This window comes from Salmonella sp. SAL04196, assembly GCF_046550835.1.
Lineage (GTDB): Bacteria > Pseudomonadota > Gammaproteobacteria > Enterobacterales > Enterobacteriaceae > Salmonella > Salmonella enterica.
In genome coordinates, this window is the sequence record NZ_JBGDXE010000001.1 from 1,488,753 (window position 1) to 1,604,095 (window position 115,343).

Sequence of the window (115,343 nt, forward strand, 5' to 3'; positions counted from 1 at the left end):
GTTCGGCGCATAACGCTCCATAAAGCGCTCGCCGTGTTTGTTCAGCAGGTAACCGCCTTCGCCGCGGCAGCCTTCTGTCACCAGCACGCCCGCCCCGGCGATACCGGTCGGGTGGAACTGCCACATTTCCATGTCCTGCACCGGGACACCGGCACGCAGCGCCATACCGACACCGTCACCGGTATTGATATGAGCGTTGGTGGTGGACTGGTAGATACGGCCTGCGCCGCCGGTCGCCAGCACCGTCGCGCGGGCTTTGAAGTACACCACTTCACCGGTTTCGATGCACAGTGCGGTACACCCCACCACCGCGCCATCCTGGTTTTTCACCAGATCCAGCGCATACCATTCGGAGAAAATCGTGGTGTGGTTTTTCAAATTCTGTTGATACAGCGTATGTAGCAAGGCGTGACCGGTACGGTCAGCCGCTGCCGCGGTACGTGCCGCCTGCTCGCCGCCAAAGTTTTTCGACTGGCCGCCGAACGGGCGCTGATAGATACGTCCATCATCAAGACGGGAGAACGGTAGCCCCATGTGCTCCAGTTCCAGAATCGCTTCCGGTCCGGTCTTACACATATATTCGATGGCATCCTGGTCACCAATGTAGTCCGACCCCTTAACGGTGTCGTACATGTGCCATTCCCAGTTATCTTCATGGGTATTGCCGAGCGCCACGGTGATACCGCCCTGCGCGGAAACGGTATGGGAACGGGTCGGGAAGACTTTCGAGAGCAGCGCACAGGTTTGGCCGCTTTGGGAAATTTGCAGCGCCGCGCGCATACCTGCGCCACCGGCACCAATCACAACAGCATCAAATTCTCTGACTGGCAGTTTCATTACACACCCCACACCACAACAAATCCATAGATGACGTAAACCACCAGCGCAACAACAATAACGAGTTGCAGTATCAGACGCACTGCTAGTGGTTTAACGTAGTCGGTTAACACCTGCCACATGCCGATCCAGGCATGAATCAAGATGGAAAAAAGCGCCAGCAGGGTGAAGACTTTGGTGAAGGCCGATGAGAAGAAACCGGTCCAGGCTTCAAAGGTCAGTTCGCCGCTCGTGGCGAAAAAACCCACCATGTAGATGATGTATAACGTCAGAACGATAGCGGTAGCACGGACCAGGATGAAGTCATGTACGCCATTGCGTCCTAATGCGGAGGCGTTGCTTACCATACGAGGACTCCTGCGAGAAGTGAAAGCACGACAGTGATAACAAAAGAGATTTTGGCAGAGCGTTGACCCGCTTCGAATGTTTCTTCCAGATAGCCAAAATCCATTAACATGTGACGAATTCCCACGATGACGTGATACGCCAGCGCGGTAAGGATGCCCCACATGATAAATTTAACGATGAAGCCGTCCATAATGTCGGCGGCCTGCTGGAATCCTTCCGGAGAAGAGAGGCTGGTGCCCAGTAGCCACAGTAGTATGCCGACGGCGATGAAAGTAATCACACCGGATACGCGATGGAGAATGGACGCTATCGCTGTGATGGGGAACCGAATCGTTTGTAGATCCAGATTGACAGGTCTTTGTTTTTTCACATTTCTTATCATGAATAACGCCCACATGCTGTTCTTATTATTCCCTTAAGACTTCGGTTACAGAGGTGAATCTACCTGTAGCCAGAAAGACGACGGGATTTCCTTCCTCCGGTCTGCGTGCGGGTCAGACAGCGTCCTTTCTATAACTGCGCGTCATGTAAAACACTGCTTCCAGTAGCTAAAACGACACGTTACAACGCTGGGTGGCTCGGGATTGCAGGGTATTCCGGAGACCTGGCGGCAGTATAGGACGTTCACAAAATCATTACAATTAACCTACATATAGTTTGTCAGGTTTTATCCTGAACAGTGACACAGGTCACGATAACAACATTTTTTTAATTTTCAATCATCTGATTTGACAAACATTAAACAAAATTGTTACAAACAACACCAGAAAAAGCATATAATGCGTAAAAGTTATGGGGTCACTCTTTCACCTGTTAATAAGTTATGCAACAGTACAATGATATTGACCCATTCTTTCAGGACAGTTATTAGTGATAGACAGGTTACATTACTCGGATTGCTACGTTCCTGATTTGCTGCTAATTCGAAATTAATCAATCCGTTACCTGCAAGCGCCCATTGCTCTGTACCCAGGTCATCCCCTCTTTCACAGAGCGGCGAGCCAAATAACAAACTGGTAACGGTTGATTGATGCATACACAGAATCTTCCCTGCGCTAACGACAGGGAAGGTGACGTGGAGAAGGCAAGTCTGAGTTCCGGCAGTCTTAAGCAATAAGGCGCTAAGGAGACCGTAAATGGCTGATACAAAGGCAAAAATCACCCTTACTGGTGACACTGCTATTGAACTGGATGTGCTAAAAGGTACACTCGGTCAAGATGTTATTGATATTCGTAGTCTCGGTTCAAAAGGAGTTTTTACTTTTGACCCTGGTTTCACCTCTACCGCATCCTGCGAATCTAAAATCACCTTCATCGACGGCGACGAAGGCATTTTGTTGCATCGCGGTTTCCCGATTGACCAGCTTGCTACCGATTCCAACTATCTGGAAGTCTGTTACATCCTGCTGTACGGCGAAAAACCGACGCAGGAAGAGTATGACGAGTTCAGAACGACAGTCACCCGCCATACGATGATCCATGAGCAAATCACTCGCCTGTTCCATGCTTTCCGTCGCGACTCACATCCGATGGCGGTAATGTGCGGGATCACTGGCGCGCTGGCGGCGTTCTACCACGACTCGCTGGATGTGAACAATCCGCGCCACCGTGAAATCGCGGCGTTCCGCCTGCTGTCCAAAATGCCGACCATGGCGGCGATGTGTTACAAATATTCCATCGGTCAGCCGTTTGTTTATCCGCGCAACGACCTTTCCTACGCCGGTAACTTCCTGAACATGATGTTCTCCACGCCGTGTGAAACCTATGAAGTGAATCCGGTACTGGAGCGCGCGATGGACCGTATTCTGATCCTGCACGCTGACCATGAGCAGAACGCCTCTACGTCAACGGTACGTACCGCAGGTTCAAGCGGCGCCAACCCGTTCGCCTGCATTGCCGCCGGGATCGCCTCCCTGTGGGGACCCGCGCACGGCGGCGCAAACGAAGCCGCGCTGAAAATGCTGGAAGAAATCAGCTCTGTTAAACACATTCCGGAATTTGTTCGTCGTGCGAAAGACAAGAATGATTCTTTCCGCCTGATGGGCTTCGGTCACCGTGTTTACAAAAACTACGATCCGCGCGCCACCGTGATGCGTGAAACCTGCCACGAAGTGCTGAAAGAGCTGGGCACCAAAGATGATCTGCTGGAAGTGGCGATGGAGCTTGAGCACATTGCGCTGAACGACCCGTACTTCATCGAGAAGAAACTGTACCCGAACGTAGACTTCTACTCCGGCATCATTCTGAAAGCGATGGGCATTCCGTCCTCCATGTTCACCGTGATCTTCGCCATGGCGCGTACCGTTGGCTGGATTGCACACTGGAATGAAATGCACACTGATGGCATGAAAATCGCCCGTCCTCGTCAGCTGTATACCGGCTACGATAAACGCGACTTTAAATCGGCGCTGAAGCGTTAATTGACAACCGGATGGCGACGCAACCCTCGCCATCCGTTACATTTTCCCTTTTTTCTTATCCTCATTATTTTATTCTTACCCCGTTACTCTCTATGATTAATTAAGGTTTCGCTAAATATCATTCAGGGAGCATGGAATGCCGATTCTGCAGTGGTTTTTGTTGTTCCTGTTATCGCTGCTCATTTCCCTTATTTTTCTCTATCTGCACCTTCCGGCGGCGATGCTGCTCGGTCCAATGATTGCGGGTATCGTGTTGAGTTTGCGAGGTAGTACGCTACAACTTCCGCGCGGTATTTTTCTCGCCGCACAGGCGATTCTCGGCTGTATGATCGCCCAAAATCTAACCGGTTCGATATTGACCACCCTCGCCCTCTACTGGCCGGTCGTGCTTTTAGTGTTGCTGGTGACGCTGCTTTCCAGCGCGATAGTCGGCTGGCTGCTGGTACGCTACAGCTCGCTGCCCGGCAACACCGGCGCATGGGGGTCATCGCCGGGCGGCGCAGCGGCAATGGTAGCGATGGCGCAAGATTACGGGGCGGATATCCGCCTGGTGGCGTTTATGCAGTATCTACGGGTACTGTTTGTGGCTGGCGCGGCGGTGCTGGTGACACGCCTGATACTCGGCGACAGCGCGGCAGCGGTCAGCCAACAGGTGATCTGGTTTCCGCCGCTTAGCGGTAATTTATTGACGACGCTGCTATTAGCGATCGTGGCGGGCATTGCCGGTCGCCTGATGCGTATCCCTTCCGGCACGATGCTGCTCCCCATGTTGGCAGGCGCGCTTCTCCATTCGCAAGGCATCATTGAGATTGAATTACCCGAATGGCTGCTGGCCGTGGCGTATATGGCGATAGGCTGGCGTATTGGGCTGGGTTTTGACAGACAGGTGTTTTTTATGGCGCTGCGGCCATTGCCGCAAATCTTATTGTCAATTTTCGCGCTGATGGCGATTTGCGCCGCGATGGCGTGGGGAATGGCTTACTACATGCAGATTGATTTTATGACGGCTTATCTCGCCACCAGTCCCGGGGGTCTGGATACGGTTGCCGCGATCGCGGCAGGAAGCAGTGCCGATATGGCGCTCATCATGGCAATGCAAACCCTACGGCTGTTCAGCATTCTGTTAACTGGGCCAGCAGTGGCCCGTTTTATATCAACCTATGCGCCCAGACAACCTTTGTAGGACTGATAAGCGTCGCGCCATCAGGCAATAGCCGCTCGCCGATGGCGGTTCCGGCTATTTCTGGCAATGCGGGCACCAGTAAAACGGGCGTGAGGACAGTGTTGTCTTTTCAATAATGCCGCCACACCGCTCGCACGCTTCGCCGTCACGGTGGAAAACCTTAAAGCGAAACAGTGCGCCATGATGCTTGTTTTCATCCGCCTGACCGCGAGTCGTGTAGGACAGGCGCGGAATATCCAACAGCGCGTGAGAAAGCGCATTCAGTTGCGCCTCGTTGAGATCTTTCGCTTTATGCTGTCCGGTTAACCCTACCTGCCAGAGGATTTCAACGCGCAGATAATTCCCCAATCCCGCCAGAAAGGCCTGATCCAGCAACAGTCCGGAAAATTGTCGGTTGCGAAAACGCGGCGACAGCAATCGAGCTTTAACCTCTTCCGGAGTGAGACGCGCGTCCAGCACATCCGGACCGACTCGCTGTAAAAAGGGGTGCGTCGTGAGCTGCTCTGCTGTCAGCATTTCGATATCAGACGCGCTATAAAGCAGTATAGTTTTATCCGCCGTTTGTAGCCTGACGCGCAATATACGCGTGGTCTGCGGTATTTCACCAGTGTCGATCACCCGCCATACGCCATAGAGTTGGTTGTGGCTGTAGAGCGTCAGGCCATTTGAAAAGTGGGTCAATAACGCTTTTCCCCGCGTCTCTATCCGGGTAACAATTTGACCGGTAAGCTGCGATTCATACGGTTTTAACTGTGCAAAGGCAAACCAGACATCGGTTAAGGGTTTGCCTTTGATTGCCGCCTCCAGATTATCCGCCGCACGACGAATTTCCGGGCCTTCAGGCATGATAATATCCTTTGTTAACAGTTGATTAATGGACTACACCGCCTCTGACTATCTGGAATGCACATCGAACGCCATAATGAACATCCACAGCGGATGGACAAACAAGCGGTGGTATCCAGTGATAATAACATTATCGCAGCACGAGACCACTTCCCCGTCAGGGTTAACGTGATCGCGCCAGGGCATAATCGACTCAGCCCTTGTCGGGCAAGCGCCCAATAATGATTGTCTGCCTACTGGAATTAAATGACGCTTAGTTATATTTTGCCCAAAATTTTTTTCTGTTGATCCTTTTAAAGCCTTCTTTCCAATAACTGGCATTCAACTCTTTGATATACTTTTCTCCGGGAAAAAGTTTATCCTTTAAAGGCAGTTTTTTGGCTAGCACGATTCTTTCTGCGTTAGATCCCGCGGACTCTGAATGTGTGAGGGAAGATAAGGCGTCCAGTTGAGCGCTTGAGGGTCTGGCTATCAATTCAAAAAAAGGTTCTGACAATACAACACTACTAAGTGCTGCATAATTTTCTTTTTGTATGAGCGGTTTGACGTACTCAAAAAAAGAAATAATCCCTGATTGCAATCTTGCCGCTTTTTTTAAATACTCAATTTCAGAACCACTGCTATCCTCACGTACAGGAATTATTCCATTATCCGTTTTTTTATAACCAATTGTTGACCCGGTATTGTCAGCCATAGCAAACTCCATTATTTCCACCCCTCCTGATAAGAAAAGATCACACTTATCGTGGGGATGGCCATAGTTAGTTAGCCAACCAAACATCTTATTATAAATAGATCGGTTATCATTGGCGCCAACAAAAGTTGCCAAATAAAACCCATGTATTTGTTTTTCTGCCCATTGCGCACCTAAAGAACGAGCAAATACTGATTGAATATTACCCATCCACCCTACATCGATAAGTGCTATATTTTTATAACCTTCACAGGCCGTTTTAAAGTAATCAGCGTAAACTTCCCTGTGCTGAGTATTTTTTAATAAAATATATGGAAATAATTTATTTATAAGCCAGTGAACCTTATGTTCCTCTCCTGAAACAGGAATATATTCCTCGTCAGGAAAGCCAACATGATGTATATCTGAAATATGCTCACTCGCATCTAACCCCGCGATAGCAAGTATCTTTTTAATACTTTTCTTATTCTTACCACCAAAAAGATGCCAAATCCTGTGCATCGGCCAATCAGTCATCCCCACCATATAAGCTGATGCGCGGGATATATATAAATATTCACATTTTACATGTTCTTCTGAAAAGTATTCATTATAAATTTTATAGATTAAGTGAGCATCGCGTGCTAAAAAAAGCGCTTTATCAATTTTATGAATCTTTAACTGATTCGCTAACCAGGATACATAACCTAATAATAACGGACCAAATACTTTAAATCCTATCTCGTTTAAAGGATCATTTTGATGGAAAGCAGAAACTTGTTTAAGTAATAAAGTCTTACAAATAGATTCACCAATAATATCTTTAGTTTTCCAATGATTAGATACCCCATGATTATACTCTGACCAATCAGCATGGAGAGTATTTATGCCGAGTTTTTTAGCATTCAGAATATCAGCATGAACATTGTCGCCAACATGCATCCATGATGCAATATCTACATTTTCATTTTTCTTGACTATTGAAAATAATTTACCACTATTTTTAGAGTACCGCTCTTCGCCAGATGAGTAAACTGGAATGTTACTGATATCATAGCCACATGATGTTAACAACTCCTTTAATATTGCTGATGGAAGGTACATATCACTAATTAAAATGACTTTACAACCATCACTAATAGCCTTTTCAAACAAACAGCTTCCACGCGCATTTTTATATAAAACAATCTTCTCCATTTGTATTTCCAGATCGATTATCTTTTTTACTGTCGCTGGTGAAAGCTGCGGATGCTTTTTTAAAATTTCATCGTATATTTCAGATATAAGTATTTCCGGCTCGCCGCCAAAACGCCTGACCCTATTCTCTCTGGCACTTACTTCCGCCTGAACTCTTATCTCTGGGAAATTATCAATAATACCAATCTCGTACGCTGATATAAAAAAGTTCTCAGTTGCTAAAGTTGATTGCATTAATGAAAACAAATCTCTGGGACGGTAAATCCTCCGGCTAACCAATGTATCAAAGATATCAAAGCTTACGGTCTTGTATTTTTTAAAGTTCATATCCATATTTTATTTAATCTTATTTTCAATATAAGAAATTTTATGAAAAAGACTATTGTTAGCAATATTTGAAAGTAACACATTGAGCAATGATGAGTCATCAATACTTCTCATCATTTTATTTTCTGCAATTTTGCATTCTATATCAAATAACTCATTGTTAATTACGGTATAATTGCCAAATTCAAAGTCATCATTTTCTCTGAAATGATAAAATGCCAGTGCTTCAGGTAAGATCCAAACATCATTTTCTGCCAGGTAATGAATAAAAAAAGGCCAGAAAAATGCAGGAGAGGATAATTTATGACTTTCAATCACATCGATAACAGAATTTTTATCGAATAAACACGAGGAAAGTGGAATAGAATTCCTGTAATAAATAACATCAAAACTAACAGGGCCAGCATTTAAATAGTGGTTCCATGGTTGCGTTGAATTTATAATTATTCTATTATTTTCCGCAATCTCAGCAACTTTATTTGTATGGCATGCTATTGCATTTACAGATGAATACATTGACTGTATATTCGCCAAAACACTGAGTAGCCTTGACACATATTCAGGGGCCCAGGAATCGTCATCATCCATAAAGCATAAATAATTAGATTCAGACATCTTAATAGCATTAAAGATAAAGTTTTCGTCGTAGATAACACTATATATATTTGACAGTTCTTTCAGATAAAAATCATCCACATTGTGACATTTCAATTCTTCCTCCATGCAGAAAATGATGATATTTATTTTTTTGAACGTCTGGTCATTAATGGATTGCAAGGCCCGCATTAATAGACGAGTACGCCCAGGTTTATGTCGGACAATAACTAAAAGACTCTTTTCCATATTCTGATTTCGCGTTTTACGGTATATATAAAAATTAACACCCTATGAATGAATGCTGACATTGGGTAAGGATTATAATATTTTATTAGACTGACACCAGATAAGGTGTAGCAACAGAACCATACCTAAGATTATCATAGTCATATAATTAAAAAATCGGTATAATTCTCATCAACACCACTTACATCATGTTTAATATTTATCTTCAGATTTTTTATTGAATTTTTTATACCAAAAGAGCTTTGAGGTAAGATAGGGCAAACTATTTTTCATCTCTTTTTTTGCAGATTTAAACCGATAAAAATTTTTGACTGCCGTAAACAAACCATTAATAATAACTTTAAAAAACTCCATTTTTGAGTGGGTAAGTTTTAATAATTTGCCATTTTCTATATTTAAATGATAGATAGTAATTCTCCGGAATGAAAACTTAGTAGGGTGATAATGACGATAATCAACCACGATTGGTTTTTTAATTAAAAAGAAAGCTGGAATTAAGTGTCCATTAAGGGTTATGCATCTAAAAAATTTGTAGATGGCTTTTTCTTTACCAGAACATGGGTAATCAACACAACCATTAACAATATCAATACCTTCTACATTGAATTTTTCATTATGAGTTATTGCATTAATTCTTTTTCTTATCTCCAGAAGATCTACATTATCTTCCCAAAACTCCCGCCCAGAAAGACAATCGTTATATGACATAATCATTGCTCTGGCAAGTTCATAGCGGCATGAAAAACTCGCAAGAAAGACTTCCCTCACAAAGAAAACACTTAACAGTAGTGCAGCAAACTTTCTTTTACTAATTAATGCAGGTACAGCAACAGTCCTGAAGTTCAAATAGCTATTTAGAACCGATATTTTTCTTTCAAAATCCATTTGCCACGAAGCCACACCATTAAGTGTGACAATATTATGTTTTTTATGCATATATCCAAATAGCAGGTCATCACCACGAACAAAGAAAGGAAATGAGTAATATTCAATAGCGTTAATATTAAAGGCAAAAAACCACCATCCACCGTAGCCTATTTTTCTTTCATTATCAAAAGTATCTAAAGAATCTATTTCCCGAGCATCCAGATAATGTTTATCCGGGTAATGTAAAAAATCTCTATGCCATATGGCACCAGATTCATGTATGATTGCCGGGTTATCCTCAAAAAGCATACAGCCAGTAACAACTGTATTTTTGTCTTTAGCCATCAGTAAAAAAGCATGAGTTCGACAAATCGATTCAATTTCACATGAGCCGTCGTCATCCATAAATATGACATGTTTGACATCGTTGATTTTCCCTGCCTCTATCAAACCTCTCATAAACCCGCCTGAACCACCGAGGTTTTCATTATTGATAACCATAATGCCGTTTCCTGACGGGTGATTAATCGCCTCGCCATTATTAACGACAATCAATTTAAAACGATCTTTAAATTCGCTCTGGGTTAAGAGTGTTTTATTAATTCTATTGATTGTTTTAGTAACAGCTTCTTTTCTATTATAAGTTGTTATAACTAAAGCCATAGATGATTTACTAACATGATCTTTAGTCAGAAATTCAAATCCATTTAAAACAGAGTCTTCGTCTGATTGCCACTCCACATAGATATATCCGAAATTTATTTTTGATATATCAATCTCAATCTCATCACTAATATTGCATGACGATTTAAAATCAATTTGTTTTAATACTCTAATGACACCATTCTCTTTGTGCCTTACGTTTATAGTTCCGCGACCAATTATATTAACCCGCAAAAAAAGTGATGTTAAGGTTGTATATTTTTTCCATTTCTTAACTGAGAATGCATTAAAAAAAGTATCAAAACATGCAACCTTATGACGCGGAACAAGTAAGTTACGTGAGGTATAGTTATACTTCCCGCCCTGAGTTCTGAAATAAAGCTGCTCTTCCGTGCATAGATCAATGTTTGGTAAAATTACTTTTTGAAGTAAAAAATACATAACGAACCTATAAATTTATATTATCCGGGGTAACGCTATTATAAAATAGTAAATTACTCACCGCGTAGTGATATAAATACTGCAATAAGAATATTAAAATCCGCCTTTGCTAACTATCTCACCGTGCTCAAGCCTGATGAACTTATTACATACAGATTTAGCCAGTTCATCATCGTGAGTGGCCATTACCATAATGCCCGCTTTAGAGATAAAGCTATTTAATCTCATCTCTGCTTTTCTTTTAAAATCACTATCACCCACGCTCATCCATTCATCCATCAGTAAAATTTCAGGATTGATTGCAGTGGAAATAGAAAAACCAAGCCTCAGAACCATACCACTAGAATACGTTCTAACGGGGACTTTAATAAAATCACCTAACTCGCTGAACTCGATGACATCTTCTGTAATATTTTTTATTTCATTTTTTGACAGACCGAGAAATAGTCCTCTCAGTTTTATATTTTCCAGGCCGGTAAGCTCACCATCCATTCCCATCATGGGATCAATGAGGCTGGTGACTCGACCGATACATTCATACTTCCCTGAAGTTGGTTTATAGGCCCCTGCAAGTACTCTCAGAAGAGTTGTTTTGCCCGAACCATTGTGTCCAATAAGCGCAAGACGGTTACCTTCGGTAAGCGTAAAATCAATTTTTTTTAATGCCTCTACTTCAATAATCCCGGTATTCGATGAGCCAATTCGTCCACCTGAAGCAGCCTGTAGAAAAGTTTTTTTAAATGAACGGTGGCTGGAGTTAAATATGGGGAGTATTACGCCAACGTTTTTGCAAGAGATTTTCATTAATTATAACCAGTATACGATTCTTGAGCGATATTTAGTCAACACTAAGGTTGAGACCATCAACATAATAATAGAGGTTATTATTGTGTAAAACCATATAGTTACATCTGGTACAGTTCCCATTAGTGGTTTCCTGAGCATCTCCATAAAGTAATAAAAAATATTATAATCAACAAATTCCTTTCTTCCCTTTGGTAATTGTTCCGATGTCCAGATGATAGGAGTTATAAAAAAACACAACGTTACTACACTTTGAACAACCGGTCCCATATCACGATATCTTGTGCAAAAAATGGCGAGAATCATACCTGTAGAAATTAATGAGATGGATGTTATTATAATTGCAGGTATAAAAAGGAGAATATCAAGATTTACCGATGTATTGGTAAAAAAAATCACGAAAGGTATAATGATAAAATTATGCAACATAATCATAAACTGCCGATAGAAAACACGTAATATATATAAATATAGCGGAAGGTCAGATTGTTTAATAATTGATGCGGACTCATTAAATATTCCGCATGACTCATTAATAGTTGCTGATAGAAAGGCCCAAAAGATCATACCTAAAGTAAGATGCATGATAAAATTTTCGGAACCAGAACTGAACAGCGAACCGTAAAGAGGTCCCATTGCTGATATGGTGACCCCCATCGAAATCGTTATCCAAAAAGGCCCTAACACCGATCGCCGGTATCGTCCCAGGACATCATTCCAACCTAGCGAAATCCAAAGTTGGTGCCTGGCCAGAGCTTCTTTCAAATCATTCATTGTTTCCGTGTCACCTTTACCTGAAGAACTTATTCTTTAACGATATGAAAATATAACTTATTTATTTTCTATAATATTTACATACTATTTATCTAAACACTGACCCACTTCATAAGCACTTTATGGTGTTAGCAACCAATAGTGTCTTTATAAATTTGCAATGTCTTATTAATGACTAATATGCTGGAAAACAATTCCTTTACACGTTTTCTTCCATTCGCCCCCATCTCTAAGCGAATCTGTGGATTTTTTAACAAATACTCTAATTCTACCGCTAACTCCTGAGCTGAATTACTTTTCACGATCAACCCATTATAGTTATGAATAATCAAGCTATCACATCCGCCGGTATCATAAGCAATACATGCACGTCCTACAGATGATGCCTCTAATAAAAGCCGTGGTACTCCTTCCGGATAAATAGATGGTAATGCAACGATATTCGATTTCTGAATAAGCTCATATACATTCGAAGAGCGTCCCAGCCAGTTAATTAGCCCTTCATGATGCCAGTGATGAATGAGCTCCAAAGGGATAGCATCTTTATCGTCCTCGGCCAATATACCTGCAACATTTAAAACAAAATGAATATTTTTTTGTCTGAGGATCTTTTTTGCTTCAATGAGATCGCCAAGACCTTTACTCCATAACATTCGGCTTGCAAAAAGGACTATCGGTATCTCATGTTTTTTCTCTATAGAGAATTTATAAATATCCGGGTTAATTCCAGCACCTTCGATAACGATGGTTTTATGATAATCAATACCTACTAAACGCGATATTTTTCGTCGATCTTTATCATGTTCAAAAACAAAAACACCACGCTTATTACCGGCAATGTATTTGTAAACCAAAACGGTTAACGCACGCAATATTCTCATTGGCACGGTATTATATAAAAAGATTCGACCAAGTCCGACAAAGCTGATAACAACTGGACTATTACTTCTCCTGGCGCTAACCCCACCAATCAGACAAGGTTTGAGCGTAATACAATGCAATAAGTCAGGATTAATCTCTTTAATAATTTTCCGAGCGTTAAGGAATGCTCTAAAAAAAACAAACATATTAAATGACTGAGCAACAAGAGACACATTGTGACAAATAAAACCAAGCGTTTTGAATTTTTTTATAATCTCTTCACCAATAAAATGACTTATGATATGAATTTCATAACCCGCATCCCTTGCCGCTATCGCACGTTCTGTCCAATGTAAATCAAAGTACCAGTCTGAATTTACAAAATAACATAACCTTTTCATCTCTTCTTCCTGCTAATGATATTTCCCGCTAATACCTTTAAGTCCATGAAGTATTCCTTGCCAGATAAAATATAGATAAAGAAATTTCTTACGCTGCCATGGCAAAATGGCGAGATATTTAGAGAGGCGTAAAACTATAGAAAGAACACTGAATATCCTGGGAACGGGTAAAAGTTTTCTCAACAGCAACAAATTTCTACAAAGATAATATACTTTCCATTCGGGACAGATACACTTTCCATGAATAGAGATATCATGAATAAATTTAATTTCTGGGGAGTAACGAATTTTCTGCCCGGACAATACTAGCTTATAACCAAAGAAAAAATCATCATAATAAAGGAAAAGTTCATCATGGATATCGTTAAGATGGTTATTCAATACCTTTCGATCAATAATCATACCAACGAATGACACAGTTTGAACATCAGTAACCTGAGTTCTTACTGGAGAAAACCTCTCTGGGCGTATCACATAATAAATAGTCTCAAACACCGTAGATGGAACCCTGATGAAAGGCAAATTCATCCGACAAGACCGTCCATAGGTGTCCTGAACTCGCGACGCAAATATACGGTATCTTGAGGTATCTAATAACGAGAAATGCTTTAAAATATTAATTTCCGGGTAAGCATCATCATCATAGAAAAATACCCAATCGGCATTACTATATGAGCATATATATTGACTACCTACTTTAAATCCGCCAGCACCACCAAGATTATCTTTAAGATTAAGTATCGTGATGCCAGGTTCACTTAATGAAGAAAGCCATTCCCTGGTACCGTCGCTTGAGCCATTATTAACGATAACAATAGAGGAAAAACCCGCCTTAACAGTCTCTCGCACACTTTTTTTTAATTTTTCAAGACGGTTAAAAGTTACGATTAGCGCTGTACACTTCATCAAACGGTAACTGTAAAAGCTGGCATTTCTTTTTGTTCATATAGCGACGTTAAGTATACGTCCGCCGTCTGTAATGCTTCAGCTATCGTGATGTCCATATCGAGATAACGATAAGTGCCAAGACGACCAATGAAAGTAATATTTTTTTCTTTTTTAGCCCGCGACAGATATTTATTCAGTAAATCCATTTTATCTGCCCTGCGAACAGGATAGTAGGGTATATCACCAGCTTCACATTCCCGACTATATTCTTGATAACATATTGAAGCTTCATGTCTCTCCCACGGAGAAAAATATTTGTGCTCAGTAATCCGAGTATAAGGAGTATCTATTGAACAATAATTCATTACTGCGCATCCTTGATAATCACTCTGGCAAATTATTTTTTTAAAGTCTAATATACGATATTCCAGCCGGCCATATTGACAGGAGTAAAAGGCATCCAGCGCGCCACTGAAAAAAACATGATCATAATCTGTCCGCATTTCCTGAGTGAAGGAGCGACATAGTTCAACAGCGATATTTTCGTGTTCGACAATGGACTTGACCATTTGTGTATAACCAAATTTTGGTATTCCCTGAAACTTATGATTGAAATAGTTATCATTATAATTAAAGCGAACAGGGATACGTTTCAATACAGAAGCGGGTAACGCGGAAGGATGAAGCCCCCATTGTTTAATGGTATAACCTTTAAAAAAGGCTTCATATAACTCTTCGCCAATGAAACGCAAGGCCTGTTGCTCAAAATTTTGTGGTTCCAGAATGGTGCTATCACATTTTTGAAGCAGTAATTTCCTGGCGTCATCAGGTGAGCAGGCGACACCAAAAAATTGATTGATGGTATGAAGATTGATAGGTAGAGAAAATACCTGACCATTTACTGTAGCCTTAACCTTATTGATATAAGGCATCATCTCAGCGTATTTATTTACATAATTCCATACAGTTTCATTATCAGTATGAAAAATATGAGGACCATAAACGTGCACCATAATACCCGTGTGCTCATCTCGGGCATCATAAGCGTTACCACCGATATGCGAACGTTGATCAATAATATTGACTACATGTCCCTGCTCGGCTAACTGGCGTGCTATTACTGCGCCTGAAAGGCCCGCACCTACAATTAGTATCTTTTTACGTTGCATTATTTTTGTCACTCTGTTCGCAGACACAGATAATATTAGATGGTTTATCCAGAATCATTGTCATTTATATCAGTAGGGTAAAGTGAAATTTACTCAACGCATCCAGATAATTCCACGCTACCGCCACAGCGCGTAAACCCTCGCACTGATTACAGATTCATTAATGTCACACGTTATGCGGTATTTCCGGACAACGATGATTGCCATATTTATTTTGCGAAGATAACTCATTCAGAACGCAACATAACGGGTCTGAATACCGCGCGGCATGATGTAAATATGCTGTCAGCATAAATCCGGTGCGTTACCGGCCCCAGTTTTTACCAACGCACTCTGTTGACTGATGTCCGGGCCGACGTCCGGTATCCTTATTCTTACCGCATCAGATAGCGGTACTCCTGTCGGGATATCCCAGCGTTGTTTCAGCGTCTGCTCCGCGAGCCAGACCTGCCTCACGCCGGTTCCCAGCATACGGGCCGTCATTTCCGGGCTACAGCCTGACAACAGTAATCCCAGCACCCGCCGTCCCTGTTTTGGCAGACGCTCTGACAGTAACCTGACCAGCGTGCGGCTGTTTATCTCCATCACCAGCTCCGGTACGCTCAACGCGTTTTTCATCTCCTCCTCGTAAGGCGATGTCTGTAGTGATGACCATATGGCAAGCTCAGCCATTCTGGCCAGAACCCTTACCGACATAGCGCGTTTAATCAACCTCAGATGGCGGAAATAACCTTCCACGCTGACGTCAACCGGTAAAAACGCGTTACTGCTGCAAAAAACCACTGTCCGCGGATAACGCTGAAAAACCTGTTGCCACAGCAGAAGCTGAGTTGATGGCCGTCCGGCGGATATCACCATCGCGCCGGGCCACCGACGCAACCGATCCAGCAGCCCTTCTGGTGTCCTGAGACGAACGCAGTCCTCCACGCAAAGGCCACCGGTATCCGGAAACTGCGCAGGATTTTCGCCTGACTGACAAAACATAATCAGCCGGAGAGGCGGCAGTACTCTGGTTAACGTCTGCATATCAGTACGTCAGAACCTGGTACAGGCTGAACAACGCTGCGACGGTGGAGACCGACAGCAGGAGCAAAAATATTTTCGCGCCCATACTGTACCGACACTTACTGGTGCCCCCCCTTCCGGTGGACATTTCCGCATATTCTTGCGTCATCAGATTGTTCTCCTCTGGCCATTGCCGACCCGGCACTGCGCCAGCAACGGCAGCTTCGTGTTGTGGAAACAACATGTCCGCACCCTTTCGTGGACCGGGAGCCATTCCATGTCTGTATGAAAAATGACGTCTGGCCCTATCTAAACACAGCACTCTGACACCCTGTCCGGTTCTGCTTTTCGGCTGCACAGGCCGTCAGTCCCCCTGGTAGTAAATGCTCCTGCCGCAGGGTAATTCTGCCCTGTGCGGAGTACAAAATGACAAATAAAAAACACAGTAATCTATTGATTTATATATTTATTATGTAAATCAGCTTTCCCTGAACAGACTTCTCTGTGATTTAACAATATGATTCAAAAAGTTAAATAAAGTATTTAATTCTTTGATATGATTATTAATCAGCATTAAATATTATTTAATACGTTTTTTTAACACTTAAAATTAACATTTTGTGCAGGCAGGACAAAAATGGATACAGCATAGTGCTGGTTGGACCAGGTAAATTTTCCCTTAGTTTTTTTATTGTTATATGGATAACTCCTTAATAAGCAAGAGATTACGATTGCATGACTCTTGTGTGGAAGGGGTAAATCTGAGAGGATGATGAAAGCGCGAAGCGGACTTAACTTTTTGAATCAGAACGTACGGTTATACTCGACGTTTTTTTCGCCATATTCCATGAAAACGCCCGGCGTTACTTGCGGTGTATCTTACGGTGTGCTGGATATTCCTGTGCCCCAGATAGTCCTGTATGAGCCGAGTATCAATCCCTTTATCAGCAAGGGCGTAGCCGCAGGCATGTCGCAGCATATGAGGATGTGGCGCTATCGTTAATTCGGCTAACCGCCCTGCCTCACGAAGTATGTAAAAAAATTGTTGCCTGCTGAGCGGATGCCGTCGCAGCGACAGGAACAGCCAGTCTCCGTCAGCCCCTTTCTCAAGATACTTCCTGGCCCTGAGCCAACTTTTCAGTACGTTATACTCATCGGGAAGGAGGGGGTGACACGTTGAAAAGCCATTTTTGAGGCGCCGGATATAAAGCTGTCTTCCTGCAAGATCAATATCCGACAAGCGCAGCCCCAGCAGCTCACTGGCCCGGAAGCCGTGAATAAACGCCATCAGGATTAAGCAGCGGTTTCTTTCCGGGAAGGGCATTCTGTCGGTCGCTGACAGCAGTTTTTCAATCTCTTCTTGCGTAAGATATTTTCTTTTCACAAAACAAATCCATCATAACAAAATGAGTAATATACTAAAAAATCACTGATCAGATGAGTTTAATTTTCGCTAAAAAAGTTGCTATGCGTAAACAGCTTAAAATCCATATAGCTGACAATCTGGCACGCTATCCATGACGTGATAGTGAAACAGCGAATCAATCTGGCTTCAGTCTCCTGATAAGTTGTCATGACGAGGAATATAAATGCTAAAAATGAGGCTATCGTGAGGTAAATCAATCAGAAAGGGGTAATAGAGAGTCAGGTAGTTTACCCGCCCCGGAGGTTTGATTAGATGGCGATAGCTAACAATATCATAGTGATTTTCAAAAATTCTGCTGCTAACAGCAATAAGCTCATCATACTGGCTATTACAGCATCACTTGGTTATTTTTAAAATAATATATTATAAAGGGATTTATATAGTATTGAATAAATCCCTCTTCCTGACATTAAGAGGACAGAACACGATAATTTTTAGCAGCCGTAATATAATAGCTTCAATCGTCTGGCTCTCAGGCAATAACGTGTATATTACGCGCATTGAACGCGGCGCGTAGCCTGCGTGCGAATGCAAGCGCATATTCGCCGTCGCCATGAATGCACACCGTTTGCGCCGTGACAGTCGTCCACACACCAGTAACACTTTTCACTCTCCCGGCTTGCACCATATCCAGCGTTTGCGCCAGCGCCTGCTCTTCGTCGTGAATCAGCGCGCCAGGTTGCGTGCGCGGCACCAGGCTACCGTCGGCCTGATAGCCGCGATCGGCAAACACCTCCTGCCGCGTCACCAGGCGATAGCGTTCACCGGCCCGGATCAGCTCACTTCCCGCCAGTCCAACCAGTATCAGTGACGGATCATAGTCGTGTACCGCTTTCGCAATCGCCTGTGCCAGATGGGGATCTTTCGCCGCCTGGTTATAGAGCATACCGTGCGGCTTGACATGGCGCATCACGCCGCCTTGCGCCTGAACAATCGCCCCCAGCGCGCCGATTTGGTACAGCGTCTGGGCGTATACCGTTTCCGGCGGCAAAACCATCGCCGTCCGCCCAAAATTATCCCGATCCGGAAAGCTGGGATGCGCGCCGATCGCCACGCCGTTTTTCAGCGCCTCGCGCACGCAGGTCAGCATGGTTTGCGCATCACCGGCGTGAAAACCACAGGCGATATTGGCGGAGGAGACCAGCGTTAATAATTCGCTGTCGCTGGCGCAACCTTCGCCCAAATCCGCATTTAAATCAATGTTCATGCTGAAGTCGCCAGGTAAGCTGTTCCAGATAGCGCTGACGCTCGCGGCGCGCGTTGAGCGCCTCTTCCAGCGAACATTGCACAAAATGGATCGGTTGCCCTAGCGGGATCTGCGCCAGATGGTACATATCTGCCTCGATGATGCAGGCAATGCGCGGATAGCCGCCAGTTGTCTGGGCATCATTCATTAGCACAATAGGTTGACCGTTGTAAGGCACCTGTACGACACCGGGCAGCAAACCGTGCGACAGCAGTTCGCGATCCGTTGTCCGCGTTAACGATTGTCCCTGCAAACGATAGCCCATGCGATTACTTTGCGGACTGAGTTGCCACGGTGAACGCCAGAACGCTTCTTGCGAGGCGCGATCGAATTCACGGTATTCCGGCCCCGGCAGCGCACGGATGCGATTCCCCCACAGTAACTGCTTCACGCCCTGCGGCCCGCTAAACTGTCGCGATGGTTTACCCGTCGCCAACCGATCGCCATCTTTTAGCAGCCGTCCTTCCAGCCCACCGATACCGGACTTCAGATCGGTACTACACGATCCCATCACCTCCGGCACAGCAATACCGCCCGCCACCGCCAGATAGCTACGCATCCCGTGAAGCGGTCGATGCAGCGTAAGACGTTGACCCGCTTTTACCGGCAATCGCCAGCCTGTCCAGACCGGTTGATCATCCAACTGCGCTTCGCAGCCTGCGCCGGTAAGAGCGAACCAGGTCTCATTTTCAAATTCGACAACCAGTTGACCGAGAGTGATTTCCAGCGCCGGGGCATTCGCATCGTTCCCGACCAGGAGATTAGCGGTCTGAAAGGCGGGTTTATCCAGCGCACCGCAGTGACTCAGCCCCGACTGACGAAAGCCGTGACGCCCGCTATCCTGCACGGAGGTGTAAATCCCCGCGCGAATAATATTCAGCATATTCCCTCCTTTTGCGGCACAAAGCGTACGCTATCGCCAGGGCGTAGCAGAACCGGGGTCTCCCGCATCGGATCGAATAACTTCAACGGCGTGAGGCCGATCAGCTGCCAGCCGCCCGGCGTGGATAATGGATAAATCCCCGTCTGCGCGCCGCCGATGCCGACAGAACCGGCCGGAACCTGCAGGCGCGGCTCTGCGCGTCTGGGCATATGGAGCGGTTCTGGTAAATTCCCAAGATAGGGAAAGCCGGGCTGAAAGCCTAAAAACCAGACGACATACTCAACGGAGGCATGTAGCTCCACGACCTGCTTTTCACTCAAACCGCTGTGCCGTGCCACCGCCGCCAGATCCGGCCCGCCTGCGCCGCCATAGATCACCGGGATCTCAACCGAACGCGAGTCCGGTTCCAGCGCCTCGCTCTCTTCCCACCAGCGCTGCAGACGCTCAATCGCATCCAGCGCCAGAGTTTGCGGTTCCCGCAAGATCACGGTGATATTGTTCATCCCGGGAATGGCTTCCACCACGTTCGGCATATCGACCAGACGCTGCGTCAGACGCCAGATGCGTTTCTGGCTCGCCAGCGTAATCGGCGGTTCAAGTTCCAGGACGACCGCTGTTTCGCCTAACAGATAACAACGCGCTCGCTGCACTTTATTACCTCTCAGTTATGCCGGGTTAGGGATATCAATAAACGTCACATCCAACGCCGTGTTTTCGTTCAACCATTCGCTCAGGGCGCGAATACCGCCGCGTTCAGTGGCATGGTGACCGGCGGCATAAAAATGCAGCCCCTGTTCGCGCGCGGAATGAATGGTCTGTTCAGACACCTCGCCGGTAATGAAGGCATCCACGCCGAAGCGGGCGGCGCTATCAATAAAACTTTGCCCGCCGCCGGTACACCAGGCGACACGCTGCACATTCTCTGGCCCGGTATCGCCGCACCATAGCGGTTTACGCCCCAGACGCGCTTCAATCCATGAGGCCAGTTCCAGCCCTGGCACCGGCATTGAGAGCTCTCCCCACGGCACCAGCGGCTCAATTTCTCCTTTCACGGTAATGCCCAATAGCGCCGCCAACTGCGCATTGTTGCCCAGCTCAGGGTGCGCATCCAGCGGCAGATGCCAACCGTAAAGGTTAATATCATTTGCCAGTAACGTTTTTAAGCGACGGCGTTTCATGCCGCGAATAACCGGAGACTCGCCTTTCCAGAAGTAACCATGATGAACAATGACCGCATCGGCCTGCAAACGCACCGCCTCATCGAGCAGCGCCTGACTTGCGGTCACGCCGGTAACGATTTTCTGTACCGTCTCTTTTCCTTCGACCTGTAAACCATTCGGCGCATAATCGCTTATTGCCGCACTGTTCAGCTTGTCGTTAATCAGTTGTTCCAGCTCGGTGTTTTTCATCATCGCTCCCTTTAACCCACGTTCTACTTTCCCGTTACGGGTTCAGTCTCCGTTAACATAGCCTCCCGTTGGCCGTTCGTCGATAAACATTTGTTTGACACATCAAGAAACAATCACCCCCGGGTTTGGCGCAAATTACTTAGCAAAACACGATCGGTTTCATGTATATTTATGCAATCAGAACGCATATTGCAGAAAAAATCAGTTCTGTATCATGTTGGTAACTTTAAGGAAACACGGCGATACGGCAGGCTTAATAAGCCCACAAAGAAAGGCATTATCTGAGAATGCCGCGTTCTTGCCACAGCGTCTCTATCCCGGAAATACGATGAATAAACAAGCATCTCAACCCCGCGCTATTTACTACGTTGTCGCCCTGCAAATTTGGGAGTACTTCAGCTTTTATGGTATGCGCGCCCTACTGATTCTTTATCTCACCAATCAGCTAAAATACGACGATAACCACGCCTATGAGTTATTCAGCGCTTACTGTTCGCTGGTCTACGTAACGCCGATTCTTGGCGGCTATCTGGCGGATAAGGTGCTTGGCAACCGAATAGCAGTCATGCTGGGCGCATTTTTAATGGCGATCGGTCATTTAGTGCTGGGCGCCAGTGAGATCGCGCCGACATTCCTTTATCTGTCGCTGGCGATCATTGTCTGCGGCTACGGCCTGTTTAAATCGAATATTAGCTGCCTGCTGGGCGAACTGTACCAGCCGGAAGATCCGCGCCGCGACGGCGGGTTCTCGCTGCTTTACGCAGCGGGCAATATTGGTTCGATCGTGGCGCCTATCGCCTGCGGCTATGTGCAAGAGGAGTACAGTTGGGCGATGGGCTTTGCGCTCGCCGCCATTGGTATGCTGGCGGGGTTAGTGATCTTCCTGTGTGGAAATCGTCATTTCACCCACACCACCGGCGTTAATAAAGCCGTGTTGTGCGCCAGAAACTACCTGCTGCCGAACTGGGGCTGGCTGTTAATTCTGCTGGTAGCGGCGCCGTTGCTGATTACCGTTCTGTTCTGGAAAGAATGGTCTGTCTATGCCTTAATCGTGGCGACCGCGATCGGCCTGGTCGTGCTGGCAAAAATTTATCGTCAGGCGCAAACGGCCAAACAGCGCAAAGAACTGGGGCTGATTGTCACCCTGACCCTGTTCAGTATGCTGTTCTGGGCGTTTGCCCAGCAGGGCGGCAGCTCTATCAGCCTGTATATCGACCGCTTTGTGAACCGCGATATTCTGGGCTATTCCGTTCCTACCGCCATGTTCCAGTCGGTGAACGCCTTTGCCGTGATGCTGTGTGGGGTCGTCCTGGCCTGGCTGGTTAAAGAGAGCGTAAGCGGTAATCGCACCGTGCGTATCTGGGGCAAATTCGCGCTGGGTCTCGGTCTGATGAGCGCCGGATTCTGTATTCTGACCCTGAGCGCACGCTGGTCCGCCGCTTACGGACACTCTTCAATGCCGCTAATGGTGCTGGGACTGGCGGTGATGGGCTTTGCCGAGCTGTTTATCGACCCGGTCGCCATGTCGCAAATTACGCGCATTGATATCCCCGGCGTCACCGGCGTATTAACCGGAATTTATATGCTGCTGTCCGGCGCGATAGCTAACTATCTGGCAGGCGTCATCGCTGACCAGACCTCGCAAAGCGCCTTCGACGCCAGCGGCGCGGTTAATTACGCCATCAACGCCTATGTGGATGTTTTTGAACAGATCACCTGGGGCGCGTTAGCCTGCGTAGGGGTTGTCCTGCTGATTTGGCTGTATCAGTCCTTCAAATTCAAAAGCCGCGCGCTGGCCGTCGAATCCTGATAGCAGAATGCCCGGTAGTTTGCGCTACCGGGCCTGTATCACGTCCCTTTTCTCGCCGCCTCATAGGCGGAAAGCGTCGCGATTCTCGCCTGTTTGTGCTCCACAATAGGCCGAGGATAATCAAGCACGACTCCCGCTTTTTCCGCCCACCGCCACGGCTCGTGAATCGCTTTTCCAGGGATATCGCGTAATGCCGGTAGCCACTGGCGGATAAATTCGCCGTCGCGATCGAACCTCTCTCCCTGAGTCGTGGGATTAAAAATACGAAAATAAGGCGCGGCATCAGTACCGGTTGAGGCGGCCCACTGCCAGCCGCCATTATTGGCGGCAAGATCGCCGTCAATAAGCTGCGACATGAAATAGCGCTCCCCTAACCGCCAGTCAATCAGCAGATCTTTTACCAGAAAGCTGGCGGTAATCATGCGTAAACGGTTATGCATCCAGCCCGTCGCGTTAAGCTGGCGCATCGCCGCATCGACAATGGGATAACCGGTTTCGCCTTTCTGCCATGCCTGAAAATAGTGCGGGTTCTCCTGCCACGCGACGCGTTTTGTCCAGCGGATAAACGGCTGGTGTTTGCATAATGCCGGATACCAAGTCATTAAATGACGGTAAAATTCCCGCCAGATGAGTTCATTCAACCAGACGCTTCCCGGTCCGCCGTCCAGCGCCTGCGGCTGCTCCGCCAGTAATCGGTGCAGGCACTGTCGCGGCGACAGGCCACCCGTCGCCAGGCTGGCGGAAAGCCGACTGGTGCCGTCGACCGCAGGGAAATCCCGCCGTGACTCATACTCGTCTGCGCCCTGCGCGCAAAACTGACGTAGCTGCGCGATGACCGCGTTTTCTTCCACCGGGAAAAGCGCGGCGTCAAACGCCTGTTGCGGGTAGTTAAGCGAGACTGGCGTTAAGGGAGTAGAAAGCGCGCCGCTCACCCGGATCTTCGGGGCCGGAACGCATGGCGGAATATCCTCTTTTAGCCGTTTCAACCAGGCGTTTTTAAACGGCGTAAAAACTTTATACATTTCATGATTGCCGGTCATCACCGCGCCGGGCGCCAGAATCACGCTATCGTCAAAGCCTTCGCAGATGACAGATGGCAGCGTTTTTTCCACCGCCGCATCACGCTGACGCTCGTTAAACTCATACTGATAGTTATAAAACAGATGGCTGACGTCATGCTGTCGGCAAACGTTTTTGACCGTTTCAATACTGGCGTTAAAATCCGCCACTTCATGAAACAGCAGCGGAATGCCTTTCTCTGCAAGGGCCGTCTGTAGCGCATTGAGCTGCGCGCTGATGAATGCCGCCTGCCGCGGCGCCATATCATGAGCCTGCCACTGGGCGGGGGTGGAAATATAAAGCGCCAGCACCCGCGCGGATGCATCGCGGCAGGCGGCGGCCAGCGCAAGGTTATCCTGTAAACGCAGATCGCGCCTGAACCAGACTAAATGGGTGGGCATACAACTCCTGAAAGATGAAACGTCACGGCGAATAGCGTTAAACAGTGTAGACCCTGGCGCATAAAAAAACCGCCAGCGTGGCGGCTGACGGTTTTTCAGGCTGGTCGCGATTAATAAAAATCGCAGGTGGCTTTTTCAGCCTGCGCCATCCATACCGGTTTATCACTGGTTTTCGACCAGACACGGTGCAGATAACTATAAAAACGCGCACGGTCTTTCCAGAAGAGCATCACCGGCAGCGCCAACACGCCTGCGATCACCGCGAAAGCACGACGGACAAAAATGACATGCGCCGGATAGTCTTTATAGTGTTCCATACGTTTCCCCCCTTTATACCGACGCTACCCGCCCCGGTATAGATTGAATCGGTGAATAGCACCGAAAAATTGAACCTCGTTACCTGATTAAAATAGTACCGCTTTCGGTGTAATTTTACTACTCATCCGACCACTTATTTTCACGCTTTTCCAGCAGATTTACATTCAAAGCGTAAATTAGTTACAAAAAGGTTAAATTAATACTAATCATTAGTTAAATAATGGTCTTTGCCATTTTTATACTTTTTTTACACTCCGCCCGCCAATTTTTGCGAAATCTTTGCAGCCAAAAAATTACCTTTCTCAGGAGTAAAACAATGCCACTGGAGGTGCTCTGTGAGTGCAGGCGTGATAACCGGCATCGTGCTGGTTTTCTTACTTTTAGGTTATCTGGTCTATGCCCTGATTAATGCGGAGGCGTTCTGATGGCCGCGCAAGGATTTTTACTGATCGCCAGTTTTTTACTGATTTTATTGGTACTGGCGAAACCGTTGGGTTCGGGCCTGGCAAGGCTCATCGCCGCCGTTCCGTTGCCGGGCGTGGCTGGCATTGAGCGTATCCTCTGGCGAACTCTTGGCATTACCGACCACGAAATGAACTGGCGTCAGTATTTACTGGCGCTACTGACGCTCAATCTGCTGGGACTGGGCATCCTGTTTTGCCTGCTGTTCTGGCAGGAGTGGCTGCCCTTAAATCCGCAGCGGCTACCGGGTCTGTCCTGGGATCTGGCGCTGAATACCGCCGTCAGCTTTGTCACCAATACCAACTGGCAAGCCTACAGCGGCGAAAGCACGCTGAGCTACTTTAGCCAGATGGCGGGGCTGACGGTGCAAAATTTCCTGTCGGCGGCGACCGGGATTGCGGTGGTTTTTGCACTTATCCGCGCCTTTACGCGCCAGAATGTGCACACGCTGGGTAATGCCTGGCAAGATCTGGTACGCATTACGCTATGGATATTATTTCCTGTCGCGTTAATTATCGCGCTGTTTTTTATCCAACAAGGCGTACCGCAAAACCTGTCGGCTTATCAGCCCATCACCACTCTTGAAGGCGCTAAACAACTCTTGCCGATGGGTCCGGTTGCTTCGCAGGAGGCGATCAAAATGCTTGGCACCAACGGCGGCGGTTTCTTTAACGCCAACTCTTCGCATCCGTTCGAAAACCCCACCGCGCTCACTAATCTGGCGCAGATGCTGGCGATATTTTTGATTCCAGCCGCGCTCTGTTTCGCCTTTGGCGAAGCGGCGGGCGATCGCCGTCAGGGACGCGCGCTACTCTGGGCAATGTCATTCATTTTTGTGGTCTGCGTAGCGGTAGTGATGTGGGCGGAAGTTCAGGGAAATCCACATCTGTTGGCGGCAGGCGCGGACAGTAGCGTCAACATGGAGGGTAAAGAAACACGCTTTGGCGTGCTGGCCAGCAGCCTGTTTGCCGTCGTCACGACCGCGGCGTCCTGCGGGGCGGTAAATGCCATGCACGACTCGTTTACCGCTCTGGGCGGTATGGTGCCGATGTGGCTGATGCAAATTGGCGAAGTGGTCTTTGGCGGCGTCGGTTCAGGCCTGTATGGCATGTTGCTGTTTGTCCTGCTGGCGGTGTTTATCGCGGGGCTGATGATCGGTCGCACACCGGAATATCTGGGGAAAAAAATCGACGTGCGCGAAATGAAAATGACCGCGCTGGCGATTCTGGTCACGCCGATGCTGGTCTTGTTGGGTTCGGCGCTGGCGATGATGACGGATGCCGGACGCAGCGCAATGCTGAACCCTGGCCCGCACGGTTTTAGCGAAGTGCTATATGCCGTCTCCTCTGCCGCCAACAACAACGGTAGCGCCTTTGCGGGTCTGAGCGCTAACTCGCCTTTCTGGAACTGTTTGCTGGCGTTCTGCATGTTCGTCGGCCGTTTCGGCGTGATTATTCCTGTCATGGCCATCGCCGGATCGCTGGTCAGTAAAAAAGTACAGCCGGCCAGTCAGGGAACGCTGGCGACCCACGGCGCGCTATTTATTGGACTGCTTATCGGCACGGTACTGCTGGTCGGCGCGCTGACATTTATTCCTGCCCTGGCGCTTGGCCCGGTAGCGGAACATTTCTCTTTACCTTGAGCGATGCGGAGTACATTGATATGAGTCGCAAGCAACTGGCGCTGTTTGAACCTGTTTTACTCGTACAGGCGCTAACGGATGCCGTAAAAAAATTAAGCCCACGCGCCCAGTGGCGTAACCCGGTGATGTTTGTGGTCTGGGCCGGCAGCGTGCTAACCACTCTGTTAACGCTCGCTATGGTAACAGGACAAATAACGGGAAGCGCCTTGTTTACAGGGGTGATCAGCCTGTGGTTATGGTTCACCGTACTGTTCGCCAATTTTGCCGAAGCGCTGGCGGAAGGCCGCAGCAAAGCCCAGGCAAACAGTCTGAAAGGAGTGAAAAAGACCGCGTTCGCTCGCCGCCTGCGCGCCCCGCGCCATGATGCGCAGGCTGATAACGTGCCCGCCGCTGAACTGCGGAAAGGCGACATTGTCCTGGTCAAAGCGGGCGATATTATTCCCTGCGATGGCGAGGTCATCGAAGGCGGCGCCTCGGTGGATGAAAGTGCGATTACCGGCGAATCCGCGCCCGTGATCCGTGAGTCCGGCGGCGATTTCGCCTCTGTCACCGGCGGCACGCGAATTCTTTCCGACTGGCTGGTGATTGCCTGTAGCGTCAATCCTGGCGAAACCTTTCTTGACCGGATGATCGCGATGGTGGAAGGCGCACAGCGGCGGAAAACACCTAACGAGATTGCCCTGACGATTTTGCTCATTGCCCTGACCATTGTCTTTTTACTGGCGACCGCCACTCTGTGGCCCTTCTCCGCCTGGGGCGGTAACGCGGTCAGCGTCACCGTGTTGGTGGCGTTGCTGGTGTGCCTGATCCCCACTACCATCGGCGGGCTACTCTCCGCCATTGGCGTAGCCGGAATGAGCCGAATGTTGGGCGCGAACGTCATCGCCACCAGCGGCCGCGCCGTAGAAGCCGCGGGCGATGTCGACGTGTTACTGCTGGATAAAACCGGCACTATCACGCTCGGCAATCGCCAGGCGTCCGATTTTATTCCCGCCCGAGGGGTGGACGAACGCACGCTGGCTGACGCCGCGCAGCTCGCTTCGCTGGCCGACGAAACGCCGGAAGGCCGAAGCATTGTGATCCTCGCCAAACAGCGCTTTAACCTGCGTGAACGCGATGTGCAGTCGCTTCATGCCACCTTTGTTCCGTTTACCGCGCAAAGCCGCATGAGCGGAATTAATATCGATAACCGGATGATCCGTAAAGGCTCGGTGGACGCGATTCGGCGTCATGTCGAGAGCAATGGCGGCCATTTTCCCGCCGATGTCGAGCAAAACGTCGAGAACGTGGCGCGTCTTGGCGCGACGCCGCTGGTGGTCGTGGAAGGCGCGCGCGTACTGGGTGTTATCGCCCTCAAGGATATCGTTAAAGGCGGTATTAAAGAACGTTTCGCCCAGCTACGAAAGATGGGCATTAAAACGGTGATGATCACTGGCGATAACCGCCTGACGGCGGCAGCGATTGCCGCCGAAGCCGGTGTGGACGATTTTCTTGCCGAAGCCACGCCGGAAGCCAAGCTGGCGCTGATCCGTCAATATCAGGCGGAAGGACGGCTGGTCGCCATGACCGGCGACGGCACTAACGATGCCCCGGCGCTGGCGCAGGCTGACGTCGCGGTGGCGATGAACTCCGGCACCCAGGCGGCAAAAGAAGCCGGTAATATGGTGGATCTGGACTCTAACCCGACCAAGTTGATTGAAGTGGTGCATATCGGTAAGCAGATGCTGATGACGCGCGGCTCGCTCACCACTTTCAGTATCGCGAATGATGTAGCGAAATATTTCGCCATTATTCCCGCCGCGTTTGCCGCTACCTATCCGCAGCTAAACGCGCTCAACGTGATGGGGCTGCATTCGCCGAACTCCGCCATTCTGAGCGCGGTGATCTTTAACGCCCTGATTATCATTTTTCTGATCCCGCTGGCATTAAAAGGCGTGAGTTATAAGCCGCTTTCCGCATCGGCCATGCTGCGCCGTAATTTATGGATCTATGGTCTGGGTGGTCTGGTGGTGCCGTTTATTGGCATCAAAGTGATTGATGTGCTGCTGACCCTGCTGGGTCTGGCGTGAGGTGTATGATGATCGGTTTACGTCCTGCTTTTTCGACAATGTTATTTCTGCTGTTATTGACCGGCGGCGTGTATCCGCTTCTGACCACGGCGCTGGGGCAGTGGTGGTTTCCCTGGCAGGCTAATGGCTCGCTGATTCATAAAGACCATGTGATACGCGGCTCAGCGCTTATCGGACAATCGTTTACCGCCGCGGGCTATTTTCATGGCCGGCCCTCCGCCACCGCCGATACGCCTTATAATCCACTGGCGTCGGGCGGAAGCAACCTGGCCGCCAGCAATCCCGAACTGGATGCGCAAATACAGGCCCGCGTCGCCGCGCTACGCGCCGCTAACCCCCAGGCGAGTTCCGCGGTTCCGGTTGAGCTGACGACGGCGTCGGCAAGCGGGCTGGATAATAATCTGACGCCCGGCGCCGCGGCATGGCAAATCCCCCGCGTGGCGGCGGCTCGCCAGCTTCCCGTTGAACAGGTCGCGCAACTGGTTGCAGAATATACGCACAGGCCGCTGGCGAGCTTTCTTGGGCAACCAGTGGTGAATATTGTTGAGCTTAATCTGGCGCTGGATGCGCTACAGGGACACAGAGCGAAATGAACGACGAACCCTTGCGTCCTGATCCGGATCGCTTGTTGGAACAAACGCCCCGGCCCCACCGGGGGAAGTTGAAAATTTTCTTCGGCGCCTGCGCAGGCGTCGGAAAAACCTGGGCGATGCTGGCGCAAGCGCAGCGGCTGCGAGCGCAGGGGCTGGATGTGGTGATCGGCGTGGTAGAAACACATGGCCGTAAAGAGACCGCCGCGCTACTTGACGGGCTGACCATTCTGCCGCCAAAACGTCACTCGCACCGGGGGCGGCAAATCCGCGAATTTGACCTGGATGCCGCCCTCGCCCGGCGTCCGGCGCTGATTTTAATGGATGAGCTGGCGCACAGTAACGCGCCTGGCTCACGCCATCCTAAGCGCTGGCAGGATATTGAAGAGCTGCTGGAAGCGGGAATCGACGTTTTCACCACCGTGAATGTACAACATCTGGAAAGTCTGAACGATGTGGTGAGTGGCGTCACGGGGATTCAGGTGCGCGAAACTGTCCCCGATCCCTTTTTTGATGCCGCCGATGAAGTCGTACTGGTCGATCTGCCGCCCGACGATCTGCGCCAACGGCTCAACGAAGGTAAAGTGTATATCGCCGGTCAGGCGGAACGCGCTATTGAACATTTTTTCCGCAAGGGCAATCTGATCGCCCTCCGCGAGCTGGCGCTACGCCGGACAGCCGATCGCGTGGACGATCAGATGCGCGCCTGGCGCGCGCATCCGGGCGAAGAAAAAGTATGGCATACGCGTGATGCGATTTTACTGTGTATCGGGCATAACACCGGCAGCGAAAAACTGGTGCGTACCGCGGCGCGTCTGGCCTCCCGGCTCGGCAGCGTCTGGCACGCCGTCTATGTCGAAACGCCAACGTTACACCGCTTACCGGAAAAGCAACGACGGGCCATTTTAAGCGCGCTGCGCCTGGCGCAGGAGCTTGGCGCGGAAACCGCCACCCTGTCCGATCCCGCCGAAGAGAAAGCGGTCGTGCGCTATGCCCGCGAGCATAATCTGGGGAAAATCGTCATGGGCCGCCCGGCGTCGCGACGCTGGTGGCGACGTGACGCTTTCGCCGACCGTCTTGCCAGGCGCGCGCCGGATCTCGATCAGGTGATCGTCGCGCTGGAAGAACCGCCTGCCCGCGCGTTGGCGCAAACGCCTGATAACCGACCTTTTAAAGAGAAATGGCGTGGGCAGATTCAGGGCTGTCTGGTCGCCGTGGCGCTTTGCGCCATCACCACGCTTATCGCTATGCAGTGGCTTGTCACCTTCGACGCCGCCAATCTGGTGATGCTCTATTTGCTGGGCGTAGTGGTGATTGCGCTGCTTTACGGACGCTGGCCGTCGGTGGTGGCGACGGTGATTAACGTGGCGAGTTTCGATCTCTTTTTTATCGCGCCACGCGGTACGCTCGCCGTTTCGGACGTGCAGTATTTGCTGACCTTTGCCGTGATGCTGACGGTTGGTCTGGTGATTGGCAATCTTACTGCCGGGGTGCGCTATCAGGCGCGCGTCGCCCGTTATCGGGAACAGCGTACCCGCCATTTATATGAAATGTCTAAAGCGCTGGCCGTCGGGCGTAGCGAACATGATATCGCCGCGACCAGCGAGCGGTTTATCGCCTCGACGTTCCAGGCGCGCAGCCAAATTTTATTACCTGATGCTAACGGTAAGTTGCTGCCTCTCACCCACCAGCAAGGCATGACGCCGTGGGACGACGCAATTGCGCGCTGGAGTTTTGATAAAGGCCAGCCTGCCGGCGCAGGCACCGATACCCTCCCTGGCGTGCCTTATCAAATCCTGCCGCTGAAAAGCGCCGATAAAACGTACGGTCTGGCTATCGTCGAACCGGGTAATTTGCGTCAGTTAATGGTGCCGGAGCAGCAACGCCTGCTGGAAACATTTACTCTGCTTGTCGCCAACGCGCTGGAACGACTGACGCTAACCGCCAGCGAAGAACAGGCGCGTCTCGCCAGCGAGCGCGAAAGTATTCGCAACGCTCTGCTGGCGGCGCTATCGCATGATTTACGCACGCCGCTGACGGTATTGTTCGGCCAGGCGGAAATTTTGACGCTGGATTTAGCCAGCGCAGGATCGCCCCACGCGCGTCAGGCCAGTGAAATCCGCCAGCATATTCTCAACACCACCCGGCTGGTGAATAATTTGCTGGATATGGCGCGTATTCAGTCCGGCGGGTTTAATCTTAAAAAAGAGTGGCTGACGCTGGAAGAGGTCGTCGGTAGCGCGTTACAGATGTTAGAGCCGGGTTTATTGCATCCGATTACATTGTCGCTGCCGCAACAGTTAACGCTTATCCATGTCGATGGCCCCTTATTTGAGCGTGTCCTGATCAACTTGCTGGAAAACGCCGTTAAGTACGCCGGGCCGCAGGCCAGTATCGGCATTGATGCTGCGGTTAAGGACGATCGTTTACAACTGGATGTCTGGGATAACGGGCCGGGTATTCCTGCGGGGCAAGAACAGAAGATTTTCGATAAGTTCGCCCGCGGCAACAAAGAGTCCTCCGTCCCCGGCGTGGGGCTGGGGCTGGCGATTTGCCATGCTATCGTAGAGGTACACGGCGGCACGCTTACCGCCTATAATCGACCGCAGGGCGGCGCCTGTTTCCGTGTGACGCTGCCGCAAGGAAAGCCCCCTGAACTTGATGATTTTCATGAGGATATGTGACAAACGTTCTGATTGTTGAAGATGAACAGGCCATCCGCCGCTTTCTGCGCGCTGCGCTGGAAGGCGACGGCCTGCGCGTGTATGAAGCTGAAACATTACAACGTGGTTTACTGGAAGCCGCCACGCGAAAGCCCGATCTGATTATTCTCGATCTCGGCCTGCCGGATGGCGACGGAATCGATTTTATTCGCGACCTGCGTCAGTGGAGCGCAATACCGGTGATTGTCCTTTCCGCCCGCAGCGAAGAAAGCGATAAGATTGCCGCGCTTGACGCCGGAGCTGATGATTACCTGAGCAAGCCATTCGGCATTGGCGAGTTGCAGGCGCGTTTGCGTGTCGCGCTGCGACGGCACGCCGCCAGCCCTTGCGCCGATCCGATCGTCCGCTTTTCCGGCGTGACGGTCGATCTCGCCGCACGGTTGATCCACCGTGGCGACGAAGAAATCCATCTGACGCCGATTGAGTTCCGCCTGCTGGCGGTATTACTCAATAATGCCGGCAAGGTATTAACCCAACGGCAGTTATTAAACCAGGTCTGGGGCCCTAACGCCGTGGAGCATAGCCACTATTTGCGCATCTATATGGGACATTTACGCCAGAAACTGGAACAAGATCCCACCCGCCCACGCCATTTTATTACCGAAACCGGAATTGGCTATCGCTTTATGCCGTGAATAGCCATTCATTATTTTTAAATAACTTCTAATTTTTATGTCATTTATTTTCGGCGTCGCGAATAATTATTTTCGCGGCGATATTATATTTTATGAAGGATATAAAAAACATATAATTAACATTTAAGAAACAATCCGTTATTTCACAGCACGATATGCATAATCGCCGACTAATTATTTTTCAAATGATCGTTTTTTGTTGATCTGGTTCACAGATCGCTGGCGCTCCCTGGATAAAATATCCATGCTTTCAATAAATCAATGAAAGGACCTCAAAATGGAAAATAATAATCGTTTTATGCCCCATATAAGGCGGACAACGCATATTATGATGTTTGCCCACCGTAATAGTTTCGATTTTCATTTCTTTAATGCCCGGTAGTTTTTCTGCTACGGGTACTTCAGCATACAGGTCTTTCCGACCCTTATGTCATTCAGGTCTATTGCCTAAATAACTCGAATTGTTAAAAGCGACAGCACGGTAATTCCTTTACACCAAGCCAGCTAACCATCTGGTTTGATAGAAGAAATTCCGACTCAGCGCAATTTTAGTTATCACGGTTTCTGCCTGTATATCGTAGTACTCAACTCCTTAAATCCTGAATTTCCTGCAACCGGACGGGTTGGGATTTATTACATCTAAAATAAAGCTAATTTACTGATTTTTTTATCAGCGGGATAGCTTTGATTTTTTCCGGAAGAATCAGTTTCTCATGCGAGAAATTGAGGGCCTGCTATTACCTGAAATAAAGAGATGAAAAAATGTCAGAATTAAAAATTGCCGTTAGCCGTCATTGCCCGGATTGTTTTTCTACACACCGTAATATTGTAAATGTTGATGAGAGTCGTTTCATCGACGTGGCTGCCATCGTGTTATCCATCGACGACATTGAACACGGAAAACTCGATGAAATCGACGCAACGGGTTACGGTATTCCCGTGTTTGTCGCGACTCATGACGAAGGGCGCGTACCGCCTGAGTATTTGCCGCGTATCTCTGGTGTATTCGAATATAATGAATCCCGTACTGCCTTCTATGGTCGCCAGTTGGAAACCGCAGCAAGCCACTACGAAACGCAGTTACGTCCGCCGTTTTTCCGCGCGCTGGTGGATTATGTCAACCAGGGCAACAGCGCATTTGACTGCCCGGGGCATCAGGGCGGCGAATTCTTCCGCCGTCATCCTGCCGGTAATCAGTTCGTGGAATACTTTGGCGAAACGCTCTTCCGCTCCGACCTATGCAACGCGGACGTGGCGATGGGCGATCTGCTGATTCACGAAGGCGCGCCTTGCATTGCGCAGCAACATGCGGCGAAAGTCTTTAACGCCGATAAGACCTACTTTGTGCTGAACGGGACCTCCTCCTCTAACAAAGTCGTACTCAACGCGCTGTTAACGCCGGGCGATCTGGTACTGTTTGACCGTAACAACCACAAATCTAACCACCACGGCGCATTATTGCAGGCGGGCGCAACACCAGTTTACCTGGAAACCGCGCGTAACCCGTATGGTTTTATCGGCGGGATCGACGCTCACTGCTTCGAAGAAGATTACCTGCGCGAGCTGATTAGCGAAGTCGCGCCGCAGCGCGCCCGCGAAGCACGTCCATTCCGTCTGGCCGTCATCCAGTTAGGCACCTACGACGGTACCATTTATAACGCCCGTCAGGTCGTCGATAAAATTGGTCATCTGTGCGACTACATCCTGTTTGACTCCGCCTGGGTCGGCTATGAACAATTTATTCCGATGATGGCTGATTGTTCGCCGCTGCTGCTGGAACTGAACGAAAACGATCCGGGTATTCTGGTGACGCAGTCCGTTCACAAACAACAAGCCGGTTTCTCCCAGACCTCGCAGATCCATAAAAAAGATAGCCATATCAAAGGGCAATCGCGCTACGTTCCGCATAAGCGCATGAACAACGCCTTTATGATGCACGCCTCCACCAGCCCGTTCTATCCGCTGTTCGCCGCGCTGGATGTTAACGCCAAAATGCACGAAGGCGTCAGCGGTCGCAATATGTGGATGGATTGCGTGGTTAACGGCATCGATGCCCGTAAATTGATCCTCGAAAACTGTCATCACATCCGTCCGTTCGTACCGGAACTGATTGATGGTAAGCCGTGGCAGTCATACCCGACGTCAGAGATCGCCAGCGATCTGCGCTTCTTCCACTTCGTTCCGGGAGAACACTGGCATGCGTTTGAAGGCTATGCCGAACATCAGTACTTTGTCGACCCTTGCAAACTGCTGCTCACCACACCGGGCATTAATGCAGCGAGCGGCGAATATGAAGACTTTGGCGTTCCTGCCACGATCCTCGCCAACTTCCTGCGCGAGAACGGCGTTGTGCCGGAAAAATGCGACCTCAACTCCATTCTGTTCCTGCTGACGCCGGCAGAAGACATGGCGAAGTTACAACAGCTTGTCGCCCTGCTGGCTCGTTTCGAAAAACTGCTGGAAGCTGATGCGCCATTAGCGGAAGTATTACCGTCCATCTACAAACAGCATGAAGCGCGTTATGCCGGCTACACCCTGCGTCAGCTTTGCCAGGAGATGCACGATCTCTATGCGCGGCACAACGTGAAACAGCTGCAAAAAGAGATGTTCCGTAAATCGCATTTCCCGAAAGTCAGTATGAATCCGCAAGAGGCCAACTATGCCTATCTGCGCGGCGAGGTCGAACTGGTTCGCCTGCCGGAAGCGGAAGGTCGTATCGCGGCTGAAGGCGCTCTGCCTTACCCGCCGGGAGTGCTGTGTGTAGTTCCGGGTGAAATCTGGGGCGGTTCTGTCCTGCGTTACTTCAGCGCCCTGGAAGAAGGGATCAACCTGCTGCCGGGCTTTGCGCCTGAACTGCAGGGCGTTTATATCGAAGAACACGACGGCCGTAAGCAGGTCTGGTGCTACGTCATTAAACCTCGTGACGCGCAGCGCTCCCTGCTGAAGGAGGAAAAATTATGAGTAAACCTAAATCCAATAAAATGGGTGTCGTGCAGCTCACAATTCTGACTATGGTCAACATGATGGGCTCCGGGATCATCATGCTACCGACCAAACTGTCTGAAGTCGGCACGATATCCATTATCTCCTGGCTGGTCACCGCCGTCGGCTCGATGGCGCTGGCCTGGGCGTTTGCGAAATGCGGTATGTTTAGCCGTAAATCCGGCGGCATGGGCGGTTACGCCGAATATGCCTTCGGTAAATCCGGCAACTTTATGGCGAACTATACCTACGGCGTCTCGCTGCTGATCGCCAACGTGGCTATCGCCATCTCCGCTGTCGGCTATGGCACCGAGCTGTTCGGCGCCGCGCTGACGCCGCTCCAGATCGGTCTGGCGACTATCGCCGTATTGTGGGTTTGTACCATCGCAAACTTTGGCGGCGCGCGTATTACCGGACAGATCAGTAGCGTTACCGTTTGGGGCGTCATCATTCCGGTTGTCGGCCTGTGCATTATTGGCTGGTTCTGGTTTAGCCCCAGCATGTACGTAGCGTCATGGAACCCGCACCATGTTCCGTTCTTTAGCGCGGTCGGTTCTTCCATCGCCATGACGTTGTGGGCATTTCTTGGACTGGAATCCGCCTGCGCCAACGCAGACGTGGTCGAGAATCCGGAAAAGAACGTCCCCATTGCGGTACTGGGCGGTACGTTGGGCGCGGCGGTCATCTATATCGTTTCGACTAACGTGATTGCCGGGATTGTGCCGAACATGGATCTGGCGAACTCCACGGCGCCGTTTGGTCTGGCGTTTGCACAGATGTTCACGCCTGCGGTAGGTAAAGTGATCATGGCGCTGATGGTAATGTCCTGCTGCGGCTCGCTGCTGGGCTGGCAGTTCACTATCGCTCAGGTCTTTAAATCCTCCGCTGACGAAGGCTATTTCCCGAAAGTCTTCTCTCGTGTAACGAAAGTCGACGCGCCGGTTCAGGGGATGTTGATTATTGTGATTATTCAGACTGGCCTGTCGCTGATGACCATTAGCCCGTCGCTGAATAGTCAGTTTAACGTCCTGGTTAACCTGGCGGTGGTGACGAACATTATTCCGTATATTCTGTCGATGGCCGCGCTGGTTATCATTCAGAAAATGGCGAATGTGCCGTCATCAAAAGCGAAAGTCGCTAACTTCGTGGCCTTCGTTGGCGCCATGTATAGCTTCTACGCGCTATATTCCTCCGGTGAAGAAGCCATGCTGTACGGCTCAATTGTGACCTTCCTCGGCTGGACGTTATACGGCCTGGTCTCACCGCGTTTTGAATTGAAAAATAAACACGGCTGATGGCGCGCCCGGGCTGCGGTAACAGTAGTCCGGGCATTTTCACTCTTTGAATAAGATAATAGAAATGAGTAATCCAGAACGGGAAGTCACTGATATAGCAGAAATACTGGCTATTCTCAGTAAACACGAAGTGTGTCGGATAGGGTTTAACGACAATCTCTGCCCGTATGTTGTCCCCGTAAATTTTGGCTACGAGTATCAGAACGGACGCTGGATATTTTATTTTCACGGCGCACGCACCGGGAAAAAGATGCGTCTGTTACGTAAGAACCCGGCAGTATGCATTGAAATGGACGGCGACCATGCATTACTACGTGCCGATGACCCCTGTGATTATAGCTACGCCTACACCAGCGTTTTCGCCACCGGACTGGCATCGATATTGCAAACACGCGAGGAGATGCGCTACGGCCTGGACGTCATTATGCGCCAGACCGATCCGGGAAAAACCTTCAGTTATCGGGAAGATATGATGAAAGCGGTTTGCGTGGTGCGTATCGAATGCGACGCCCTCACCTGCCGCCGACATCTGGCGACTCAGAGCGAATAAGTCAGATATCACAAGCGCCTTATCCGGCCTGGAGGCGGTTTACAGGCCTGATAAGCACAGCGCCGTTAATATAAAAAAGGAGCCGTAAGGCTCCTTTTTCTTCCATATCGCCCATCAGGCGTTTTTCAATACTTCGCTAACGATTTCAACGGCTTCTTTCTCAATCTGCTTGCGATGTTCTTCCCCCAGGAAGCTTTCGCAATAGATCTTGTAAGCGTCTTCCGTACCGGATGGACGCGCGGCGAACCAGCCGTTATCGGTCATTACCTTCAGGCCGCCAATCGATGCGCCATTACCCGGCGCTGCGGTAAGACGCGCGGTAATCGGGTCGCCTGCCAGCGTGCTGGCGCTGACCATTTCCGGAGACAGTTTAGACAATGCCGCTTTCTGGGCCGAGGTCGCTGCCGCCTGCAGACGGTTATAGCTCGGCGCGCCAAAACGCGCTGCCAGTTCATTGTAATGCTCTTGCGGGTTTTTCCCGGTAACGGCGGTGATTTCCGCCGCCAGCAGGCACATGATGATACCGTCTTTATCGGTAGACCACGGCGTACCGTCGAAACGCAGGAACGAAGCGCCCGCGCTCTCTTCCCCGCCGAAACCAAAGCTGCCGTCGAACAAACCGTCAACAAACCATTTGAAGCCAACCGGCACTTCCACCAGCTTGCGTCCCAAATCATTCACCACGCGGTCAATCATCGCGGAAGAGACCAGCGTCTTACCGACGGCAACATCTTTGCCCCACAGCGGACGATGCTGGAACAGGTAGTTAATGGCGACCGCCAGATAATGGTTCGGGTTCATCAGCCCTGCAGGCGTCACGATGCCATGACGGTCGTAGTCCGGGTCGTTAGCGAAGGCCAGGTCAAACTTGTCACGCAGCGCCAGCAAACCCGCCATCGCGCATTCGGAGGAGCAATCCATGCGGATCGCGCCGTCTTTATCCAGATGCATAAAGCGGAAGGTTTGATCAACCTGATCGTTGACTAACGTCAGGTTAAGCTTGTAATGCTCTGCGATACGTTTCCAGTATTCAATACCGGAGCCGCCCAGCGGATCAACGCCCAGCGTCAGACCGGCTTTCTGAATCGCCGCCATATCAACGATATCCGCCAGCCCTTCGACAAACGGCTGTACCAGATCTACCGCTTTAACGTGGCCCGAGGCCATTGCCGCATCCAGAGAGATGCGCTTAACGCCTTGCAGGCCATCCGCCAGCAGCGCATTGGCGCGATCTTCTACCACTTTAGTGACGTTGGTGTCCGCCGGGCCGCCATTGGGCGGATTATATTTAATACCGCCATCTTCCGGCGGGTTGTGCGACGGCGTAATGACAATACCATCAGCCAGCGGGCCGCCTTTTTTGTTATGGACCAGGATAGCATTTGACACGGCAGGCGTTGGCGTGAAGCCATTATTTTCCTGCACGATAACGTCTACGCCGTTTGCCGCCAGCACTTCCAGCACGGAAATGAAGGCCGGTTCCGAGAGCGCATGGGTGTCTTTCCCCACATAGCAGGGGCCGGTAATGCCATTCTTCGCCCGCTCTTCAGCAATCGCCTGGGCGATCGCCAGAATATGCGGTTCGTTGAAACTGTGACGACCTGCGCTACCGCGATGGCCGGAAGTGCCAAATTTCACGGCATGTTCTGCATTCCCTGCCTCCGGTTTCAGTACATAATACTGCGCCGTCAGTTGGGCGACGTTAATCAAATCACTCTGTTGCGCGGGTTGTCCTGCGCGGTTGTGGATTGCCATTGCCTGGTCCTTCTAATGCAAGGATTAAATTGTTCCGCAAACCTTTTCAATCAATTCCGCCGGGAATTGCATTGACTGCATGATGTGTTCGATCATGCTGCATTTACGGCCGGTGTTGGTGTTGGTGATCACCCAGTACGGCGTGCCGGGAACGTGCTTAGGTTTAGTTTGATTCCCATTTTTCAGCAGCGTTTGTTCATCCGCCGCAAAATAGACGCGCGTGCGGCCATGCAACGACTCCGTCGCCTCCGCAAACGCGTGGTGATCCAGTGAATAGAGTGTAGTCAGAATCAGCATAAAGCGGTTGACCGCTTTTTTCTGCTCGGCATATTCGTCAGACAACAACAGCTCACGCATCGCGCGAACTTTGTCTTTTACCGGGTTAACCGGTTTCGCTTCGGCAACGGGTTGCGCCGCAGGCGTCCCCTTCACCGCTGAAGCCGTTGGCTGTGTCGTGGCGGAAAACTTCAACATACGCCGTAAAATGTCGGATGCGCTCTCGCCGATATGCTTGGTGTGGCTGGCAATATAGCTATAGAGTTCATCATCAACTTCAATCGTTTTCATCTTAATCCAGTGCGATGTCTTTGCTGAATACAAGTCATTGGGATTATAGGAACAAATCCCAACAGCGGATAGCGTTAAGCCCGGCTGACAAAAAAACTCGGAGTAAACCTTAGAGGTTGCAGCCCAGTGGCAGAATGGTCAACATAATACCCTAACCCGACAGAGCGAAAAAAAGAACTTTGCCATGAAATTAAACATCCGAGCGCAATCTGCACAAAACCTGCACAATAATTCCCCCATCGTTCTCGTTCATGGCCTGTTTGGCAGCCTGGACAACCTCGGCGTACTGGCGCGCGATCTGGTGACCGATCACGACATTATTCAGGTCGATATGCGCAATCATGGTTTATCGCCGCGCGATCCGGTCATGGATTATCCGGCAATGGCCCAGGATCTTCTGGATACGCTTGACGCGCAGCAGATTGAAAAAGCGACGTTTATTGGTCATTCCATGGGCGGAAAAGCGGTAATGGCGCTGACGGCGCTGGCGCCCGATCGCATCGATCGTCTGGTCGCGATTGATATCGCCCCCGTGGATTATCACGTTCGCCGCCACGATCGCATTTTCGCGGCCATTAACGCCGTCAGCGAATCCGATGCGACATCCCGCCAACAGGCGGCAGGGATTATGCGCCAGCACCTCAACGAAGAAGGCGTGATCCAGTTTCTGTTAAAATCCTGGGCTGAAGGCGAATGGCGTTTTAATGTTCCGGTATTATGGGAGCAGTATCCGCATATCGTCGGCTGGGAAACCATTCCGCCCTGGGAACATCCGGCGCTGTTTATTCCAGGCGGTAACTCGCCCTACGTGACCGAAGCGTACCGCGACGCGCTGCTGGCGCAATTCCCTTTGGCGCGCGCGCATGTGATCGCCGGCGCGGGCCACTGGGTACATGCCGAAAAACCAGAGGCGGTTCTGCGCGCCATCCGCCGTTATCTGCACGATAAACGCTAACTGATTAAAAACTCATCGCCTGTGCGCGATTACGCGCGCGGGCGTTGGCGTCGCTTCCTCGCTGATGTATGATGGCGCGCTATCCATCCGGGCATAAGCCTGGCTGATTGTTTCCCCCGAAGTCACCAAAATCATGGCCAAAGAACAAACGGACCGTACGACATTAGATCTGTTCGCGCACGAGCGTCGCCCGGGACGACCTAAAACGAATCCGCTTTCGCGCGATGAACAGTTACGCATCAACAAGCGCAACCAGTTAAAACGCGACAAAGTTCGTGGCCTCAAGCGTGTCGAATTAAAACTCAACGCACAAGCGGTTGACGCGCTGAATGAGCTGGCCGAAGCGCGCAACATTAGCCGCAGCGAGCTCATTGAAGAAATATTAATGAAGCAGCTTATGGCGCTGCGCGGCCAGGGTTTAGTCTGAAAATAAGTTTTGTTTCATATTTCGTGTAGCAGAGCGTGCAGTCCCGCGTGATTGCTGTTTCCGCATATCTGCCTGTTCTGCTATGATTGCCCTTATCCGTGGGCAATTCGCCACCACCATTTCAATAAGTTTCAAGAGGTTATTTTACTCATGGCAATCACTGGCATCTTTTTCGGCAGCGACACCGGTAATACCGAAAATATCGCAAAAATGATTCAAAAACAGCTTGGTAAAGACGTTGCCGATGTGCATGACATTGCAAAAAGCAGTAAAGAAGACCTGGAAGGGTATGACATTCTGCTGCTGGGCATCCCAACCTGGTACTATGGCGAAGCGCAATGTGACTGGGATGACTTCTTCCCGACTCTCGAAGAGATTGACTTTAACGGTAAGCTGGTGGCGCTGTTTGGCTGTGGCGATCAGGAAGACTACGCGGAATACTTCTGTGATGCGCTGGGCACGATTCGCGACATTATTGAGCCGCGCGGCGCCACGATTGTGGGTCACTGGCCAACCGCAGGCTATCATTTTGAAGCCTCTAAAGGTCTGGCTGACGACGATCATTTTGTCGGTCTGGCGATTGACGAAGACCGTCAGCCTGAACTGACCGCCGAGCGTGTTGAAAAATGGGTTAAGCAAGTTTCGGCTGAATTGCACCTCGACGACATCCTCAACGCCTAATCTTATGCGGCGCAGCGTTATATCTGCGCCGCATCAATAGACAAGACCAATCAAAATAATTGCTACAAATTTGTAACTTTCGCACCCATCCCTGTACAATGTCCGGGTGTAATCAGGTGGCGCCAGAATTTGCAGGCAAAACCACAGTTTTATTAACATCTGCGAGAGACTTGCGGTTTTCATTTCGGCATGGCAGTCCTATAATGATACGCATTATCTTGAGTGCAATTTCTGTCACTTCTCTAATGAAGTGAATCGTTTAGCAACAGGACAGATTCCGCATGACTGACAACAATACCGCATTAAAGAAGGCTGGCCTGAAAGTAACGCTTCCTCGTTTAAAAATTCTGGAAGTTCTTCAGGAACCAGATAACCATCACGTCAGTGCGGAAGATTTATACAAACGCCTGATCGACATGGGTGAAGAAATCGGTCTGGCAACCGTATACCGTGTGCTGAACCAGTTTGACGATGCCGGTATCGTGACCCGCCATAATTTTGAAGGCGGTAAATCCGTTTTTGAACTGACGCAACAGCATCATCACGACCATCTTATCTGCCTTGACTGCGGAAAAGTGATTGAATTTAGTGATGACTCTATTGAAGCGCGCCAGCGTGAAATTGCGGCGAAACACGGTATTCGTTTAACTAATCACAGCCTCTATCTTTACGGCCACTGCGCTGAAGGCGACTGCCGCGAAGACGAGCACGCGCACGATGACGCGACTAAATAAGTGTAAATCTTTCGAAGAGCCAACCGCCCGGTTGGCTTTTTTATATCCTCCTCTTTCCTGCTGCTTGATGTTGATTTAATGTAAAAAACGCTATCGCATCTCAGGAGAGCAGGAATGGAGCTTCGCCAGTTACGCTATTTCGTGCGTATTATTGAAACCGGCAGTATGGGTAGCGCCGCACAGGATCTTGATATTGGCGTTTCAGCATTAAGTCAACAGATGTCCCGTCTGGAAAACGAGCTTGCTATCCGTCTGCTGCAGCGCACCTCGCGCGGCGTAACGCCAACCAACGCCGGGCTGGCCTTTTATTCGCAGGCGCAACTCGCCCTGCGTCATGCCGACGATGCGATTCTCGCCGCCAGAGAAGCGCGCCTTTCCGGTCATGTGAGCGTAGGAATGGCCCCCAGTACCGCCTCCATACTGGGTATACCGTTTATCCATGCCATGCAGGAAAACTATGCCGATGTCCGACTGCATGTGGTGGAAAGCTTGTCCGGTAATCTGGAAAGAATGATCAATACCCGCCAGATTGATTTAGCCGTTGTCTTTCAAAAAGATAAAATCCTGCGCTGGAGCGCCAGACCGATCCTTGAAGAACAGCTTTTTCTGATTGGCTCCCATGCCCTGCTGGCGGCGCTTCCTGATAACCCGATCACACCTGAACAACTGGCAGGCATTCCGCTCATTATGCCAAGCCAGGGACACGGGCTGCGCGGCAGGCTGGACGCTGTCTGCCAGGAACATGCGCTTAACGTTGAAATCGTCGCGGAAATTGACGGCCTGGCGTTGTTGATGCGCGCCGTGCGCGACGGTCTTGGCGCCACGTTGCAGCCCGGCGCGGCGATTTCTCATCTGGATAACGACGCGCTACGCGTGATCGGCGTCCATAATCCGGTACTCAGCCGCCCCAATTTTTTAGTCAGCCTGTCGGATGATGAACTGACGCCCGCCGGCCTTGCCGCCAGAGTAGTCCTTACCAAAGTTATGCGTCAGTTAGTCGACGCCGGTGAATGGCCAGGCGCAACCCTTTACGCTTACTAAACCCCTGTTTAGCGCTACCTGATAGCGCGCCGCTTATTTATCCGTATACATTTCAATTACAAATTTAACAAATAGTTAAATGGTACGGGAGTATAAGATGGTTGATGTACTGGTGATAGGCGGAGGCAATGCCGCATTATGCGCCGCCCTGACCGCACGGGAAGCGGGCGCATCGGTTCTGCTGCTGGAGGCTGCCCCGCGGGAATGGCGCGGCGGAAATTCTCAGCACACACGAAACCTGCGCTGTATGCATGATGCGCCGCAGGATGTGCTGGTAGAAAGCTATCCTGAAGAGGAATTCTGGCAGGATCTGTGGCGAGTCACCGACGGCAACACCAACGAGGCGCTGGCGCGGCTGGTCATTCGCACCTCTTCGCAATGCCGCGACTGGATGCGCAAACATGGCGTTAACTTTCAACCGCCGCTATCTGGGGCGCTCCACGTTGCGCGCACCAATGCGTTTTTTATGGGCGGCGGGAAAGCGCTCGTCAATGCCTATTACCGTAGCGCCGAACGGCTGGGCGTACAGATTCGCTATAACACGCCGGTTCACGCGCTTGAACTTCATGACGGCGAATTCGTAGCTGCGCTGGCAGGTAGCGAACGTATTACCGCCAAAGCCTGCGTATTAGCGGCTGGCGGTTTCGAATCAAACCGTGAATGGCTGCGGGAAGCCTGGGGAGAAAACGCCCGCGGCGAATGGCCCGCGGATAACTTTCTGATTCGCGGCACGCGTTTTAACCAGGGCGTATTACTCAAATTTATGATGGATGCCGGCGCGGATATCATTGGCGATCCGTCCCAGTCGCACTGCGTAGCGATTGATGCCAGGGCGCCGCTGTACGACGGCGGTATTTGTACTCGCGTGGATTGCGTATCGCTGGGTATTGTCGTGAATCGCGACGCCGAACGTTTTTATGATGAAGGCGAAGATTTCTGGCCGAAGCGTTACGCCATTTGGGGGCGGCTGGTGGCTCAACAGCCAGGACAAATTGGCTATTCGATTATTGACAGCAAAGCCATCGGCCACTTTATGCCGCCGGTTTTTCCTGGCGCGCAGGCCAATACGCTGGCAGAACTGGCCTGCCAGTTGGGGCTGGACGCGGAAAAATTTACCCATACCGTCACGCAGTATAACCAGGCCTGCCAACCCGGTCATTTTGATCATACCTTGCTTGATGACTGCGCCACCAAAAACCTGACGCCGGCGAAAACCCACTGGGCGCGCCCGCTTGATGCGCCGCCCTACTACGGTTATGCGCTGCGACCCGGCATCACGTTTACCTACCTGGGCCTGAAAGTTAACGAACGTGCCGCGGTGCATTTTGCCGGTCATCCAAGCCGCAACCTGTTTGTTGCCGGCGAGATGATGGCAGGAAATGTTCTGGGCAAGGGGTATACCGCAGGCGTAGGCATGTCTATCGGCACAACCTTTGGCCGCATTGCGGGAATAGAAGCCGCCCGCGCGGCGCACAAGGAGGCGCAGCATGAAACAGCTTGAAAAATTAATCATTGAGGCCACCGTGCTTACCGAACCGGAAGCCGAGGTCGAACGCGTCATGCAAGTGTGTAACGCATGTCGCTACTGCGAAGGTTTTTGCGCGGTATTTCCGGCGATGACCCAGCGGCTCGAATTCGGTAAAGCCGATATTCATTATCTGGCGAATTTATGTCATAACTGCGGTGCCTGCCTGCACGCGTGCCAGTACGCGCCACCCCATGAATTTGCCATTAACGTGCCGAAAGCGATGGCGCAAGCCCGCCTGGAGACGTATCAACAGTATGCCCAGCCCGCCGCTTTTGGCGCGTTATACCGCCGGGCGGGGATCACCGTCGCGCTGGCGCTGATAGTCGGTCTGACGCTCTTTTTATTACTGGCGATGGCGCTGAAAGGGTCGCTGATTCATCCACCGCTGGCCGGTGACTTCTATCAAATTTTTCCGCATAGCCTGCTGGCATGGATGTTTGGCTCAGTTTTTGTGCTGGCAATCGGTTTGCTTATGGCGGGCGTAATTCGCTTCTGGCGTGAGATCTCGCCGGGCGTACCGCGTTCGGCGGAGATTGCGGAAGCGTCGCACAATGCGTTAACGCTGAAATATCTCGACGGCGGTCACGGCAAAGGTTGTAACGAAGCGGACGATGCGTTCACGCTGCTGCGCCGTCGCTTTCATCACTTTACCTTCTACGGTTTTATGCTCTGTTTTGCCGCCACGGTCGTGGCGACGGGCTATCACTATGTCGCCGGTTGGGAAGCGCCCTACCCGTTTTTTAGCCTGCCGGTCATGCTCGGCACGCTGGGCGGTATCGGTCTGCTTATCGGCCCGGCCGGGCTACTGTGGCTCAATCTGCGGCGGTCGCCGTTACATGGCGATGCGCGCCAGAAACCCATGGATCGCAGCTTTATTCTGCTGCTGTTCTTAACCAGTCTTACCGGGCTGGCGCTGCTGGCAGGCAGAGACACCAGCGGAATGGGCATACTGCTGGCGCTCCATTTAGGCGTGGTGATGGCGCTCTTTCTCACCCTTCCCTACGGAAAATTCGCCCACGGATTTTTCCGCTGCGCGGCCTTACTCAAATGGGCAGTTGAGAAGCGACGCGGAAAACATGCGGGGGATACAGGCAACTGACCCGCAAACATCTTACCCATAAAACAATAAAGACAGTGGAGAGCAAACCCTATGGCACAACACACACCTGCAACATCGCGCGCCGGCACGTTCGGCGCAATACTGCGCGTGACAAGCGGCAATTTTCTTGAACAGTTTGATTTTTTCTTGTTCGGATTTTACGCCACCTATATCGCCAAAACGTTTTTTCCGGCGGAAAGCGAATTTGCCTCATTAATGTTGACCTTTGCCGTCTTTGGCTCCGGTTTTTTAATGCGCCCCGTCGGCGCGATTGTGCTTGGCGCCTATATTGACAGAATCGGACGTCGTAAAGGGCTGATGGTGACGCTGGCGATTATGGGCTGCGGTACGTTGCTCATCGCCCTCGTCCCCGGCTACCAAACGATCGGCCTGGCAGCGCCTGCGTTGGTGCTGTTAGGCCGGTTATTACAAGGATTTTCTGCGGGCGTTGAGTTAGGCGGCGTCTCGGTCTATCTGTCCGAAATCGCAACGCCAGGCAATAAAGGGTTTTATACCAGTTGGCAATCCGCCAGTCAGCAGGTCGCGATCGTTGTTGCCGCGTTGATTGGTTATAGCCTGAATATCACGCTGGGACACGACGCGATATCGGAGTGGGGCTGGCGAATTCCGTTCTTTATCGGCTGTATGATCATTCCGCTGATTTTTGTTTTACGTCGTTCATTACAAGAAACAGAAGCGTTTTTACAACGCAAGCATCGCCCCGACACCAGGGAAATTTTTGCAACTATCGCCAAAAACTGGCGCATTATTACGGCCGGAACGCTGCTGGTGGCGATGACCACCACAACGTTTTATTTTATCACCGTTTATACGCCGACCTATGGCAGAACCGTGCTTAATCTCAGCGCGCGGGACAGTTTGATCGTTACCATGTTGGTGGGGGTGTCCAATTTTATCTGGTTACCCATTGGCGGCGCGATTTCCGACCGGATTGGCCGTCGCGCCGTGTTAATGGGCATTACGTTGCTGGCGCTAATCACCACCTGGCCAGTCATGCAGTGGCTGACCGCCGCGCCCGACTTTACCCGCATGACGCTGGTACTGCTGTGGTTCTCTTTCTTTTTTGGCATGTATAACGGCGCAATGGTCGCGGCGTTAACCGAAGTGATGCCAGTCTATGTGCGTACCGTTGGTTTCTCACTGGCCTTTAGCCTGGCGACAGCGATTTTTGGCGGCCTGACGCCGGCCATCTCTACCGCGCTGGTAAAGTTAACCGGCGATAAAAGCTCGCCCGGCTGGTGGCTGATGTGCGCGGCGTTATGTGGACTTGCCGCGACGGCGATGCTGTTTGTACGTCTGAGTCGCGGCTATATCGCGGCAGAAAATAAAGCCTGAAAAAACCACGGGCGGAAAACATTCGCCCGTGGGTGGCAAGGCATGGTTTTATTGCACGTTATTATGACTGCGAATTTCCTGCCAGACCTTATCGCAGTCAGCCTTGACCGCCTGATCGTTACCCGTGCGCGTCGCCTGAATGCACTGCTGATAGTCCAGTACCCGCACACTTTCTTCGTTAGCAAATTGCTGATGTTTGCGCTCTTTTTTAAGGACATTCAGTACGCTTTGGCAGGCCTCTATCTTCTCAGGCGAGCCCTGTGCGGTATTGATACAGGCGCTGTACGCCTCTTTCAGCCGGCTATCTTCTTCCGGCGCGGGTGATGACGCACAGGCCGTCAAACCGGCGGTCATGCTGGCGATGAGTAAAATTTTTTTCATAGGTCGTTCCTCAACAGCGCGGCAGACCGGCAGCCTGCCGCATCTGACATCAGAAAATAGTGAATGGCGCAATAACAATAAATTTCACGTCACGCTCATCCTGGAAGATGTTGCCGTAACCACCGCCCCAGCTTGGAATATTGGAGTGGTTGTCATATTCGGTGAAGTGCAGCTTGAACATGGTGCCTTTGGCACGCCCCTCCTGCAGGGTATAAACCGCATCCAGACTGTATGAGGACTCTTCGATAGTGCGGTTTTTGTCGTAGTAAGCATCCGGGTTACTTTGCCAGGTTGCCGGTTTGGCATCCCAGGCGTAAACGTAAGACGCGCCCACAGCCCAGCCCGGCAGATTCCAGTTTTTCAGGTCATACATCGCGCCGAAGAAAACCGCCTTTTCACCGTTAGCGTTAAAGTCGGAGCGGTTATCCCACCAGATATCCAGACGACCGTTTGAAGAGGCGTAGGTTGGCGTCATACGTTGCAGAAAATAGCCCTGCTGACCGTCCGCTTTCACCCAGGTGCCTTCCAGACGCAGGTCAACCACTTCCGCGACTTTGTAGCCGAAGGTCAACGCCTGCAGCCAGGCCGTACCGTCGTAAATATCATTCACGCTGCGATCGTCTACTTTGTCGCGCGCGCCGTAGAACTGGTAACTGGTGGTGAACGGATTGCCGCCTAAATCAAATTTATAGCTGGCCTTCGCGAAATATTGATCGACATAGCCTTCGGACTGACCAAACGCCGCTTCCAGCACCAGATCATTTTTGAAGTCGTACTTCGCGCCGATGGAGTGGAGATAATCCACATTGGTTTTTTTATCCGCCTGATAAAACTTATCCATTTCGGTATGCCACGGCGCTTTATATTCGTTAGTCCACATGTAGGAAAAACTTAACGCGCCCGCATCGCCATAGTCAAAACTGGCGCCGGCTTCCGCACCCTGATAAGTACCCGGCATAAAACTCCAGTGCGGCGCTAACAGCGTCTGACCGGTAGGCTGAATATAACCGGCGCGCGCCCAGACCGGGCCATATTTAAATTTCGCTGCGGCTTTATAAAGACTGATACCGCTCTTATCGCCGGAATAGTCTTCGTCGTAGCCTTTATTCTTTTTCGAGAAGGCAATTTCGTTTGGATGACCGCTGTCGCCGTTTTCTGCCATTTCAATCGCGGTAAACGCCGCGATATCCAGACCGAACATATCCGCAGCGTAACCAGACTGAAAATCCAGGTTAGCGTTCCAGGTCGCATGAGAAAGGTTAGTTTTATATTTGTCGCCGTCGGTCACATCTTTGCGATCGCGTTCACGCTGCCAATAATAGATGCCTCCCGTTAACGTGGAGTCGTCGAAAAAGCCGGAGGCTTGCGCCTGCGGAACAACGATCCACCCCGACATTGCTGTGATACCGGCGATAGCCAGAGCCAGCGTACTACGTTTGCCACTAAACGTACGCATAAGTTAATCCTCTTTGACGTATAAATTGCTGCCGACAAAAGCGAACAGCGAAAAAATAAAAATAAAAAGTAGCGCTGAGAAACCTCATTTACTACGTTAAATAGACTATTTTTCGCGATGCGAACTATCAATCTCTTTCTGTAACCAGTATGTAATAATATGAGCAACCGCACATATTTAATTGCTTTCTGTTACATTCGACTGCTGGTGGGGGAAGCAGACCGCCAGAAAGAAAATTGACTTGTTTTCCATAGGCATGAAAATAATTGTCTCCTGTTGACCTGACGCTTATAACATTTAGATTAATAATCATTTATCAGATCAATAATTTTCAGAGAATAATTAATTCGCCTCGCAAAAAAGAGAATCGACTTAGAGCCTATCCCACCAGGCGTTATTGGCGCAGCCAGTTTGGACACGGACAGCGCGCAAAAACCGGAGCGTACACGTAGTACGTGAGGTTTGACTCGCTACGCTCGCCCTTCGGGCCGCCGCTAGCGGCGTTCAAAACGCTAACGCGTTTTGGCGAGCACTGCCCAAGTCCAAAATGGCAAGTAAAATAGCCCTAATGGGATAGGCTCTTGGAAATGCAGAGAAAAAACGCCGCAAAACGCGGCGTTGACAAGGTATTTTTACAGCATTCGCCTGTTGGCGCAGTGCTTATTCGCCCGCTTTCGCCCAGGTATCACGCAGGCCCACGGTGCGGTTAAAGACCAGCTTATCGGCCGTTGCATAGCGGCTGTCGAGGCAGAAGTAGCCTTCACGTTCAAACTGGAAAGCTTTCCCTGCTACCGCCGCTTTCAGCGACGGCTCGCCATACCCCTGCTTAATCACTAATGATTCGGGGTTGATAACGGACAGGAAGTCCTCCGCGGCGCCCGGGTTCGGCACGCTGAACAGACGGTCGTAGAGACGAATTTCAATCGGCAGCGCATGTGCTGCGCTAACCCAGTGGATTACGCCTTTCACTTTACGCCCGTCAGCCGGATCTTTACTCAGCGTATCGGCATCATAGGTACAGAAGATGGTGGTGATATTCCCTTCGGCATCCTTCTCTACGCGCTCCGCTTTAATGACGTAGGCATTACGCAGACGCACTTCTTTGCCCATCACCAGACGCTTGTACTGCTTGTTCGCTTCTTCGCGGAAATCTGCGCGATCGATCCAGATCTCACTGCTAAACGGCACTTCACGGCTGCCCATCTCCGGTTTATTCGGATGGTTAGGCATGGTAACCATTTCGCTCTCACCCTGCGGGTAGTTTTCGATAACCAGTTTTACCGGATCGATTACCGCCATCGCGCGCGGCGCGTTTTCGTTCAGATCTTCGCGAATGCAGGATTCCAGCGACGCCATCTCAATGGTGTTGTCCTGCTTGGTGACGCCGATGCGTTTGCAGAACTCACGAATAGAAGCCGCGGTATAGCCGCGACGGCGCAGACCGGAAATAGTCGGCATACGCGGATCGTCCCAACCTTCGACGTGTTTATCGGTCACCAGCAGGTTCAGCTTACGCTTGGACATCACGGTGTATTCCAGATTCAGCCGCGAGAATTCGTACTGGCGCGGGTGAACCGGAATGGTGATGTTGTCCAGTACCCAGTCGTACAGACGACGGTTGTCCTGGAACTCCAGCGTACACAGAGAATGAGTAATACCTTCCAGCGCATCGCTGATGCAGTGAGTAAAGTCGTACATCGGGTAGATGCACCACTTGTTGCCGGTCTGATGATGCTCGGCGAATTTAATGCGATACAGCACCGGATCGCGCATCACGATAAACGGCGACGCCATGTCGATTTTAGCGCGCAGACAGGCTTTACCCTCTTCAAAACCGCCGGTACGCATTTTTTCAAATAGCGCGAGGTTCTCTTCGACGCTGCGATCGCGGAACGGGCTGTTTTTACCCGGCGCGGTCAGCGTACCGCGGTATTCGCGGATCTGCTCCGGCGTCAGCTCATCAACGTAGGCCAGGCCTTTATTGATCAGCTCGACCGCATAGGCGTGCAGTTGGTCAAAGTAATCGGAGGAGTAGCGAATATCGCCAGACCAGTGAAAGCCTAACCACTCGACGTCGTTTTTAATCGAATCAACGTACTCGATATCTTCTTTTACCGGGTTGGTGTCATCGAAACGCAGGTTGCACTGGCCCTGATAATCTTGCGCGATGCCAAAGTTCAGGCAGATAGATTTCGCGTGGCCGATGTGCAGATAGCCATTCGGCTCCGGCGGAAAACGGGTATGGACAGTGGTATGTTTACCACTCGCCAGATCTTCATCAATAATCTGACGAATAAAGTTAGTCGGGCGGGCTTCAGCCTCACTCATCGTGGATTCCTCAAAGCGTAAACAACGTATAACGGCATATGATCTTATAAGCCGGACAGACTGACAACCTTTAGTTACTTAAAAAGTGGCTTTGCAGAAAATATTGGGGCTAATTGCGGTAAAAAAAAGCGGCGAAGGTTCCCCTCTGCCGCTTATGTTTTCTGTGATATCGCCGGATGACGTCTTACGCCTTATCCGGCCAGGAAGCGATTATTTGCTCTTGATCTCGTACAGTGGCGTTTGACCCGCTACCACGTGACCATCCGCTTTGATGACCAGAGCGCTGAAGTCATCGCTGTTGCTACAAACAACCGGGCTTATCATGGAACGCGCATTGGCATTCAGGAAGTCCAGATCCAGTTCCAGAACCGGCTGACCCGCCGTGACTTCCGCCCCCTCTTCTACCAGACGCTTGAAGCCCTGACCGTTCAGAGCGACGGTATCGATACCCATATGGACAACGATCTCCGCGCCTTTTTCGGTTTCCAGACAGAACGCGTGGTTAGTGTTGAAGATTTTCACGATAGTACCCGCGGCCGGAGAAACCACGGTTTTATCGGTGGGTTTCACTGCTACGCCGTCGCCGACCGCTTTGCTGGCGAAAGCTTCATCCGGTACCTGATCCAGCGTCACTACCTCACCGGTAATCGGAGAGACCAGTTCAGCGATAGTCACCGCATTCGGCACCGCCTGGGGTTTGGCCGCCGGAGCAGGTGTTGCAACGTGAGCCGCATCAGCAGACGCTGCCGCGACCGGCCCCCGCGCCACCACTTTCTTCATTTCATCGCCAATCGATTCCGCTTTCGCGCCGACAATAACCTGAATGGTCTGTTTGTTCAGTTTCACCACGCCGGAAGCGCCGAGGCGTTTGCAGGCCGCATCGTTGACACGAGCAGAGTCATTCACGGTCAGGCGCAGACGGGTAATACACGCATCGATCGCTTTCAGGTTGTCCGTACCGCCAACCGCAGCAATATAGCTGGTCGCCAGTTGCGTTAACCCTTCTTCGGTGTTGCTGTTGGCTTCTTCCGTTACCATCTCATCAACTTTATCTTCGCGGCCCGGCGTTTTCAGGTTAAACATACGAATAACCGCGCTGAACAGCAGGAAGTAGATGATAAAGAATACAACGCCCATCACCAGCAACATCCAGACGTTATTGCTGGCCGCTGGCAGGTTATACATCAGAACATAGTCGATCGCGCCTGCCGAGAAAGAGAAGCCTGCATGGATACCCAGCAGCGTCGCGACGAACAGGCTGATACCAGTCAAAATGGCGTGCAGGAGGTACAGCAGCGGCGCCAGGAACATAAACAGGAATTCCAGCGGCTCGGTTACGCCGGTCAAAAACGCGGTGATCGCGACAGACAGCAACATACCGCCCACCATCGGACGACGTTCTTTCGGCGCGGCGAAATACATCGCCAGAGCAGCGCCCGGCAGACCAAACATCATGATCGGGAAGAAGCCGGACATAAACATCCCCGCCGTGCCGTCGCCAGCATAGAAGCGGTTGATGTCGCCGTGGAATACAGTGCCTGCGGCATTGGTGAATTCGCCAATCTGGAACCAGGCGATGGTGTTCAGTACCTGATGCAGACCGGTTGGGATCAGCAGACGGTTGATGAAGCCAAAGATACCGGAACCCAGCGCGCCTGCGGAAACGATCCATTCACCGCCCGCATGGATGCCATGCTGTACCGGCGGCCAGACGTAACCGAAAATAGCGGCCAGCACCAGACAGAAAAAGCCCGTTGCTATCGGCACAAAACGTTTTCCACCGAAGAAACTGAGAAAATCAGGCAGTTTGATACCAGACCAGCGATTATAAACCGCGCCGCCGACCAGACCGGTAATAATCCCCGCCAGCACGCCCATGTTGATTTCCGGGTTAATCGTCACCATCGCTTTGGTCATGACGAAGTAACCCACGGCTCCCGCCAGCGCTGCCGCGCCCGCGCTATCTTTAGACCAACTGGATGCCACGCCGATAGCGAAGACCAGCGCCAGGTTATCGAAAATAGACCCGCCCGCTTGCGCGATAAACGGCATATTCAGCAAATCTGGTTGGCCGAATCGCAGCAACAACGCTGCCACCGGCAACACGGCGATAGGGAGCTGCAACGCCCTACCCAGCCGCTGGAAAAAACCTAAAATATTCATCTTATTCCCCCTACGAGACGCCGATATGGCTTCTTTGAAGCCGTTTTTTATTGTGCTGCAAACGTTAAAAACGTGATGTTCTGTAATCGAACGGTGAGATCATCTTCTACAGAGTGTGTGGAAAATTAATTCGCCTCGCAAATTAAACGGGTGTTTTTTGTGATTATAATCACTAAATATCGTAATCACCCCCACCATCCACTGGCTAACACGGAAAACTTATTTTATGATTCAAAAAATCAGGACGGATTGAACACGAACCCTGGATATCCAGGTTACGCTTAATACGATCCGCCAAATTTTGACATTGATTATTGAGGTGAAGAATGAGACTGATCCCCCTGAGTACCGCAGAACAGGTTGGCAAATGGGCCGCTCGCCATATCGTTAACCGTATTAATGCGTTCAAACCGACCGCCGATCGTCCGTTTGTCCTTGGACTGCCTACCGGCGGCACGCCGCTAACGGCGTACAAAGCGCTGGTTGAGATGCACAAAGCGGGCGAGGTCAGCTTTAAGCATGTGGTCACCTTTAATATGGACGAATATGTTGGCCTGCCGAAAGAGCACCCGGAAAGCTACCACAGCTTTATGCATCGTAACTTTTTCGATCACGTTGATATTCCAGCAGAAAACATCAATCTTCTCAACGGTAACGCACCGGATATCGATGCAGAATGCCGTCAATATGAAGAAAAAATTCGTTCTTACGGTAAAATCCATCTGTTTATGGGCGGCGTCGGCAACGACGGTCACATCGCCTTTAACGAACCGGCGTCTTCCCTGGCTTCCCGTACCCGTATCAAAACGTTAACCCATGATACTCGCGTAGCGAACTCCCGCTTCTTTGACGGCGACGTAAACCAGGTGCCGAAATACGCGCTGACGGTAGGCGTGGGCACGCTGCTGGATGCGGAAGAAGTGATGATTCTGGTGCTGGGCCATCAGAAAGCCCAGGCGCTGCAGGCGGCGGTTGAAGGCAACGTCAACCACATGTGGACTATTAGCTGCCTGCAACTCCATCCGAAAGCGGTTGTGGTATGCGATGAGCCGTCCACAATGGAACTTAAAGTTAAAACATTGAAATATTTCAATGAATTAGAAGCAGAAAATATTAAAGGTCTGTAATGTTGTCTCCGCCCCGCCAGTCAATGCGGGGCGGTAAATTTTTGATATCGGGGGTCAGAATGTATGCTTTAACCCAGGGCCGGATCTTTACCGGTCACGAAATTCTTGATGACCATGCGCTTGTTGTCGCTAATGGCCTGATTGACCGCGTTTGTCCGATGGCCGAACTGCCGCCGGGAATAGAACAACGCTCATTGAATGGGGCCATTCTCTCCCCCGGTTTTATTGATGTGCAGTTAAACGGCTGCGGCGGCGTGCAGTTTAACGATACCGCAGAAGCCGTCAGCGTTGAAACGCTGGAAATTATGCAGAAAGCCAATGAAAAATCGGGCTGTACTAACTTTCTGCCAACGCTTATCACTACCAGCGACGAATTGATGAAACAGGGTATTCGCGTCATGCGCGAATACCTGGAAAAACATCCGCACCAGGCCCTGGGTCTCCACCTGGAAGGCCCCTGGCTTAATCTGGTAAAAAAAGGCACCCATAATCCTGATTTCGTGCGTAAACCAGACGCTGCGCTGGTCGATTTCTTGTGCGATAATGCCGACGTCATCACCAAAGTTACACTCGCGCCGGAAATGGTGCCTGCTGACGTAATCGCTAAACTGGCGAATGCGGGCATTGTGGTTTCCGCAGGCCACTCCAACGCGACGTTAAAAGAGGCAAAAGCGGGCTTCCGCGCCGGGATTACCTTTGCGACTCACCTGTTTAACGCGATGCCGTACATTACAGGGCGTGAGCCGGGCCTTGCTGGCGCTGTTCTGGACGAAGCGGATATTTATTGCGGCGTTATCGCCGATGGTCTGCATGTCGACTACGCCAACATTCGCAATGCCAAACGCCTGAAAGGCGACAAACTTTGTCTGGTGACAGACGCCACCGCACCGGCGGGGGCCAATATTGAGCAGTTCATTTTCGCAGGTAAAACAATATACTACCGCAATGGACTGTGTGTGGATGAAAACGGTACGTTGAGCGGTTCGTCCTTAACCATGATTGAAGGCGTACGTAACCTGGTCGCGCATTGCGGCATCGCGCTGGATGAAGTGCTGCGCATGGCAACGCTCTATCCGGCACGCGCTATCGGCGTTGATAAACATCTCGGTAGCATTGCGCCGGGTAAAGTCGCCAACCTGACCGCGTTCACCCACGATTTTAAAATTATCAAGACCATCGTTAATGGTGACGAGGTCGTTGACTTGAGTAAGTGAGAATATGACACCAGGCGGACAAGCTCAGATAGGTAACGTTGATCTCGTAAAACAGCTTAACAGCGCGGCCGTTTACCGCCTGATTGACCAGCATGGTCCTATCTCGCGCATACAAATTGCCGAGCAAAGCCAGCTTGCTCCCGCCAGCGTAACGAAAATTACGCGTCAACTCATTGAACGCGGGCTGATCAAAGAAGTCGATCAGCAGGCCTCTACCGGAGGCCGCCGCGCTATCTCTATCGTCACGGAAACCCGTAACTTCCATGCCATTGGCGTTCGCCTGGGTCGTCATGACACCACTTTAACGCTCTACGATCTGAGCAGTAAATTGGTCTCTGAGGAGCATTATCCGCTGCCGGAGCGCACCCAGGAGACGCTGGAACACGCGCTGCTCAACACCATCGCCGTCTTTATTGATAGCTGTCAGCGTAAAATTCGTGAATTGATCGCTATCTCGGTGATCCTGCCAGGGCTTGTCGATCCGGAAAGCGGCGTGATTCGTTACATGCCGCACATTCAGGTTGAAAACTGGGGACTGGTCGAAGCGCTGGAAAAACGGTTTCACGTTACCTGTTTCGTGGGACACGATATTCGTAGCCTGGCGCTGGCGGAACACTACTTCGGCGCCAGTCAGGATTGCGAGGACTCGATTCTGGTGCGCGTCCATCGTGGTACAGGCGCCGGGATTATCTCCAACGGGCGCATCTTCATTGGCCGTAACGGCAACGTCGGCGAAATTGGGCACATTCAGGTGGAGCCGTTGGGCGAGCGCTGCCACTGCGGTAATTTCGGCTGTCTGGAAACCATTGCCGCCAATGTGGCAATTGAACAACGGGTGCTGAATTTGCTTAAACAAGGGTATCAAAGCCGTGTTCCGCTTGACGACTGCACGATTAAAACCATTTGTAAGGCGGCAAACCGGGGCGACAGCCTGGCCTCGGAAGTCATTGAGCATGTTGGTCGCCATTTGGGCAAAACGATCGCCATTGCTATCAACCTGTTTAATCCGCAAAAAATCGTCATTGCCGGCGAGATCATTGAAGCCGATAAAGTCCTGTTGCCCGCTATCGAAAGCTGTATCAATACGCAGGCGTTAAAGGCATTTCGCAAAAATTTGCCGGTGGTACGCTCCACGCTGGATCACCGTTCTGCTATCGGCGCATTTGCCTTAGTTAAACGCGCCATGCTCAACGGAACATTGCTGCAACGTTTGCTGGAAAGTTGATGCGCTCTTATAGTATCGGATTATTCACAAATTCCCTGGGTAGTTCATGACCATCAAGAATGTAATCTGCGATATCGACGGCGTGCTGATGCACGACAACGTAGCCGTACCCGGTGCGGCGGAATTTCTGACGGGGATTCTGGAAAAAGGTCTGCCGCTGGTGCTGCTGACCAATTACCCGTCGCAAACCGGCCAGGATCTGGCGAACCGTTTTGCTACCGCTGGCGTTAACGTGCCGGACAGCGTGTTTTATACTTCAGCAATGGCGACAGCCGATTTTCTGCGCCGTCAGGAAGGTAAGAAAGCGTATGTCGTAGGTGAAGGCGCGCTTATTCACGAGCTCTATAAAGCGGGTTTTACCATTACCGATGTGAACCCTGATTTTGTCATCGTTGGAGAGACCCGCTCCTACAACTGGGACATGATGCATAAAGCGGCATTTTTCGTCGCCAACGGCGCGCGCTTTATCGCCACCAACCCGGATACCCACGGTCGCGGCTTTTATCCGGCCTGCGGCGCGCTGTGCGCAGGCATTGAAAAAATTTCCGGCCGGAAGCCGTTTTATGTCGGCAAACCCAGCCCGTGGATCATCCGCGCGGCGTTAAACAAAATGCAGGCGCACTCGGAAGAGACCGTTATCGTCGGCGACAACCTGCGCACCGACATTCTGGCGGGATTCCAGGCCGGTCTGGAGACCATTCTGGTGCTTTCAGGCGTATCAACAATCAATGATATTGACAGTATGCCGTTCCGCCCAAGCTGGATTTACCCTTCCGTCGCTGAGATCGACGTTATCTAAACCTGTCCCCTGCCTGATGACGCGCCGCTTTCAGGCCTACGGTTCGAACAACATTGTAGGTCTGATAAGCGAAACGCCATCAGGAAAAACATAATTCAATTAAACCACGATAAAACTGAAGATCCATCAATAAATCCACGCAATACGTAATCATTTTTCACTAATCAACAATGACGATTGCATTTTTCATTTTTCAGACCGTAATCCCCTTGCGCCTTCCACGCCTTTGCGGCATTTTTTAGTCAAGCAAACACAAAAAGTACGACGCAACAGATTAACGGAGAAGGCTATGTGTTCTATTTTCGGCGTATTCGATATCAAAACAGATGCAGCGGAACTGCGTAAAAAAGCCCTTGAACTGTCACGCCTGATGCGCCATCGCGGCCCGGACTGGTCCGGCATCTACGCTTGCGATAACGCGATTCTCGCACATGAACGCTTGTCGATTGTTGATGTTAACGCCGGCGCCCAGCCCCTGTATAACGCCAGAAAAACCCACGTACTGGCGGTGAACGGTGAAATTTATAACCATCAGACGTTACGCGCGGAGTATGGCGATCGTTACGCGTTCCAGACAGGCTCCGACTGCGAAGTTATCCTCGCGCTATATCAGGAAAAAGGGCCGGATTTCCTTGACGATTTACAGGGGATGTTCGCCTTCGCCCTGTATGACAGCGAAAAAGACGCTTATCTGATTGGTCGTGACCATATCGGTATTATTCCGCTCTACATGGGCTATGACGAATTCGGCAACTTCTACGTAGCGTCAGAAATGAAAGCGCTGACCCCGGTCTGCCGCACCATTAAAGAGTTCCCGGCGGGCAGCTACCTGTGGAGCAAAGACGGCGAAATTCGTCAGTACTATCAGCGCGACTGGTTCGATTACGATGCGGTAAAAGACAACGTCACCGACAAAAATGAGCTTCGTCAGGCGCTGGAAGAATCCGTGAAAAGCCACCTGATGTCCGACGTTCCTTACGGCGTGCTGCTGTCCGGCGGTCTGGACTCTTCAGTTATCTCAGCGATCACCAAAAAATTCGCCGCCCGTCGCGTCGAAGATCAGGAACGCTCTGAAGCCTGGTGGCCGCAGTTGCACTCTTTCGCCGTCGGTCTGGAAGGTTCACCTGACCTGAAAGCCGCGCAGGAAGTAGCTAACCACCTCGGCACCGTGCACCATGAAATTCACTTCACCGTGCAGGAAGGCCTTGATGCCATTCGTGATGTTATCTACCACATCGAAACCTATGATGTGACCACCATCCGCGCCTCCACGCCGATGTACCTGATGTCGCGTAAAATCAAAGCGATGGGCATCAAAATGGTGCTGTCTGGCGAAGGCTCTGATGAAGTATTTGGCGGCTACCTGTACTTCCATAAAGCGCCGAACGCCAAAGAACTGCACGAAGAGACCGTACGTAAACTGCAGGCTCTGCATATGTATGACTGCGCCCGTGCCAACAAAGCAATGTCCGCCTGGGGCGTGGAAGCACGCGTACCGTTCCTGGATAAAAAATTCCTCGACGTGGCAATGCGCATCAACCCGCAGGACAAAATGTGCGGCAACGGTAAAATGGAAAAACATGTACTGCGCGAGTGCTTCGAATCCTATCTTCCGGCAAGCGTGGCGTGGCGCCAGAAAGAGCAGTTCTCTGACGGCGTAGGCTATAGCTGGATTGATACGCTGAAAGAAGTGGCGGCAAAACAGATTTCCGATCAACAACTGGAAACCGCCCGCTTCCGCTTTCCATACAACACGCCGTCGTCTAAAGAAGCGTACTTGTACCGGGAAATTTTTGAAGAGCTGTTCCCGGTGCCAAGCGCGGCGGAATGCGTACCCGGCGGCCCGTCCGTCGCCTGTTCTTCCGCCAAAGCCATTGAGTGGGATGAAGCATTCAAAACGATGGATGACCCATCAGGCCGCGCGGTCGGCGTGCATCAGTCGGCGTACCAGTAAATTAACGATGACGAAAGAGCCCTTAGGGGCTCTTTTTTTATAGCAAACCACTTTCGGAAAAACGATTAATAACCAATAATTGCCGAATATTGCGCCACGCTGTTCGCAACCTAACCAAACAGACACTTTCCGACGTTTTTCGATGAAAAAGAGGTTGACGCTTCAAGGCTCAATACGCATAATGCGCCCCGCAACGCCGATAAGGTAACGCGAAAAAAGATGGCTACGTAGCTCAGTTGGTTAGAGCACATCACTCATAATGATGGGGTCACAGGTTCGAATCCCGTCGTAGCCACCATCTTTTTTGCGGGAGTGGCGAAATTGGTAGACGCACCAGATTTAGGTTCTGGCGCCGCAAGGTGTGCGAGTTCAAGTCTCGCCTCCCGCACCATTCACCGATAAGCGTTGTACGGATGGGGTATCGCCAAGCGGTAAGGCACCGGTTTTTGATACCGGCATTCCCTGGTTCGAATCCAGGTACCCCAGCCATATTTCTTCGAGTTTGCGGTTCACCGCGACGGTATTGGGGTATCGCCAAGCGGTAAGGCACCGGTTTTTGATACCGGCATTCCCTGGTTCGAATCCAGGTACCCCAGCCATCGAAGAAATCATCTGGCTACGTAGCTCAGTTGGTTAGAGCACATCACTCATAATGATGGGGTCACAGGTTCGAATCCCGTCGTAGCCACCATATTCAGAACGCGTCGAGGTATTCGACCGGTTCGAAAATAATTTGTTGGGGTATCGCCAAGCGGTAAGGCACCGGATTCTGATTCCGGCATTCCGAGGTTCGAATCCTCGTACCCCAGCCAGTTTTAAAGACGCTCTGCTAATGAGCGCAAGAAGTACGACAATTGGGGTATCGCCAAGCGGTAAGGCACCGGATTCTGATTCCGGCATTCCGAGGTTCGAATCCTCGTACCCCAGCCACCTTTAAAAAGCTCGCTTCGGCGAGCTTTTTGCTTTTCTGGCAATTCGGACTGCCTGATGGCGCTACGCTTATTAGGCCTACGGGCGAATACAGGCCGGGTAAGGTATTACCGCCACCCGGCATAACACAAACTACAACCCCAACGCATACTTCAGCGCCTGACGTTTTAGCACGCCTGCGCGCTGCGCCGCCATCAGCCCCATATTGCGTAAAATACGCAGCGGCGGCAGTTCATTGCTGAACCCGGCATAAAACAGATCCATTCCACTTTGCATCATAAAATTATCTGCCATGCGCCGCGTCTGATAGCGTTTCAACACCGAATGGCTGGCCCAGGACTCGCCATAGCTACGGGCACTCGCCAGCACATCAATCAACGCATCAACATCCCGATACCCCAGGTTGACGCCCTGCCCGGCCAGCGGATGAATGGTATGCGCCGCGTCGCCTACCAGCGCCAGTCCCGGTTGTACATACTGCAACGCGTGACGACGGGTTAGCGGAAACGCGCCCGCCGCGACAGGCATCACCGCCCCCAGACGCGCCGGAAAATGCTGGTTAATTTCCACCTGCAATTGCGTCATCGATAAACTTTGTAGCTGGCGAATACGTGCCGGAGCGTCATACCACACCAGCGACGCCCAATCGTCGAACAGCGGCAAAAAGGCGCGCGGCCCCGTCGGCGTAAACTGCTGCCAGGTGCTGTCGCCTGACGCATTTTCACACTTGACGGTGATAAGCATACACGACTGCGCATATTGCCAGGCATGAATGCCAATTCCCGCCATTTGCCGAACCTGCGAATTCGCGCCGTCGGCGCCAATCACTAACTTCGGCGTTACCCATTCGCCGTCGGCCAGTTCCAGCGCATAACCATCGTGGCGGCGGTGCAATGCCGCCAGTGAAGCCGGAACGCGCAGCGTCACGCCGGGGTGCGCTTCCAGCGCCTGCCATAGCGCCTGTTGCAGGACGTTGTTCTCTACCATATAGCCTAACAGCGGCAGCTTGAGTTCAGCGGCGTCGAACACCACATGGGCGTTTTCCCACTCCCAGGTCTCCAGTCGCCGATAAGGATGGCTACGCATCCCCTGCACCGCCTCCCAAACGCCCAGCCCCTTAAGCAGCGCCACGGATGCCGCGCTAATGGCCGAAATCCGCACGTCAGGCTGGCTGTCAGCCACAAACGGCGCAGGCGCGGCATGTTCTATTACCATCACCGTAAATCCTTGCTGCGCCAGACCCAGCGCCAGCGCGCCGCCGACCATTCCCCCGCCGACAATGGCAATTTCCGTTGGTTGATTTGTCATGGTCATTCATCCTGTTACGTTTTAGACAAGTTTACAGGATTTTTTACCCATTAGGGCTGACGTCAGTCATACTGGTCACAACCGCGCCAAAGCATTACACTATGCGCCCTGCTTTTCAGCCACTATTTCGCAAGAGCAAGTCGATGACTAAAAAACTCCATATTAAAACCTGGGGCTGTCAGATGAACGAGTACGATTCATCGAAGATGGCCGATCTGCTGGACGCCACCCACGGCTATCAACTGACCGACGTGGCGGAAGAGGCGGATGTGCTGCTGTTGAATACCTGCTCAATCCGCGAGAAGGCTCAGGAAAAAGTCTTCCATCAATTAGGTCGCTGGAGACTGTTAAAAGAGAAAAATCCCGATCTGATTATCGGCGTCGGCGGCTGCGTGGCTTCCCAGGAAGGCGAGCACATTCGTCAACGCGCCCATTACGTCGACATTATTTTTGGCCCGCAAACCTTACACCGCCTGCCGGAGATGATTAACTCCGTGCGTGGCGACCGCAGCCCGGTGGTCGATATCAGCTTCCCGGAAATCGAGAAGTTCGACCGTTTGCCGGAGCCGCGCGCAGAAGGCCCGACCGCTTTCGTTTCTATCATGGAAGGCTGCAATAAATATTGTACTTACTGCGTGGTGCCGTATACTCGCGGTGAAGAAGTCAGCCGTCCCTCAGACGATATCCTGTTCGAAATCGCCCAGTTAGCGGCGCAGGGCGTGCGTGAGGTCAACCTGCTGGGCCAGAACGTTAACGCCTGGCGCGGAGAAAACTACGACGGCACTACCGGCACCTTTGCCGATCTGCTGCGTCTGGTCGCCGCCATCGACGGCATTGACCGTATTCGCTTTACCACCAGCCATCCGATTGAGTTCACCGACGATATTATCGAGGTGTACCGCGATACGCCGGAACTGGTCAGTTTCCTGCATCTGCCGGTACAGAGCGGGTCCGATCGCGTGTTGAATCTGATGGGGCGCACCCACACTGCGCTGGAATATAAAGCAATCATCCGTAAACTGCGCGCGGCGCGGCCGGACATTCAGATAAGCTCTGACTTTATCGTCGGTTTCCCAGGCGAAACTACCGATGATTTCGAAAAAACCATGAAGCTTATCGCCGACGTCAACTTTGATATGAGCTACAGCTTTATCTTCTCTGCGCGTCCGGGAACGCCGGCTGCCGATATGGTTGATGACGTACCGGAAGAAGAGAAAAAGCAGCGTCTGTATATTCTGCAAGAGCGTATCAATCAGCAGGCGATGGCATGGAGCCGCCGTATGCTCGGCACGACACAGCGCATTCTGGTGGAAGGCACGTCACGTAAAAACATTATGGAACTATCTGGCCGTACCGAAAACAATCGGGTGGTGAACTTTGAAGGCACGCCGGAGATGATTGGTAAGTTTGTCGATGTGGAAATTACTGACGTCTATCCGAACTCGCTGCGCGGAAAAGTGGTGCGTACCGAAGATGAAATGGGTCTGCGCGTCGCCGAAACGCCGGAGTCCGTCATTGCCCGTACCCGTAAAGAAAATGAGCTGGGGGTAGGATTCTACCAGCCTTAATCCTGCAGGAAAGGCAATAATGCCCGATGGCGCTACGCCTGTCGGGCTTCCTGGTCATGGCCTGTCGCCCGACGGGCCTTGCAATTTTCTCTCTTCATCCCCATCTTCATTGCAATGCTTGCGCCTTTTCCCTATGGCGTGAATAATTTCCTTAGATGCCGGTAAATGTTCAGCGTCCGGCGATACAGACACAAGAGGAACAGTTTGAATATAGACACTCGCGAAATTACCCTTGAGCCCGCAGACAACGCCCGTCTGTTGAGCCTTTGCGGGCCGTTTGATGACAATATTAAACAGCTCGAACGTCGTCTCGGTATTGAAATCAACCGCCGTGACAATCACTTTAAACTGACCGGTCGTCCGATTTGCGTGACCGCGGCGACAGATATTTTGCGAAGTCTGTATGTCGATACCGCACCGATGCGCGGCCAGACTCAGGATATCGAACCGGAACAAATTCATCTGGCGATCAAAGAAGCGCGGGTGCTGGAACAGAGCGCGGAAAGCGTGCCTGACTATGGCAAAGCGATTAATATCAAAACTAAGCGCGGCGTGATTAAACCGCGTACCCCGAACCAGGCGCAGTACATCGCCAATATTCTCGATCACGATATTACCTTTGGCGTCGGCCCGGCGGGTACCGGTAAAACTTATCTTGCGGTCGCTGCTGCGGTAGACGCCCTTGAGCGCCAGGAGATTCGCCGTATTCTGCTGACCCGTCCGGCGGTGGAAGCGGGCGAAAAACTCGGCTTCCTGCCAGGCGATTTAAGTCAGAAAGTGGACCCGTACCTGCGTCCGCTGTATGACGCGTTGTTCGAAATGCTCGGCTTTGAAAAAGTCGAGAAGCTGATTGAACGCAATGTGATTGAAGTCGCGCCGCTGGCCTATATGCGCGGACGCACATTAAACGACGCCTTTATCATTCTGGATGAAAGCCAGAACACCACTATCGAACAGATGAAGATGTTCCTGACGCGTATCGGCTTTAACTCGAAAGCGGTGATCACCGGCGACGTGACGCAAATTGACCTGCCACGCAACACCAAATCCGGCTTACGTCATGCTATTGAAGTGCTGGCGGAAGTCGATGAAATCAGCTTTAACTTCTTCCACAGCGAAGACGTGGTGCGCCATCCGGTCGTTGCCCGCATTGTTAACGCCTATGAAGCCTGGGAAGAGGCAGAACAAAAACGCAAAGCGGCGTTGGCGGCAGAGCGTAAGCGTGAAGCCCAGGAGCAGGAGCAGAAATGAGCCAGGTGATCCTCGATTTACAGTTGGCCTGTGAAAACCACGCGGGCCTTCCGGATGAAGCTCAGTTTCAACGCTGGCTGGACGGCGTTATTCCGCAGTTTCAGGAAGAGGCGGAAGTCACAATCCGTCTGGTGGATGAGGCCGAAAGCCACGACCTTAATTTAACGTACCGCGGGAAAGATAAACCCACTAATGTTCTCTCCTTCCCGTTTGAAGCGCCCCCCGGCATTGAAATGCCGCTACTGGGCGATCTGATTATTTGCCGTCAGGTCGTGGAGCAGGAAGCGCAGGAACAGAGCAAGCCGCTGGAGGCGCACTGGGCGCACATGGTCGTGCACGGTAGCCTGCATTTGCTGGGTTACGATCATATCGACGATGACGAAGCGGAAGAGATGGAGTCTCTCGAAACGGAGATTATGCTTGCTATGGGCTATGAGGATCCGTACATTGCCGAGAAGATTGCAGAATAGTAGCTTGCCGGATGGCGGCGCTTGCGCCTTATCCGGCCTACATTCATGCCTTTTGTAGGCCTGATAAGCGTAGCGCCATCAGGCAAAACATGCCGTCACAGCTGAGTATACGCATGACGAGCTTTGTATTAACTAACATGAGAACCCATACGACGCCATGAGCGACGACAATTCACACAGTAGTGACACAGTAAACAGTAAAAAGGGATTTTTTTCCCTGCTACTCAGCCAGCTTTTCCACGGGGAACCTAAAAACCGTGATGAGTTGCTGGCGCTGATCCGTGATTCCGGGCAGAACGAGCTTATCGATGAAGATACGCGCGATATGCTCGAAGGCGTAATGGACATCGCCGACCAGCGCGTTCGCGATATTATGATCCCGCGCTCCCAGATGATTACCCTGAAACGCAACCAGACGCTGGACGAATGTCTCGATGTTATCATCGAGTCCGCCCACTCGCGTTTTCCGGTGATCAGCGAAGATAAAGATCACATTGAAGGGATTCTGATGGCCAAAGATTTGCTGCCGTTTATGCGCAGCGATGCCGAAGCCTTCAGCATGGACAAAGTGTTACGCACCGCGGTTGTCGTACCGGAAAGCAAACGGGTTGACCGTATGCTCAAGGAGTTCCGCTCCCAGCGCTACCATATGGCCATCGTTATCGATGAGTTTGGCGGCGTTTCCGGCCTGGTGACTATCGAAGACATCCTCGAACTGATTGTCGGTGAAATTGAAGATGAGTATGACGAAGAAGACGATATCGACTTCCGTCAGCTTAGCCGCCATACCTGGACGATTCGTGCGCTGGCGTCGATTGAAGACTTCAACGACGCTTTCGGCACCCACTTCAGCGATGAAGAGGTCGATACCATCGGCGGGCTGGTGATGCAGGCGTTCGGCCATTTACCGGCCCGCGGCGAAACCATTGACATTGATGGTTACCAGTTCAAAGTGGCGATGGCCGATAGTCGTCGTATTATTCAGGTGCATGTCAGGATCCCGGATGACTCGCCCCAGCCAAAACTGGACGAATAACAGCAATAGTGGACTAAAAATGGCATTTGCCTCGTTAATTGAACGCCAGCGTATTCGCCTGCTGCTGGCGTTATTATTCGGCGCCTGCGGAACACTGGCTTTCTCTCCGTATGACGTCTGGCCCGCAGCGATAGTGTCGCTTATCGGGCTGCAGGCCTTAACGTTTAATCGCCGCCCGCTCCAGTCTGCCGCCATCGGCTATTGCTGGGGACTCGGACTTTTCGGTAGCGGGATTAACTGGGTTTATGTCAGTATCGCGCAGTTTGGCGGCATGCCGGGCCCGGTTAACGTTTTTCTGGTGGTGCTGCTTGCAGCTTATCTCTCGCTGTATACCGGACTGTTTGCCGGGATTTTGTCGCGCCTGTGGCCAAAAACCAACTGGCTGCGCGTCGCTATCGCCGCACCTGCAATATGGCAAATCACCGAATTTTTACGCGGCTGGGTGCTGACCGGCTTCCCCTGGCTGCAATTTGGCTATAGTCAGGTCGACGGCCCGCTAAAAGGCCTGGCGCCGGTAATGGGCGTCGAAGCGATCAACTTCCTGCTGATGATGGTCAGCGGCCTGTTAGCGCTGGCACTGGCGACGCGGAACTGGCGTCCGCTGGCTGTCGCCGTGATTCTGTTTGCTTTGCCCTTTCCGCTACGTTATATCCAGTGGTTTACGCTGGAACCGGCCAAAGCGACCCAGGTATCGCTGGTGCAGGGCGATATCCCGCAGTCGCTGAAGTGGGACGAAAACCAGCTACTGAATACGCTAAAAATTTATCTCAACGAAACTCGCCCAGAGTTAGGCAAATCACAGATTATTATCTGGCCTGAGTCGGCGATTCCGGATCTCGAAATCAATCAGCAGCCCTTCCTTCGTTCGCTGGACGAGATGTTACGCGAAAAAAATAGCACGCTGATCACCGGTATTGTCGATGCGCGTCTCAATAAACAGAATCGATACGACACCTACAATACGATTATTACGTTGGGCAAGGATAATCCATACAGTTATGACTCGCCCAATCGCTACAATAAAAATCACCTTGTACCCTTTGGCGAGTTCGTTCCGCTGGAGTCTATCCTGCGTCCGCTGGCGCCGTTCTTCGATCTGCCCATGTCCTCCTTTAGCCGCGGCCCTTATATCCAGCCGCAGTTACATGCGCACGACTATAAGCTGACGGCGGCAATCTGTTATGAAATTATTCTTGGCGAACAGGTGCGGGATAACTTCCGCCCGGACACCGACTATCTGCTGACGATTTCTAACGACGCCTGGTTTGGTAAGTCCATTGGCCCGTGGCAACATTTCCAGATGGCGCGGATGCGTTCGCTGGAGCTGGCGCGTCCGTTACTGCGCAGTACTAATAACGGTATTACGGCGGTGATTGGCCCGCAGGGCGAAATCCAGGCGATGATTCCGCAGTTCACACGCCAGGTGCTGACCACCCACGTCACGCCAACCACGGGGTTAACTCCCTATGCTCGTACCGGCAACTGGCCGCTATGGGTACTGACCGCGCTGTTTGCTTTTGGCGCGGTAGTGATGAGTCTGCGACAACGACGGAAATAATATCTCCCCAGGCCGGATAGCGCTTCATTTATCCGGCCTGAAAATCCTCCTTTTTCCCCCATTCTGGCACGTCTATTGCTTTGTTAAACATGGCAAACCTGTTCTGGCTGCTTGTGCAACCTGGTCGCACCAAAATCGATCATCGGTAGCACCTGAACGGTGCAATGTAGGATTTTTGCCTCTGAACGGTGCGGCGCACTTCGCAAAAATAAACAATATAGCAGCAAAATATTTACAACAAGCCACACTAAATGTTAACAAACACACATAACACTGCACGCGCAAGTTGCAGGCAATAACAACATCACAATAGCTATCAATGCGTCGACGGCGCAGATGATAAAGGAGTTGGATATGCAATTACGTAAGCTAACCACAGCAATGCTGGTCATGGGACTGTCTGCGGGCCTTGCGCACGCAGAAGATGGCGCGCCTGCCGCTGGTAGCACCCTGGACAAGATCGCTAAAAATGGCGTGATCGTCGTCGGGCATCGCGAATCTTCTGTGCCCTTTTCTTATTACGACAACCAGCAGAAAGTGGTCGGCTATTCCCAGGACTACTCCAACGCCATTGTGGAAGCGGTAAAAAAGAAACTTAACAAGCCGGATCTGCAGGTGAAGCTGATTCCGATCACCTCGCAAAACCGTATTCCGCTGTTGCAAAACGGAACCTTCGATTTTGAATGTGGTTCAACGACTAACAACCTTGAGCGCCAGAAACAGGCCGCCTTCTCCGATACGATTTTCGTCGTCGGGACGCGACTGCTGACTAAAAAAGGCGGCGATATTAAAGATTTCCCGGATCTGAAAGGCAAAGCGGTCGTCGTCACCTCCGGGACGACCTCTGAAATTCTGCTGCATAAGCTTAACGAAGAGCAAAAGATGGGGATGCGTATTATTAGCGCGAAAGACCACGGAGACTCGTTCCGCACCCTGGAAAGCGGTCGCGCCGTCGCCTTTATGATGGATGACGCGCTGCTGGCCGGCGAGCGCGCCAAAGCCAAGAAACCGGATAACTGGGAGATTGTCGGTAAACCGCAGTCCCAGGAAGCCTACGGCTGTATGCTGCGTAAAAACGACCCTGAGTTTAAAAAGCTGATGGACGATACCATCGCCCAGGCGCAAACCTCCGGCGAAGCGGAAAAGTGGTTTGATAAGTGGTTTAAAAATCCAATCCCACCGAAAAACCTGAACATGAATTTTGAGTTGTCTGACGAGATGAAAGCCCTGTTCAAAGCACCGAATGATAAAGCGCTTAACTAACTAAAACTAAATGGGACGGGACTCCTGTCCTCTCGATTGTCGCTCAGCACGGACAGACTATAAGCCTGATGGTCGTTCCCCCTCGGGCCTGAAACCGCAAATCGCCGGGCAACAATCTTCGAGGGTAGCACTGCTACCCTTTTTTTTCGGAGTAGATGTATGTCAATAGACTGGAACTGGGGTATTTTTTTACAGGAAGCCCCCTTCGGCAATACCACCTATCTCGGCTGGCTATGGAGTGGTTTTCAGGTCACCGTAGCCCTTTCGATTACCGCCTGGATTATCGCTTTCCTGGTAGGATCTATTTTCGGCATTTTACGTACCGTTCCCAACCGTTTCCTCTCCGGACTGGGCACATTGTACGTAGAACTGTTCCGTAACGTGCCGCTGATCGTGCAATTCTTCACCTGGTACCTGGTGGTGCCTGAACTGTTGCCGGAAGATCTTGGCATGTGGTTTAAGGCGGAACTCGATCCCAATATTCAGTTTTTCCTCTCCTCAATGATCTGTCTGGGACTGTTTACCGCCGCCCGCGTTTGCGAACAGGTGCGCGCCGCGATTCAGTCTCTGCCTCGCGGGCAGAAGAACGCGGCGCTGGCGATGGGGCTAACGCTGCCGCAGGCTTATCGCTATGTCCTGCTGCCGAATGCCTATCGCGTTATCGTGCCGCCAATGACGTCAGAGATGATGAACCTGGTGAAAAACTCGGCTATTGCCTCAACCATCGGTCTGGTGGATATGGCGGCGCAGGCAGGCAAACTGTTGGATTACTCGGCGCACGCCTGGGAATCCTTCACCGCCATTACGCTGGCCTATGTGCTGATTAACGCCGTTATCATGCTGGTCATGAGCCTGGTTGAACGCAAAGTCCGCCTGCCGGGCAACGTGGGGAGCAAATAATGTACGAATTTGACTGGAGTTCGATTATCCCCTCACTGCCTTACCTGCTGGCCGGGTTGGTCATCACGCTGAAGATCACCGTCACCGCCGTTGTCGTGGGGATAGTCTGGGGAACCATTCTGGCCGTCATGCGCCTCTCAAGCTTTACCCCTATCGCCTGGTTTGCTAAAGCGTATGTTAACGTTTTCCGTTCCATCCCGTTGGTCATGGTCTTGCTGTGGTTCTATCTGATTGTCCCCGGCTTTTTGCAAAACGTGCTGGGACTATCGCCGAAAACCGATATCCGCCTGATCTCCGCGATGGTGGCATTCTCCATGTTTGAAGCGGCCTACTATTCCGAGATTATTCGCGCCGGTATTCAAAGTATTTCCCGCGGGCAGTCCAGCGCCGCGCTGGCGCTGGGGATGACCCACTGGCAATCGATGAAGCTCATTATTCTGCCGCAGGCGTTTCGGGCGATGGTACCGCTGTTGCTTACACAGGGCATCGTGCTATTTCAGGACACCTCTTTAGTTTATGTACTCAGCCTGGCGGACTTCTTCCGCACCGCGTCGACTATCGGCGAGCGTGACGGTACTCAGGTCGAAATGATTCTGTTCGCCGGCGCCGTTTATTTTGTTATCAGCCTGAGCGCGTCGTTGCTGGTCAGCTATTTGAAGAAAAGGACAGTTTAATGATTACCCTGAAAAATGTTTCAAAATGGTATGGTCACTTTCAGGTGCTGACCGATTGTTCAACAGAAGTGAAAAAAGGTGAAGTGGTGGTAGTCTGCGGGCCATCGGGTTCCGGTAAATCCACGCTAATTAAGACCGTCAACGGTCTGGAACCGGTGCAAAAAGGCGAAATTACCGTTAACGGCATTATTGTGAACGACAAAAAAACCGATCTGGCGAAACTGCGTTCCCGCGTGGGCATGGTATTCCAGCACTTCGAGCTATTCCCCCACCTGTCGATCATCGAAAACCTGACGCTGGCGCAGGTGAAAGTGCTGAAACGCGATAAGGCCGCCGCCCGCGATAAAGGCCTGAAGCTGCTGGAGCGCGTTGGCCTGTCTGCGCATGCCAACAAGTTCCCGGCGCAGCTTTCCGGCGGTCAGCAGCAGCGTGTCGCCATCGCCCGTGCGCTGTGCATGGACCCCATTGCCATGTTATTCGATGAACCGACTTCCGCGCTCGATCCGGAAATGATCAACGAGGTGCTGGACGTGATGGTCGAACTGGCGAACGAAGGGATGACCATGATGGTGGTGACGCACGAAATGGGCTTTGCCCGTAAAGTGGCTAACCGGGTGATCTTTATGGATGAAGGTAAAATCGTCGAAGATTCGCCAAAAGAGGAGTTCTTCGCTAACCCCAGTTCCGATCGCGCAAAAGACTTCCTTGCAAAAATCCTGCACTAATCTTCCCGGCGCGCACGTCAGAGTGCGCGCTATCTCACGCTTTACCGCTTCGCTTCTCGAAACGTATCCAGCCGGGCGTTAACCTTGTCACAAAGTACCGCTTACAAGGAGCCACAATGGCACTGCCCATTATTATTGATTGCGATCCGGGTCATGATGACGCGATCGCCCTCGTTCTCGCCCTCGCCTCCCCTGAACTGGAAGTGAAAGCGATCACCTCTTCCGCCGGCAACCAGACGCCGGAGAAGACGCTGCGCAACGTGCTGCGGATGCTGACACTGCTCAAACGCCCGGATATTCCGGTGGCGGGCGGCGCGGTGAAACCTCTCATGCGCGAACTGATTATCGCCGATAACGTTCACGGCGAAAGCGGCCTCGACGGCCCGGCGCTGCCCGAGCCGTCATTCGCCCCGCAAAGCGGCACTGCCGTTGAGCTGATGGCAAAAACACTGCGTGAGAGCTCACAGCCAGTCACCATCGTCTCCACTGGCCCACAGACCAACGTGGCGCTGCTGCTGAATAGCCATCCGGAACTGCATACGAAAATCGCCCGCATTGTGATCATGGGCGGCGCAATGGGATTGGGTAACTGGACGCCCGCTGCGGAATTTAATATTTACGTCGACCCGGAAGCGGCAGAAATTGTCTTCCAGTCAGGCATTCCGGTGGTGATGGCCGGGCTGGACGTCACCCATAAGGCGCAGATTCACGCCGCCGATATCGAACGCTTTCGCGCTATTGGCAACCCGATTTCCACCATCGTTGCCGAACTGCTGGACTTCTTTATGGAGTACCACAAAGACGAAAAATGGGGATTTGTCGGCGCGCCGCTGCATGACCCATGCACCATCGCCTGGCTGCTGAAACCCGAGATTTTCACCACCGTTGAGCGTTGGGTTGGCGTGGAAACCCAAGGGAAATACACCCAGGGGATGACGGTGGTGGATTATTATTTCCTGACGGGGAATAAGCCGAATGCAACGGTGATGGTCGATGTAGACCGCCAGGGATTTGTCGATTTGCTGGCGGAACGGCTGAAGTTTTACGCGTAATATTTGCCGGATGGCAGCTTCGCCATATCCGGCCTACGTGAACGATTTTTGGTAGGCCGGATAAGACGCACCGGCGCTCTTCCTCTCACGGCTCAAACGGTCTTCTCTGAAACTGGTCGTGCCCACACTTCGGGCAGCGCGGCAGCACATCCGGCGTATAAACCGCCAGGTGATAATGACACTTCTCGCACACCAGATTCCCCAATCCCACCACTTCGCCACTGTGATACACGCCGTGGTGATTCAAATCCTGAAACACCTCTCGCCATTCCAGCTGGGTTTTGTCGGTAATGTCCGCCAGTTCCTGCCAGAGACTCTCTTTAATCACCCGCAAGAAGACGCTATCTTCCTGGCTCTCTTCGTAGCTCATGGCGAACTCTTCCAGATCGCGTCTGACAGCGCGCGTCAGTTCGTCCACCTCGGTTCGCGTTAACTCCCCTGTTTGCATCACGCGCTGGCGCGCCTGCTCCACCAGCGCATCAATGTCGCGCTCGCCATTGCGTAAACGCTCGCTTAATGAGGCCACCAGTTCACGGTAATATTGAGCAACCTTGTTCATCACTTCACCTCTTGGATCGTTAACTGTCTATAATAATAGACGTTATTTGCGTTACGCTTTGCAAGGCTGCCCACAGAGTCTGTAAATTCTTGTCAGGCCGACTCACGTATCCAGCGCGTCAGCGAGGAACGATCGACATTTAATCGTTTCGCCACTAACGATTTATTATCCCTTTCCGCCTCTAATAATTTTCTCAAAATACGCAGGCGAATCGTTTTATAATCGCCAGCCAGCATCTGGCAGTCGTGGCAGGTACTTGGCTCGCGTCGGCTCCCCTCTTCCAGATCGTCCAGCAAGAGGCGACCCTCATCCAGCGTTGCCGGGGAGTGATCAATAGAGAGCACCAGCCGTTCGATAATATTGCTTAACTGCCTGACGTTTCCGGGCCAGGCGAAGCGCTGAAGCTCTTGCCACAGCGCCGGGGTTAACGTTAGTGCCGGGCGTTTATAATGCTGGCTGAAACTGGTAAGCAGCGACAGGCCGATGGCTTTGATATCCTCCGGACGTTTGCGTAGCGGGATGGTGGTCACTTTTAATACGTTAAGCCGATAGTAAAGATCTTCGCGAAATGTCCCGTCCGCAATGAGCTTCGTTAATGTCTGATTGGTCGCTGCAATCACGCGAATATCAACAGGTATCATCTGGTCTGAGCCCAGCCGCATAATCTGCCGCTCCTGCAATACCCGTAATAAGCGCGTCTGTAGCGGTTTATCCAGCTCGCTAATCTCATCCAGAAAAATGGTACCGTGGTGCGCTAATTCAAACAGGCCTATTTTGCCTTTCGGCGACGCGCCGGTAAATGCGCCGGCGACATAGCCAAAGAGTTCGCTCTCCAGAATCTGAGGGGCCATCGCGCCGCAGTTAATGGCGACGAACGGGCCGTTGACGCGTTGGCTGGCATTATGAATACTTTGCGCCAGCACCTCTTTTCCCGTCCCGCTTTCGCCATTAATTAAGATAGTCGCGTCCGTACCGGCATAATTTTTAATGATCGCCAGACGACGCAGCATTTCCGGATTTTCGGTAAGCAGATCGTCGAAATGATAGCGGGCGCTCAAGCCGCGGCGAGACAGTTCCTGGCGGCGAACATGATGTTCCGCCCCCTGTAAACTGGAGACGGTTTGCATCGTCAACACCACCCGGCTTAACTGTCTGGCCGCAAATACCGGATACAGATTAACCACCATCGCGCCTTGCGGCGTATCGACGACTTTCGCGCTGACGGTTTTTCCCTCACGTAATGTATGCCGCTCCTGGTGCAATACCTGTTTCAGGAAAGATGCGTCATAAATTTCACCGGAGGCGTTAATTTTAAAAAGTTGGCTCGCATATTTATTGTAATGCAGTAACGCGCCGGTATCATCAAGCGTGATAACAGCTTTATCAAACTGATCGAGAATCAGCTGCAGATGATGGCGCTCCAGTAATTGGCTGCGAAAAGCCAGATATAATGAGCGGGCTTCTTCCAGAGCTTCGGTTATTGAGGCGGGGCTGGAATCAAGTAAACGGAATTGCGAGCCCAGCGGTGAAAAATAATCCTGACAAACGGTATCGCCAACAATGCAATCTAATGGCGTGGACGCTAATTGCCGCTTCAGGCAAGAAATCGTTTCTTTATCATTTCCCTGTAAGGTAAAAATTTTATAGTTAATATTTAACTGTTCCGCTACGCGCGCGCATCCTTTGATCACACTGGAAAAGCCGACAATACCGACAGTGCCTTTTTGTCCTTTAAAAGGGATAAGCGCATCAAGAATGTCGTAGCCGGACATTTTAATTTCGACTACCGGTAATTTACTGTGCTTTTTTAATATTTCCGCACAGCCGCCACGACTAATCAGTACCTGGTGCCCACGGGACTCTAATAAAGGTAGCTCATCCAGGATACGATTAAGCGTCGTTTGATGAATAGTGACGGCGTAATCCAACTGCGCGACCAGCGCCTCGGCAGCCTTTGCCAGTTGAGGGTAAGGAGAGACAAAACAGAGAGGAGATGCGGCTATATCTTTCGTCTTATTCATCACTCACCATCCTGTTGGTTTATGAACGGGCGAGACCGCCCGTCGTGATTTATTTTCCGCCGAAACGCTAACCGCCTGCGGCGGCTGGGTTCAGTTTACGATCGTAGCGTTTTTTTATCCATACGGTCAGGAAGGGGGCGCACAGAGCGGTAATAATCGTCGAGGCCGCCACCTGCGCCGCCGCCGTCGACGCCAGGTCGGTAAAATGCGGATCGAGCAGCGCGATTGCCGCTGGCGTCGCGACGGCGTTGCCAGAGGTAGTGGAGACCGCCGCGCCTGCCACGCCGCTGCCTCCCGTCAGACGATCGGCGAAAATATTAAAAAATCCGCCAATCGCCACCGTCATAAGTCCCAGTAAAATGCCTGAAGAACCTGCCGTGATAAGTCTTGCGAAATCAATACCGTATCCTAACCCAAAGGCAAAAAAGGGAATCGTTACCACGCTGCCCTGTTTAAGAAACTTGCGCATGTCCTCATCCAGATTACCCAAAATCATGCCAATAATAATGGGAATAATAACCGCCACCAGATTCATAAAGGGTATCGACACCATGCCTGCCGACCCTAACGCCAACATGGTGAAAAAGGGACCATCGTTCAACGATATTACCGCAATCGCGCCGCCGTCGGTTTCATCGCCGTACTCCCCCACCAACGCGGCATATAACCCACTGTTCGAGTTGGTCATCGCCGAAATAATCGCTAAAGCCGACAGACCTAATAACCCATCCGGGCCGCAAAATTTTCCGACCAGAATGCCAATAATCACGCCGCTGGCAAATTTCGCAAAGGTGATCGCAGCGCCTTTTTTCAGCGCTTTCGGCGCGGCTTTAAACTGGATATCCGCGCCCATACAGACTAAAAACATGCCTAAAATCGCCATTGCGCCATGCGAAATGGAAGTGACAAAACCGCCTATTTCCAGCGCCTCCGGCGCAAAGGTTTTAAACAATGCGCCGATGATTAGCGGTACAACCATCATACCACCAGGAAAACGTTCCAGTGTTTTTTTAATTTTCATAGCTTATTCCCAGGAGATAACCGGACAGCTTGTGCTGCCCGATTTGGTATCAGAACGTCGGCGCGATCTTATAAATAGAGAATTCGTTATGACCTAAATCTTCTGATTTAGTCGTTTTCCCATTCGCGACGCGTAAAATTTCCTGATAAATTTCCTCGCCCATTTGCGTAATAGAAGCCTCGCCAGACATAATGGCGGACACATCAATATCAATATTGTCCTGCATCATTTCCCACGTTGCTTTATTACCCGTAATTTTTATTACCGGCGCTATTGGGTTACCGGCAGGCGTTCCGCGACCGGTAGTAAAAATAACGATCTGCGCTCCACCCGCCACCATGCCGGAAATAGATTCAATATCCTGCCCCGGGGTATCCATAATCCACAGGCCCGGATGCGTTGGACTATCGGCATATTCCAGTACACCCTGTAGTGGCGCATGACCCGCTTTATGCATACAGCCTAACGATTTTTCTTCAATGGTAGTCAACCCGCCTTTAATATTGCCCGGCGTCGGCTGTCCCCCGCGAATATCCTCGCCCAGCGCTTTTGCTCGCACCTCGCAGCCGACCACTAAATCAATGAGCTGTTGACCAACCTCCGGCGTCACCGCACGTTTCGCCATCACATGCTCGGCGCCAATAAATTCCGTCGTTTCAGAAAGAATTGAGCTTCCACCGCAGCGTATCAGCTTATCCGAGGCGACCCCGCAGGAAGGGTTAGACGCCAGCCCCGATGTCGTATCTGACCCGCCGCACTCCATCGCCAGCAGCAGCTCGCTAACCGGTGCTTGCTGCGGTTTTTGCATGGAGAGTTGTTGCGCATAGTCGCGGGCCAGCGAAATTCCCCTGGCCTGACATTTAAGCGTGCCGCCCTCTTCCTGAATGGTAATGCAGGAGGTCGGTTTGCCAAATGCGGTAATCTCCTCTGCGATGCGTAGCGGCTCCGCGCCTTCACAGCCTAAGCCCACAACCACAATAGCGCCGACGTTGGGATTATTCGCCACATTAATCAATGTTTTTTCCGTCAGACGCGCATCGCCTGCCACCTGGCAGCAGCCAAAATCGTTATTCACCCATGTCGCGCCTTTTACCTGCCGGGCAATATCCTGGGCGACTTTATTCGCACAAACGCTGGTAGGTAAAATCAGTACATAATTACGGATGCCAAAACGGCCGTCAGGGCGGCGGAAACCCAAAAAAGTCTCATTGCTCATAATCATTTTCCCTTGTTTTATATTATTTCCAGTCACCACGTCCGCGTTCGCTTTCCACATTGTGGACGTGCACATAGTCGCCACTTTTTATTTCCTGAGTGGCGCGGCCAATGGATTCGCCATATTTATAAACTTCGCCATGAAAAGGCACATCGCAGATGGCGAATTTGTGGCCAAATGGCACATCCTGATGTAACACAACGCTTATCTCGCGTTCGCCAATGAACATTGTGGCGGTTTCGCCGGCCTTGAGCGCCGTAATAGCCGTCGCGACGCAATCCTGAGGGTGAATCACCACTGCATTTTTTTTCACGATTAACTCCTTTGCTTTAGTCCTGTCTTCCCTAATCAAAAGGCGTGCCATTTTTTAACTGCATGGTTTATATGACTTTATTTTTATGGGCCGATCTGGCGGTGACAGGAACTGCGGTAATTTGCCTCAGTCGTGTCGCATTTTGCGTCACCTCCTCATGAACGCCTGGGGCGACAAATGTTCTACCCCCTGTTTTGACGTGCGTGTTTGGGCTATGCTATGCGGATCTAAACACCACCTCTAAAGCTACATTTGTAGCTGTATCGAAAACAGGACTACTGGCTGCCATGCAAGAGCAATACCGCCCGGAAGAGATAGAATCCAAAGTACAGCTTCACTGGGATGAGAAGCGCACATTTGAAGTGACCGAAGACGAGAGCAAAGAGAAGTATTACTGCCTGTCGATGCTTCCCTATCCTTCTGGCCGACTACACATGGGCCACGTACGTAACTACACCATCGGCGACGTGGTTGCCCGCTACCAGCGTATGCTGGGCAAAAACGTGCTGCAGCCAATCGGCTGGGACGCCTTCGGCCTGCCGGCGGAAGGCGCGGCGGTGAAGAACAACACCGCGCCGGCGCCGTGGACGTACGACAACATCGCGTACATGAAAAACCAGCTCAAAACGCTGGGTTTTGGCTATGACTGGAGCCGTGAAATCGCGACCTGCACCCCGGAATACTACCGTTGGGAACAGAAATTCTTCACCGAGCTGTATAAAAAAGGCCTGGTGTACAAGAAGACTTCTGCCGTTAACTGGTGCCCGAACGATCAGACCGTTCTCGCCAACGAACAGGTGATCGACGGCTGCTGCTGGCGTTGCGACACCAAAGTTGAGCGTAAAGAGATCCCACAGTGGTTTATCAAAATCACCGCTTACGCAGACGAGCTGTTGCGCGATCTGGATAAGCTGGACCACTGGCCTGATACCGTAAAAACGATGCAGCGCAACTGGATTGGCCGCTCTGAAGGCGTGGAAATCACCTTCGATGTGAAGGGTTACGATAACACCCTGACCGTCTATACCACCCGTCCGGATACCTTTATGGGCGCCACTTACCTGGCGGTGGCCGCCGGTCATCCGCTGGCGCAAAAAGCGGCGGCGAACAACGCCGAGCTGGCGGCGTTCATCGACGAATGCCGTAACACCAAAGTGGCCGAAGCCGAAATGGCGACCATGGAGAAAAAAGGCGTCGACACCGGCTTTAAAGCGATTCATCCGTTAACTGGCGAAGAGATCCCGGTCTGGGCGGCAAACTTTGTCCTGATGGAGTACGGCACTGGCGCGGTGATGGCCGTTCCGGGTCACGATCAGCGCGACTACGAATTTGCCTCCAAATACGGTTTGACCATCAAGCCGGTGATTCTGGCCGCCGACGGTTCCGAGCCGGATCTTTCCGAACAGGCGCTGACCGAAAAAGGCGTGCTGTTTAACTCCGGCGAGTTTGACGGCCTGGCCTTTGAAGCAGCGTTTAACGCCATTGCCGATAAACTGGCGGAAAAAGGCGTCGGCGAGCGTAAAGTGAACTACCGTCTGCGTGACTGGGGCGTTTCCCGTCAGCGTTACTGGGGCGCGCCGATCCCGATGGTCACCCTGGAAGACGGCACCGTGCTGCCGACGCCGGAAGATCAACTGCCGGTTATTTTGCCGGAAGATGTCGTCATGGACGGCATCACCAGCCCGATCAAGGCCGATCCTGAGTGGGCGAAAACCACCGTTAACGGTATGCCGGCGCTGCGTGAAACCGACACCTTCGACACCTTTATGGAATCGTCATGGTACTACGCGCGTTACACCTGCCCGCAGTATCAGGAAGGAATGCTGGATTCGAAAGCGGCAAACTACTGGCTGCCAGTCGACATCTACATCGGCGGTATTGAACATGCCATCATGCACCTGCTCTACTTCCGCTTCTTCCATAAGCTGATGCGCGATGCGGGCATGGTCACCTCTGACGAGCCGGCTAAACAGTTGCTGTGCCAGGGCATGGTACTGGCGGATGCGTTCTATTATGTCGGTGAGAACGGCGAACGTAACTGGGTTTCGCCAGTTGACGCTATCGTCGAGCGCGATGAAAAAGGCCGCATCGTCAAAGCAAAAGACGCAGCGGGTCATGAGCTGGTCTACACTGGCATGAGTAAAATGTCCAAGTCGAAAAATAACGGTATCGACCCGCAGGTAATGGTTGAACGTTATGGCGCGGACACGGTACGCCTGTTTATGATGTTCGCTTCTCCGGCGGATATGACTCTGGAATGGCAGGAGTCCGGCGTAGAAGGCGCAAACCGCTTTATTAAACGTGTCTGGAAGCTGGTTTACGAACACACCGCTAAAGGTTCTGTCGCGGCGCTGAACGTCGATGCGCTGAGCGAAGATCAAAAAGCGCTGCGTCGCGATGTGCATAAAACCATTGCCAAAGTGACCGATGATATCGGCCGCCGTCAGACGTTCAACACCGCCATTGCGGCGATCATGGAGTTGATGAACAAACTGGCGAAAGCCCCGCAGGAAGGCGAACAAGACCGCGCACTGCTTCAGGAAGCGCTGCAGGCCGTCGTGCGTATGCTTAACCCGTTCACCCCGCACGTCTGCTTTACCTTGTGGCAGGAACTGGGTGGCGAAGGCGATATCGACAACGCGCCGTGGCCGGTTGCCGACGAGCAGGCAATGGTGGAAAACACCACGCTGGTTGTCGTGCAGGTTAACGGTAAAGTTCGCGGTAAGATCACCGTTGCGGTGGATGCCACTGAAGAACAGGTGCGTGAACGTGCAGGCCAGGAACATCTGGTGGCAAAATATCTTGATGGCGTTACCGTGCGTAAAGTGATTTACGTTCCGGGTAAACTCCTCAATCTGGTTGTTGGCTAAGCGCGGGAGGAAGCGTGCGATATCTGGTAACACTGTTGTTATCTCTGGCGGTGCTGGTCACCGCCGGATGCGGCTGGCATCTGCGTAGCACTACGCAGGTTCCGGCTTCAATGAAAACGATGATCCTCGATTCAGGCGATCCGAACGGTCCGCTAAGTCGTGCGGTACGTAATCAGTTACGGCTGAATAACGTAAACCTGCTTGATAAAGACACAACGCGCAAAGACGTTCCGTCTCTGCGGCTTGGAACGGTGACTATTTCGCAGGATACGGCGTCAGTGTTCCAGGATGGCCAGACGGCGGAATATCAGATGGTAATGACCGTCAATGCCTCGGTATTGATTCCGGGCCATGACATCTATCCTATCAGCACGAAAGTGTACCGTTCGTTCTTCGATAACCCGCAGATGGCGTTGGCGAAGGATAACGAGCAGGCCATGATCGTTCAGGAGATGTACGACAAAGCCGCTGAACAGCTGATTCGTAAGCTGACCAGCGTCCGCGCGGCGGATATTCAGGCGACGAAAGAGGAGGCTACCGCCGACAATGAGACGGCGGCGCCCGCCTCTACGCCAGCACGCGTCTCCACTACGCTGAGTAACTAATGATCAGGTTGTATCCTGAACAACTCCGCGCGCAGCTCAACGAAGGGCTGCGTGCGGCATATTTATTATTGGGCAACGATCCGCTGCTGCTGCAGGAAAGTCAGGACGCTATTCGTCTGGCGGCTGCGTCGCAAGGCTTCGAAGAGCACCACGCTTTTACTCTCGATCCCAGTACCGACTGGGGATCGCTTTTCTCACTCTGCCAGGCGATGAGTCTGTTCGCCAGTCGTCAAACGCTGGTGCTGCAACTGCCGGAAAACGGGCCTAACGCGGCAATGAATGAGCAACTCGCCACGCTGAGCGAGCTGCTGCATGACGACCTGTTATTAATAGTACGCGGAAACAAGCTCACCAAAGCGCAGGAAAACGCCGCCTGGTATACCGCGCTGGCAGACCGTAGCGTTCAGGTCAGTTGTCAGACGCCGGAGCAGGCGCAGCTTCCCCGCTGGGTGGCCGCCAGAGCGAAAGCACAGAATTTGCAACTGGATGACGCCGCGAACCAACTGCTGTGCTATTGCTATGAGGGCAATCTGTTGGCGCTGGCGCAGGCGCTGGAACGGCTGTCGCTGCTTTGGCCTGACGGTAAGTTAACGCTTCCTCGCGTGGAGCAGGCCGTCAATGACGCCGCCCACTTTACCCCTTTCCACTGGGTGGATGCGTTACTGATGGGGAAAAGCAAACGCGCGCTGCATATTCTGCAACAGCTACGCCTTGAAGGCAGCGAGCCGGTCATTCTGCTGCGGACCCTCCAGCGAGAGCTGCTGCTGCTGGTAAATCTCAAACGTCAGTCCGCGCATACGCCGTTACGCGCGCTGTTTGATAAACACCGGGTCTGGCAAAACCGTCGCCCCATGATCGGCGACGCGTTGCAGCGTCTCCATCCTGCACAGCTTCGCCAGGCCGTGCAGTTACTGACGCGTACAGAAATTACGCTCAAACAGGATTATGGTCAGTCAGTATGGGCAGATCTTGAAGGGCTGTCGCTCCTGCTCTGCCATAAGGCGCTGGCAGACGTATTTATTGATGGGTGATATGAAATCGTTACAGGCTTTATTCGGCGGCACCTTTGATCCGGTGCATTATGGACATCTTAAACCTGTTGAAACGCTGGCGAATCTGATCGGCTTATCGCGGGTGATTATTATGCCTAACAATGTGCCGCCGCATCGCCCCCAGCCGGAAGCTTCCAGCGCGCAGCGTAAATATATGCTGGAGCTGGCTATCGCCGATAAGCCGCTTTTTACGCTGGATGAACGCGAGCTACAGCGAAACGCGCCCTCTTACACTGCGCAAACGTTGAAAGCATGGCGCGAAGAACAGGGTCCCGAAGCGCCGCTGGCGTTTATTATCGGCCAGGACTCTCTGCTTAACTTCCCCACCTGGCATGATTACGACACCATCCTTGATAACACTCACCTGATCGTTTGTCGTCGTCCGGGCTATCCCCTTGAAATGACGCAGGCGCAACACCAGCAGTGGCTGGAACAGCATCTGACCCATACGCCGGACGATCTGCACCAGTTGCCAGCCGGTAAAATTTACCTGGCGGAAACGCCCTGGCTTAATATCTCCGCAACCCTCATCCGCGAACGTCTGGAAAAAGGCGAATCCTGCGACGATCTGTTGCCGGAAAACGTGCTGAACTACATCAATCAGCAGGGGTTATACCAGTAAGCACATTGCGCAGCGCCGACAGCAGACGCTCGTTTTGCGCAGTGCTGCGTATCGCCACACGATAATAGCGGCTGTCCAGCCCCGGGTAGTTAGCGCAGCTACGGATTAAAATCCGCTGCGTCAGCAACCGTCGCTGCAGGTCAATATCCTCTCGCTCACAGCGTAGCAACAGATAGTTTGCCCGCCCGGGATAGACCGTCAGCAGGGGGAGCTGACAAAGCGCCTGATAAAACCGGGCGCCCTCCTCCCGTAACCAATGCCAGGTCGCCTGTTGCCAGGCGCTATCCTGTAACGCTACCTCACCGGCAAGCGCCGCCAGCGCGTTAACCGACCACGGCATTTGTTGGCGACGCATCCGCGCCACCGCCGCGTCATCGCTGTTGACGAGATATCCCAACCGCAGGCCGGGAATGGCATAAAATTTGGTCAGCGAACGCAGCACCCAGATATGTGGATTATCTTTAAGAGCAGGAATAAAGCCCGCCTCATGCGGAATAAAATCGATAAACGCTTCATCCAGGATCAGGTTAATGTTCAGCGATTTGCAGCGATCGGCAATGGCCTGTAATAACTGCCGCTCCGGCAGCAGGCCGGTAGGATTATTGGGCGTACACAGAAACAGGCAGTCCAGATCGGGCGTCAACGCCTCAAGAATGGCATCGGTAAGCTGCCAGCCATCCGCTTCGCGTAGAGACCAACGACGAATTTCACAGCCACTTTGCGCCAGCGCCCGGCCATACTCCGCGAAACCTGGCGTGACAATCATTGCACGACGCGGTTTAAGACCGCTCGCCACGGTAAAGATTGACTCCGTCTCGCCATTTCCCGCCAGTATCCACGATGCCGGCACCTGATGATGACGCGCCAGCGCCTGGTGCAAATGAAAATAATCGGCGTCCGGGTAGCGCTCAATGCAGTCCAGATTGTCGATAAGCGCGCGTTTCACGCTGACAGGCATACCCAGCGGATTAATGTTTGCGCTAAAATCCAGTAACTGGTCAGGCGAGATGCCCAACACCGTCGCGGCTTCCCGAATATTACCGCCATGCGCGCTGTTGAATAACGCCATTATGCCTCCGGCCAAAAAATGCTATTTTAGTGAAAAAAACGTTGCGCAATCAGGGGCATTATCATGTTTTGCGCATTTAACCTCATGAGGAATACCATGCGATTGTGGCTGGTGCGTCATGGCGAAACCGAGGCCAATGTCGCCGGGTTGTATAGCGGACATGCTCCCACGCCGTTAACGGAAAAAGGGATTGGCCAGGCGAAAACGCTACATACTTTATTGCGCCACGCGCCATTTGACCGGGTGTTATGCAGCGAGCTGGAGCGCGCGCGCCATACCGCCCGGCTCGTACTGGAGGGCCGGGATGTGCCGCAACACATCTTACCTGAGCTTAATGAGATGTACTTCGGCGACTGGGAAATGCGCCATCACCGCGACCTCACCCATGAAGATGCCGAAAGCTATGCCGCCTGGTGTACGGACTGGCAGAATGCGGTTCCGACCAATGGCGAGGGTTTTCAGGCTTTTACCCGGCGCGTAGAGCGCTTTATCTCGCGACTCGACGCGTTTAGCGATTGCCAGAACCTGCTGATCGTCAGCCATCAGGGCGTACTCAGCCTGTTGATTGCCCGTCTGCTCGCGATGCCCGCCGCCTCGCTATGGCATTTCCGGGTAGAACAGGGATGCTGGAGCGCAATCGACCTGTGCGAAGGGTTCGCTACCCTGAAAGTATTAAATAGTCGTGCAGTCTGGCGGCCTGAGTGATGAATTTTCCGTTTTTTCTCGCCGCAGTGGTTTCGCCCATTGACAGCCCCCGACAGGCTGTTATTCTCCGCAGCCAGGCTTTTTTCACCTTGCAGAGCTTTGCAGAAATTGTTTTACAAAAATGGCGATGCTTTCTGTGACGTGGGATGGGATGATAATCTGGTTTTAAACGCCGATCCGGCGACATAAGTCCCGGTATCGCCGCTGATTCAGGTATACTACACGGCGTCCCGCCGGAAGGTTAGCGTTAACTCGCAACGCCTTACCGGTCCAGCCTGTTGGCCTTTTTCTATCGTTATAACGCAATTATTCACCCAGGGGGAAAACTTGCAGGGTAAAGCACTCCAGGATTTTGTTATCGACAAAATTGATGACCTGAAAGGTCAGGACATCATCGCCTTAGATGTTCAGGGTAAATCCAGTATCACCGACTGTATGATTATTTGTACCGGCACCTCCAGCCGTCACGTTATGTCTATTGCCGACCACGTGGTGCAGTCGTCGCGCGCGGCCGGTATGTTGCCGTTGGGCGTCGAAGGCGAAAATGCGGCTGACTGGATTGTCGTCGATCTGGGCGATGTGATTGTGCATGTCATGCAGGAAGAAAGTCGCCGCCTGTATGAACTGGAAAAACTCTGGAGTTAATGCGTGAAGCTGCAACTTGTCGCTGTCGGCACGAAGATGCCCGACTGGGTTCAAACGGGATTTACGGAATATCTGCGTCGTTTTCCGAAAGATATGCCCTTTGAGCTGATCGAAATCCCTGCGGGCAAACGCGGCAAGAACGCGGATATCAAACGCATTCTCGACAAAGAGGGCGAGCAGATGCTGGCCGCCGCCGGTAAGAATCGCATTGTTACCCTGGATATTCCAGGCAAGCCGTGGGATACGCCGCAGTTAGCCAATGAGCTGGAGCGCTGGAAACAGGACGGGCGCGACGTCAGTTTGCTGATTGGCGGCCCGGAAGGATTATCTCCCACCTGCAAAGCGGCAGCGGAACAGAGCTGGTCGCTCTCGGCGTTAACGCTCCCTCACCCGCTGGTTCGGGTTCTGGTTGCGGAGAGTTTGTACCGGGCGTGGAGCATCACAACCAACCACCCTTATCACCGTGAGTGATCGTGAAGTCTTGAGAAGATTAAGCAGCGGATGAAACGACAAAATTCTTTTCGTGACTATACGGCTGAGTCCGCACTGTTTGTGCGTCGGGCGCTGGTCGCCTTTTTGGGTATTTTGCTGCTGACCGGCGTACTGATCGCCAATTTGTATAATCTGCAAATCCTTCGTTTTACCGATTACCAGACCCGCTCGAACGAAAACCGTATCAAGCTGGTGCCAATTGCGCCAAGCCGCGGGATAATCTACGACCGTAACGGCATTCCCCTTGCGCTGAACCGCACTATCTATCAGATTGAAATGATGCCGGAAAAGGTGGATAACGTTCAGCAAACGCTGGATGCGCTACGCAGTGTGGTCGATTTAAACGACGACGATATCGCCGCCTTTAAAAAAGAGCGCGCCCGATCCCATCGCTTTACTTCTATTCCGGTGAAAACAAACCTGACGGAAGTTCAGGTCGCGCGCTTTGCCGTCAACCAGTACCGTTTTCCGGGCGTTGAAGTCAAAGGCTATAAACGCCGCTATTATCCATACGGATCGGCGCTGACCCACGTTATCGGCTACGTATCGAAAATCAATGATAAAGACGTCGAGCGTCTCGACAGAGAAAACAAACTGGCAAACTACGCCGCCACCCATGACATCGGCAAGCTGGGCATTGAGCGCTACTATGAAGATATTCTGCATGGGCAAACCGGTTATGAAGAGGTTGAAGTCAACAACCGCGGCCGCGTCATTCGCCAGCTCAAAGAGGTGCCGCCGCAGGCCGGACACGATATCTACCTGACGCTGGATCTCAAGCTCCAGCAGTATATTGAAACGCTGCTGGCAGGCAGTCGCGCGGCGGTGATTGTCACCGATCCGCGTACCGGCGGCGTGCTGTCGCTGGTCTCCATGCCAAGTTACGACCCTAACCTTTTCGTGGACGGCATCTCCAGCAAAGATTACTCCGGGCTGCTTAACGACCCGAACACGCCATTAGTGAACCGTGCGACTCAGGGTGTCTACCCACCCGCTTCTACCGTTAAGCCTTACGTCGCCGTATCGGCGTTAAGCGCTGGCGTCATCACCCGTAACACCAGTCTTTTCGACCCTGGCTGGTGGCAGTTGCCGGGGTCTGAGAAACGTTATCGCGACTGGAAAAAATGGGGCCACGGGCATCTGAATATCACCAAATCCCTTGAAGAGTCGGCGGATACCTTCTTCTATCAGGTGGCCTATGACATGGGGATCGATCGCCTGTCAGAATGGATGGGTAAGTTCGGCTATGGTCACTATACCGGAATTGATCTCGCAGAAGAGCGCTCTGGTAATATGCCGACCCGCGAGTGGAAACAGAAACGCTTTAAAAAACCGTGGTATCAGGGCGATACGATTCCGGTGGGCATCGGCCAGGGTTACTGGACGGCAACGCCGATTCAGATGAGTAAGGCGCTGATGATCCTTATTAACGACGGTGTAGTTAAAGTCCCGCACCTGTTAATGAGCACCGCGGAAAACGGTAAACAGGTGCCGTGGGTACAGCCGCATGAGCCGCCGGTGGGCGATATTCACTCCGGCTACTGGGAAATTGCGAAAGATGGCATGTATGGCGTCGCCAACCGCCCTAACGGCACGGCGCATAAATATTTTGCCAGCGCGCCCTATAAAATCGCGGCGAAGTCGGGCACCGCGCAGGTCTTTGGCCTGAAGGCCAACGAAACGTACAATGCGCATAAAATCGCCGAGCGCCTGCGCGACCATAAATTAATGACCGCCTTTGCGCCGTATAACAATCCCCAGGTCGCCGTCGCGATCATCCTTGAAAACGGCGGCGCAGGCCCGGCAGTAGGCACGATCATGCGCCAAATCCTTGATCACATCATGCTGGGCGACAACAACACCCATTTGCCTGCGGAAAACCCGGTGGTTGCAGCGGCGGAGGACCAATAATCATGACGGATAATCCGAACAAAAAAACCTTCTGGGATAAAATTCATATCGATCCCACGATGCTACTCATTCTGCTGGCGTTACTGGTTTACAGCGCATTGGTCATCTGGAGCGCCAGCGGCCAGGACATCGGCATGATGGAGCGTAAAATCGGTCAGATTGCGATGGGGCTGGTGGTTATGGTGGTGATGGCGCAGATCCCGCCGCGCGTATATGAAGGCTGGGCGCCCTATCTCTATATCATTTGTATCATTTTGCTGGTCGCCGTTGATGCCTTCGGCGCAATATCCAAAGGCGCGCAGCGCTGGCTCGATCTGGGAATCGTTCGCTTTCAGCCTTCGGAAATAGCCAAAATCGCCGTGCCGCTGATGGTCGCCCGCTTTATTAACCGCGACGTCTGCCCGCCCTCGCTGAAAAATACCGCCATCGCCCTGGTATTAATCTTTATGCCTACCCTGCTGGTTGCCGCCCAGCCGGACCTCGGGACGTCTATTTTGGTCGCCCTTTCCGGTCTCTTTGTCCTATTTTTGTCTGGTCTGAGCTGGCGCTTAATTGGGGTCGCCATTGTATTGATCGCTGCATTTATTCCTATTTTGTGGTTTTTCCTGATGCACGATTACCAACGCCAGCGCGTCATGATGCTCCTTGATCCGGAGACCGATCCGCTGGGCGCGGGCTATCATATTATTCAGTCTAAAATCGCCATTGGCTCAGGCGGCCTGCGCGGTAAAGGCTGGCTCCACGGCACCCAGTCGCAGCTGGAGTTTTTACCCGAACGCCATACCGACTTTATCTTCGCGGTACTGGCGGAAGAGCTCGGTCTGGTGGGCATCCTGATTCTGCTCGCGCTCTATATTTTGCTGATAATGCGCGGTCTGTGGATTGCCGCCAGAGCGCAAACTACATTTGGTCGCGTGATGGCTGGCGGATTAATGTTAATATTATTCGTTTATGTCTTCGTAAATATTGGTATGGTGAGCGGTATTCTGCCTGTGGTTGGAGTACCTTTACCCCTGGTCAGCTACGGGGGCTCCGCACTGATTGTGCTGATGGCCGGGTTCGGGATTGTGATGTCGATCCACACCCACAGAAAAATGTTGTCGAAAAGCGTATAAGGGGTGCGCAATGCGTAAGCAGTTGCCTGTAATCTGCGTCGCGGCAGGGATAGTACTACTCGCGGCATGTACTAATGACGGCGGTCAGCAGCAAACCACCGTCGCGCCGCAACCTGCGGTATGTAATGGTCCGACTGTGGAAATCAGCGGAGCGGAACCGCGTTATGAACCTCTGAATCCGACCGCAAACCAGGATTATCAGCGTGACGGTAAAAGTTATAAAATCGTTCAGGACCCGTCCCGCTTTAGCCAGGCTGGCCTGGCCGCTATTTATGATGCGGAACCCGGCAGTAATTTAACCGCCTCCGGGGAGATGTTCGATCCGATGCAGCTTACCGCCGCCCATCCGACACTGCCTATCCCCAGCTATGCGCGAATCACCAACCTGGCCAACGGTCGCATGATCGTCGTGCGTATTAACGATCGCGGCCCCTATGGCACCGATCGGGTCATCTCCCTGTCCCGCGCAGCGGCGGATCGTCTGAATACCTCGAATAATACTAAAGTACGGATTGACCCCATTATCGTGGCGCCGGATGGTTCGCTCTCCGGCCCGGGGATGGCCTGTACGACGGTGGCGAAACAGACCTACGCTCTGCCCCCGCGCCCTGATTTAAGCGGCGGAATGGGAAGCGCCTCTTCAGCGCCTGCGCAACCGCAAGGCGACGTGCTTCCGGTCAGCAATGCCACGTTGAAAAGTGACGATACCACCGGCGCGCCGGTGAGCAGCAGCGGCTTCCTCGGCGCGCCGACCACGCTGGCGCCTGGCGTGCTGGAGGGTAATGAACCGACGCCGGCGCCACAGCCAGCGCCGGTTTCCGCGCCGGTGACGGCTCCAGCGACTGCGACGCCGGTTAGCGCGCCTGCCGCCACGGCCCCGGTATCTGCCCCGGTGAGCGCGCCTGTCGCCGCGGCGAGCGGCCGTTTCGTCGTCCAGGTCGGCGCCGTCAGCGATCAAACGCGTGCGCAGCAATACCAACAGCGTTTAAGCCAGCAGTTCAGCGTACCAGGACGCGTAATACAAAACGGCGCGGTCTGGCGTATTCAACTGGGGCCTTTTGCCAGTAAAGCCGAAGCCAGCGCGTTACAGCAACGTTTGCAAACAGAAGCACAATTACAGTCCTTTATCGCCAGCGCGCAGTAACCGATCGCAGGTATCTGTACTGTCAATTTCTGTAAATGACATTAACAAAGTCACGCGGAAAGTCAGATGCCTGCCAGTTATGCTTTTGCTATAGTAGGGCTCTTTTTTTAATTTCATCACGGACGTCGTAGTTCAGACCATGAAGACCACTTTTTCCGCTCGTTTTATGCAGCGCATGGCGCTCACCACGGCGCTTTGTGCCGCGTTTATCTCAACCGCACATGCCGATGACCTGAATATCAAAACTATGATCCCGGGTGTTCCGCAGATCGATGCGGAATCCTACATCCTGATCGACTACAACTCCGGTAAAGTTCTGGCGGAACAAAACGCCGACGAACGTCGCGACCCGGCGAGTCTGACGAAGATGATGACCAGTTACGTCATCGGACAGGCAATGAAAGCGGGTAAATTTAAAGAAACCGACCTGGTTACCGTCGGTAATGACGCCTGGGCCACCGGCAATCCGGTATTTAAAGGCTCCTCGCTGATGTTCCTCAAGCCGGGAATGCAGGTACCGGTCTCTCAGTTGATACGCGGCATCAATCTGCAATCCGGCAATGACGCCTGTGTGGCAATGGCTGATTTCGCCGCCGGTAGCCAGGATGCTTTCGTCGGGCTGATGAATAGCTATGTGAACGCGTTAGGGCTGAAAAATACCCACTTCCAGACCGTACACGGCCTGGACGCCGACGGACAATACAGTTCAGCTCGCGATATGGCGCTGATTGGTCAGGCGTTAATTCGCGATGTGCCTAACGAATATGCCGTTTATAAAGAAAAAGAGTTCACCTTTAACGGCATTCGCCAGTTAAACCGTAACGGTCTGCTGTGGGATAACAGCCTGAATGTGGACGGCATCAAAACCGGCCATACCAGCAAAGCGGGCTATAATCTGGTCGCTTCCGCAACCGAAGGCCAGATGCGATTGATTTCCGCCGTGATGGGCGGACGGACCTATAAAGGCCGTGAAACAGAAAGCAAAAAACTGCTGACGTGGGGCTTCCGTTTCTTTGAAACCGTTAATCCGCTGAAGGCTGGTAAAGAGTTCGCCTCTGAACCCGCCTGGTTTGGTAATACCGATCGCGCCTCGCTGGGCGTCGATAAAGACGTTTACCTGACGATCCCTCGCGGTCGCATGAAAGATTTGAAAGCGAGCTATGTACTGAATACCGCAGAACTGCACGCGCCTCTGCAGAAAAACCAGGTGGTCGGCACCATCAACTTCCAGCTGGACGGTAAAACCATCGAGCAGCGTCCGCTGGTCGTACTGCAAGAGATCCCGGAAGGGAACTTCTTCGGTAAAATCATTGATTACATTAAATTAATGTTCCATCACTGGTTTGGATAAAAATTGAACGCTTGAAAGTGTGATTTTCGTCCCCATATACTATGCATCAGTAAAACTCCCGCCTTGTGGCGGGAGTTGTTATTTTTTTACGTAATGCCGGAGCTGACATGAAAACCAAACTTAACGAACTGCTTGAATTCCCTACGCCATTTACTTACAAAGTAATGGGGCAGGCGTTACCTGAGCTGGTTGATCAGGTGGTTGAAGTGGTACAGCGCCATGCGCCTGGTGATTACTCTCCGACGGTAAAACCGAGCAGCAAAGGCAACTACCACTCGGTCTCTATCACCATTAATGCCACCCATATTGAACAGGTTGAAACGCTGTACGAAGAACTGGGCAATATTGATATCGTGCGAATGGTATTGTAATACATCCAGACGGTTACCCGGTCTTATCCGGGTAACTCCCCGCCTCCCCCGCTGTGATATACTTTCCTCTCTTTTTTCATTCTCTACGGAGATGCCGTTTTGTATCAGGATAAAATCCTTGTCCGCCAGCTCGGCCTTCAGCCCTATGAAGCTATCTCTCAGGCCATGCATAACTTTACCGATATGCGCGATGAAAACAGCCATGATGAAATCTGGTTGGTTGAGCATTACCCGGTGTTTACCCAGGGCCAGGCCGGTAAAGCGGAACATATATTGATGCCTGGCGATATTCCCGTTGTGCAGAGCGATCGTGGAGGACAGGTGACCTATCATGGTCCGGGCCAACAGGTAATGTACGTTTTACTTAACCTGAAACGACGTAAACTGGGCGTGCGTGATTTAGTCACCCTACTTGAACAGACCGTGGTGAATACGCTGGCTGAAATTGGTATTGAGGCGCATCCGCGCGCCGATGCGCCGGGCGTCTATGTGGGTGAAAAGAAAATCTGCTCGCTGGGTTTACGTATCCGTCGCGGCTGCTCATTCCACGGTTTAGCGCTAAACGTTAACATGGATCTTTCTCCTTTCCTACGTATCAACCCGTGTGGTTATGCCGGCATGGAAATGGCTAAAATAACGCAGTGGAAGAAAGACGCTACCACAGATAATATTGCGCCCCGCTTGCTGGCGAATATTTTAGCTCTGCTAAATAATCCACCGTATGAATATATTGCTGCTTAATGCGTAAAATATAATGGCCCAAGAAATTTATGGGTCATTAATCATATATGATTTGAATGCTTTACTTCTCCCCCCGCTTTCTATATTTTCGTTATATCCCTGCTGTAGCCGCCAGGCGGCATGGCCTCTTCAGTCCTCATGATGAGGAATTTTCCGTGAACAAAATCCCGGCCTTGCTGTTACTTATCTTATTGAAATGACTTAAAATACATTCATAAGAGTAATTTTAAAACCAACTCATAAATGCAAAATATACTATTTCATCTATTATTCATAATACGAATGAATTCGGAGCCAGAGCGTGAGTGATAATAATCAGGCAGAAAGACAACCGGCCGATCAACATCTACAAGACAAACCGCAAATTTTCAGAACACTGAGAAATATTGACCTCAATCTGTTGACGATTTTCGAGGCCGTATATGTCCATAAAGGGATCGTCAATGCCGCGAAAATTCTTAACCTGACGCCGTCAGCCATCAGCCAGTCCATTCAAAAATTACGGACTATATTTCCCGATCCGCTGTTTATTCGCAAAGGCCAGGGCGTAACGCCCACGACGTATGCTACGCATCTGCACGAATACATCAGCCAGGGGCTGGAATCTATTCTTGGCGCCCTGGATCTTACGGGCAGCTACGATAAGCAGCGTACCATTACAATTGGCACGACGCCTTCGGTCGGCGCGCTAGTGATGCCGATTATTTACCAGGCCATCAGGCCGCGTTATCCTCAGCTTTTGCTGCGCAACATTCCGGTAGACGATGCCGAAAGCCAGCTTAGTCAGTTTCAGACCGATCTCATTATCAATACCCATAGCTATAACAACCGGAGCATCCAGCATCACGTCCTGTTTAGCGATACGCTTGAGATTGTCTGCCGCCAGCATCACCCATGTCTGGCGAACGCCATTACTGAAGAGAGACTGAACAGCGCGGATCACACCTTTCTGATGCTGGAGGGACAACATCTTTCCCTACTGCGCCAGCGACTGCAGGAGACATTTCCCGATCAGCAAATCAGTTTTAGCAGCTACAATATTTTTACCATTGCCTCGCTGATCGCCAGCAGCGATCTGCTGGGACTGATGCCCACCCGCTTCTACGACTTATTTAGCCGCTGCTGGCCGCTTGAACGCCTTCCCTACGCGCCAGTGAATAGTGAACAGGTCGAGTTCTCGCTGCATTACAATAAACTGAGTCTGCGCGATCCGGTGCTGGAGAACGTCATTGATATCATTCGTGAGGCGTTCTGACAAAAATGTTGCATTCAGGTCACGGAAGATATGGGCAAACAGCACAAAACAACAACTATTTTACATTTTGCCGGGCTGTCAGGCTGCTTTATGGCCCTTATCAATGATATACTGCGTGTCACAAATTCAAAAATAGTTGATAAATACAACTTTCCCTTGAATTGAAACGCTTTCCTTCGTTATTCGCAACTGGAACACGCACGCTATGAGTAAACCCATTGTGATGGAACGCGGTGTAAAATACCGCGATGCCGATAAGATGGCTCTTATCCCGGTTAAAAATGTGGTCACAGAGCGCGACGCTCTACTACGTAAACCGGAATGGATGAAAATAAAACTTCCGGCGGATTCTACCCGTATCCAGGGCATCAAAGCCGCAATGCGCAAAAATGGCCTGCATTCTGTCTGCGAGGAAGCGTCTTGCCCAAACCTGGCTGAATGTTTCAACCACGGCACCGCTACGTTTATGATCCTTGGCGCCATTTGCACTCGCCGCTGTCCGTTCTGTGATGTCGCCCATGGCCGCCCCGTTGCGCCGGATGCGGAAGAGCCGCAGAAACTGGCGCAAACGATCGCCGACATGGCGCTACGCTATGTGGTCATCACCTCTGTCGACCGTGACGATCTGCGTGACGGCGGCGCCCAGCATTTTGCTGACTGCATCACCGCTATCCGTGCCAAAAGCCCGGAGATAAAAATAGAGACCCTGGTGCCAGACTTCCGTGGACGTATGGATCGCGCGCTGGATATTCTTAACGCGACGCCGCCGGATGTGTTTAACCACAACCTGGAAAACGTGCCGCGTATTTACCGCCAGGTTCGTCCGGGCGCCGATTACAACTGGTCGCTGAAATTACTGGAACGCTTCAAAGAAGCGCACCCGGAAATTCCGACAAAATCGGGCCTGATGGTGGGCTTAGGCGAAACCAATGCGGAAATCATTGAGGTTATGCGCGACTTACGCCGTCATGGCGTCACCATGCTGACGCTTGGTCAGTATCTACAGCCAAGCCGCCATCACCTGCCGGTACAGCGTTATGTCAGCCCGGAAGAGTTTGACGAGATGAAAGCGGAAGCCCTGGCGATGGGCTTTACCCATGCCGCCTGTGGCCCCTTTGTACGTTCTTCGTACCATGCTGATCTCCAGGCCAAAGGCATGGAAGTGAAATGATCGTGTAATAGACGCTTACATTTCAGGCAAAAAAAACCGGCAACTTGCCGGTTTTTTTACTCTGCGGAGCAAGCGCATCGCGCTATTACTCTTTGTGCGAGAGTTTTTCAGCCTGAACGCTACCGTCGACGTCTTTCTTAACGCCCGCGTCTTCATCGTTCATTGCTTTCTTGAATCCTTTAATCGCCGTGCCCAGGTCTCCGCCCAGCGTACGTAACTTCTTGGTACCAAACAGCAGAACAACCAGTGCGGCAACCACCAGCAGTTTGGTAATACTAATCTCACCCATAGATACCTTCTTCACTAAAAACAGGCTGCGTAACGCGCCGGATTAACCTGAGAATATTAACGGTCTTTCGACGCGCGCACACAATAGCAATCTGTAACAAGGTGAATCAAGCTTTGCGTAAAAAAACATCATAATAATTGCGGTGGCGCAAATCGTCGTTGCTGCAAAAGAGGAAGTTGCTCCCGCACCTGGTCTATTCGTTCTCTGAATATTTCCGCGACGATCAGCGCCGGACGATCGGCTGCTGCGGCTATCGTTACCCCCAACGGATCGATAATACGACTTTGACCAATATTACGATTACCACACTCCCCGGCCGCAATCATATAGCAGGTGGTATCCAGCGCTCTCGCCGCCAGCAGCGTCGACCACTGCTGCTCTTTCAACGGGCCGCGAACCCAGCCCGTCGGCAGCGCCAATACGTCAGCCCCCTGTAAAGCCAGCGCTAACGCCATGTCAGGAAAGCGCAGGTCATAACAGGTCATAAGCCCCACCTTAACCCCCTCCACGTCCAGCACAGGCGCGATAGCGGTTCCGGCATCAATACTTTGGGATTCTTGCATCGAAAACGCATCATAGAGATGCAGCTTCGCGTAACGCGCGACAATGTGACCTGCCCGTAGCGCCACCAGCATATTAACCGCCCGTCCAGGCGTTGACGGGACAAGGATAGTGAATATCGTCGTCATATTATTATGAGCGCTTTCTTCCTGAAGCCGCGTCATAAACGCGCCATCCAGCGGCTGCGCGGCGCGAATCGGCAGGTCAAGGTCGATGTCATCTCGCGCTAATATCCCCTCAGGCAGCACCAGAAGCGATACGCCGCGGCCCGCCGCCTGAGCCATTAACGAAACGCAAACTTGCGCATTCTTTTCCCATACAGAACTCACCACAAACTGCCCGGCTGCAACGAACATATCCCCTCCCACACCTCTGTCAGGACTCGCCAATTATGCGTGTTCGGCGTTACACTCCTCCTGTATAGCAATTAAATAAAGGATTCGGCAGTGTTACAGCTTCTTTTAGCAGTTTTTATCGGCGGTGGAACGGGGAGCGTAGCCCGGTGGATGCTAAGTATGCGTTTTAATCCGCTTCATCAGGCGATTCCCATCGGTACGCTAACAGCAAATTTGCTTGGCGCGTTTATTATCGGCATGGGGTTCGCCTGGTTTAACCGCATGACACATATCGATCCGATGTGGAAAGTGCTCATTACGACCGGCTTTTGCGGCGGCCTGACGACCTTTTCTACTTTTTCTGCTGAAGTGGTATTCTTGCTGCAAGAGGGGCGCTTTGGCTGGGCGCTGCTGAATGTGCTGATTAACCTGTTGGGTTCGTTTGCCATGACAGCGCTGGCATTCTGGCTATTTTCCGCCGCAGCGGCGCGTTAAGCGCAAAAAAAAAACCCGCCGAAAGGGCGGGTTTTGAAATCTTGCTGTCGGACGTATGCTTACAGAGCAGTTACGTTTGCAGCGGAAGGGCCTTTGGCACCGTTAGTGATTTCGAACTCTACGCGCTGACCTTCAGCCAGAGTTTTAAAACCATTGGTCTGGATTGCAGAGAAGTGTACGAACACGTCTTTGCTGCCATCTTCCGGAGTAATGAAACCGAATCCTTTGGATTCATTAAACCACTTAACGTTACCTTTAATCTTAGACATCAAAATTACCTTTACATGAAAAATAGACACAAATGCTGTGTCGGATACCAGTACAACAATTGTGATGCATTTTGTCCAGTCGAACTTTGCGAAAAAGTGATAAATATCGCGTTAATTTTTAGTTAACCCTGTCTACTTATTGTTTTTTAAGGCTTTTTTATTCACAACTGAAGCATGCCCTTCCCCGTCAAAACTGGAAACGCATCCAGGCGAAATAGACGTTTCCGTTGTTATACGAACCCGGAATGTAGGTCATCTGAAAGGTAGCGGGACCATAGCCTATCGACGCTAAAGGCAACAGTACAGGGATGGGAATATAATTCCAGTTGTCGCGCGCGGTAACGCCTGCGGTAAAGCCCAGTCCCAGACGAAAATTATCGTCTTCCAGCGGTCGCCAGGTTTTTTCCCAGCCATAACCGCCTATGGGTTCCCATTTGTTAAATGAATCTTTAAAGGCCATCATATAGAGGCCATGCCAGTTGCCTTTGTCGTCCCAGCGCGACTGACCAAAACCAACGCCCCACGGCCGCTCGTTATAGCGATCCGTTTTCTCTTTATCGTAGGCAAAGCGCGCATGCCAGGTAATGGCGGGGACATACAAATCATAATGCTCAGGCTGTCGCCACGTTTCTGCGACGTTATCGGTAAACGTGTTAAACCACCCTTTATCCGCCGCAGAGACTGAAGGAATAGCCAGCCATGGCATAACAAGGAGAGCAATAATAAGAAAATACTTTCTGATAATCATCACAACAGCCATACCGTTCAAAAATTCGACCGTGATAATAACAACATTAACCTGAATAAAATCTTAACAAACTATAAACAGAGAATAATCTGAGAAAGTATCGGGTTAACGGCGTTTGATTTAGCACTCAGAACCGTCGCGCTCTCCTTACTAAGTTTTCACAAAAAACACAAAACAAAGCACAACAAACAAAACAATAAAATAACAATAAATTAATACTTATAGCGCTACAGAAAATTCGTATAAGCATATTTCATCTTTAGCGATGACATGAAAAAATAACCGCGCCGTGATTTTAATCAGTAAGGCGCCATCCTTTATTCGGTACATTTTTATACCACTTTTGTGGTTCTTATTTTTACTCTGGGTGTCGATAAGACAGGGGAAACAATGCTAACAGTTATAGAGCTCCTTATCGGAGTCGTCGTTATTGTGGGTGTAGCGCGCTACATCATTAAGGGATATTCCGCCACTGGCGTTTTATTTGTCGGCGGTCTGGTTCTGCTTATTATCAGCGCACTGATGGGGCATAAGGTATTACCTGCCAGCGAAACCAGTACCGGCTATACCGCAACAGATATTGTTGAATACATCAAAATTTTGCTCATGAGTCGCGGCGGCGATCTTGGCATGATGATCATGATGCTATGCGGCTTTGCCGCCTATATGACGCATATCGGCGCGAATGATATGGTCGTGAAGCTGGCGTCGAAACCTTTACAGTACATAAACTCGCCCTACCTGTTGATGATTGCCGCCTATTTTGTCGCCTGCCTGATGTCGCTGGCCGTCTCTTCCGCGACGGGGCTTGGCGTACTGCTCATGGCTACTCTCTTCCCGGTGATGGTCAACGTCGGCATTAGCCGCGGCGCGGCGGCGGCTATTTGCGCCTCTCCGGCCGCCATCATCCTCTCGCCAACGTCTGGCGATGTGGTTTTAGCCGCAAAAGCGGCGGAGATGCCGTTAATCGATTTCGCGTTCAAAACCACGCTGCCGATTTCCATCGCCGCAATTATCGGTATGGCGATTGCGCACTTTTTCTGGCAACGCTATCTGGATAAAAAAGAGAACATTTCACATGAGATGCTGGACGTTGCGGAGATTACCACCACGGCCCCGGCGTTTTATGCCCTTTTGCCGTTCACGCCCATTATCGGCGTACTGATTTTTGACGGTAAATGGGGGCCGCAGTTGCACATTATTACCATTCTGGTGATCTGTATGCTGCTGGCCGCCGTGCTGGAATTCGTGCGCGGTTTCAACACGCAAAATGTGTTTTCCGGCCTGGAAGTGGCTTATCGCGGCATGGCGGATGCGTTTGCCGGCGTCGTGATGCTGCTGGTCGCGGCGGGCGTTTTCGCCCAGGGGCTGAGCACCATTGGCTTTATCCAAAGTCTGATCTCGATTGCCACTTCTTTTGGCTCCGCCAGCATTATTCTGATGCTGGTATTAGTGATTTTAACCATGCTGGCCGCGATGACCACCGGTTCAGGCAATGCGCCTTTTTACGCCTTTGTTGAGATGATCCCTAAACTGGCGCACTCCTCCGGCATCAACCCAGCCTATTTATCCATCCCAATGCTGCAAGCCTCAAACCTGGGGCGCACGATTTCGCCGGTCTCCGGCGTGGTGGTCGCTGTCGCCGGGATGGCTAAAATATCACCGTTTGAAGTGGTGAAGCGCACGTCCGTTCCGGTCATCGTCGGTCTGTTGATCGTCATTATCGCCACGGAAATTATGGTGCCAGGCGCCTCTTCCGCCGTTACTGGCGGCTGATAGCCGGTAAGCCGGGGCGAGGGAAAACATCGCCCCGGCATCTTAAACCAGGCTTAGCCGCCGTGGTAAATACGCTGCGGCCTGCCCACTTTGCCATGAATAATCTCTGCGACAATCAGGTGCTGACTCGCGCAATATTCCAGGTAGCGTCGGGATGTGGTGCGGCTTATTGTTAAGGCCTGCGCGACCGTTTCAGCCGTGTGGCGTACGGTTGGATCGGCAAACAGCTTCATCACCGCATTAAGGGTTAAGGCATCAATACCGGTCGGCAAATCCCCTTTCGGTTCGCCGCGCGCATAGGCGTTGAACATTTCATCTATCTGCTTCTGGCTTGCGCTATCCGCGCTCGCCAGCATACGTCTGCGCTGTTGATAGCGGGTCAGCGTCTGTCCCAAACGTTCATAAGCAATAGGTTTGACCAGATAATCAAACGCGCCGCTACGTACCGCTTCCGCTACCGTCTCCATGTCACTGGCGGCGGTCGTAAACACGACGCCGCCGGGATAGCGCGACTGCATTAATTCATGCAGCAGCGTAATCCCCTTCCCATCCGGCAGATAATTATCCAACAGAATTAATCCAGGTTTGAACCGGTCAATCATCATTCTCGCCTGCGCCAGATTGCCCGCCAGCCATATCTGCTTAAAGCCAGGAATATGGCGGATATATTCTGCGTGCATCTCCGCCAGCAGCGTTTCATCCTCAACGATCAATAGGGTTAATGGTTCTGTCATCGTTTTTTTTCACTTTCGGAAGGAATAAAGAAAATAAGGTGCCACAAGGATCATTGTCTTCCAGCGTAATGACCCCGCCACAGCGCCCCACATAACTTGCAATCAGATATAACCCGATACCATGCTCACCGGGTTCGTCGGTTCGGGTACTTACGCCCTGCTCAAAAATTTTTTCCCGCAGCGCTTCAGGAACGCCGCAGCCCTGGTCGGCGACCTCTATCACCACCTCGTCGCCCTCGTCGCTCAGGAAAAGTTCGATGGTATTGTCGCCTTCCTGTGTACGCAAACTCGCTTCAAACGCGTTATCCAGCAGATTCCCGACGATGGCGGCGAACTCCGTGCTATCCAGCCCCTCCGGCAGTTGATGTAGCTGGCTGCCGGGAACAATCACCATCTTGAGCCCCAGTTCACGCGCGCGCTGAACTTTGCCAAACAGCAAACCGGCCACCTGACGATCGGCGAAGGCGCCGCGTAAACTATCAATAAGTTGCTGCTGCGCCTGCGACTCACCCTGCACCATCTCTCTGACCCGATCATACTCCTTCATTTGCAGCAGGCCGTTCAGAGTCGACATCCAGTTCAGGTGCTCATGGCGTAGCGTGCGCAGGCTCTCAACATACTGTTTAATCTGGGTTAGCTGCGCGTTCAACGTCGCGATTTCATCTTTGCTGCGAAAACTAATAATAGCGCCCAGCAACTCCTCGCCGGAACGGATAGCTTCACGATTGGCGATGACGCTCAGGCCATTGAAGTTGGCCATCACGTCCTGGCGTCTTTCTGCGATCTGGCAGGTAAAAAAGTCTGCCGGATTGACGACTTCCGCTATCAGCTTGCCCAGCCACTGACGCCCCGGCGACGGCAGCCCCAACATTTTTCTCGCATTGCGGTTAATCGCGGTGATATGTCCCTCCGGATCAACGGCGATCAGCCCTTCATAAACCGAGCTAAACAACGCCTCCTGCTGGCGTACCACGCGCGCAATCTGTTTCGGCTCCATGCCCAGCATTTGTCGGCGGATATGCGCGGCGAAAAACCAGGAAAGCAGCATTAATACCAACAGCAACAGGACAAAAACCCCCGCCATCGGTAATAAGAAGTCCAGCCGCCAGGAGTCGATTTTACTGACCAGATAGCCAATTGAAACAACGCCGATCACGTTGCCTTCGTTGTCAAAGATAGGCGTTTTGGCGCGCATCGCCATCCCTATTGAGCCCTTACCGGTAATGAAATAACTTTCTCCTCTTTCCAGCGCGCCGGGTTTCGTAAACTGCATGGGATAGCCGATTTTTTCCGGATTCGGATGGTAAAGCCGGATCGAGTGGCGATCGCCTATCACCACATAGTCAAAATCCGTCCCGCGCTGCAGTTTATTCGCAATTATCGCCAGGCGTTTATAGTCCCGGTTTTTTACGGCGGCGATAATGCTGTCGTTAGAAGCAATAATTTTTGCCTGATTCATCGCCATATCACGAACATGGGACGCCAGATAATCTTCGAAACTGGCAGACAAATATTGTGCTAACGCTGCCACGATGAAAACAGAAACCACCAGAATGAGCAGAAAAATACGTAACGGAAACGCGAGTTGCCGAAAAAAAGGAAACAGCTTTTTATTTTTCTGATAGGACATTAAGGTTCCTTATGGGTATTTCTCTGCAGATTTATCGCAAATGTAATAAAAATGTTTTGAGCATCTTGAAGCCTATAAAAACCAATCGTTACAGATTCCCCACATTAAATCAATTAAACAACTAAAACCCATCGCCGGAATGGCGATTAAATTAATTAAAAAACTTAAAACCATAAAACACTTAAAAACCATCTAACGCTTTGTGAAATAAATCAAAATTTACCACCAAAATACTCCTTACGATGTATACGTCAGTGAGAAAAAATAAATAACTCGTCATAAAAATACTCCTACTCTGACTGAAAAGAAAAAGTTATCAAGTTGCAACACAGCGCAACATATACAGAAAAGTGGCAACAAGCATATCACCAGGATATTTCTTACTATGTTTGGCAATAATGTATTTACTCGGGTAAAACGCTCTGAAAATAAAAAAATGGCGGAGATCGCTCACTTTCTCAAAGAGAATGATTTAAGCGTCGATACCACTGTAGAGGTGTTTATTACCGTCAGCCGTGATGACCGTCTTATTGCCTGCGGCGGTATTGCCGGAAATATCATTAAATGCGTGGCCATTAGCGAATCAGTACGCGGCGAAGGCTTAGCGTTAACGCTAGCGACGGAATTGATTAATCTCGCCTGGGAACGGCACTGCACCCATCTTTTTATTTATACCAAAACGGAATACGAAGCGCTGTTTAAACAGTGCAGCTTTTCGACGATAGCCAGCGTCCCCGGCGTGATGGTCTTAATGGAAAATAGCGCGACCCGGTTGAAACGGTATGCGGAATCGCTGGCGACATTACGTCACGAGGGAAAGAAAATTGGCTGTATTGTGATGAACGCCAATCCTTTCACAAACGGCCATCGCTATCTGATCCAACAGGCGGCTGCGCAGTGCGACTGGCTGCATCTGTTCCTGGTCAAAGAAGATACGTCACGCTTTCCCTATGAAGACCGACTCGATCTGGTTCTTAAAGGGACCACCGATATCCCGCGCTTAACCGTTCACCGCGGCTCCGAATACATTATTTCTCGGGCGACGTTCCCCTGCTATTTCATTAAAGAGCAGAGCGTTATTAATCACTGTTATACCGAAATCGACCTGAAGATTTTCCGCCAGTATCTGGCGCCCGCGCTTGGCATCACACACCGCTTTGTCGGTACGGAACCATTTTGTACCGTTACCGCCCAGTATAACCTTGATATGCGTTTCTGGCTGGAGACGCCAACGCTTCCCGCCCCACCCATTACGCTGGTGGAAATAGAGCGGCTTTGCTTCCAGGAGACGCCGATATCCGCCTCCTGGGTACGCAAGCTGCTGGTTAAACACGATCTCACGGCTATCGCGCCGCTGGTTCCCGACGCCACCCTGCGCTATTTGCAGGGCATGGTCGAACGCCATCCGGGCAGCGCGGCAGCCCGTCAAAAGTCCCCCGTATTAGCAACAGGTGAAAAATGAAAATAAACCAGCTAGCCGTCGCAGGCACGCTTGAGTCCGGCGATGTGATGATACGCATTGCGCCGCTCGATACGCAGGATATTGACCTGCAAATCAGCAGTAGCGTTGAAAAACAGTTTGGCGAGGCCATTCGCGCCACCATCCTGGAGGTGCTTTCTCGCTACGACGTGCGCGGCGTACAACTGAACGTCGATGATAAAGGCGCTCTGGACTGCATTTTGCGCGCCCGACTGGAAACGCTACTGGCGCGCGCCAGCGGTATTGCCGCTCTGCCCTGGGAGGATCGCCAATGATTTCCGCCTCTCTGCAACAACGTAAAACCCGCACCCGCCGCAGTATGTTATTCGTACCGGGCGCCAACGCGGCGATGGTGAGCAATTCGTTTATCTATCCGGCCGACGCGCTGATGTTTGACCTGGAAGACTCCGTTGCATTACGCGAAAAAGACGCGGCGCGCCGTCTGGTATATCACGCGCTGCAACATCCGCTTTACCGTGACGTCGAAACCATCGTCCGCGTGAATGCGCTGGACTCCGAATGGGGCGTCAACGATCTGGAAGCGGTCGTGCGCGGCGGCGCGGACGTGGTGCGTTTACCGAAAACCGACACCGCGCAGGACGTCATTGATATCGAAAACGAAATTCTGCGCATTGAAAACGCCTGCGGTCGCGAACCGGGCAGTACCGGCCTGTTAGCCGCCGTGGAATCGCCGCTGGGTATTACCCGCGCGGTAGAAATCGCCCACGCCTCTGAACGGTTGATCGGGATTGCGCTGGGCGCGGAAGACTATGTTCGCAACCTGCGCACCGAACGCTCTCCGGAAGGCACCGAACTGCTGTTCGCCCGCTGCGCCATTTTGCAGGCTGCGCGTTCCGCCGGCATTCAGGCCTTCGATACCGTCTATTCCGACGCCAACAACGAAGCCGGTTTCCTGCAAGAAGCCGCCCACATTAAACAGTTGGGCTTTGACGGTAAGTCACTGATCAACCCCCGCCAGATAGAGCTGCTGCACAACCTTTATGCGCCGACGCGTAAAGAGGTCGCCCATGCGCGTCTGGTCGTTGAAGCCGCAGAAGCCGCCGCCCGCGAAGGTCTTGGCGTCGTTTCCCTTAACGGCAAGATGGTCGACAGTCCGGTGATTGAACGCGCCCGTCTGGTGCTCTCCCGTGCAGAACTTTCCGGTATTCGCGAAGAATAAGGCAAAAAAATGACGCAGAAAAATGAATCTCAACGCCAGGATCGCGTAGCCGCCTGGAGCCGTCACGCTGAAAGCGAACTGAGCGCTTACCAAAGTGCGGCAAAATTGGATCTACAAGCGCAAAAACCGCGCGACCACAAACTGTGCGCCAGCCTGGAAGAGGCCATCCGCCGTTCCGGTTTACGCGACGGCATGACGCTCTCTTTTCACCACGCGTTTCGCGGCGGCGATCTAACGATTAACCTGGTGATGGAAACCATCGCGAAGATGGGCTTCAAAAACCTGACCCTGGCCTCCAGTTCGCTAAGCGACTGCCATGCGCCGCTGGTTGAACACATTCGTAACGGGGTGGTCAGTCGCATCTATACGTCAGGCTTGCGCGGCCCGCTGGCGGAAGAAATTTCTCGCGGCCTGCTGGCTGAGCCGGTTCAGATTCACTCCCACGGCGGTCGTGTACATCTGGTACAAAGCGGCGAACTCAATATTGATGTTGCGTTTCTTGGCGTGCCCTCCTGCGATGAATTCGGTAATGCTAACGGTTATACCGGCAAGGCCTGCTGCGGTTCACTGGGCTACGCGATGGTGGATGCCGACAGCGCGAAACAGGTCGTAATGCTGACGGAGCAACTGCTGCCGTATCCGCATAACCCGGCAAGCATCGCTCAGGATCAGGTTGATCTGATCGTGCAAATCGAAGAAGTCGGTGATGCAAACAAAATCGGCGCTGGCGCGACCCGCATGACCACTAATCCGCGTGAACTGCTGATCGCCCGCAGCGCGGCGGAAGTCATTGCTCACTCCGGCTACTTCAACGAAGGTTTCTCCCTACAAACCGGCACCGGCGGCGCATCGCTGGCGGTCACCCGCTTCCTGGAAGACAAAATGCGTAGCCGCAACATTGTGGCTAATTTCGCGCTGGGCGGTATCACCGCCACCATGGTCGACCTGCATGAAAAGGGCTTAATCCGCAAACTGCTTGACGTGCAGAGCTTCGATCGTAACGCTGCGCAATCTTTGGCCCGCAACCCGAACCATATCGAAATCAGCGCTAACCAGTACGCCAACTGGGGCTCTAAAGGCGCTTCCGTCGACCGTCTGGACGTGGTGGTACTGAGCGCGCTGGAAGTTGACACCCACTTTAATGTTAACGTGCTGACCGGCTCCGACGGCGTTCTACGCGGCGCGTCCGGCGGTCACTGCGATACCGCCGTCGCGGCGGCGCTGTCCATCATCGTCGCGCCGCTGGTGCGCGGTCGCATCCCAACGCTGGTTGATAACGTCACCACCTGCGTCACACCAGGCTCCAGCGTTGACATTCTGGTCACCGATCACGGTATCGCCGTCAATCCGGCGCGTCCGGAGCTGGCTGAACGCCTGAAAGCAGCGGGAATGAAAGTGGTATCGATTGAGTGGCTGCGCGAACGCGCGCAACTGCTTACCGGTCAGCCCCGCCCTATCGAATTCACTGACCGCGTGATTGCTGTCGTGCGTTATCGCGACGGTTCAGTGATCGATGTGGTGCATCAGGTGAAGGAATAAGCCATGCGCCTGCTTCCGGAACTCGCCACCTGTCACGACGTTTCTATTCCTGAGCTGCTCGCCAGCCGGGATGAGAGACAAGCAAGACAGCGCGCCTGGCTAACGCGCCACGCTACTCCGCTGGTCTCCTTTACCGTGGTGGCGCCAGGCCCGATGAAAGACAGCGCGTTAACCCGCCGGATCTTTAATCACGGCGTGACTGCCCTGCACACGCTGGCAGAAGAGTATGGCTGGACCATCCGGGAGCAGGCTGCACTGGCTTCCGCCAGCGGGCCGGAAGGGCTGCTGGCGATTGACGCGCCCGCTCAGGCGCTCAAACAGGCGACCATCGCGCTTGAACAGCGTTATCCACTGGGGCGCCTGTGGGATATCGATGTCCTGACGGCGGAAGGCGAAATACTCTCCCGCCGCCATTTCGCGCTTCCCGCTCGCCGCTGTCTGCTGTGCGGGCAAAGCGCGGCTGAATGCGCGCGGGGTAAAACCCACGCGCTGACTGATTTACTGATTCATATGGAGGCGCTGCTGCATGATGCCGATTCCCGCCAACCCGACTAACGCCTCCATTCAGCCTCAGTCGCTGTACGACGCCTGGGCCGATTTGGCCTGGCGCGCCATGCTGACCGAGGTAAATTTATCGCCAAAACCCGGTCTGGTAGACCGACTAAACTGCGGCGCGCACAAAGATATGGCGCTGGCGGATTTTCACCGCAGCGCGGAGGCGATTCGACACTGGCTGCCGCGCTTTATGGAATATGGCGCCAGCTGCACGCGCCTGCCGCCAGAGTCGGTTCTGGCGGGCCTGCGTCCATTGGGGATGGCCTGTGAAGCAGCGATGTTTCGCGCAACGGCGGGCGTCAATACCCATAAAGGCAGCATTTTCTCGCTGGGGTTACTGTGCGCCGCCATTGGCCGCCTGTATCAGCTACGCCAGCCGATCGCCGCAGAAACACTCTGCGCTACCGCCGCCGATTTTTGCCGCGGCCTGACAACGCGCGAACTGCGCCAGAACAACCTACAGCTTACCGCAGGTCAGCGGCTGTATCAGCAACTGGGATTAACCGGCGCGCGCGGTGAAGCGGAAGCGGGCTATCCGCTGGTCATCCGCCACGCGTTGCCGCACTACCGCGCATTGCTGGCGCAGGGGCGCGATCCGGAACTGGCGCTGCTTGATACCTTACTGCTGCTGATGTCGCTTAACGGCGATACCAACGTCGCGTCGCGCGGCGGGGCGGACGGTCTGCGCTGGTTACAGCAGCAGGCAGCGTTCTTATTACAGCAGGGCGGCATACGGACGCCTGACGATCTCGTTTATCTCCACCGGTTCGATCAGCAATGCATTGAACGCAATCTCAGCCCAGGCGGTAGCGCCGATCTGCTGATCGTGACCTGGTTTTTAGCGCAAATTTCGCAAGTTAATCATTAACACAATTATAGAAAATATCCTTTCCGGAGAGTCATTTATGTCTTTATCCAAAGATAATATATGGAAGTTGTTGGCCCCATTAGTGGTGATGGGCGTCATGTTGCTAATTCCTGTTCCAGATGGTATGCCGCCACAGGCCTGGCACTATTTTGCGGTTTTTGTCGCGATGATTGTCGGTATGATCCTGGAGCCGATCCCGGCAACAGCGATCAGTTTTATCGCCGTAACCATTTGCGTTATCGGCAGCAATTACCTGCTATTTGACGCTTCGGAACTGGCCGATCCGGCGTTTAACGCCAGTAAACAGGCACTGAAATGGGGGCTTGCCGGTTTCTCCAGCACCACGGTCTGGCTGGTTTTCGGCGCGTTTATTTTCGCGCTGGGCTACGAAGTGACCGGGCTGGGGCGCCGCATTGCGCTGTTTTTGGTAAAATTCATGGGTAAACGCACGCTGACGCTCGGCTATGCGATTGTCATTATCGATATTTTGCTGGCGCCGTTTACTCCCTCCAATACGGCTCGTACCGGCGGTACTGTCTTCCCGGTCATCAAGAACCTGCCGCCGCTGTTTAAATCGTTTCCAAACGATCCTTCCGCACGCCGCATCGGCGGTTATTTGATGTGGATGATGGTGATCAGTACCAGCCTGAGCTCTTCGATGTTTGTCACTGGCGCGGCGCCAAACGTGTTAGGTCTGGAGTTCGTCAGCAAGATCGCCGGCGTCCAGATTAGCTGGCTGCAGTGGTTTCTCAGCTTTCTGCCGGTAGGGATTATTTTACTGATCGTTGCGCCGTGGCTCTCCTATGTGCTTTATAAACCTGAAGTGACCCACAGTGCGGAAGTCGCGGCCTGGGCTGGCGGAGAGTTAAAAAACATGGGGCGTCTGTCCCGCAAAGAGTGGACGCTGATTGGCCTGGTGCTGCTTAGCTTAGGATTGTGGGTTTTTGGTGGAAAAATCATCAACGCCACTGCCGTGGGTCTGCTGGCCGTCTCGCTGATGCTGGCGCTGCATGTTGTGCCGTGGAAAGACATTACGCGCTACAACAGCGCCTGGAACACCCTGGTGAACCTCGCTACGCTGGTGGTCATGGCCAATGGCTTAACCCGCTCCGGCTTTATTGACTGGTTCGCCAATACCATGAGTACGCATCTGGAAGGTTTCTCGCCGGATGCAACCGTCATTGTACTGGTACTGGTGTTCTATTTCGCGCACTACCTGTTCGCCAGCCTTTCCGCTCACACCGCGACCATGCTGCCGGTCATTCTGGCGGTGGGTAAAGGCATTCCGGGCGTTCCGATGGAACAACTTTGTATTCTGCTGGTGCTGTCTATCGGTATCATGGGCTGTCTGACGCCGTATGCCACCGGCCCTGGTGTGATTATCTACGGCTGCGGTTACGTGAAATCCAAAGACTACTGGCGGCTTGGCGCAATCTTTGGCGTTATCTATATCGCAATGCTGTTGCTGGTGGGCTGGCCGATTCTGGCAATGTGGAATTAAACATTACGCCAACGTAGGTTAAAAATGATGCCGTTCAGGTTCACCTGAGCGGCATTTTTTATGATTAAATGGGTAACATTCATAATGTGTATAAATTATCGAATTCACCATGAACACAATATGGCATTACAGCCCGCTGCTGGCTGCCCTCTTAACCCCGATTTTTGCCGCCAACGCCGACGAACTTCAGGCGCAACAGTACGGTGATTTCACTGACTATGTGCTGGCACTTTCCTGGCAAACCGGTTTTTGTCAAAGCCAGCATGAACGCCGCCATCGGGAGCCCGATGAGTGCCGTCTGCAAAAAGAGCCAGCCAACAAAGCAGACTTTCTGACCGTCCACGGCCTGTGGCCTGGATTACCCAAATCTATCGCCGCACGCGGCGTTGACCAGAGACGCTGGCAGCGCTTTGGTTGTGCGACGCGGCCAATCCCGAATCTGCCTGAAGTCAAGGCCAGCCGGAAATGCTCCGCCCCCGCCCCCGGACTTTCGCCTGACATCGCGGCAGCGCTTAAGGAAGTGATGCCCGGCGCGGGGGGGAATTCCTGTCTGGAGCGCTACGAATATGCCAAACATGGCGCCTGTTTCGGGTTTGATCCCAATGCCTATTTCGGCACCATGATACGGCTGGATAAGGCGATAAAAGACAGCGCGCTGGGGCAGTTTCTGGCGGATAATTACGGCAAGACCGTTAGCCGCGCTGAGTTTGATAGCGTCGTCGCACAAATGTGGGGCCAGGATAATGTCAAAGCCGTTAAAGTAAACTGCCATGGCAATCCCGCCTATTTAACAGAGATTCAGTTTTCACTAAAGGCGTCGATGATTAACGCCCCGCTCTCCTCTGCCTCATTTCAGCCGCAGCCGCATCCCGGCAACTGCGGGAAACAGTTTATTATCGATAAAGCCGGTTATTGACGAAGCAGAGGTTTAAAACCGTAGCCACATTTGAGAACACGCCCGAATGTAGACTAAAATTCACTCAAGGCTATGACGTTTGAGGATTTACCCGAATGTGAACTAAATCACTTCAAAGACGGGGGAAGTCTCAGTATCATCATGAGAGTTAAACCCTCGCCGCCAGACGGTGAGGGTTTTCTTTTGGGACCATTTACCTGCACTACTCGCAGTATCGATGACATGGAGTAAGAAATGTCCAGACCCACTATTATCATTAACGACCTTGACGCCGAACGTATTGATCGTCTTCTGGAACAGCCTGCGTATGCGGATCTGCCGATTGCCGACGCGCTCAACGCCGAACTGGATCGCGCGCAAATGTGTTCGCCACAAGAGATGCCGAACGATGTCGTCACCATGAACAGCCGCGTTAAATTCCGCAATTTGAGCGATGGTGAAACACGCGTGCGGACGCTGGTGTACCCCGCCAATATGACGGACAGCAGTACCCAGCTTTCGGTAATGGCGCCCGTCGGCGCGGCGTTGCTGGGACTGCGCGTCGGCGACACTATTCACTGGGAACTGCCGGGCGGCGCCTCCACCCATCTCGAAGTGCTGGAACTCGAATATCAGCCTGAAGCCGCGGGCGACTTCCTGCGTTAAACCCCATCTGCATAAGCGTTAATGCGTTTACACAGAGGATGCCTACGCATCCTCTTTCCGTTAGCCCTTTCATTTCTGCCTGTTTCAGACAACGCCGCCTGGCATCGGGTTGATTACTCCCGTCGCCTGTTTCTGCGCCGCTTGTGCCGACGTCGCTCCCGGCACCAGGATAACCTTTCGGCACTCTTCTTCGCGTTTTTCGAAAATTTCGTAGCCGCGCGCCGCCTCTTCAAACGGCATATAGTGCGTGACAATCTCCTCCGGCTTCAGCAACCCTTTTTCAATAAGCGGTAATAACTCCCCCAGCCACGCGTGAACATGGGTTTGACCCATTTTAAAAGTTAGCCCCTTATCAAAGGCGTCGCCGAATAAAAAGCCGTGAATAAAACCGGCATACACGCCGGGTACGCTGACCACGCCGCCGCGTCTGACCGCCGCGATACATTGTCGCAGCGCTTTGCCGCTACTGCCTTCCAGTTTAAGGTTCGTCAGCACCGTCTCCGTCAAACTGCCTTTCGCTTCAAAGCCTACGGCATCAATTACCGCGTCCACGCCGCGGTGTCCTGCCGTCTGCTCGATGATTTTTTCCGCCGGATCGTTCTCATCATCGAAGTTGATCGGTATCGCGCCATAACGTTCTTCGGCGAAACGCAAGCGCCAGGCGTGGTGATCAACGACGAAGATCTGCTCCGCGCCCAGCAGGCGCGCACAGGCGATAGTCAGTAATCCTACCGGCCCTGCGCCAAAAACCGCCACGCTGGAACCTTGCTGAATCTGGGCATTTTTTGCCGCCTGCCAGGCGGTAGGCAAAATATCAGAAAGAAACAGCGCCTTATCGTCAGATAACAGCGGCGGCACCTTAAATGGACCGACATTACCTTTTGGCACGCGAACATATTCGGCCTGTCCGCCGGGAACGCCGCCATACAGATGGCTATACCCAAACAGCGCCGCCGGTGGCGGGATCTGTTTTTTATTCATCGCCGCGCCGTGTCCGTCGTTAGTGTTTTCACACGCTGAATATTGCTGTAGCCGACAGAAAAAGCAGTCACCACAGGCAATGACAAACGGGATAACAACCCGATCCCCTTTTCGAATATTCTTCACATCATGTCCGGTTTCCACCACCTCGCCCATAAATTCATGGCCGAAAATATCGCCATGTTTTACCTGTGGGATCTTGCCGCGATAGAGATGCAAATCAGATCCGCAAATCGCGGTGGCGGTAACACGCAAAATGATATCGTCAGGCTGCTCAATGCCGGGATCGGGTACGTTTTCAACCTTTACGTGATGTGGACCGTGATACGTCAATGCTTTCATGCAGCCTCCGGGGTAACGGTGAATGTTGCGTTCGACTATAAAAGGGTAGCTATCCCGGAGAGACTGCCGGCAAAACAGGCGGCTTTAGGATTTTTCCTGGAAAATACACGATTTTTTAGCGCCAGGTTGCCGTAATATTTAAAATTGCCAGACAAATAGCAGAAAGAAACATTATTATATGCTTGAATAAATTCAGTATTGATTAACAGGGAGTAACGGGTATGTATAAGACAATCATTATGCCGGTTGATGTTTTTGAAATGGAACTTAGCGATAAAGCTATTCGCCACGCTGAGTTTCTGGCGCAACAGGATGGCGTCATTCATCTGTTGCATGTACTGCCTGGGTCCGCGAGCATGAGTCTGCACCGCTTTGCCGCCGACGTGCGTCGCTTTGAAGAACATTTACAGCATGAGGCGGAAACGCGTCTGCAAACGATGGTGGGACACTTCAGTATCGATCCTTCACGAATTAAAACACATGTTCGCTTTGGTAGCGTGCGCGATGTCGTCAATGAGATGGGCGAAGAACTGGATGCGGATGTCGTGGTAATCGGTTCGCGTAATCCGTCCATCACGACACACCTGTTGGGGTCTAACGCCTCAAGCGTGGTGCGCCATGCGACGCTGCCGGTATTGGTTGTGCGTTAACTCTGGTGGCTAAAAACTGACACGCCCTGCCAGGTCGCGCCTGGCAGGGCTTTTTACTGCATCATCGTTAGTACAAATGCCCGATATTCACAATAGTACTCACCGTGTCGCCAAAAAAGGCCAGCCGACTCAGAAATACGCCGACGAATAACAAGACGAACAGGAGTTTCGGGCGCGAATCACCGTGACGGCTGACGACAAAAGCGAGCGCAAGGCAAACCAGGCTTGCCAGATAAAACGGTGAAGCCAGCCATGAATGCGCCGTCATCTGCATGACCGTTCCCCCGCTTAACCACACCAGCGGCGCCGCGATAAGTACCGCGATACACACCACAATTCCCTGGCGTAACGCAGGAACGGCAGGCCTGAGTTTTAACAGCGGAATCGCCGCGCAACCCATGACCCATACCGTAATAAAAAATAACAGCATGGTAAATCCATTAGCGATAGCCACCATCGCTGGCGCGGCGTAGGTCATCCCCTGCACCGCCACCAGTAACACGCCGAACACGGAGGCGATAAGAGTCATCGCTTTATGTCCCTTTGCCAGGAACGTTACGCCGACCGCTGCGCCAAACAACGTAGCACCAAGAATTTCCCGACTTAACCAGGCATGTCGCAGGTTAATCAGCGCATTATAAGCGCGATCGGGATGCGCCAGATGCAGAATCGCGGCAATAGACGCCAGTGCCAGCACCAGCCCAGTGACCAACCAATAGAAACGCTGGCCTTCCACTTCACCACGCAGCGTACGCCATGTCAGTACCAAAGCCATCCCGACAGACATCTGGCTTAATACCGTAAAAAACACCAGCGGCAGTTCATATTTTTCCATTACTTGTCCTCCGGCTGCTTAGGCTGGCGCGCCAGAATAAAGCGCGTTCCTGGATTGAGCTGTGGCATATGCGGGAACCCTGGCGGATACTGCACCGCATTATCGGGCACAGGATCGACATCCAAATCGATAATCGACAAGGCGCCCACCGGACAGGCGTTCACGCACGCCGGATTCATACCGATATCAAGACGCTCGTAGCACATACTGCATTTTTCCGCTTTACGCGTCTCTTCATTAAAACGCGGCGCGCCATAAGGACAGTTACGAATACAGTTTTTACAGCCGATGCAGCGCTCAGGGTTATGCACCACCACGCCATCTTCACGTTTGGTATAGGCTTCGACCGGACAGGCGGCGACGCAGGCCGGATGTTCGCAGTGGTTACAGGCCAGCGAGTAAAACGCCCGCTCTTCATGTGGATAGATGTCTTTATCCAACGGATAAACGTAGCGCCAGAAGCGATCCGGCTCCAGTTGGTTAAAGCTTTTACACGCCATAGCACAGCCGCGGCAGCCGATGCACTTATCGCTATTCACTAAAAACGCACGTCTCATGCTACGGACTCCCCTTTACCGATCAATACAACGTCAGCAAACTGACTGTGGATAGCGGCGCCCGGCGCGCCAGTTTTCATCAGCCCCATATCAGCAGGCGTATCAGCCACGACGTTTTGCACGTTGTACTGCCGTTTCGGGAACCAGGCTTCATACATCACCAGAAAATCTTCCGGCACGTTGGTGGTGACTTTTGCCCGCAGCTCAACTTCACCGGTGCCATTGAAAACTTTGACCAGATCGTTCTCGCTGATGCCTTTTTTCTGTGCGGAAGAAGGATGGATATAAACGAACGGTTCCGGGTAGAACACCTGCATCCAGTCCAGGTTGATAAACTGCGAGTGCAGGCCAAACTGCACGTGCGGCGTAAACAGATGGAACGGCAGTTTGCTCTCGGCTTCCGGTTTGTATTCCGGCAGCGCGGTGTGGCCGTTTTTCTCCGCCAGTTCAGATTTAAATTCATACTTGCCTGACGGCGTTTTGAACTTGCGGTCATACCAGGCGGCAGAGCTTGGCAGGATCGCTTTTTTCGGCCCGTCCAGCAGATCGTCCCAGGAAGAGATGCCGAACATTTTCGCCATACCGTCGTTGAACTCCTGATCCAGCCAGCGCTTGTGATCGAACTCTTGCGGGAAG

At 51.9% G+C, this 115,343-nt stretch carries 110 protein-coding genes, 7 tRNA genes and 1 pseudogene (2 of these 118 cut by a window edge); 71 read left to right on the forward strand and 47 right to left on the reverse strand.

Annotated elements, in window-relative coordinates; genetic code table 11:
* From sdhA to ACLJPE_RS07555, 4 genes are all read right to left on the reverse strand, one after another.
* Nucleotides 1-837: the 5' end (the start) of a succinate dehydrogenase flavoprotein subunit gene (gene sdhA, locus ACLJPE_RS07540; protein WP_000775561.1), read on the reverse strand. Its footprint begins 930 nt before the window's first position; 837 of the gene's 1,767 nt are visible here — the first part of the coding sequence; its start codon is at nt 835-837; its stop codon lies off the left edge, out of view.
* On the reverse strand, nt 837-1,184 hold the full coding sequence (sdhD, locus tag ACLJPE_RS07545; protein ID WP_000254356.1) for a succinate dehydrogenase membrane anchor subunit: 348 nt from the start codon (nt 1,182-1,184) through the stop codon (nt 837-839). The genes sdhA and sdhD overlap by 1 nt, the downstream gene beginning before the upstream one ends.
* Nucleotides 1,178-1,582 carry a succinate dehydrogenase cytochrome b556 subunit gene (gene sdhC / locus ACLJPE_RS07550; protein ID WP_000263340.1) on the reverse strand — a complete coding sequence of 135 codons (405 nt, stop codon included), beginning with the start codon at nt 1,580-1,582 and terminating at the stop codon, nt 1,178-1,180. Before sdhC ends, sdhD begins: the two co-directional genes overlap by 7 nt.
* Nucleotides 1,583-1,975: 393 nt before the next feature.
* Complete coding sequence (locus ACLJPE_RS07555) at nt 1,976-2,221, reverse strand: hypothetical protein (protein ID WP_001539488.1); 246 nt, start codon at nt 2,219-2,221, stop codon at nt 1,976-1,978.
* A 100-nt stretch (nt 2,222-2,321) separates the two neighbouring features.
* Here ACLJPE_RS07555 and ACLJPE_RS07560 point away from each other — a divergent pair, with 100 nt between their 5' ends.
* Together ACLJPE_RS07560 and ACLJPE_RS07565 are read left to right on the forward strand one after the other, a co-directional pair.
* Nucleotides 2,322-3,605, forward strand: coding sequence for a citrate synthase (locus tag ACLJPE_RS07560; RefSeq protein ID WP_000785811.1), 1,284 nt, complete (start codon nt 2,322-2,324; stop codon nt 3,603-3,605).
* 136 nt (nt 3,606-3,741) lie between these two features.
* On the forward strand, nt 3,742-4,788 hold the full coding sequence (locus tag ACLJPE_RS07565; RefSeq protein WP_001122054.1) for an AbrB family transcriptional regulator: 1,047 nt from the start codon (nt 3,742-3,744) through the stop codon (nt 4,786-4,788).
* A 54-nt stretch (nt 4,789-4,842) separates the two neighbouring features.
* Here ACLJPE_RS07565 and nei read toward each other — a convergent pair whose 3' ends face one another.
* The 18 genes from nei to ybgI form a co-directional block, all read right to left on the reverse strand.
* Nucleotides 4,843-5,634 (reverse strand): endonuclease VIII, encoded by a 792-nt coding sequence (gene nei / locus ACLJPE_RS07570; RefSeq protein ID WP_001113962.1) that lies wholly within the window; start codon nt 5,632-5,634, stop codon nt 4,843-4,845.
* A 48-nt stretch (nt 5,635-5,682) separates the two neighbouring features.
* Nucleotides 5,683-5,820 (reverse strand): hypothetical protein, encoded by a 138-nt coding sequence (locus ACLJPE_RS07575; protein WP_001145917.1) that lies wholly within the window; start codon nt 5,818-5,820, stop codon nt 5,683-5,685.
* Between the two features lie 67 nt (nt 5,821-5,887).
* Nucleotides 5,888-7,783: an HAD family hydrolase gene (locus ACLJPE_RS07580; protein WP_060635099.1), complete on the reverse strand. Its 1,896-nt coding sequence runs from the start codon at nt 7,781-7,783 to the stop codon at nt 5,888-5,890.
* Between the two features lie 57 nt (nt 7,784-7,840).
* Nucleotides 7,841-8,674 (reverse strand): glycosyltransferase family A protein, encoded by an 834-nt coding sequence (locus ACLJPE_RS07585; RefSeq protein ID WP_023136709.1) that lies wholly within the window; start codon nt 8,672-8,674, stop codon nt 7,841-7,843.
* Nucleotides 8,675-8,866: 192 nt separating this feature from the next.
* On the reverse strand, nt 8,867-10,645 hold the full coding sequence (locus tag ACLJPE_RS07590) for a glycosyltransferase (protein WP_001528777.1): 1,779 nt from the start codon (nt 10,643-10,645) through the stop codon (nt 8,867-8,869).
* A gap of 93 nt (nt 10,646-10,738) precedes the next feature.
* A complete protein-coding gene (locus tag ACLJPE_RS07595) occupies nt 10,739-11,449 on the reverse strand; it encodes an ABC transporter ATP-binding protein (RefSeq protein WP_001528845.1) in 711 nt (236 codons plus the stop codon).
* Nucleotides 11,450-11,452: 3 nt separating this feature from the next.
* Entirely contained in the window at nt 11,453-12,223 is a 771-nt protein-coding gene (locus tag ACLJPE_RS07600; RefSeq protein ID WP_000998822.1) for an ABC transporter permease, read from the reverse strand.
* 128 nt (nt 12,224-12,351) lie between these two features.
* The gene (locus ACLJPE_RS07605; RefSeq protein WP_000824903.1) at nt 12,352-13,485 is read right to left on the reverse strand and encodes a glycosyltransferase family 4 protein; all 1,134 of its coding nucleotides are present in this window, start codon (nt 13,483-13,485) and stop codon (nt 12,352-12,354) included.
* Between the two features lie 12 nt (nt 13,486-13,497).
* Complete coding sequence (locus ACLJPE_RS07610) at nt 13,498-14,394, reverse strand: glycosyltransferase (RefSeq protein ID WP_000973917.1); 897 nt, start codon at nt 14,392-14,394, stop codon at nt 13,498-13,500.
* On the reverse strand, nt 14,391-15,542 hold the full coding sequence (gene glf / locus ACLJPE_RS07615; RefSeq protein WP_052893995.1) for a UDP-galactopyranose mutase: 1,152 nt from the start codon (nt 15,540-15,542) through the stop codon (nt 14,391-14,393). The genes ACLJPE_RS07610 and glf overlap by 4 nt, the downstream gene beginning before the upstream one ends.
* A gap of 285 nt (nt 15,543-15,827) precedes the next feature.
* Complete coding sequence (locus ACLJPE_RS07620) at nt 15,828-16,568, reverse strand: hypothetical protein (protein WP_001194235.1); 741 nt, start codon at nt 16,566-16,568, stop codon at nt 15,828-15,830.
* A 1-nt stretch (nt 16,569) separates the two neighbouring features.
* The gene (locus tag ACLJPE_RS07625) at nt 16,570-16,905 is read right to left on the reverse strand and encodes a hypothetical protein (protein ID WP_077906418.1); all 336 of its coding nucleotides are present in this window, start codon (nt 16,903-16,905) and stop codon (nt 16,570-16,572) included.
* A 459-nt stretch (nt 16,906-17,364) separates the two neighbouring features.
* On the reverse strand, nt 17,365-17,931 hold the full coding sequence (locus tag ACLJPE_RS07630; protein WP_000824704.1) for a tyrosine-type DNA invertase: 567 nt from the start codon (nt 17,929-17,931) through the stop codon (nt 17,365-17,367).
* Nucleotides 17,932-17,990: 59 nt separating this feature from the next.
* A complete protein-coding gene (locus tag ACLJPE_RS07635) occupies nt 17,991-18,122 on the reverse strand; it encodes a hypothetical protein (protein ID WP_001528846.1) in 132 nt (43 codons plus the stop codon).
* A gap of 323 nt (nt 18,123-18,445) precedes the next feature.
* Nucleotides 18,446-19,180 carry a 5-oxoprolinase subunit PxpA gene (gene pxpA, locus ACLJPE_RS07640; protein WP_001643095.1) on the reverse strand — a complete coding sequence of 245 codons (735 nt, stop codon included), beginning with the start codon at nt 19,178-19,180 and terminating at the stop codon, nt 18,446-18,448.
* On the reverse strand, nt 19,170-20,102 hold the full coding sequence (pxpC, locus tag ACLJPE_RS07645) for a 5-oxoprolinase subunit PxpC (protein ID WP_000932044.1): 933 nt from the start codon (nt 20,100-20,102) through the stop codon (nt 19,170-19,172). The genes pxpA and pxpC overlap by 11 nt, the downstream gene beginning before the upstream one ends.
* Nucleotides 20,096-20,752 (reverse strand): 5-oxoprolinase subunit PxpB, encoded by a 657-nt coding sequence (gene pxpB / locus ACLJPE_RS07650; protein ID WP_001188373.1) that lies wholly within the window; start codon nt 20,750-20,752, stop codon nt 20,096-20,098. Before pxpB ends, pxpC begins: the two co-directional genes overlap by 7 nt.
* Nucleotides 20,753-20,767: 15 nt before the next feature.
* Nucleotides 20,768-21,511 (reverse strand): radiation resistance protein YbgI, encoded by a 744-nt coding sequence (gene ybgI, locus ACLJPE_RS07655; protein WP_000798844.1) that lies wholly within the window; start codon nt 21,509-21,511, stop codon nt 20,768-20,770.
* A 328-nt stretch (nt 21,512-21,839) separates the two neighbouring features.
* Here ybgI and ACLJPE_RS07660 point away from each other — a divergent pair, with 328 nt between their 5' ends.
* Nucleotides 21,840-23,321, forward strand: coding sequence for an MFS transporter (locus ACLJPE_RS07660; protein ID WP_001643093.1), 1,482 nt, complete (start codon nt 21,840-21,842; stop codon nt 23,319-23,321).
* 38 nt (nt 23,322-23,359) lie between these two features.
* Here the strand turns inward: ACLJPE_RS07660 and phrB are convergent, their stop codons facing one another.
* Both phrB and ACLJPE_RS07670 read right to left on the reverse strand, forming a co-directional pair.
* Nucleotides 23,360-24,781, reverse strand: a complete 1,422-nt coding sequence (gene phrB, locus ACLJPE_RS07665) for a deoxyribodipyrimidine photo-lyase (protein WP_038389839.1) — start codon at nt 24,779-24,781, stop codon at nt 23,360-23,362.
* Nucleotides 24,782-24,891: 110 nt separating this feature from the next.
* Nucleotides 24,892-25,098: a YbfA family protein gene (locus ACLJPE_RS07670; protein WP_000401437.1), complete on the reverse strand. Its 207-nt coding sequence runs from the start codon at nt 25,096-25,098 to the stop codon at nt 24,892-24,894.
* Between the two features lie 336 nt (nt 25,099-25,434).
* Between ACLJPE_RS07670 and kdpF the strand changes: the two genes are divergently transcribed.
* The 10 genes from kdpF to ACLJPE_RS07720 all read left to right on the forward strand — a co-directional run bounded on the left by kdpF (nt 25,435) and on the right by ACLJPE_RS07720 (nt 38,047).
* Nucleotides 25,435-25,524 (forward strand): K(+)-transporting ATPase subunit F, encoded by a 90-nt coding sequence (gene kdpF, locus ACLJPE_RS07675; RefSeq protein ID WP_001670793.1) that lies wholly within the window; start codon nt 25,435-25,437, stop codon nt 25,522-25,524.
* Entirely contained in the window at nt 25,524-27,203 is a 1,680-nt protein-coding gene (gene kdpA / locus ACLJPE_RS07680) for a potassium-transporting ATPase subunit KdpA (RefSeq protein WP_000730068.1), read from the forward strand. The genes kdpF and kdpA overlap by 1 nt, the downstream gene beginning before the upstream one ends.
* Nucleotides 27,204-27,223: 20 nt before the next feature.
* A complete protein-coding gene (gene kdpB, locus ACLJPE_RS07685) occupies nt 27,224-29,272 on the forward strand; it encodes a potassium-transporting ATPase subunit KdpB (RefSeq protein WP_000088039.1) in 2,049 nt (682 codons plus the stop codon).
* 8 nt (nt 29,273-29,280) lie between these two features.
* Nucleotides 29,281-29,865 carry a potassium-transporting ATPase subunit KdpC gene (kdpC, locus tag ACLJPE_RS07690; RefSeq protein ID WP_023212936.1) on the forward strand — a complete coding sequence of 195 codons (585 nt, stop codon included), beginning with the start codon at nt 29,281-29,283 and terminating at the stop codon, nt 29,863-29,865.
* On the forward strand, nt 29,862-32,546 hold the full coding sequence (gene kdpD, locus ACLJPE_RS07695; RefSeq protein ID WP_039512968.1) for a two-component system sensor histidine kinase KdpD: 2,685 nt from the start codon (nt 29,862-29,864) through the stop codon (nt 32,544-32,546). Before kdpC ends, kdpD begins: the two co-directional genes overlap by 4 nt.
* Nucleotides 32,543-33,220, forward strand: coding sequence for a two-component system response regulator KdpE (gene kdpE / locus ACLJPE_RS07700; RefSeq protein ID WP_000186053.1), 678 nt, complete (start codon nt 32,543-32,545; stop codon nt 33,218-33,220). Before kdpD ends, kdpE begins: the two co-directional genes overlap by 4 nt.
* A 277-nt stretch (nt 33,221-33,497) precedes the next feature.
* The gene (gene speFL, locus ACLJPE_RS07705; RefSeq protein WP_015632840.1) at nt 33,498-33,602 is read left to right on the forward strand and encodes a leader peptide SpeFL; all 105 of its coding nucleotides are present in this window, start codon (nt 33,498-33,500) and stop codon (nt 33,600-33,602) included.
* 380 nt (nt 33,603-33,982) lie between these two features.
* Nucleotides 33,983-36,181, forward strand: coding sequence for an ornithine decarboxylase SpeF (gene speF, locus ACLJPE_RS07710; RefSeq protein ID WP_001292402.1), 2,199 nt, complete (start codon nt 33,983-33,985; stop codon nt 36,179-36,181).
* Nucleotides 36,178-37,497, forward strand: coding sequence for a putrescine-ornithine antiporter (gene potE / locus ACLJPE_RS07715; protein WP_000042658.1), 1,320 nt, complete (start codon nt 36,178-36,180; stop codon nt 37,495-37,497). Before speF ends, potE begins: the two co-directional genes overlap by 4 nt.
* A gap of 64 nt (nt 37,498-37,561) precedes the next feature.
* Complete coding sequence (locus ACLJPE_RS07720) at nt 37,562-38,047, forward strand: pyridoxamine 5'-phosphate oxidase family protein (RefSeq protein WP_000070056.1); 486 nt, start codon at nt 37,562-37,564, stop codon at nt 38,045-38,047.
* A 114-nt stretch (nt 38,048-38,161) separates the two neighbouring features.
* Here the strand turns inward: ACLJPE_RS07720 and pgm are convergent, their stop codons facing one another.
* Nucleotides 38,162-39,802, reverse strand: a complete 1,641-nt coding sequence (gene pgm, locus ACLJPE_RS07725) for a phosphoglucomutase (alpha-D-glucose-1,6-bisphosphate-dependent) (protein WP_000974372.1) — start codon at nt 39,800-39,802, stop codon at nt 38,162-38,164.
* Between the two features lie 24 nt (nt 39,803-39,826).
* Nucleotides 39,827-40,369, reverse strand: a complete 543-nt coding sequence (seqA, locus tag ACLJPE_RS07730) for a replication initiation negative regulator SeqA (protein ID WP_000848395.1) — start codon at nt 40,367-40,369, stop codon at nt 39,827-39,829.
* Nucleotides 40,370-40,553: 184 nt separating this feature from the next.
* Here seqA and ybfF point away from each other — a divergent pair, with 184 nt between their 5' ends.
* From ybfF to tcuC, 9 genes and pseudogenes are all read left to right on the forward strand, one after another.
* Nucleotides 40,554-41,324 carry an esterase gene (gene ybfF / locus ACLJPE_RS07735; protein ID WP_000773245.1) on the forward strand — a complete coding sequence of 257 codons (771 nt, stop codon included), beginning with the start codon at nt 40,554-40,556 and terminating at the stop codon, nt 41,322-41,324.
* A gap of 133 nt (nt 41,325-41,457) precedes the next feature.
* On the forward strand, nt 41,458-41,751 hold the full coding sequence (ybfE, locus tag ACLJPE_RS07740; protein WP_001040939.1) for a LexA regulated protein: 294 nt from the start codon (nt 41,458-41,460) through the stop codon (nt 41,749-41,751).
* Between the two features lie 150 nt (nt 41,752-41,901).
* Nucleotides 41,902-42,432, forward strand: a complete 531-nt coding sequence (fldA, locus tag ACLJPE_RS07745) for a flavodoxin FldA (protein ID WP_001018621.1) — start codon at nt 41,902-41,904, stop codon at nt 42,430-42,432.
* Nucleotides 42,433-42,635: 203 nt separating this feature from the next.
* Nucleotides 42,636-42,721, forward strand: a pseudogene (locus ACLJPE_RS07750) (ryhB-regulated fur leader peptide).
* Entirely contained in the window at nt 42,714-43,166 is a 453-nt protein-coding gene (gene fur, locus ACLJPE_RS07755) for a ferric iron uptake transcriptional regulator (protein WP_000131699.1), read from the forward strand. Before ACLJPE_RS07750 ends, fur begins: the two are co-directional and overlap by 8 nt.
* Before the next feature lie 114 nt (nt 43,167-43,280).
* Nucleotides 43,281-44,207: a tricarballylate utilization LysR family transcriptional regulator TcuR gene (tcuR, locus tag ACLJPE_RS07760; RefSeq protein WP_000423371.1), complete on the forward strand. Its 927-nt coding sequence runs from the start codon at nt 43,281-43,283 to the stop codon at nt 44,205-44,207.
* Between the two features lie 97 nt (nt 44,208-44,304).
* A complete protein-coding gene (gene tcuA / locus ACLJPE_RS07765; protein WP_000228705.1) occupies nt 44,305-45,708 on the forward strand; it encodes an FAD-dependent tricarballylate dehydrogenase TcuA in 1,404 nt (467 codons plus the stop codon).
* Nucleotides 45,695-46,834: a tricarballylate utilization protein TcuB gene (gene tcuB, locus ACLJPE_RS07770; protein ID WP_000811137.1), complete on the forward strand. Its 1,140-nt coding sequence runs from the start codon at nt 45,695-45,697 to the stop codon at nt 46,832-46,834. The genes tcuA and tcuB overlap by 14 nt, the downstream gene beginning before the upstream one ends.
* 51 nt (nt 46,835-46,885) lie before the next feature.
* Nucleotides 46,886-48,190, forward strand: a complete 1,305-nt coding sequence (tcuC, locus tag ACLJPE_RS07775) for a tricarballylate/proton symporter TcuC (RefSeq protein ID WP_000057011.1) — start codon at nt 46,886-46,888, stop codon at nt 48,188-48,190.
* A 48-nt stretch (nt 48,191-48,238) separates the two neighbouring features.
* Here the strand turns inward: tcuC and chiQ are convergent, their stop codons facing one another.
* The 4 genes from chiQ to nagE all read right to left on the reverse strand — a co-directional run bounded on the left by chiQ (nt 48,239) and on the right by nagE (nt 54,518).
* Nucleotides 48,239-48,571 (reverse strand): ChiQ/YbfN family lipoprotein, encoded by a 333-nt coding sequence (chiQ, locus tag ACLJPE_RS07780; protein ID WP_000722260.1) that lies wholly within the window; start codon nt 48,569-48,571, stop codon nt 48,239-48,241.
* Nucleotides 48,572-48,620: 49 nt separating this feature from the next.
* Nucleotides 48,621-50,027 (reverse strand): chitoporin ChiP, encoded by a 1,407-nt coding sequence (chiP, locus tag ACLJPE_RS07785; protein WP_001258803.1) that lies wholly within the window; start codon nt 50,025-50,027, stop codon nt 48,621-48,623.
* Between the two features lie 660 nt (nt 50,028-50,687).
* Nucleotides 50,688-52,355 carry a glutamine--tRNA ligase gene (glnS, locus tag ACLJPE_RS07790; RefSeq protein ID WP_023207670.1) on the reverse strand — a complete coding sequence of 556 codons (1,668 nt, stop codon included), beginning with the start codon at nt 52,353-52,355 and terminating at the stop codon, nt 50,688-50,690.
* Nucleotides 52,356-52,565: 210 nt separating this feature from the next.
* The gene (gene nagE / locus ACLJPE_RS07795) at nt 52,566-54,518 is read right to left on the reverse strand and encodes a PTS N-acetyl glucosamine transporter subunit IIABC (RefSeq protein WP_023207669.1); all 1,953 of its coding nucleotides are present in this window, start codon (nt 54,516-54,518) and stop codon (nt 52,566-52,568) included.
* A gap of 326 nt (nt 54,519-54,844) precedes the next feature.
* On the opposite strand from nagE, the gene nagB reads away from it, so the two are divergent.
* The 12 genes from nagB to ACLJPE_RS07855 all read left to right on the forward strand — a co-directional run bounded on the left by nagB (nt 54,845) and on the right by ACLJPE_RS07855 (nt 61,767).
* Nucleotides 54,845-55,645 carry a glucosamine-6-phosphate deaminase gene (gene nagB, locus ACLJPE_RS07800; RefSeq protein WP_001237059.1) on the forward strand — a complete coding sequence of 267 codons (801 nt, stop codon included), beginning with the start codon at nt 54,845-54,847 and terminating at the stop codon, nt 55,643-55,645.
* Nucleotides 55,646-55,704: 59 nt separating this feature from the next.
* Nucleotides 55,705-56,859 (forward strand): N-acetylglucosamine-6-phosphate deacetylase, encoded by a 1,155-nt coding sequence (nagA, locus tag ACLJPE_RS07805; RefSeq protein ID WP_000271186.1) that lies wholly within the window; start codon nt 55,705-55,707, stop codon nt 56,857-56,859.
* Nucleotides 56,860-56,863: 4 nt separating this feature from the next.
* Nucleotides 56,864-58,084, forward strand: coding sequence for an N-acetylglucosamine repressor (locus ACLJPE_RS07810; protein ID WP_023137385.1), 1,221 nt, complete (start codon nt 56,864-56,866; stop codon nt 58,082-58,084).
* Between the two features lie 46 nt (nt 58,085-58,130).
* Nucleotides 58,131-58,883 (forward strand): ribonucleotide monophosphatase NagD, encoded by a 753-nt coding sequence (gene nagD, locus ACLJPE_RS07815; RefSeq protein WP_000153143.1) that lies wholly within the window; start codon nt 58,131-58,133, stop codon nt 58,881-58,883.
* Nucleotides 58,884-59,172: 289 nt separating this feature from the next.
* Complete coding sequence (gene asnB / locus ACLJPE_RS07820) at nt 59,173-60,837, forward strand: asparagine synthase B (RefSeq protein ID WP_001728312.1); 1,665 nt, start codon at nt 59,173-59,175, stop codon at nt 60,835-60,837.
* A gap of 221 nt (nt 60,838-61,058) precedes the next feature.
* Nucleotides 61,059-61,135, forward strand: a tRNA-Met gene (locus tag ACLJPE_RS07825).
* Between the two features lie 8 nt (nt 61,136-61,143).
* Nucleotides 61,144-61,228: transfer RNA gene (locus ACLJPE_RS07830), tRNA-Leu, on the forward strand.
* Nucleotides 61,229-61,251: 23 nt separating this feature from the next.
* Nucleotides 61,252-61,326, forward strand: a tRNA-Gln gene (locus ACLJPE_RS07835).
* Nucleotides 61,327-61,361: 35 nt separating this feature from the next.
* Nucleotides 61,362-61,436 (forward strand) — tRNA-Gln (locus ACLJPE_RS07840).
* A 15-nt stretch (nt 61,437-61,451) separates the two neighbouring features.
* A tRNA-Met gene (locus ACLJPE_RS07845) sits at nt 61,452-61,528 on the forward strand.
* 46 nt (nt 61,529-61,574) lie between these two features.
* Nucleotides 61,575-61,649: transfer RNA gene (locus tag ACLJPE_RS07850), tRNA-Gln, on the forward strand.
* A 43-nt stretch (nt 61,650-61,692) separates the two neighbouring features.
* Nucleotides 61,693-61,767: transfer RNA gene (locus tag ACLJPE_RS07855), tRNA-Gln, on the forward strand.
* Between the two features lie 132 nt (nt 61,768-61,899).
* Here ACLJPE_RS07855 and ubiF read toward each other — a convergent pair.
* A complete protein-coding gene (gene ubiF / locus ACLJPE_RS07860; RefSeq protein ID WP_023251571.1) occupies nt 61,900-63,075 on the reverse strand; it encodes a 3-demethoxyubiquinol 3-hydroxylase in 1,176 nt (391 codons plus the stop codon).
* A 143-nt stretch (nt 63,076-63,218) separates the two neighbouring features.
* On the opposite strand from ubiF, the gene miaB reads away from it, so the two are divergent.
* The 10 genes from miaB to rihA all read left to right on the forward strand — a co-directional run bounded on the left by miaB (nt 63,219) and on the right by rihA (nt 73,572).
* Nucleotides 63,219-64,643: a tRNA (N6-isopentenyl adenosine(37)-C2)-methylthiotransferase MiaB gene (gene miaB / locus ACLJPE_RS07865; protein WP_001519200.1), complete on the forward strand. Its 1,425-nt coding sequence runs from the start codon at nt 63,219-63,221 to the stop codon at nt 64,641-64,643.
* Nucleotides 64,644-64,847: 204 nt separating this feature from the next.
* Nucleotides 64,848-65,894 carry a PhoH family protein gene (locus ACLJPE_RS07870; RefSeq protein ID WP_001018045.1) on the forward strand — a complete coding sequence of 349 codons (1,047 nt, stop codon included), beginning with the start codon at nt 64,848-64,850 and terminating at the stop codon, nt 65,892-65,894.
* On the forward strand, nt 65,891-66,364 hold the full coding sequence (gene ybeY, locus ACLJPE_RS07875; protein ID WP_000084477.1) for an rRNA maturation RNase YbeY: 474 nt from the start codon (nt 65,891-65,893) through the stop codon (nt 66,362-66,364). Before ACLJPE_RS07870 ends, ybeY begins: the two co-directional genes overlap by 4 nt.
* 157 nt (nt 66,365-66,521) lie before the next feature.
* The gene (gene corC, locus ACLJPE_RS07880) at nt 66,522-67,400 is read left to right on the forward strand and encodes a CNNM family magnesium/cobalt transport protein CorC (RefSeq protein WP_001278615.1); all 879 of its coding nucleotides are present in this window, start codon (nt 66,522-66,524) and stop codon (nt 67,398-67,400) included.
* A 19-nt stretch (nt 67,401-67,419) separates the two neighbouring features.
* Complete coding sequence (lnt, locus tag ACLJPE_RS07885; protein WP_001749116.1) at nt 67,420-68,958, forward strand: apolipoprotein N-acyltransferase; 1,539 nt, start codon at nt 67,420-67,422, stop codon at nt 68,956-68,958.
* A gap of 354 nt (nt 68,959-69,312) precedes the next feature.
* Entirely contained in the window at nt 69,313-70,221 is a 909-nt protein-coding gene (locus ACLJPE_RS07890) for an amino acid ABC transporter substrate-binding protein (RefSeq protein WP_001518176.1), read from the forward strand.
* A gap of 159 nt (nt 70,222-70,380) precedes the next feature.
* The gene (gene gltJ / locus ACLJPE_RS07895) at nt 70,381-71,121 is read left to right on the forward strand and encodes a glutamate/aspartate ABC transporter permease GltJ (protein WP_000020930.1); all 741 of its coding nucleotides are present in this window, start codon (nt 70,381-70,383) and stop codon (nt 71,119-71,121) included.
* The gene (gltK, locus tag ACLJPE_RS07900) at nt 71,121-71,795 is read left to right on the forward strand and encodes a glutamate/aspartate ABC transporter permease GltK (protein ID WP_000272802.1); all 675 of its coding nucleotides are present in this window, start codon (nt 71,121-71,123) and stop codon (nt 71,793-71,795) included. Before gltJ ends, gltK begins: the two co-directional genes overlap by 1 nt.
* Nucleotides 71,795-72,520 (forward strand): glutamate/aspartate ABC transporter ATP-binding protein GltL, encoded by a 726-nt coding sequence (gene gltL, locus ACLJPE_RS07905; protein WP_000631369.1) that lies wholly within the window; start codon nt 71,795-71,797, stop codon nt 72,518-72,520. The genes gltK and gltL overlap by 1 nt, the downstream gene beginning before the upstream one ends.
* 116 nt (nt 72,521-72,636) lie before the next feature.
* Nucleotides 72,637-73,572, forward strand: a complete 936-nt coding sequence (rihA, locus tag ACLJPE_RS07910) for a pyrimidine-specific ribonucleoside hydrolase RihA (protein WP_023228310.1) — start codon at nt 72,637-72,639, stop codon at nt 73,570-73,572.
* A gap of 85 nt (nt 73,573-73,657) precedes the next feature.
* Here the strand turns inward: rihA and ACLJPE_RS07915 are convergent, their stop codons facing one another.
* The 5 genes from ACLJPE_RS07915 to ACLJPE_RS07935 all read right to left on the reverse strand — a co-directional run bounded on the left by ACLJPE_RS07915 (nt 73,658) and on the right by ACLJPE_RS07935 (nt 78,753).
* Complete coding sequence (locus ACLJPE_RS07915; protein WP_001044886.1) at nt 73,658-74,131, reverse strand: zinc ribbon-containing protein; 474 nt, start codon at nt 74,129-74,131, stop codon at nt 73,658-73,660.
* A gap of 92 nt (nt 74,132-74,223) precedes the next feature.
* Nucleotides 74,224-76,152: a sigma-54 interaction domain-containing protein gene (locus ACLJPE_RS07920; protein WP_039512963.1), complete on the reverse strand. Its 1,929-nt coding sequence runs from the start codon at nt 76,150-76,152 to the stop codon at nt 74,224-74,226.
* Between the two features lie 67 nt (nt 76,153-76,219).
* Complete coding sequence (locus ACLJPE_RS07925) at nt 76,220-77,173, reverse strand: 2-keto-3-deoxygluconate permease (RefSeq protein WP_000694477.1); 954 nt, start codon at nt 77,171-77,173, stop codon at nt 76,220-76,222.
* A gap of 49 nt (nt 77,174-77,222) precedes the next feature.
* Nucleotides 77,223-78,395 (reverse strand): UxaA family hydrolase, encoded by a 1,173-nt coding sequence (locus ACLJPE_RS07930; RefSeq protein WP_023232976.1) that lies wholly within the window; start codon nt 78,393-78,395, stop codon nt 77,223-77,225.
* Between the two features lie 16 nt (nt 78,396-78,411).
* Nucleotides 78,412-78,753 carry a UxaA family hydrolase gene (locus tag ACLJPE_RS07935; RefSeq protein WP_001574029.1) on the reverse strand — a complete coding sequence of 114 codons (342 nt, stop codon included), beginning with the start codon at nt 78,751-78,753 and terminating at the stop codon, nt 78,412-78,414.
* 236 nt (nt 78,754-78,989) lie between these two features.
* On the opposite strand from ACLJPE_RS07935, the gene leuS reads away from it, so the two are divergent.
* Genes leuS through nadD form a run of 4 tightly spaced genes read left to right on the forward strand, consistent with a single transcriptional unit; the run spans nt 78,990 to nt 83,851 of the window.
* Nucleotides 78,990-81,572 (forward strand): leucine--tRNA ligase, encoded by a 2,583-nt coding sequence (gene leuS / locus ACLJPE_RS07940; RefSeq protein ID WP_023254415.1) that lies wholly within the window; start codon nt 78,990-78,992, stop codon nt 81,570-81,572.
* Nucleotides 81,573-81,586: 14 nt separating this feature from the next.
* Nucleotides 81,587-82,177, forward strand: coding sequence for an LPS assembly lipoprotein LptE (gene lptE / locus ACLJPE_RS07945; RefSeq protein WP_001269950.1), 591 nt, complete (start codon nt 81,587-81,589; stop codon nt 82,175-82,177).
* On the forward strand, nt 82,177-83,208 hold the full coding sequence (holA, locus tag ACLJPE_RS07950) for a DNA polymerase III subunit delta (RefSeq protein ID WP_000620491.1): 1,032 nt from the start codon (nt 82,177-82,179) through the stop codon (nt 83,206-83,208). Before lptE ends, holA begins: the two co-directional genes overlap by 1 nt.
* 1 nt (nt 83,209) lies before the next feature.
* Nucleotides 83,210-83,851, forward strand: a complete 642-nt coding sequence (nadD, locus tag ACLJPE_RS07955) for a nicotinate-nucleotide adenylyltransferase (RefSeq protein ID WP_023137128.1) — start codon at nt 83,210-83,212, stop codon at nt 83,849-83,851.
* Here the strand turns inward: nadD and cobD are convergent.
* Nucleotides 83,826-84,920, reverse strand: a complete 1,095-nt coding sequence (gene cobD / locus ACLJPE_RS07960) for a threonine-phosphate decarboxylase CobD (RefSeq protein WP_023212926.1) — start codon at nt 84,918-84,920, stop codon at nt 83,826-83,828. The genes nadD and cobD overlap by 26 nt on opposite strands.
* A gap of 96 nt (nt 84,921-85,016) precedes the next feature.
* On the opposite strand from cobD, the gene ACLJPE_RS07965 reads away from it, so the two are divergent.
* The 11 genes from ACLJPE_RS07965 to lipA all read left to right on the forward strand — a co-directional run bounded on the left by ACLJPE_RS07965 (nt 85,017) and on the right by lipA (nt 95,821).
* A complete protein-coding gene (locus tag ACLJPE_RS07965) occupies nt 85,017-85,625 on the forward strand; it encodes an adenosylcobalamin/alpha-ribazole phosphatase (protein WP_001241923.1) in 609 nt (202 codons plus the stop codon).
* Nucleotides 85,626-85,952: 327 nt separating this feature from the next.
* Entirely contained in the window at nt 85,953-86,270 is a 318-nt protein-coding gene (rsfS, locus tag ACLJPE_RS07970; protein WP_001161670.1) for a ribosome silencing factor, read from the forward strand.
* 3 nt (nt 86,271-86,273) lie between these two features.
* Nucleotides 86,274-86,741, forward strand: a complete 468-nt coding sequence (rlmH, locus tag ACLJPE_RS07975) for a 23S rRNA (pseudouridine(1915)-N(3))-methyltransferase RlmH (RefSeq protein WP_023215216.1) — start codon at nt 86,274-86,276, stop codon at nt 86,739-86,741.
* Between the two features lie 30 nt (nt 86,742-86,771).
* The gene (gene mrdA / locus ACLJPE_RS07980; protein ID WP_000828700.1) at nt 86,772-88,673 is read left to right on the forward strand and encodes a peptidoglycan DD-transpeptidase MrdA; all 1,902 of its coding nucleotides are present in this window, start codon (nt 86,772-86,774) and stop codon (nt 88,671-88,673) included.
* A gap of 2 nt (nt 88,674-88,675) precedes the next feature.
* Nucleotides 88,676-89,788 (forward strand): peptidoglycan glycosyltransferase MrdB, encoded by a 1,113-nt coding sequence (mrdB, locus tag ACLJPE_RS07985; RefSeq protein WP_000131713.1) that lies wholly within the window; start codon nt 88,676-88,678, stop codon nt 89,786-89,788.
* A gap of 10 nt (nt 89,789-89,798) precedes the next feature.
* Complete coding sequence (gene rlpA / locus ACLJPE_RS07990) at nt 89,799-90,932, forward strand: endolytic peptidoglycan transglycosylase RlpA (protein WP_001529015.1); 1,134 nt, start codon at nt 89,799-89,801, stop codon at nt 90,930-90,932.
* Nucleotides 90,933-91,071: 139 nt separating this feature from the next.
* Nucleotides 91,072-92,283 carry a D-alanyl-D-alanine carboxypeptidase DacA gene (dacA, locus tag ACLJPE_RS07995; protein WP_000858711.1) on the forward strand — a complete coding sequence of 404 codons (1,212 nt, stop codon included), beginning with the start codon at nt 91,072-91,074 and terminating at the stop codon, nt 92,281-92,283.
* Nucleotides 92,284-92,390: 107 nt separating this feature from the next.
* Entirely contained in the window at nt 92,391-92,654 is a 264-nt protein-coding gene (gene ybeD / locus ACLJPE_RS08000) for a DUF493 family protein YbeD (RefSeq protein WP_000850547.1), read from the forward strand.
* Nucleotides 92,655-92,753: 99 nt separating this feature from the next.
* Nucleotides 92,754-93,395 (forward strand): lipoyl(octanoyl) transferase LipB, encoded by a 642-nt coding sequence (gene lipB / locus ACLJPE_RS08005; protein WP_000284012.1) that lies wholly within the window; start codon nt 92,754-92,756, stop codon nt 93,393-93,395.
* A gap of 301 nt (nt 93,396-93,696) precedes the next feature.
* Nucleotides 93,697-94,650 carry a YbeF family transcriptional regulator gene (locus tag ACLJPE_RS08010; RefSeq protein ID WP_001282817.1) on the forward strand — a complete coding sequence of 318 codons (954 nt, stop codon included), beginning with the start codon at nt 93,697-93,699 and terminating at the stop codon, nt 94,648-94,650.
* Nucleotides 94,651-94,855: 205 nt separating this feature from the next.
* Nucleotides 94,856-95,821 carry a lipoyl synthase gene (gene lipA, locus ACLJPE_RS08015; protein WP_000042640.1) on the forward strand — a complete coding sequence of 322 codons (966 nt, stop codon included), beginning with the start codon at nt 94,856-94,858 and terminating at the stop codon, nt 95,819-95,821.
* Between the two features lie 85 nt (nt 95,822-95,906).
* Here lipA and tatE read toward each other — a convergent pair whose 3' ends face one another.
* Nucleotides 95,907-96,110: a twin-arginine translocase subunit TatE gene (tatE, locus tag ACLJPE_RS08020; RefSeq protein WP_000503938.1), complete on the reverse strand. Its 204-nt coding sequence runs from the start codon at nt 96,108-96,110 to the stop codon at nt 95,907-95,909.
* 128 nt (nt 96,111-96,238) lie between these two features.
* On the reverse strand, nt 96,239-97,027 hold the full coding sequence (locus tag ACLJPE_RS08025) for a deaminated glutathione amidase (protein WP_000495793.1): 789 nt from the start codon (nt 97,025-97,027) through the stop codon (nt 96,239-96,241).
* 90 nt (nt 97,028-97,117) lie between these two features.
* Here ACLJPE_RS08025 and crcB point away from each other — a divergent pair, with 90 nt between their 5' ends.
* The gene (gene crcB, locus ACLJPE_RS08030; protein ID WP_000939753.1) at nt 97,118-97,501 is read left to right on the forward strand and encodes a fluoride efflux transporter CrcB; all 384 of its coding nucleotides are present in this window, start codon (nt 97,118-97,120) and stop codon (nt 97,499-97,501) included.
* 59 nt (nt 97,502-97,560) lie between these two features.
* Here the strand turns inward: crcB and cspE are convergent, their stop codons facing one another.
* Together cspE and pagP are read right to left on the reverse strand one after the other, a co-directional pair.
* Entirely contained in the window at nt 97,561-97,770 is a 210-nt protein-coding gene (gene cspE, locus ACLJPE_RS08035; RefSeq protein ID WP_000034826.1) for a transcription antiterminator/RNA stability regulator CspE, read from the reverse strand.
* Between the two features lie 187 nt (nt 97,771-97,957).
* A complete protein-coding gene (pagP, locus tag ACLJPE_RS08040) occupies nt 97,958-98,530 on the reverse strand; it encodes a lipid IV(A) palmitoyltransferase PagP (protein WP_001623090.1) in 573 nt (190 codons plus the stop codon).
* A 378-nt stretch (nt 98,531-98,908) separates the two neighbouring features.
* On the opposite strand from pagP, the gene dcuC reads away from it, so the two are divergent.
* Nucleotides 98,909-100,294, forward strand: a complete 1,386-nt coding sequence (gene dcuC, locus ACLJPE_RS08045; protein WP_000958619.1) for an anaerobic C4-dicarboxylate transporter DcuC — start codon at nt 98,909-98,911, stop codon at nt 100,292-100,294.
* Nucleotides 100,295-100,347: 53 nt separating this feature from the next.
* On the opposite strand, the gene dpiA is transcribed toward dcuC, so the two are convergent.
* Both dpiA and dpiB read right to left on the reverse strand, forming a co-directional pair.
* The gene (gene dpiA / locus ACLJPE_RS08050) at nt 100,348-101,028 is read right to left on the reverse strand and encodes a two-component response regulator DpiA (protein ID WP_000138778.1); all 681 of its coding nucleotides are present in this window, start codon (nt 101,026-101,028) and stop codon (nt 100,348-100,350) included.
* Nucleotides 100,997-102,658 carry a sensor histidine kinase DpiB gene (gene dpiB, locus ACLJPE_RS08055; protein ID WP_000121807.1) on the reverse strand — a complete coding sequence of 554 codons (1,662 nt, stop codon included), beginning with the start codon at nt 102,656-102,658 and terminating at the stop codon, nt 100,997-100,999. The genes dpiA and dpiB overlap by 32 nt, the downstream gene beginning before the upstream one ends.
* A 385-nt stretch (nt 102,659-103,043) precedes the next feature.
* Between dpiB and citC the strand changes: the two genes are divergently transcribed.
* The 9 genes from citC (at nt 103,044) to rnk (ending at nt 111,342) form a co-directional block, all read left to right on the forward strand.
* The gene (gene citC / locus ACLJPE_RS08060) at nt 103,044-104,120 is read left to right on the forward strand and encodes a [citrate (pro-3S)-lyase] ligase (protein ID WP_000467874.1); all 1,077 of its coding nucleotides are present in this window, start codon (nt 103,044-103,046) and stop codon (nt 104,118-104,120) included.
* Nucleotides 104,117-104,413, forward strand: a complete 297-nt coding sequence (citD, locus tag ACLJPE_RS08065) for a citrate lyase acyl carrier protein (RefSeq protein WP_000700685.1) — start codon at nt 104,117-104,119, stop codon at nt 104,411-104,413. The genes citC and citD overlap by 4 nt, the downstream gene beginning before the upstream one ends.
* A complete protein-coding gene (gene citE, locus ACLJPE_RS08070) occupies nt 104,410-105,318 on the forward strand; it encodes a citrate (pro-3S)-lyase subunit beta (RefSeq protein WP_000622342.1) in 909 nt (302 codons plus the stop codon). The genes citD and citE overlap by 4 nt, the downstream gene beginning before the upstream one ends.
* 9 nt (nt 105,319-105,327) lie before the next feature.
* On the forward strand, nt 105,328-106,857 hold the full coding sequence (gene citF / locus ACLJPE_RS08075; protein ID WP_000192323.1) for a citrate lyase subunit alpha: 1,530 nt from the start codon (nt 105,328-105,330) through the stop codon (nt 106,855-106,857).
* Between the two features lie 3 nt (nt 106,858-106,860).
* Entirely contained in the window at nt 106,861-107,412 is a 552-nt protein-coding gene (gene citX, locus ACLJPE_RS08080) for a citrate lyase holo-[acyl-carrier protein] synthase (protein WP_001238278.1), read from the forward strand.
* A complete protein-coding gene (citG, locus tag ACLJPE_RS08085) occupies nt 107,384-108,280 on the forward strand; it encodes a triphosphoribosyl-dephospho-CoA synthase CitG (protein ID WP_000982653.1) in 897 nt (298 codons plus the stop codon). Before citX ends, citG begins: the two co-directional genes overlap by 29 nt.
* 37 nt (nt 108,281-108,317) lie before the next feature.
* The gene (gene citT / locus ACLJPE_RS08090) at nt 108,318-109,781 is read left to right on the forward strand and encodes a citrate/succinate antiporter CitT (RefSeq protein ID WP_000059039.1); all 1,464 of its coding nucleotides are present in this window, start codon (nt 108,318-108,320) and stop codon (nt 109,779-109,781) included.
* Between the two features lie 109 nt (nt 109,782-109,890).
* A complete protein-coding gene (gene rna / locus ACLJPE_RS08095) occupies nt 109,891-110,697 on the forward strand; it encodes a ribonuclease I (protein ID WP_001529051.1) in 807 nt (268 codons plus the stop codon).
* 234 nt (nt 110,698-110,931) lie between these two features.
* Nucleotides 110,932-111,342 carry a nucleoside diphosphate kinase regulator gene (gene rnk, locus ACLJPE_RS08100; RefSeq protein ID WP_000089748.1) on the forward strand — a complete coding sequence of 137 codons (411 nt, stop codon included), beginning with the start codon at nt 110,932-110,934 and terminating at the stop codon, nt 111,340-111,342.
* A gap of 84 nt (nt 111,343-111,426) precedes the next feature.
* Here the strand turns inward: rnk and ACLJPE_RS08105 are convergent, their stop codons facing one another.
* Entirely contained in the window at nt 111,427-112,665 is a 1,239-nt protein-coding gene (locus ACLJPE_RS08105; RefSeq protein ID WP_000646115.1) for a zinc-dependent alcohol dehydrogenase, read from the reverse strand.
* A gap of 221 nt (nt 112,666-112,886) precedes the next feature.
* On the opposite strand from ACLJPE_RS08105, the gene uspG reads away from it, so the two are divergent.
* Nucleotides 112,887-113,315 (forward strand): universal stress protein UspG, encoded by a 429-nt coding sequence (gene uspG / locus ACLJPE_RS08110; protein WP_000278499.1) that lies wholly within the window; start codon nt 112,887-112,889, stop codon nt 113,313-113,315.
* A gap of 67 nt (nt 113,316-113,382) precedes the next feature.
* On the opposite strand, the gene ACLJPE_RS08115 is transcribed toward uspG, so the two are convergent.
* The 3 genes in view from ACLJPE_RS08115 to ACLJPE_RS08125 are tightly spaced (each overlapping or abutting the next) and all read right to left on the reverse strand, a layout consistent with a single transcriptional unit that may run on beyond the window.
* Nucleotides 113,383-114,150, reverse strand: a complete 768-nt coding sequence (locus ACLJPE_RS08115) for a dimethyl sulfoxide reductase anchor subunit family protein (protein WP_023136392.1) — start codon at nt 114,148-114,150, stop codon at nt 113,383-113,385.
* Complete coding sequence (locus ACLJPE_RS08120) at nt 114,150-114,707, reverse strand: 4Fe-4S dicluster domain-containing protein (RefSeq protein WP_001250387.1); 558 nt, start codon at nt 114,705-114,707, stop codon at nt 114,150-114,152. Before ACLJPE_RS08120 ends, ACLJPE_RS08115 begins: the two co-directional genes overlap by 1 nt.
* A protein-coding gene (locus tag ACLJPE_RS08125) for a molybdopterin-dependent oxidoreductase (protein WP_039512951.1) crosses the window boundary here: on the reverse strand, nt 114,704-115,343 show its 3' end. It continues 1,640 nt past the right edge of the window; 640 of the gene's 2,280 nt are visible here — the last part of the coding sequence; its start codon lies off the right edge, out of view — the gene reads right to left on this strand; it ends in the stop codon at nt 114,704-114,706. The genes ACLJPE_RS08120 and ACLJPE_RS08125 overlap by 4 nt, the downstream gene beginning before the upstream one ends.

Bases quoted from the DNA above. Each gene is read 5' to 3' on its own strand.
- sdhD (WP_000254356.1), bottom strand. From the start codon at position 1,184: ATGGTAAGCAACGCCTCCGCATTAGGACGCAATGGCGTACATGACTTC.
- sdhC (WP_000263340.1), bottom strand. From the start codon at position 1,582: ATGTGGGCGTTATTCATGATAAGAAATGTGAAAAAACAAAGACCTGTC.
- ACLJPE_RS07555 (WP_001539488.1), bottom strand. From the start codon at position 2,221: ATGCATCAATCAACCGTTACCAGTTTGTTATTTGGCTCGCCGCTCTGT.
- ACLJPE_RS07560 (WP_000785811.1), top strand. From the start codon at position 2,322: ATGGCTGATACAAAGGCAAAAATCACCCTTACTGGTGACACTGCTATT.
- ACLJPE_RS07565 (WP_001122054.1), top strand. From the start codon at position 3,742: ATGCCGATTCTGCAGTGGTTTTTGTTGTTCCTGTTATCGCTGCTCATT.
- nei (WP_001113962.1), bottom strand. From the start codon at position 5,634: ATGCCTGAAGGCCCGGAAATTCGTCGTGCGGCGGATAATCTGGAGGCG.
- ACLJPE_RS07575 (WP_001145917.1), bottom strand. From the start codon at position 5,820: ATGCCCTGGCGCGATCACGTTAACCCTGACGGGGAAGTGGTCTCGTGC.
- ACLJPE_RS07585 (WP_023136709.1), bottom strand. From the start codon at position 8,674: ATGGAAAAGAGTCTTTTAGTTATTGTCCGACATAAACCTGGGCGTACT.
- ACLJPE_RS07590 (WP_001528777.1), bottom strand. From the start codon at position 10,645: ATGTATTTTTTACTTCAAAAAGTAATTTTACCAAACATTGATCTATGC.
- ACLJPE_RS07595 (WP_001528845.1), bottom strand. From the start codon at position 11,449: ATGAAAATCTCTTGCAAAAACGTTGGCGTAATACTCCCCATATTTAAC.
- ACLJPE_RS07600 (WP_000998822.1), bottom strand. From the start codon at position 12,223: ATGAATGATTTGAAAGAAGCTCTGGCCAGGCACCAACTTTGGATTTCG.
- ACLJPE_RS07605 (WP_000824903.1), bottom strand. From the start codon at position 13,485: ATGAAAAGGTTATGTTATTTTGTAAATTCAGACTGGTACTTTGATTTA.
- glf (WP_052893995.1), bottom strand. From the start codon at position 15,542: ATGCAACGTAAAAAGATACTAATTGTAGGTGCGGGCCTTTCAGGCGCA.
- ACLJPE_RS07620 (WP_001194235.1), bottom strand. From the start codon at position 16,568: ATGCAGACGTTAACCAGAGTACTGCCGCCTCTCCGGCTGATTATGTTT.
- ACLJPE_RS07635 (WP_001528846.1), bottom strand. From the start codon at position 18,122: ATGACAACTTATCAGGAGACTGAAGCCAGATTGATTCGCTGTTTCACT.
- pxpA (WP_001643095.1), bottom strand. From the start codon at position 19,180: ATGAACATTGATTTAAATGCGGATTTGGGCGAAGGTTGCGCCAGCGAC.
- pxpC (WP_000932044.1), bottom strand. From the start codon at position 20,102: ATGCTGAATATTATTCGCGCGGGGATTTACACCTCCGTGCAGGATAGC.
- ybgI (WP_000798844.1), bottom strand. From the start codon at position 21,511: ATGAAAAACACCGAGCTGGAACAACTGATTAACGACAAGCTGAACAGT.
- ACLJPE_RS07660 (WP_001643093.1), top strand. From the start codon at position 21,840: ATGAATAAACAAGCATCTCAACCCCGCGCTATTTACTACGTTGTCGCC.
- phrB (WP_038389839.1), bottom strand. From the start codon at position 24,781: ATGCCCACCCATTTAGTCTGGTTCAGGCGCGATCTGCGTTTACAGGAT.
- ACLJPE_RS07670 (WP_000401437.1), bottom strand. From the start codon at position 25,098: ATGGAACACTATAAAGACTATCCGGCGCATGTCATTTTTGTCCGTCGT.
- kdpA (WP_000730068.1), top strand. From the start codon at position 25,524: ATGGCCGCGCAAGGATTTTTACTGATCGCCAGTTTTTTACTGATTTTA.
- kdpB (WP_000088039.1), top strand. From the start codon at position 27,224: ATGAGTCGCAAGCAACTGGCGCTGTTTGAACCTGTTTTACTCGTACAG.
- kdpC (WP_023212936.1), top strand. From the start codon at position 29,281: ATGATCGGTTTACGTCCTGCTTTTTCGACAATGTTATTTCTGCTGTTA.
- kdpD (WP_039512968.1), top strand. From the start codon at position 29,862: ATGAACGACGAACCCTTGCGTCCTGATCCGGATCGCTTGTTGGAACAA.
- speFL (WP_015632840.1), top strand. From the start codon at position 33,498: ATGGAAAATAATAATCGTTTTATGCCCCATATAAGGCGGACAACGCAT.
- speF (WP_001292402.1), top strand. From the start codon at position 33,983: ATGTCAGAATTAAAAATTGCCGTTAGCCGTCATTGCCCGGATTGTTTT.
- potE (WP_000042658.1), top strand. From the start codon at position 36,178: ATGAGTAAACCTAAATCCAATAAAATGGGTGTCGTGCAGCTCACAATT.
- ACLJPE_RS07720 (WP_000070056.1), top strand. From the start codon at position 37,562: ATGAGTAATCCAGAACGGGAAGTCACTGATATAGCAGAAATACTGGCT.
- pgm (WP_000974372.1), bottom strand. From the start codon at position 39,802: ATGGCAATCCACAACCGCGCAGGACAACCCGCGCAACAGAGTGATTTG.
- seqA (WP_000848395.1), bottom strand. From the start codon at position 40,369: ATGAAAACGATTGAAGTTGATGATGAACTCTATAGCTATATTGCCAGC.
- ybfF (WP_000773245.1), top strand. From the start codon at position 40,554: ATGAAATTAAACATCCGAGCGCAATCTGCACAAAACCTGCACAATAAT.
- ybfE (WP_001040939.1), top strand. From the start codon at position 41,458: ATGGCCAAAGAACAAACGGACCGTACGACATTAGATCTGTTCGCGCAC.
- fldA (WP_001018621.1), top strand. From the start codon at position 41,902: ATGGCAATCACTGGCATCTTTTTCGGCAGCGACACCGGTAATACCGAA.
- fur (WP_000131699.1), top strand. From the start codon at position 42,714: ATGACTGACAACAATACCGCATTAAAGAAGGCTGGCCTGAAAGTAACG.
- tcuR (WP_000423371.1), top strand. From the start codon at position 43,281: ATGGAGCTTCGCCAGTTACGCTATTTCGTGCGTATTATTGAAACCGGC.
- tcuA (WP_000228705.1), top strand. From the start codon at position 44,305: ATGGTTGATGTACTGGTGATAGGCGGAGGCAATGCCGCATTATGCGCC.
- tcuB (WP_000811137.1), top strand. From the start codon at position 45,695: ATGAAACAGCTTGAAAAATTAATCATTGAGGCCACCGTGCTTACCGAA.
- tcuC (WP_000057011.1), top strand. From the start codon at position 46,886: ATGGCACAACACACACCTGCAACATCGCGCGCCGGCACGTTCGGCGCA.
- chiQ (WP_000722260.1), bottom strand. From the start codon at position 48,571: ATGAAAAAAATTTTACTCATCGCCAGCATGACCGCCGGTTTGACGGCC.
- chiP (WP_001258803.1), bottom strand. From the start codon at position 50,027: ATGCGTACGTTTAGTGGCAAACGTAGTACGCTGGCTCTGGCTATCGCC.
- glnS (WP_023207670.1), bottom strand. From the start codon at position 52,355: ATGAGTGAGGCTGAAGCCCGCCCGACTAACTTTATTCGTCAGATTATT.
- nagE (WP_023207669.1), bottom strand. From the start codon at position 54,518: ATGAATATTTTAGGTTTTTTCCAGCGGCTGGGTAGGGCGTTGCAGCTC.
- nagB (WP_001237059.1), top strand. From the start codon at position 54,845: ATGAGACTGATCCCCCTGAGTACCGCAGAACAGGTTGGCAAATGGGCC.
- nagA (WP_000271186.1), top strand. From the start codon at position 55,705: ATGTATGCTTTAACCCAGGGCCGGATCTTTACCGGTCACGAAATTCTT.
- ACLJPE_RS07810 (WP_023137385.1), top strand. From the start codon at position 56,864: ATGACACCAGGCGGACAAGCTCAGATAGGTAACGTTGATCTCGTAAAA.
- nagD (WP_000153143.1), top strand. From the start codon at position 58,131: ATGACCATCAAGAATGTAATCTGCGATATCGACGGCGTGCTGATGCAC.
- asnB (WP_001728312.1), top strand. From the start codon at position 59,173: ATGTGTTCTATTTTCGGCGTATTCGATATCAAAACAGATGCAGCGGAA.
- ubiF (WP_023251571.1), bottom strand. From the start codon at position 63,075: ATGACAAATCAACCAACGGAAATTGCCATTGTCGGCGGGGGAATGGTC.
- miaB (WP_001519200.1), top strand. From the start codon at position 63,219: ATGACTAAAAAACTCCATATTAAAACCTGGGGCTGTCAGATGAACGAG.
- ybeY (WP_000084477.1), top strand. From the start codon at position 65,891: ATGAGCCAGGTGATCCTCGATTTACAGTTGGCCTGTGAAAACCACGCG.
- corC (WP_001278615.1), top strand. From the start codon at position 66,522: ATGAGCGACGACAATTCACACAGTAGTGACACAGTAAACAGTAAAAAG.
- lnt (WP_001749116.1), top strand. From the start codon at position 67,420: ATGGCATTTGCCTCGTTAATTGAACGCCAGCGTATTCGCCTGCTGCTG.
- ACLJPE_RS07890 (WP_001518176.1), top strand. From the start codon at position 69,313: ATGCAATTACGTAAGCTAACCACAGCAATGCTGGTCATGGGACTGTCT.
- gltJ (WP_000020930.1), top strand. From the start codon at position 70,381: ATGTCAATAGACTGGAACTGGGGTATTTTTTTACAGGAAGCCCCCTTC.
- gltK (WP_000272802.1), top strand. From the start codon at position 71,121: ATGTACGAATTTGACTGGAGTTCGATTATCCCCTCACTGCCTTACCTG.
- gltL (WP_000631369.1), top strand. From the start codon at position 71,795: ATGATTACCCTGAAAAATGTTTCAAAATGGTATGGTCACTTTCAGGTG.
- rihA (WP_023228310.1), top strand. From the start codon at position 72,637: ATGGCACTGCCCATTATTATTGATTGCGATCCGGGTCATGATGACGCG.
- ACLJPE_RS07915 (WP_001044886.1), bottom strand. From the start codon at position 74,131: ATGAACAAGGTTGCTCAATATTACCGTGAACTGGTGGCCTCATTAAGC.
- ACLJPE_RS07920 (WP_039512963.1), bottom strand. From the start codon at position 76,152: ATGAATAAGACGAAAGATATAGCCGCATCTCCTCTCTGTTTTGTCTCT.
- ACLJPE_RS07925 (WP_000694477.1), bottom strand. From the start codon at position 77,173: ATGAAAATTAAAAAAACACTGGAACGTTTTCCTGGTGGTATGATGGTT.
- ACLJPE_RS07930 (WP_023232976.1), bottom strand. From the start codon at position 78,395: ATGATTATGAGCAATGAGACTTTTTTGGGTTTCCGCCGCCCTGACGGC.
- ACLJPE_RS07935 (WP_001574029.1), bottom strand. From the start codon at position 78,753: ATGGCACGCCTTTTGATTAGGGAAGACAGGACTAAAGCAAAGGAGTTA.
- leuS (WP_023254415.1), top strand. From the start codon at position 78,990: ATGCAAGAGCAATACCGCCCGGAAGAGATAGAATCCAAAGTACAGCTT.
- holA (WP_000620491.1), top strand. From the start codon at position 82,177: ATGATCAGGTTGTATCCTGAACAACTCCGCGCGCAGCTCAACGAAGGG.
- nadD (WP_023137128.1), top strand. From the start codon at position 83,210: ATGAAATCGTTACAGGCTTTATTCGGCGGCACCTTTGATCCGGTGCAT.
- cobD (WP_023212926.1), bottom strand. From the start codon at position 84,920: ATGGCGTTATTCAACAGCGCGCATGGCGGTAATATTCGGGAAGCCGCG.
- ACLJPE_RS07965 (WP_001241923.1), top strand. From the start codon at position 85,017: ATGCGATTGTGGCTGGTGCGTCATGGCGAAACCGAGGCCAATGTCGCC.
- mrdA (WP_000828700.1), top strand. From the start codon at position 86,772: ATGAAACGACAAAATTCTTTTCGTGACTATACGGCTGAGTCCGCACTG.
- mrdB (WP_000131713.1), top strand. From the start codon at position 88,676: ATGACGGATAATCCGAACAAAAAAACCTTCTGGGATAAAATTCATATC.
- rlpA (WP_001529015.1), top strand. From the start codon at position 89,799: ATGCGTAAGCAGTTGCCTGTAATCTGCGTCGCGGCAGGGATAGTACTA.
- dacA (WP_000858711.1), top strand. From the start codon at position 91,072: ATGAAGACCACTTTTTCCGCTCGTTTTATGCAGCGCATGGCGCTCACC.
- ybeD (WP_000850547.1), top strand. From the start codon at position 92,391: ATGAAAACCAAACTTAACGAACTGCTTGAATTCCCTACGCCATTTACT.
- lipA (WP_000042640.1), top strand. From the start codon at position 94,856: ATGAGTAAACCCATTGTGATGGAACGCGGTGTAAAATACCGCGATGCC.
- tatE (WP_000503938.1), bottom strand. From the start codon at position 96,110: ATGGGTGAGATTAGTATTACCAAACTGCTGGTGGTTGCCGCACTGGTT.
- ACLJPE_RS08025 (WP_000495793.1), bottom strand. From the start codon at position 97,027: ATGTTCGTTGCAGCCGGGCAGTTTGTGGTGAGTTCTGTATGGGAAAAG.
- cspE (WP_000034826.1), bottom strand. From the start codon at position 97,770: ATGTCTAAGATTAAAGGTAACGTTAAGTGGTTTAATGAATCCAAAGGA.
- pagP (WP_001623090.1), bottom strand. From the start codon at position 98,530: ATGGCTGTTGTGATGATTATCAGAAAGTATTTTCTTATTATTGCTCTC.
- dcuC (WP_000958619.1), top strand. From the start codon at position 98,909: ATGCTAACAGTTATAGAGCTCCTTATCGGAGTCGTCGTTATTGTGGGT.
- dpiA (WP_000138778.1), bottom strand. From the start codon at position 101,028: ATGACAGAACCATTAACCCTATTGATCGTTGAGGATGAAACGCTGCTG.
- dpiB (WP_000121807.1), bottom strand. From the start codon at position 102,658: ATGTCCTATCAGAAAAATAAAAAGCTGTTTCCTTTTTTTCGGCAACTC.
- citC (WP_000467874.1), top strand. From the start codon at position 103,044: ATGTTTGGCAATAATGTATTTACTCGGGTAAAACGCTCTGAAAATAAA.
- citD (WP_000700685.1), top strand. From the start codon at position 104,117: ATGAAAATAAACCAGCTAGCCGTCGCAGGCACGCTTGAGTCCGGCGAT.
- citE (WP_000622342.1), top strand. From the start codon at position 104,410: ATGATTTCCGCCTCTCTGCAACAACGTAAAACCCGCACCCGCCGCAGT.
- citF (WP_000192323.1), top strand. From the start codon at position 105,328: ATGACGCAGAAAAATGAATCTCAACGCCAGGATCGCGTAGCCGCCTGG.
- citX (WP_001238278.1), top strand. From the start codon at position 106,861: ATGCGCCTGCTTCCGGAACTCGCCACCTGTCACGACGTTTCTATTCCT.
- citG (WP_000982653.1), top strand. From the start codon at position 107,384: ATGATGCCGATTCCCGCCAACCCGACTAACGCCTCCATTCAGCCTCAG.
- citT (WP_000059039.1), top strand. From the start codon at position 108,318: ATGTCTTTATCCAAAGATAATATATGGAAGTTGTTGGCCCCATTAGTG.
- rna (WP_001529051.1), top strand. From the start codon at position 109,891: ATGAACACAATATGGCATTACAGCCCGCTGCTGGCTGCCCTCTTAACC.
- rnk (WP_000089748.1), top strand. From the start codon at position 110,932: ATGTCCAGACCCACTATTATCATTAACGACCTTGACGCCGAACGTATT.
- ACLJPE_RS08105 (WP_000646115.1), bottom strand. From the start codon at position 112,665: ATGAAAGCATTGACGTATCACGGTCCACATCACGTAAAGGTTGAAAAC.
- uspG (WP_000278499.1), top strand. From the start codon at position 112,887: ATGTATAAGACAATCATTATGCCGGTTGATGTTTTTGAAATGGAACTT.
- ACLJPE_RS08115 (WP_023136392.1), bottom strand. From the start codon at position 114,150: ATGGAAAAATATGAACTGCCGCTGGTGTTTTTTACGGTATTAAGCCAG.
- ACLJPE_RS08120 (WP_001250387.1), bottom strand. From the start codon at position 114,707: ATGAGACGTGCGTTTTTAGTGAATAGCGATAAGTGCATCGGCTGCCGC.